Genomic DNA, 115,343 nt, shown 5'->3' with positions numbered 1-115,343 from the left:
CATTCCGAAGACATGGACACGGGCCAGACGCTGGCCAACTCGCCGCGTCACATGCTCAAGATCAACGCTACCGCCCCCGTGTGGCGCGACGACTGGCGGGTCGGGATCGAGGCGCGCTACATCAGCAATCGGCTGACGTCAGCTGGCCAGGTGGGTGGTTACTGGATTGCCAACCTGACCTTGCTGGCGGCACGGCTGGCGCCCAATCTGGAGATGTCGGCCAGCGTCTACAACCTGTTCGATCGGCGCTACGCCGATCCGGCCGGGCCTGAGCAACCGCAGTCGTCGATCCAGCAGGATGGGCGTGCCTTCCGCGTGAAATTGACTTACACCTTCCGATGAACACCCCGCACGGCAGCGTCCGACGCGCACGAAGACCCAGCCCGCGCAGGTTCTGCGCGGTGCTCGGTGCCGTGCTGGCGGGCGTGGCATGCATGGGCGCCACGCAGGCGCAGATGCAGGCCAGCGAGGTGCAGGTCAAGGCGGCATTCATCTATAACTTTGCGCTGTTCACCAACTGGCCGGCCGACGTCATGCAGGCCGATACCCCCATGGTGGTATGCGTAACCGCCCAGCACCCGTTGCAGGCGGCCTTGGAAAAACTGACAGGAAAACCCGTGCGCGGACACCGCCTGGAAATCCGAAAGATCAACGACGGCACCGTTGCCGGCTGCCATGTCCTGGTGTTCGATACGCGCGCCTCGAACGGTGTGCGCGTCGATCCGGCCACGCCCGTGCTGACGGTGTCCGACAGCCCAAAGAGCGCGCGTGCACCCGGCACCCCCGAACCGATGATCGCCCTGACGCTGCATGACGACCGCGTGGTCTTCGACATCGATGCAGTGGCGGCACGGCAGGCCCGTCTTCAGATCAGCTCGCAACTGCTGCGCCTGGCGAGGAGCGTGCAATGAACGAGTCCATCACAACCTCTCCGCCGCGGCTGGGCCACTCGGTGGTGCGGGCCAACATGGCCGGTGCCGGTGCGGCGCTGACCATCGCCGGCTTTCTGCTCATCGTGTTCCAGTTCATTGCACTGCATGCGGCGCTGGTGCGCGACGTGCACGTGCAGGCGCGCATCGTCGGTGCCAACAGCGTGGCCGCGCTGCTCTTCAACGACCGTCATGCGGCAGAAGAAACGCTGGCTGCGCTGGAGGCATCGCCGCCACTGCGCGCGGCGGGCATCTTCAGCGCACTGCGCAAGCCGTTGGCGTTGTACCAGCATGGCGACGCTGCGCCGGTGCGCGCCCCCGATGCCGCCATGCTGCGCGAGTCCGACGTGTCGACGCTCACCACGCTCGAAGTGGTCGAGCCGGTGGAGTCGGAACGCCGCGTGATCGGCTATGTGGTGGTGCGTTCCAGCCTGGGCGAGCTATACATGCAACTGCTCGGCTATGCCGTGTTGACCGTATCGGTCGGCATCGGTGCAATGGGCCTTGCGTATCTGGTGATCGCCCGCATGCGCCGCGCCGTGCTGCAGGCAGAGGCGCATCTGGATTACCTCGCCCACATCGATTCAGTGACCGAACTGCCGAACCGGCACGCCTTCAACGAGCGCCTGCAGGTATCGCTCAAGCGCGCGGGCCAGGCCGGCGCGGTGGGACTGCTGCTGCTGGATCTGGACAACTTCAAGGTCGTCAACGACACGCTGGGCCACAACAACGGCGACCGCCTGCTGCGCCAGGTCGCACGGCGGCTGAATGACGTGATCGAGCAGGCCAACCTGCGCGCCGTGCTGTGCCGCATCGGCGGAGACGAGTTCGCGGTGATCGCAGAACTGTCGGGGCGCGCGCAGATTGCCGCGACGGAAGCCGCAACGCTGGCCGACGGGTTGGCCAAGCGCATTCTGGCCGCGCTGGCGGCGCCGTTTGCACTCGACCTGCACCAGATCTACGTGACGGCCAGCGTGGGCGTGAGCCTGTATCCGCATGACGCGCGCGACGTGCAGGCCCTGACGCGCAACGCCGACACGGCGATGTATCACGCCAAGAACCACGGCAAGAATGCGTCGGCGAGCTTCACATCGGAGATGGACCAACAGGCGCGCCGCCGCCTGCGTGTAGAGGCCGACCTGCGACGCGCGCTCGACCGCGACGAACTGCTGCTGGCCTACCAGCCGCAGGTGCGACTGCGCACGGAAGGCGCACATGATGCGGTGATCTCCAAGGCAAACGTCTACGGTGTCGAGGCGCTGGTGCGCTGGCGCCATCCTGAGATCGGCCTGATCGGCCCCGGCGAGTTCATCGCAGTGGCGGAAGAGACCGGCCTGATCGTGCCGCTGGGCCTGTGGGTGCTGCGTACAGCGTGCCAACAAGCCGTGCGCTGGATGCGTGAAGAAGGCATCACGCTGCGAGTGGCCGTCAACCTGTCGGCGCGGCAGACACGCGACCCTGCGCTCGTGGAAAACGTCATGGACGTGCTGCGGGAAACCGGCCTGCCGCCGCATCAGCTCGAACTCGAAATTACCGAGAGCGTGCTGATGGAAGACATCGAGGCCAACATTGCGCTGCTCGAATCCCTGCACGCGGCCGGCATCAGTCTGTCGATCGACGATTTCGGCACCGGGTATTCGTCGCTGGCGTATCTGCAGCGTTTCCCGATCCAGAAGCTCAAGATCGACCGCAGCTTCGTGCAGCGCATGCCCGGCGACGGCGAGGCCATTGCCGGCGCGGTGATCGCCATGGCGCACAGCCTGCGCATGCAGGTGGTGGCCGAAGGCGTGGAAGACCCCGAGCAGCTCGCTTTGCTGCGCGATGCTGGCTGCGATCTGGGCCAGGGCTACCTGTTCTCGCGCCCGCAGCAAGCCGACGCGTTGCTGGCGTGGCTCAACCGGCTGGACAGCGCCGAGGACGAAGGCGGCGCAGCGTTTGCTGACGGTGAGGCGGCGCCGAGCGCGTCGTTGCCGTCGTCGTTGGCGGGGTAACTTCTCTCGCGGAAGACGGTTTTCGGAATTAACCTATTTGGTACAATAACCAACTAGGTTAAGTTGGCGTGCATGGAAAAACGTACGCCGCACGCCAAGCTGTCGCTCATTCGTGAACTGATTCGATCGGGCAGCGTGCGCGCGACACGCAGCGCATACGAGGGGGCACTCGAACTCGGCATTACGGATCTGGCGGGCATGTGCGCAGTCGTCATGACGCTGACGCCCCACAGCTTTTACAAGAGCATGACGACCCATGCCGACCACCGCGTGTGGCAAGACGTCTATCACACAAAGGCGCGTGGGCAAGACGTCTACCTGAAGCTGACCGTGGTTGATGGCGTGCTGATCGTTTCCTTCAAGGAGCTTTGACCATGAAATGCCCGAACTGCGGTGCCGCCGAGCTGGTCCATGACACACGCGATGTGCCGTACGCCTACAAGGGGGAGACCACCGTCATCCCCTCCGTGACTGGAGAGTTCTGCCCTGCATGCGACGAGATCGTGCTCGAACGCGAGCAGGGCGACCGGTATGGCGAACTGGTGTCGGCCTTTCAGCGCCAGGTGAATGCCACCTATGTTGATCCGGCCTACATTGCGGCGGTGCGGCGCAAACTGAATCTGGACCAGCGCGAGGCCGCCGAGATTTTTGGTGGCGGCGTCAATGCGTTCTCGCGCTATGAGACCGGGAAGACGAAACCGTCTCTGGCGCTGGTGAAACTCTTGAAGCTTCTCGACCACCACCCCGATCTGCTGGCTGAAATCAAGGCAGCTTGATCGCCCTCCAAAGAAAAAGCCCGCCAATGTGCGGGCTCTTTTTCGGCCACCATCGGGCACGTTCAAGCAGCAGCCCGCCGCGCCGCGCGCGTTGCCCCGGCTGTCAGCACCACCACGGCCGCGAGGATGATGCCCGTTGCGCCCAGCGTCTGCGGTGCGACGACTTCATCGGCCAGCCATGCGCCCATCAGCAGGGCGATGGGCGGGTTCACATACACATAGCTTGTCGCCATGACGGTGGACACGCGTTCCACCAGCGCCATGTAGGCCGTGAACGCGATGGCCGAGCCGAACACCACAAGGTAGCCCCACGCAAGCGCGGCATGCGTGCCGATGTGGCTGGGCCACGTTTCGCCGGTGAGGAGGCTGAGCACGACGAGTGCCACGCCGCCAAAGGCCATCTCCAATACGAAAGCCGTCATGCCCTTGGGCATGTCGATGCGCTTGGAGAGCTGCGAGCCGAACGACCATGACGCAATGGCGGTGGTCAGCGCGAGCACGCCGACCGTGCTGGCCTGAAATTCCGCTCCGCGAAACAGCACCGCAATCCCGATGCTGCCCAGCGCAATCGCGCCAATTTCATACGCCCGCAGGCGGCCGCCGGCCAGCAGCGTCCACAGCGTGGAGAACAGCGGCATGGACGCGATCATCACCGTGGTCGCACCCGACGAGATGGTCTGCTCGGCCACCGCCGTCATGCCCATGCCGCCCACCAGCATGAACGCGCCGATCAATGCGCAGTTGCGGACCTGGCGCAAGGTCGGCCGTTCTTCGGGCCGCTTGCGCTGTCGCAGGATGACCAGCGGGGCGAGCAGCACCGCCGCAGCCAAAAAGCGCGAGCCCATCATCAGAAAGGGCGGCAGATCGGTCAGCGCAAAACGGATGGCGAGATACGTTGTGCCCCACACCACGTAGGTGATGAGCAGGCACAGGGCGATGAAGGGGGACATGACGGAACCTCGGGGAGGAAGTCCCGATGCTACGCAAGGCGGCCTTATGCGCAAAACGAGTTTTGTTATCACTCGTTGTGAACATTGTTAGCAAGCAAGCAAGCAAGTGAGCTGAGGCGCAGGTGGAGTTTGGAACTCCAATCATGGGGTTCCAGACCTCGCGTTCCCGGTTATGAACCCCGCGTGCGGGGTTTGGAACCCCATGCCCGGCGTTCAGAACCTCAATGTTGACGTTCGCACTACCAGTTATCGAGGTTCTGAACGCCACCCGTCACGTTCCGAACGCCAACGGTGGAGTTCGGAACCTCAAGCGTGGCGTCCGGAACCTCAAGCGTGGAGTGTTGGAACTTCAAGTGTCGAGTTCAGAACGCCAAGCGTGACGTTCCGAACCTTGGCGGCCAGTTAGATGACCCGGAAACCGTGCGTTCCGTCGCGCCGCAGCTGCTCGACCAGCCCGAACTCCCAGTCGAGATAGGCCTGCATCGCGGTACGCGGCGCGCTCGTGCCCTCGTACGGGCGGCGATAGCGGTCGATGCGGTCTGAAGCCAGACGGGTCTCGCCGGCTTCAACGGGCAGGCCGGCCGCCACCCAGGCTGCGGTGCCGCCGTCGAGCACCCACACCTCGGCATGCGTCAGCTTGGCGAGGTCGGCGGCGGCAAAGCGGGCGAGCTGGCTGGAACCGCACGTCAGCACATAGCGGCGTGCGGCCGGGATGCGTTCCAGCGCGGCGGGCAAGTCGGAACGTACGGCAAACCACGCGCCCGGAATATGCCGCGCAACGTAGTTGGCGCTGCGTGTGACGTCGATGACGGCGGTGTCGCCCGCTTCGAGCCAGCCTGCCAGAGCGCGGGCGTCAACGGTGCGCACGGCGGGGGGCGGCGGGGCAGGTGTCTGCCACGTCCCGGTGACGCTGCGCTCGCTCGCGTCGACCGGATCGACGACATAAACCTCCCAGCCCATCTGTGCGAGCCACGAGGCGGACATGTCGGCGCGCACGCCGTCGTCATCGGCCAGCACGATGCGCGCGCCGCGCACGGCGGCGGTGTGGTCGGTTTCCTGCACGAGCTGGCCGCCGGGCGCGCTGGCAAAGCCGGGCAGGTGGCCGGCGGCGTATTCCTCGGGCGTGCGCACGTCGAGCTTGTAGACCGTGCGGTCCGGGGTCTCCAGTTTGGCAACGTCAGCCAGCGCAATACGCGGCACGTTGGCGCGTTCGGCCACGGCGCGCGCATCGGCCTGTGCCTGCGCGCGTGCTTCGGCAGACACCTCCTGCGGGTGACGGCGGCTGGCGCCATGGTCGAGCACCTGATCGGCCAGCAACCAGCCGATGGTGCCGTTGCGCAGTGCCGCAACCGGGTTGGGAATGCCGGCATTCACCAGCGATTGCGTGCCGATGATGCTGCGCGTGCGGCCTGCGCAATTGACGATGACCTGCGTGCTCGGGTCCGGTGCCAGCTCGCGGATGCGCAACACCAGCTCGGCACCCGGCACGCTCGTCGCCGTGGGGATGCTCATGGTCTGAAACTCTTCATAGCGGCGCGAATCGACGATCACCACGTCGCGCTTGGAATCAAGCAGCGCCTTGACCTCCTGCGCGCTGAGCGACGGCGTGTGGCGGTGCGCCTCCACGTATTCGCCAAAGGATTTGCTCGGCACGTTCACGTCCTGGAACACCTCGCCGCCGGCTGCGCGCCAGCCATCGAGTCCGCCTTCGAGCAGGTACACGCGCGTATAGCCGAGTTCAGCCAGCTTGGCCGCCGCGCGCGGGGCGAGGTCCACGCCATCGTGCACGCCGTACAACACGATCAACGTGTCGCGGCGCGGAATGCGCGACCACGCCTCCAGTTCCAGCCGGGAGAGCGGCAGGTTGGCTGCCCACAGCGGATGCGCCTGGGCATACGGGTCTTCCTCGCGGACGTCGACCAGCGCGATCTCCTTGCGGGCCAGCAGGGCGGCGCGCACGTCGGCATACGCCAGCGTCGGGACGTGGGTTTCGGCCAGCGGTGCAGCGACCGGCGATTCGATGGCGTCTATAGCGTCGATGGTGGTGCTCATGATGCGGGCGTGTCCTTGGAACGGTCCCAGAGATTGGGCAGATGGGTATTCGAATAGCCGGAGACGAACGGCTTGCGTTCGCCGTCTTCCGTGTAGACGGAACGGTGGATGCCGCCGATGTTGCCGCCGTAGACGTGGATGCTGATCGACGTGCGATCGTCAAAGGCGTTGTGCACGCGGTGGATGTCACCCACGCGCGGCGAGACGTGTTCCACCGCGCCCGGCTCCAGGCGAATCGCCGGGCCGTCGGGTTGGGGTTTGCCTTGGGCGTCGAGCTTGAACGGCTGCGAGTATTCGGCGCCGCGCAGCATGCCGATCAGGCCCCACGTGGTGTGGTCGTGAATGGGTGTGCGCTGGCCCGGGCCCCAGACAAAGCTGACGATGGAAAAGCGCTCGCCGGAATCGGCATGCAGGAGAAACTGCTGGAAGTGCTCGGGGTGCGGCTGGGCGTATTCAGCGGGCAACCAGTCGTCGCGGGCGACAAGCGCACTGAGCAGGGCACCGGCGCGCGAGAGGATTTCGGCTTCGGTCGGTTGCTGATCCAGCAGGCGCGACAGCGCCGTCACGAACTCACGCAGCGGCGCGATGGACTGTGTTTGTGCGGGTGCCGCAGAGGAAGCAGCAGCGGAAACAGTGGCGAGTACGGGCGTGCTCATCGACAGGTTCCTGATGTGGGATTTTTGGGCATCTTGCTGGACTTGATTGGCGGCGTCCAGCTAAACCCCGAGCGCAGTACGGCCGGCTGCCAGCAGGATGGAGTCGTTCTGCGGCGTGTGAATGCGGCTGCACAGCACATCGCGATAGTGGCGCTCGAGCGGGTTGTGGCGCGACAGCCCGTGATTGCCGGACACCTGCAGCGCCAACTCCACGGCGCGGATCGCGTTGGTGGTGACGGTGTACTTGAGCAGCCCGCTGTCGGTGATGGAAAGCGGCGCGCCCGCATCGGCGGCTTCGGCTGCATGATCGAGCAGCACGCGGTTGGTTTGCAGCGCGGCGGCAACCTCGCCCACCACTTCCTGCATGCGCGGCAGCGTGGCCAGCGGCCCGCCCAGGTTGGCCGGTGCCCGCGTGTTCAGAAACTGGATGAGCCAGTCGCGCGCGGCCTGCGCCACGGCGTCGTACAGGCTGCCGAGCAGCACGTTCATCCAGGCTTGCTGGTCGAGTTGCGCGGCCGTGTCGGCTTGCGCGGCACTGTGCGCTGCCCATTCCGAAGCAGGGCGGATATCGACGGCGTGGTCGAGCGGAATCTCCACATCTTCGAGGATGACGTCGTGGCTGCCCGAGGCGCGCAGGCCGAGGTGGTTCCAGGTTTCTTCGATGCGGATACCTGGTGTTTCCGGCAACGGACGCGGCACGAGAAAGATACCCACGCGCGGCTCGGCCTCATCGGTGCGGCCCCACACGGACAGCCAGCGCAGGGCAGGGCTGCCGGTGCTGTAGAGCTTGCGGCCCCGGATGCGCCAGCTGTTGCCCACGCGCGTTGCCACTGTGGCGGGCAAACCGCCGCGTGCGGGCGTGCCGAGGTCGGGCTCCACGCGCAGCGCGTTGATGAGCGCGCCTTCATTCAGCGCAGTCGCAAACACCTGTTGCCGAACATGCGCGGGCCAGCGCGTATCGGCACGTGCAATGGCGCGATGCTGTAGGTACGTCATCGTCAGCACCAGCGCGGTGGCTGCATCGGCATACGCGATGGACGCAATGATCTGGCGTGCCGTTTTCAGGCCCGCGCCGCCACCGCCATGCGTTTGCGGAATGACCTGCGCGATCAACCCCGAAGCATGCAGCAACGCAAAGTTTTCGTGCGGGAAGCTGCCGTACTGATCGTGCTCTGCGGCGGACGCGGCCAGCTGCGGAGCAATGGTGGCCAGCACTGCGGCAAGCCGGTCGGGCGGCGTTGGCAGACGATGCAAGGGAGCAGGCGACATGGCGATGCAATGTGCGAAGCAGGTGACATTGGCGCACAGCGTATCCGGGTTGCCAGGCGCCACGAACGACCTATGCCGTATATGCAGCGTTGAAATTATTCGTTAGTGCAATGCAGGTGGTGACGTAACTTCATTCGCATTCATGGCGGGGCGCAATGCCTTGCGTGGAACCAGAACTCGTTCTGCCTGACGCCCATCGTGGTGGCGCAGGAACGCGGCTTCTTCGAAAAGAACGGACTGCACGTCGATCTGATCAACTACAGCGGCTCGACCGATCAACTGCTCGAATCCATCGCCACAGGCAAGGCGGACGCTGCAGTCGGCATGATCCACCGCTGGCTCAAGCCGCTGGAGGCGGGCTTCGACGTGAAGATCATCGGCAGTTCGCATGGCGGTTGTGTGCGGCTTGTGGGTTCCAAGGCGGCAGGCGTCACGAACCTGGCGGCGCTCAAGGGAAAGACCGTGGGCGTGAGCGATCTTGCCGCGCCGGGCAAGCACTTCTTCACCATCCTGCTGGCCAAGAACGGCATTGACCCGGACAAGGACATCACCTGGCGCCAGTACCCGGCCGACCTGCTGGGCGTGGCGGTGGACAAAGGCGAGATCCAGGCGATTGCCGACGGCGATCCGAACCTCTACCTGCTGGAGAAACGTACGAACGGCGCGTATGTGGAGTTGGCCACGAACCTCTCCGGTGAATACGCACGCAAGGTCTGCTGCGTCATCGGCGCACGGGGCGAACTGGTGCGCAATGACCGTCCGGCAGCATCAGCACTGGCGCGTTCGATTGTGCAGGCCACGGACTTCGTCAACGAGAACCCGAATGAGGCCGCCAAGGTGTTTGCCAAGTATTCGCCCAAAGTGGCGCTGGATGACTTGCGCAAGCTCTACGCCACGCTCACGTACACGCATCACCCGACCGGCGTCGACCTGCGCGACGAGATCGCCTTCTACGCGGAAGACTTCCGCCGCATCGGCGTCATCAAGAAGACCACCGATCCGCAGCGCCTTGCGCAGCACGTGTACGTGAATGTGCTGGCCTGACGCACGGTGCGTGAGCACATGAGCAGATGAGGAACACATCGACATGAGCACCATCCCGCAAACACTGGAGGCGCACGCCGCGCTGTCCAACCCATTTGCCGATGCCGTCGAGCGCGGAGGTGCATGGCGCACCGGCGCCGTGGCCGCATTGGCCTGGGCCGCCTTCGGGCTGCTGACGTGGCGCTGGCCCAACCACGTGGTCGGCTTCAGCGATTGGGCGTTCACGGCGGAGCTGGGCGTTGCCGCGTTGATCGTCGGCATTGCGCTGTTCGTGGTGGCGTTGGCGGCGGGCCATGTGTCCCCGTTGCGGCCTGTGCAGGAAGCGTTGCAGCCGGCCGGGCCGTGGTTGATCGCCGTGCCTGTGGTGCTGGCCTTGTGGGAGGTGCTGACCGCCAAGTCCGGTGCATTGCCCACACCGTTCTTTGCGCCGCCGCAGGCATTGATCGAGGTGTATTCGGAAGACTGGCCGCGTCTGGGCGACAGCGTGCTGAATACGCTCAAGTTGCTCGGCATTGGCTATCTGCTTGGTGCGTTGACGGGCTTTCTGGTGGGGGTGTCGATCGGCTGGTCGCGCGCGGTGGGCTACTGGGTGCATCCGGTGCTGCGCATTCTCGGGCCGTTGCCGGCGACGGCGCTGTTGCCGATCACGTTCTACTTCTTCCCGTCGAGCTATTCGGCGGCGGCTTTCCTGATCGCCTTGGCTGCCGGCTTTCCCGTGGCGGTGCTCACGTGGTCCGGCGTGGCGGGCGTGAGCAAGAGCTACTACGACGTTGCCCGCACGCTGGGCGCATCCAACGCGTTCCTCGTACTGCGTGTGGCGATTCCGGCAGCCCTGCCGCAGGTGTTTGTGGGGCTGTTCATGGGGCTGGGCGCGTCGTTCACGGTGCTAGTGACGGCGGAGATGATGGGCGTGAAGTCGGGCCTCGGCTGGTACCTGACCTGGGCGCAAGGCTGGGCATCGTACGTCAACATGTATGCCGCGCTGATCGTCATGGCGCTGCTGTTCTCGAGCATCATCACGCTGCTCTTCAAGGTGCGTGACCGCGCGCTGGTCTGGCAGAAGGGGACGCTGAAATGGTAGCCGTGCTCGAACGCGAGGCGCCGCCGCCTGCGGCCGCAGTCGGCGCACGCATCGACGTGCAGGGCGTCAGCCACTGGTTCGGCAGCCGCGCCAATCCGCTGCAGGTGCTCGACGGCGTGAGCCTGACCATCCAGCCGGGTGAGTTCGTTGCGCTGCTGGGGCCAAGCGGTTGCGGCAAGTCCACCCTGCTCCGCCTGATCGCGGGGCTGGAACCGCCCACGCATGGCCGCATCCTGCAGGACGACAAGCCCATCAGCGAGCCGGACCCATCACGTGTGGTGGTCTTCCAGGACCCGACGCTCTATCCGTGGCGCCGCGTGTGGGACAACGTCGCGCTGGGCCTGCAAGCCCGCGGCGTGCTCAATGCAGAGCGTGACCGCGTGGACGACGCGCTGGAACGCGTGGGCCTGGGCGGCTTTCATCGGGCGTTTCCGCATGAGCTGTCGGGCGGCATGGCGCAACGTGTGGCGCTGGCGCGTGCGCTGGTCAACGATCCGCAGTTGCTGGTGCTGGACGAGCCGCTGGGCAAGCTGGATTCACTCACGCGGCTGGCCATGCAGAGCGAGCTGGTGACGCTCTGGCAACGCGCGCGCTTCTCGACCGTGCTGGTGACGCACGATGTGGAGGAGGCGCTGTTCCTGGCGCAGCGTGTGGTCATTTTCAGCCCGCGTCCGGCGCGCATCACGGCGGAACTGACGGTGGATCTGCCTTACCCGCGCCATCGCGGCGACCCGCGCTTGAGCGCGTTGCGGCACGAGGCGCTCGGTCATCTCGGCTTGGGTGAGACCTGGTAGATGGCGGCACCATCATGAGCGGACCGGAAGCGACGGTCTGGCTCAACGCGTTGCTTGGCTTTCTGCAATGGGCGCAGCACGGCGTGCTGGTGCTGCTGCACACGCTTGGACTGACAGGCGAGGCGCACGGGCAGCCCGCGTGGCCATGGGATGTACGCATCGCCGGTGAAACCCTGCTGATCGATCTTGGGCAAGCGCGGCAACTTGGCCTGACGCTGATTGCCTCGATGCTCGCGTTGGTGGCCGTCGTGATCGCCGTGCTCGTGCGGCGGTGGCGGCCGGTGTCGTCAGGTGTCGCGGCGGGACTGCTTGTGGTGGCCCCGTGGCCGTCGGCGGTTGTGCTCGCGCCCGCCGTGCCGACGAGTTTCCATGTCAGCCCGACGGCGTTTTCGGTGGCATCCATCACGCGGGGCACGCGCATCTACAACGCGGCCTGTGCAAGCTGCCACGGCGCAGATGGCCGAGGCGAAGGCCCCTTGGCGGCCACGCTCACGCGTTGGCCGCCAACGGTGTTCGGCCCATTGCTTGGCCGTCATGCCGATGGCGAACTGTTCTGGCACATCGCCCACGGCATGGTCGATACACAAGGCGCGTCCACCATGCCTGCATTTGCCGATCGACTGAGCGACGCCGATATCTGGGCGGTGCTCGACGCCATGAAGGTGCTGGCCGCGAGTGGTGGCGTGCGTGCCGGCGGCTGGCCTCTACCTGTGGCGCTGCCGGCGCTGTCCGTGCGTTGCGGCGATGCGCCGACTCAATCCTTGGCGACGTGGCGCAACGGCCAACGCGTGAGGGTGGTGGCGGTGGATGCGGCATCGAGAGCCGGCATCCCGCTGGAAGACCCGCGTTTCCAGACATTGCTCGTCACGCCGGATGGCACGTTGCCACCGCCAACCCGCACGTTTGAGGCGCGCTGCGTGGCTGAAGGTGCCGACGCCTGGGGCGTCTTCGCCGCCATTGCCGGTGCTGCGCCGCAAGCGTTCTCCGGCTCGCAGTTGCTGGCCGACCGCAACGGGTGGTTGCGCGCACGCGGCGCACCGGGCACCACATGGTCCGATGCTGACTTCCTGTGCACTTCGGCCGCCCGCGGAACCGCTCGCAGCACAAGCGGCCTCGACGCCTTGATCGCCCGCATGGACGCCGAACCGGTGCGCTATGTGAAAGGCGGCTTCATTCATTGACCCCCGACCGCATCGCTCCATCACCATGCCGCAACATCGACGACGTTTTCTGCAATCCACGCTGGCACTCGCTGCCGCGCCTGCCTTGTCCATCGCGCAACCCCGCCTCGTGCTCAAGGCCGGCGACCAGAAGGGCGGACTGCGCGCGCTGCTCGAAGCCGCCGACGCGCTCAAAGGCGTGCAGTACGACATCCAATGGACCGAATTTCCGGCGGCCGCACCGCTGGCCGAAGCGCTCAATGCAGGCGCCGTCGACTTGGGCCCCATTGGGGATGCGCCAGCCATCTTTGCCTTGGCGGCGGGCACACGGATCAAACTGATCGGCGCCAACCGATCCGACCCATACGGCACGGCGGTGCTGGTGCGGCCGGATTCTCCGCTGAAGACCGCCGCGGATCTGAAAGGCAAATCGATCGGCACGAACCGCGGGTCGATCGGGCATTTCGTGGCGCTCAAGGCGTTGGAATCTGCAGGGCTGGGCCCGGACGACGCCAACTTCCGTTTTCTGCCGCCTGCGGATGCCAAGCTTGCGCTGGTCAACGGTTCGATCGATGCGTGGTCAACGTGGGAGCCTTACACCGCGATGGCCGAAACGGCCAAGCACGCGCGCGTGCTGGTCAACGGACGCGGGTTGTGGTCGGGACTCAGCTACTTGGCGGCGACCGACGCGGCCCTGGCCGCCAAGCGCGACGCGCTGCGCGATTTCCTGCAGCGCGTGGTGCGCGCGCAGGTGTGGTCGTATCAGCATGTCGATAGCTTTTCAGCCACGCTGGCCCGCATCATCGGCATTGCGCCGGAGGCCGCGCGGCTGCAGTTTGCGCGGCGGCAGACCGTGTGGCGCGCCATCGATCCGCAACTCATTGCCGAGCAGCAGCGCACGGCCGATTTCTACGTGAAGGTGGGTCTGCTCAAACAGCGGCTGGAAGTGGCCACCACGTTTGACACGGGGTTTCCGCTGGTTGCCTAGCGGGCGTTGCCCGAATGCGATTCCGCACTGGGCCGCGAGCCGCCATGCGGGCCCGCCGAACCCGGCGCTTCTGCGACGTTCTTGGGCAGGTTGGCGACCGGCGTGACGGCCTCTGGCGCGTTGTTGCCGCCCTTGCCAAAGCGCGCCGCCAGACGGTCCTGCACTGCGGTCAGCTGGGCCTGTTCCTGTGCTTTCTGGGCGCGCTCGGTCTCGGTCTGCTGGGCAGCGGCGGCTTGCTCAGCCGGCGTGGGCGGTGGCAGTTTGCCGTGAGCCTGGTGCGGTAGTGTCACCGCGCTCAAGCCGATGGCCACAGCGGCGGGCCACATGGCGGAGCGTCGATAGTTTTGGCGTGTTTGCGGCATGGAGGCCTCCTTGTCGGGGGATCGCCCCATGGCCTCAGCAAATCAGGTGCCGGGTGAATTCAGCGCCCCTCGGCAAGCGCGTTGTGCAGCACCGTCTTGAGCAGGTTGAAGACGGGGTTGTCGTTGTCCTTGCGATAGGCCATCCAGAGTTCGACCGGCTTGGCCGGCGTGGTGCGTACCGGGCGATAGACCACGCCCTCGAAGTGCAGCATGGCCGCCGCTGCGGGAATGAGCGCTACGCCGATGCCGGCACGCACCAGCGCCAGCATCGAGTGGATCTGACTGACGTATTCAACGATGTCGGGCAGCACCTCCGCGCGCTCCAGCAGGCTGCTGACCATCTGGTGGAAATAGCGCGCCTCGTATGGGGAATACATCAACAGCGGCTGGCCCTCGCAGTCGCGCAGGCTGGGGCGTTGCGGCCAACTGTCGGCCACGGCTTCCGGAAGGGCGATCACCAGCGCTTCCTGCGAGCACGGCACGGCAATCAGCTCGCCGTGCTCCACCGGCGGGCGCAGCAGGCCCACGTCGATCTCGCGCGCATCCAGCGCCGAGAGCTGCGCGCCGCTCACCATCTCCTTGAGCGTCAGCCGCACGCCCGGTGAAGCCGCCCGCACGGCGCTCACCAGCGAAGGCAACTTCCCATAGCCGACCGACGCGGTAAAGCCGATCGCCAATTGCCCGGCAGCCCCCGTCGCCACGCGCCGGGCCGTGGCCGCAGCTTCGTCCGCCAAGCGCAGGATGCGAGACGCATCGGGCAGAAAACTGCGCCCAGCCGCCGTCAGCTTGACCGAGCGGCTGTTGCGTTCCAGCAGTGCCGTACCGACCTGATGTTCGAGCAGCCGCACCTGGCGTGACAGCGGCGGCTGCGTCATGTGCAGGCGTTCTGCCGCGCGCCCAAAGTGCAGTTCTTCGGCCACGGCAACAAAGCAGCGGAGTTGGCTGAGTTCAAACATCGATTCAAAAACTGTATGGATAGAGTCAGTGCCTATCTTGAATCGGAAAGATCGCCGATGCAAGAATCGGCTCGGTCTTGGCGCATCAGCGCGGGAAATAGCGGACTTTCACTTTGGGCATGCGCTTTTTACGTGGAGGCCGAGGGCGCCGTGTGACACGGCGATGAGCCGGCGCAGCGAGCCGCCACGTGCAGCCGCAGCATCCGCATCGTCGACTCAGGGAAGACCCTGTATCAATACAAGTTCTGTATCAATCGAGTCAGCAGTTGGCTTGGACTTGAATCGATCCCAATGCAAGAATTCGCTCACCAACAACACGCATTCATCACGAGCGAGACATGTCCCGATACAGCCCTAAAGAATTTGCCCAACAGATTGGCTCCGGTCTGCTGTCCTTTCCGATCACGCACTTCAAGGCGTCGGATCTGTCGTTCGACGAGGCCGCGTATCGCGCCAACCTGAACTGGCTGTTCAGCCACGAGGCCGCCGGCCTTTTTGCGGCGGGCGGCACGGGCGAATTCTTCTCGCTCACCGCAGCCGAGACGGACCACGTGGTGCGTGCTGCCGTGGCTGAAACCGCCGGCAAGATTCCGGTGATCGCCCCGGCCGGCCGCGGCACGGCCGAATCGATCGAATACTGCAAAGCCGCAGAAGCTGCCGGCGCCGACGGCATCCTGCTGCTGCCGCCGTACCTGACCGAAGCCTCTGCCGACGGCGTGGCCGCTCACGTGGAGCAGGTCTGCAAATCGACCAAGCTCGGCGTGATCGTCTACAACCGCGCCAACCAGGTCCTCGACGAGAACCACCTTGAGCGCCTGGCAGACCGCTGCCCGAACCTCGTCGGCTTCAAGGATGGCGTGGGCGATCTGGAACTGATGACGCGCATTTACGCCCGCCTGGGCGACCGCTTCACCTATGTCGGCGGCCTGCCGACGGCCGAAACCTTTGCGCTGCCGTACCTGACGATGGGCGTGACGACGTATTCGTCGGCCATCTTCAACTTCGTGCCGAAGTTCGCGCTAGAGTTCTACGCCGCCGTGCGCGCGTTCGACAATGCCAAGGTCTACAAGATGCTCAACGAGTTCGTGCTGCCGTACATCCAGCTGCGCAACCGCAAGCGCGGCTATGCGGTGTCGATCGTCAAGGCCGGTATGAAGGTCATCGGCCGTGACGCAGGTCCGGTCCGTGCTCCGTTGACCGACCTGACCGACGCCGAGATTGCAGAACTGTCGGCGTTGGTGTCGCGCGTTGCCGAAGTGGAAAAGCTGGCGGCCTGAGCGCAACCGAAAACACAAGGAATCCTTATGCAATTGAGCGGCGAACTGTTGTTGGGTGCTGCCCGCGTGGCGGGTGGTGCCGGCAAGGTTCGCGCCATGAACCCCGCCACCGGGGAATGGCTCGAACCTGAATTCACCCTGGCCTCCAAGGCCGAGGCCGCGCGTGCCGCTGAACTGGCCGCCGCGGCTTTTGACGTTTACCGCGAAACCGCGCCGGAAACCCGTGCAGCCTTTCTGGAAGCCATCGCCAGCCAGATCGAAGCGCTGGGCGATGCCTTGATCGAACGCGCGATGGCCGAATCGGCATTGCCGCGTCCGCGCCTGGAAGGCGAGCGCGGCCGCACGTGCAATCAGCTCCGGTTGTTTGCAAGCGTGGTGCGTGCCGGTGATGCCGTGGGCGCACGCCTGGATTCGGCTCTGCCTGAACGCAAGCCGTTGCCGCGCTCGGACTTGCGCATGCGCCGCATTGCGCTGGGGCCCGTCGCCGTGTTCGGCGCGAGCAACTTCCCGCTGGCATTCTCGGTAGCGGGTGGCGATACCGCGTCAGCGTTGGCTGCGGGTTGTCCGGTGGTCGTCAAGGCGCATCCGGCGCATCCTGGTACGTCTGAACTCGTGGGTCGTGCCATTCAAGCGGCGGTGGCGCAATGCGGGCTGGCGGAGGGCGTGTTCTCGCTCATCCTGGCGGACAACGATGTGGCGGGCGCACTGGTGGCCGATCCGCATATTCAGGCAGTGGGCTTTACAGGCTCGCGTGCAGGCGGTCAGGCGCTGCTGCGCATTGCGCAGGCCCGTCCGCAGCCGATTCCGGTATATGGCGAGTTGAGCGCCATCAACCCCGTATTCCTGCTGCCCGATGCACTGGCCAAGCGTGCTGCTGCGCTGGGTCAGCAGTACGTGGCGTCGCTGACGATGGGTGCGGGCCAGTTCTGTACGAACCCGGGCCTGCTGCTTGCCATCGACGGGCCGGAACTGGATGCCTTTGAGGCGGCCGCCGCTGCGGCCATGGGCGGCGTGGCTGCGCAGCCGATGCTCACCGCAGGAATCCACAGCGCCTACACACGTGGCGTCGACAAACTGGCCTCCGAGGCCAACGTGCGCTGCGTTGCACGCGGCCAAGACAGCGACGAACCCAACCGCGGGCAAGCCGGCTTCTACATCACCGATGCGAAGAGCTTCCAGGCGCAACCGGCGTTGCACGACGAGATCTTCGGCGCCACCGGCCTGGTCGTGCGCTGCCGCGATGCGGACGAGTTGCGGGCGCTTGCCGAATCGCTTGAAGGCCAGCTGACGGCCACGCTGCATCTGGATGCGGGCGACACGGCGATCGCGCGTTCGCTGCTGCCGATTCTGGAACGCAAGGCGGGGCGCATTCTGGCCAATGGCTGGCCAACCGGTGTTGAGGTGTGCCACGCCATGGTGCACGGCGGGCCGTGGCCGGCAACGACGGATGCACGCACGACTTCGGTCGGCACGGCGGCCATCGAGCGCTTCCTGCGCCCGGTGTGCTACCAGGATCTGCCGGCTGAACTGCTGCCCGAAGCGTTGCAAGACGGCAACCCGCTGAAGCTCCGCCGTCTGGTGGATGGAAGCTGGGCGTGAAGCCGTAGCAGTCGATTAGAAAAAAACAACACGCCGGGCCGCACAGGACCCGGCGACTTGATCCTGCCGGCACGGCTGGTGCCGGCGCAAGGAGGAGACGATGGACATCAAGGCCCCCGCAGTGGGAGCGCAGGCCGTGCCGCGCACTGAGCGCATGAGCCGCGTGCGTTTCGTGATCCTCGCGATGCTGTTTATCGTGACGACCATCAATTACGCCGATCGGGCGACCATCTCCATTGCCGGCTCGGCCATGCAGAAGGAACTCGGCATCGATGCCGTGTCGCTTGGCTATATTTTTTCGGCGTTCGGCTGGGCATATGTGATCGCGCAGATTCCGGGCGGCTGGCTGCTCGACCGCTTCGGTTCGAAACGCGTTTACACGTTCAGCATTCTGCTGTGGTCGGTCTTCACGCTGGCGCAGGGTGCCATCGGTTTCTTTACCGGCGGCGCCGCCATCGCCATGGTGTTCTGCCTGCGCTTTCTGGTGGGCGCAGCCGAGGCGCCGTCCTTCCCAGCGAACAGCCGCATCGTGGCCGCGTGGTTTCCAGCCAACGAGCGGGGCACCGCAGCGGCCATCTTCAACTCTGCGCAGTACGCCGCCACGGTGGTGTTTGCCCCGCTGATGGCCTGGCTGGTGCACGCGTTCGGCTGGCATCACGTGTTTATCGTGATGGGCGTGATCGGCATCGTCATGGCGATCGTGTGGAGAACCTTCGTGCACGAACCGAAGGACCACCCAGGCGTCAACCGTGCCGAAATCGAATACATCGAAGCCGGCGGCGGCCTGGTGAACATGGATCGCGCGGGTGTGGCCAAGACCGAGGGCCCGAAGCTCGGTTACGTCAAGCAGCTCCTGCAGAACCGCATGCTGATGGGTGTGTACATCGCGCAGTACTGCATCAATGCGCTTACGTACTTTTTCATCACGTGGTTCCCGGTGTATCTGGTGCAGGCGCGCGGCATGTCGATCCTGAAGGCGGGCTTCGTTGCGTCGATCCCGGCGGTGTGCGGCTTCCTGGGCGGCATTCTGGGCGGGATCATCTCAGACGCGCTGCTTCGGCGCGGTGCCTCGCTTTCGGTGGCGCGCAAGGTGCCCATCGTGCTGGGCATGCTGCTCTCCATGACCATGGTGATCTGCAACTACGTCGACGCGCAGGCCATCGTGGTGGCGGTGATGGCGCTGTCGTTCTTCGGCAAGGGCCTCGGTGCGCTGGGCTGGGCGGTGAACTCCGATACGGCGCCCAAGCAGATCGCCGGCTTGTCGGGCGCGCTGATGAACACGTTCGGCAACCTGTCGAGCATCACCACGCCCATCGCCATCGGTTACATCGTCAACACCACGGGTTCGTTCAACGGTGCGCTGGTGTACGTGGGGATCCACGCGCTGGTCGCCATCGTCTGCTACCTGTTCATGGTGGGCGAGATCAAGCGTGTGGAACTGAAGCCGCTGTAAGCCACGGGAGCCTCGTAAGTGACGTTGCAATCGATCGAGTCCGGCGCACGCACGCACACACCTCGGGTGACGGAGATGCAGGTGATTCCCGTCGCGGGCCACGACAGCATGCTGCTGAACCTGTGCGGCGCGCATGCTCCGTTCTTTACGCGCAATCTCGTGATCCTGAAGGACAACGCCGGGCGTACCGGCGTGGGCGAGGTGCCGGGCGGGGAGGGCATCCGCCAAGCGCTGGAGCGCGTGATTCCGCTGGTGGTCGGTCAATCGATCGGCCGTACCAACGGCGGGCTGAACAACGTTCGCCGCGCCCTGGACGGTGGCGGCAATGCCGCGCATCAAGCGACGGTGCACCAGGTCACGTCCGCTTCGGAAGCAGCCGTGCTGCGCCAGCCGCACGAGATCAACCTGCGCATGGACAACGTCATCACGGCGGTGGAAGCGGCGTTGCTCGATCTGCTTGGCCAGTTTCTGGAGGTGCCGGTGGCCGAACTGCTCGGTGCCGGCCAGCAGCGCGATAGCGCGCCGATGCTCGCTTATCTGTTCTACGTTGGCGACCGTGGCAAGACCGACCTGCCGTACCTGGATGGCGCAAAGGGCACCGACGACTGGCTGCGCCTGCGCCACGAAGCCGCGATGACGCCCGCCGCCATCGCGCGCCTGGCCGAAGCCGCCACCGCGCGTTACGGTTTTGCCGATTTCAAGCTCAAGGGCGGCGTGATGCCCGGTGCCGACGAGATGGAAGCGATTGCGGCCATCAAGGCGCGCTTTCCGCACGCCCGCGTCACGCTGGACCCGAACGGCGCGTGGTCGCTGGATGAGGCAATTGCGCTGTGCAAGGGCCAAGGCCATCTGCTGGCCTATGCCGAAGATCCGTGCGGCCCCGAAGCCGGCTATTCGGGCCGCGAGGTGATGGCCGAGTTCAAGCGCGCCACCGGCATCCCGACGGCCACCAACATGATCGCGACCGACTGGCGTCAGATGGGCCATGCCGTGCAACTGCACGCAGCCGATATTCCGTTGGCCGATCCGCATTTCTGGACCATGCAAGGCTCCGTGCGCGTCGCGCAGTTGTGCGACGCGTGGGGCCTGACGTGGGGCTCGCATTCCAACAACCACTTCGATGTGTCGCTGGCGATGTTCACGCATGTGGCCGCCGCCGCGCCGGGCAACATCACGGCCATCGATACGCATTGGATCTGGCAGGAGGCCGAGGAGCGCCTGACGCGCGAGCCGCTGCGCATCCAGGGCGGCCACGTGGCCGTGCCGGAGCGCCCGGGCCTCGGCATCGAAATCGACATGGAGCGCGTCAAGGCGGCCCATGCGCTGTACAAGACCCTGGGCCCTGGCGCGCGTAATGACGCCATGGCCATGCAATACCTCGTGCCGGGCTGGACGTATGACCCGAAACGTCCGAGCCTGGGGCGTTGAAGCCAAACCCGTTTGAATCAATCACGGAGTCTGTGATGTCTGAACCGACGCTGGCCCCTGAGGCCGGCAACGCAACTGAAAAGGCGCTTACGATTCGCGTGCACGACGGTGACAACGTCGCCATCGTCGTCAACGCACGCGGCCTGCCCGCCGGCACGGCACTGGCTGATGGCACGGTGCTCGTCGAAGGCGTGCCGCAAGGCCACAAGGTGGCGCTGGTCGACTTGGCCGAAGGTGACGCGATCATTCGCTACAACGAGGTGATCGGTTACGCCGTGAAGCCGCTGCCGCGCGGTAGCTGGGTCAATGAGCACGCCGTGAAGCTGCCGTCCGCCCCCGCGCTGGACGAACTGCCGCTGGCCACGCGCCCGGACCCGAAGCTGGCAAAGCTGGAGGGCTATACCTTCGAGGGCTATCGCAATGCTGATGGCACGGTCGGCACGAAGAACGTGCTCGGCATCATGACCAGCGTGCAGTGCGTGGCGGGCGTGACGGATTACGTCGTGGGCCGCATCAAGCGCGAGCTGTTGCCGCGTTTCCCGAACGTTGATGATGTGGTGGCGCTCAACCACGTGTACGGCTGCGGCGTCGCCATCAACGCGCCCGCCGCCATCGTGCCGATTCGCACGCTGCAGAACCTGGCGCTCAATCCGAACTTTGGCGGCGAGATCATGGTGATCGGCCTGGGCTGCGAAAAGCTTGTGCCCGAACGCCTTGTGCCGGAAAAGCTCGCGCCGGGTGGGCGCATTCCGATCGAAGTGGCCGGCACGGCGGATTCGCCGGTGCTGCGTCTGCAGGACGAAGCCTTTGACGGCTTCATCGGCATGACCGATGCCATCATGGAGATGGCCGAGCGCCGCCTGGAACACCTGAACAAGCGCCAGCGCGAAACCTGTCCGGCATCCGATCTCGTGGTCGGGGTGCAGTGCGGCGGCAGCGATGCGTTTTCGGGCGTGACAGCCAACCCGGCGGTGGGCTTTGCGGCCGACCTGATCGTGCGCGCGGGCGGCACGGTGATGTTTTCGGAAGTGACCGAGGTGCGTGACGCCATTCATCTGCTCACGCCGCGCGCCATTAATGAAGACGTCGGCCGTGCGCTGCTGCGCGAGATGGCCTGGTACGACGATTACTTGAGCGGCGGCCAGACTGACCGCAGTGCCAACCCGTCGCCGGGCAACAAGAAGGGCGGCCTGTCGAACGTGGTGGAAAAGGCGCTTGGATCGATCGTGAAGTCGGGCAGCACGCCCATCGTCGACGTGCTTGGACCGGGCGAAAAAGTGCGTCGCAAGGGCCTGATTTTTGCTGCAACCCCGGCGAGCGATTTCGTGTGTGGCACGTTGCAGCTGGCCTCCGGCATGAACCTGCAGGTCTTCACCACCGGCCGCGGCACGCCGTACGGCCTGGCCATGGCGCCCGTCATCAAGGTGTCCACGCGTAAGGCGCTGTCGGAGCGCTGGCATGACCTGATCGACCTTGACGCCGGTCGCATCGCCACGGGCGAAGCGAGCATTGCCGACATCGGCTGGGAGCTGTTCCACCTGATTCTTGACGTGGCGAGCGGCCGCAAGCAAGTTTGCGCCGACAAGCTGGGTCTGCATAATGCGCTGGCCCTGTTCAACCCCGCCCCGGTAACCTGATATGACCACTGAAGTCCACGTTCAAACCGACCCGCTCGCGGGTGTGACCACGCGTTGCCACCGCCTGCTGCTGACGGGCGCCGGCGGCAACCTCGGCAAGGTGCTGCGCGAGCGTCTGCCCCAATACGCCGATTCTTTGCGGTTGTCTGATATATCAAATCTCGGCGAAGCACGTGCCAATGAAGAGATCGTGCCGTGCGACCTTGCCGACGCGAAAGCCGTCGATGCGCTTGTCGCCGGCACGGATGCGATCGTGCACCTGGGCGGCGTATCGGTCGAGCGGCCGTTCGAAGAAATCCTGCCGGCCAATATCGCAGGCACCTACAACCTGTACGAGGCGGCGCGTCGTCATGGCGTGCGGCGCATCGTGTTTGCCAGCTCGAATCACACGATCGGCTTCTACAAGCAGGGCGAGGTGATCGACAGCGCCGTGCCCACCAAGCCCGATGGCTACTACGGGCTGAGCAAGGTGTTTGGCGAACAGCTCGCCAGCTTCTATTTCGATCGCTATGGCATCGAGACGGTCGCCATCCGCATCGGCTCCTCGTTTGCCGAACCGAAGGACCGCCGTATGCTCGTCACCTGGCTCGGTTACGACGACCTCGAACAGCTCATCCGCCGCGCGCTGTTCGTGCCGAACGTCGGCTTTACCGTGGTCTACGGCATGTCGAACAACCGCGACCGCTGGTGGGACAACCGTCACGCCGCGCACCTCGGCTACACACCGACGGAGACGAGCGAGATCTTCCGCGCCCAGGTCGAAGCACAGCCGCCGCTGCCTGCGGATGATCCGGCTGCGCAGTATCAGGGCGGTGCATTCGTCAAAGCCGGCCCGTTCGGAGACTGACGCAATGCACGTGAATGTAGAGCCGACTGTCGAGCGGATTGGCAGCATGCAATGCGGTGTGGGCGAAAGCCCCATCTGGCATGCCGGTGAACAGGCGCTGTACTGGACGGACATTCCGGGCCGCACGCTGTGGTGCTGGAACTTCTTCTCCGGCCAGACCGACAGTTGGCCACTGCCCGAAATGGCAGGTTGTATTGCCATGGCGCCCAACGGTTGGGCGATGGCGATGGAAACGGGCATCTTTCTCGCACCGCCGCCCAGCGCCGGCATCGAGCTTGGGCCCTTGCAGCGCCTCGCCACGGTGGCGCACCCGCGCCCCGACATGCGTTTCAACGACGGTCGCTGCGATCGCCAAGGCCGGTTTTGGGCTGGCACGATGGTGCTGGACACTGCGCTCGGCCTGCCGCTCGGCAAGCTGTACCGCCTGGATGCGGCGGCCGCTCGCACTGGGCGCGTCGATGCCGTCATCGACAACCTGATCGTCCCGAACGGCCTGGCCTTCAGCCCCGACGGCAAGACGATGTATCTGTCGGATTCGCACGCAAGCCGCCAGACGGTCTGGGCCTTCGATTACGACATCGACACCGGCACGCCGCACAACCGCCGCGTTTTCATCGACATGAACGCACACCCGGGGCGTCCGGATGGCGCTGCCGTGGACGCCGATGGTTGCTACTGGATCTGCGGCAACGATGCTGGCTTCGTGCATCGCTTCACTCCGGATGGCCGCCTTGATCGCAGCATCGCCATTCCCACGTCCAAACCTGCCATGTGCGCGTTCGGCGGGCCTGGGCTGGACACCCTGTTCGTGACGTCGATCCTGATCGGCGACGACCCGCTCTCGGGCGCCACCTTTGCAGTGCGCCCGGGCGTGACCGGATTGCCGGAACCCGTCTTGCACCTCTGAAACCGCAGTACGCCCCTCACACAAGAAGAACCGGGGCTTTAGGAGACAACACATGAAACCCATCAAAGGCTTGCGCTGGTGGATCATCGGCCTCGTGCTGAGTGGCCTGATCATGAACTACCTGGCGCGCAATGCGCTGGCCGTGGCGGCGCCTGAAGTCAACAAGGTGCTGAACATCAGCACGCAGCAGTACGGCTACATCGTCGCGGCATTCCAGGCCGCCTACATGGTGATGCAACCTGTGGCGGGCTATGTGCTCGATGTGCTGGGCACGAAGCTGGGTTTTGCACTGTTTGCGGGGGCGTGGTCGGTGGTCTGCCTGCTGCATAGCACGGCGGGCGGTTGGCTGTCGCTGGCCGCGTTCCGCGCGATGCTGGGGATGACGGAGGCAGCGGGTTTTCCGTCTGCGCTACGGGCGACATCGGAGTGGTTCCCTGCAAAAGAGCGGTCGATTGCAACCGGCTGGTTCAACATCGGGTCGTCCGTGGGCGCGGTGGTGGCGCCGCCACTGGTGGTCTGGTGCATCCTGCACGGCAACTGGCGCTTTGCTTTTGCCGTGATCGGCGGGATGGGGCTCGTGTGGAGCGTGCTGTGGTTCCTGCTGTACCGCGTGCCGGCCAAGCATCACCGCTTATCCGACGAAGAGCGCGAATACATCCGTGCCGGCCAGGAAACGCCGGATGACTACGCGGATGCGCCCAAGCCGTCGTGGGGCAGCATCGTCAGTGGCCGGCGCTTCTGGGGCATCGCCATCCCGCGCTTTCTGTCGGAGCCGGCGTGGCAGACGTTCAATTACTGGATTCCGCTCTACATGGCCACCGAGCGCCATATGAACCTGAAGGAGATCGCGCTGTTTGCGTGGCTACCGTTCCTGGCGGCGGACGTTGGCTGTGTGCTGGGCGGCTATCTGGCGCCGTGGTTCCAGAAGCGGTTCTCGGTATCGCTTGTCACGTCTCGCAAGCTGGTAATGGTGACGGGTTGCCTCTGCATGATCGGCCCGGCCTGCATCGGGTTAGCGACGAGTCCCTACACGGCGATTGCGCTGTTCTGCGTGGGCGGCTTTGCGCACCAGACGCTTTCTGGCGCGCTGTACACGCTCACGTCCGACATGTTCGGCAAGCACGAAGTCGGCACCGCCGTCGGGCTGGCGGGCATGTCGGGCTACATGGGCGGGATGCTTTTCTCGCTCGCGGTGGGCACGCTGGCAACCACCATCGGCTACAACCCGCTGTTCGTCGCGCTGGCCGTGTTCGACATCGTTGCGGCCATCCTCGTGTGGACGATGCTCAACGACAAGCAGGCACGCCCCGTTCCCTTGCAACCCGGCGGAACGGCGGCCAGCACCGCGGCCTGATCGTCGCTATCGCCAACGTCGAGTCGATTACGCGGCCCGCTGAGCAATCTTCGGGTTGAGCTTGGCAGGGCTGAGCGGGTCGAAATCGACCCACTCGCCGTTGCGCCAGCGGCCCGCGGCTTCTTCGACGTCCATGCCGCCTGCACCGGCCAGGATGCGCGCGGCTTCGGCCTCCCGGTCGGGCGTCACGCGCACGGCCAGCAGCACGCCGGAATGGCGCGTACGCAAGGTGGCATCGGGCGGTTGCGCGGGGTTGGGTTCGTCACGTGTGGCGAGCATGGCCCCGGCGAGCGAACCAATATAGGCGCCCACGCCTGCCGCCACCACCGAGAACAGCACGGCCACGTGCAGTGCAATCAGCACGACCACCCCGGCGACGGCGCCAATGGCGGCGCCGATCGCCATTCCCTTGCCGGCGCCCGCATGCGCGTGTGCCGCGCCCGGATCGGCATTGCGGTCGCCACCGATCGGAAACGCCGCGTGCTGGCCGGACGGGTTGACGAAGAAGACGTTCACATCGTCCTCGGGAAAGCGCTGGGCAAACAGCGCACGCGCGGCGTCTTCGGCGCGTTCAAACGTGTCGAAACGGGCTGCAACGATGAGCGACATGGGGCCTCCTGAGAAACGCATTTCCCATAGCGCAAGCAAGCGGGGGGCCCGCGCCCAAAGTGGACCCCAAGTTACCTAGATCAGGTGATTGGCTGGGCAACCACCCATCGCCATACTTGCCTCCCAAGGCCCGGTCGAGGCCAATTTCCAGCCACACGATAACGAAAACGCGGTTGCCGAGACATCGGGGCAGCCGGCCGATACCGCCCGGCAATCCGGCGGTCTTTTGGTATTCCAACGGGAGGGTGTGTCATGTTCAACAGCTTTTCTGCGGTGCCGGGCGCAGTTGTGCCCTATGCATACGACTGGTTCCTGGTGGGGCTGTCGTATCTCATCTCGGTCGCGGGCGCGTATGTGGGCTTGCGATGGTCAAGACGCGTGCGCAACAAGAACGGCACCGTCGACATGGACCGGCTGATCTGCGCCAGCGTTGCGCTCGGGGGCGGGGCGGTGTGGTCGATGCACTTCATCGGCATGGCGGCCTACCGCACACCCGTTCGGATCGAGTTCGATCTTTTCATGACCATGGCGTCGCTGCTCGTGGTGATGGTGTTTGCCGCCGGCGGCCTCGTCATTGCATCGCGCACCACGGGCAACCGCCTGCGCAACATTGCCGAGGGTGGCGTGCTCACCGGCCTCGGCGTGGCGGTGATGCACTACACCGGCATGGCTGCCGTGCACACCAACAGCAACTTCGACTGGGACGTCTCCATCATCGGCGTCTCGGCGTTGATCGCGGTGGTGGTGTCGATGGTTGCGCTGTGGCTGGCGACGACCGTCAAGACACGCGGCCAGCAGTTCGGGGCAGCGCTCATCATGGGCGTGGCTGTCTGCGGCATGCACTACACGGGCATGACGGCCGGCACGATGATCTGTACGGGGCAGAGCTATTCGCCATCGCTGTTCGCCATTGAAGGCGGCAACATCGGCTATGCCGTGTTCGCGCTGGCCGCCACCATCCTGATGATCATCCTGCTGATCGAGGCGTCGCGCAGCGCCAGCAGCGCACGCACCACCGCATCGGGCACGCTGCGCTGAAACGCGTTGCCTGAACGCCCGGTCGCGTATTTTTCGGTCGGGCGATTCTCATGGCAGTGGCGCGCCCCGCTACAATCGCGGCCTGGCATTTGTAGATGGCGTTTGAAATGGTGCTTGGCTGGTTTGGCATTTCCTCCGTATGGCTGCTGCCGCTGGTGTGGCGGTATGTGACGCGCGCGCTGGCGGGGGAGCGAGACTTCCTCAAAGGCCGGGGTACCGTGCGGCTCTGGCTGGTGACGCTCGTCGCGCTGAGCGCCAGCGCCGCGCTAGAAGCCCTGACTTCTGGCGCCGACCCGCAGGACAAGGCCGGCGGTGCTGCCGGCCGCGCATTGTCGTCGCTGTTTTCACACATGCTGGGCTGGACTGGCGCGTTCCTCCTGATGCTCGGGGTGCTCATCTGGGTCGCCCCAATGGTGTTCGGGCGATCATGGAGCCAGGTGTTCAGCCGCCGCCGCAGTGTGCATACCGAGACGTCTGCCGAGCCAGAAACCCGCCACGACGAACCCGTTGACGATGGCTTGAAGCCGACCGCGCTCGGCCTTGGCGGAGCAGGGGAGGCGCATTGGAGTGGTAACACTGGGGCCGCGCAGCCAGCCGTGCGACACCGTGGCATCGAAGCCGTTTCTGCACGCCGCCAGCCCGCATGGCAGCCGCCCCCGCGCACGCGCCCCTCACCGCCGCAACCGGGCGAGATCTGGCCGCTGCTCGACGCAAAGAAGGGCGCGCCGACGGACGCACCCCCAACCGTGAAGACGCCGCCCTTGGCGCCGCCCACTCCGCCGCAGACGCCCCCGCCGCGCCCAAAACCGCGCGCCACCATCGTCAGCAGCCCGTTCCATCAACCGCAACTGGGTCTGCAGACGCAGGCTCCCGTGCCAGTCCCGGCGGCCCCTGCGCCGCAGGCCATGCCCGCTGCGGAGCCGGTTGTCCTGACCGAGCCGACGGTGTCTGAGTTGCCGGAGGCGAAAGCCGCCGCCGCAGAAACTCCACCCGTCGACCTGGATGCCGTACGCCAGGAAGCCGAGGCGCTCCTGGCCGAACTGCGCGGCCTGATGTCGCCCGCCGTAACGACGCTTGCCCCGGAGGTTGACGAGCCGATCGCTCAAGCAGAAGCCGAAGCCGAAGCCGAAGCCGAAGCCGCACCGATTGTCGAAGCAATGCCCGAGGTGGAAGCGCTACCCGCAGCACCGGCCATCGAGCCGGCCGGGCAGCCGGAAATCGCGCCTGCCGTGCCTGCGCCCAAGCCGCGCATCGTCTTGCCGGCCGTGGTAGGAGAGGTGGTGTCACGCGCCGCAGCGCCTGCGCCTGGGCCCGCTCCGGCGACCGCACCCGCAGTACCACGCATCGTGGACTATCGCCTGCCGGGCGCCGCATTGCTGACCGCTGCAACCCCCAGCGCGGAAGCCGTCTCCGCCGAGAACCTGGAAGAGACCAGCAACCTGATCGCCCAGCGTCTGGCGGAGTTCAAGGTGCCGGTGACGGTCGTTGGTGCGTCGGCCGGGCCGGTCATCACGCGGTTCGAGGTTGACCCCGCGATTGGCGTGCGCGGCGCACAGGTGGTCGGGCTGATGAAAGACCTGGCGCGTGCGCTGGGCGTGACCTCCATCCGGGTCGTCGAGACCATCCCCGGCAAGACATGCATGGGGCTGGAGCTGCCCAACGCCCGCCGCGAAATGATCCGCCTGTCGGAAGTCGTGAACGCGGCGGATTTCCAGTCGCACGGGTCGCACCTCGTGCTGGCCATGGGCAAGGACATCACCGGCAACCCCGTGGTGACGGATCTCGCACGCGCCCCGCACCTGCTGGTGGCCGGCACGACGGGCTCCGGCAAGTCGGTGGCCGTCAACGCGATGATCCTGTCGATGCTGTACAAGGCCACGCCCGACGACGTGCGCATGATCATGATCGACCCGAAGATGCTGGAACTCTCTGTGTACGAGGGCATTCCGCATCTGCTCGCGCCGGTGGTCACGGATATGAAGCAGGCCGCGCACGCGCTGAACTGGTGCGTGGGCGAGATGGAAAAGCGCTACCGTCTGATGTCTGCATTGGGCGTGCGCAACCTGGCCGGCTACAACCAGAAGATCCGCGCAGCGGAGCAGGCCGGCCGCAAGGTGCCGAATCCGTTCTCGCTCACGCCCGATGCGCCCGAGCCGCTGTCAACGCTGCCGCTGATCGTGGTCGTCATCGACGAACTGGCCGACCTGATGATGGTGGCCGGCAAGAAAATCGAAGAGCTGATCGCGCGCCTTGCGCAAAAGGCTCGTGCCGCTGGCATCCATCTGATTCTGGCGACGCAGCGCCCGTCGGTGGACGTCATCACCGGTCTGATCAAGGCGAACATTCCGACGCGCGTGGCGTTCCAGGTGTCCTCCAAGATCGACTCGCGCACGATTCTTGACCAGATGGGCGCCGAATCGCTGCTCGGCCAGGGCGACATGCTGTTCCTGCCGCCGGGCACCGGGTATCCGCAGCGCGTGCACGGCGCGTTCGTCGCCGATGAGGAAGTGCATCGCGTAGTCGAACACTGGAAGCAGTTTGGCGAGCCCGAATACGACGAAGCCATCCTCGCCGGTGATCCGGGTGAGGCTGCCGCGAGCGGCGATTTGTTCGGTGGCGAAAGCGGCGATGCAGAAGCCGATCCGCTCTACGACGAGGCCGCGGCGTTTGTGCTCAACACGCGCCGCGCGTCGATTTCCTCCGTGCAGCGGCAACTGCGCATTGGTTACAACCGTGCCGCGCGGCTCATCGAACAGATGGAAGCGGCGGGGCTGGTGTCGCCGATGGGGCGGAATGGGCAGCGTGAGGTGTTGGCGCCAGGAGGTGGGGAGTGAGTCGCGCTTGCCGGCCACTCCTGGCAGGCACGGCGCGGCTCCTGCATTGCGTTTTCCCGGTGGTCTGAAAACGATGGGCGACTGAGGCTCACACAGAACCGCAGTCGTACCTCAATCTCCAGGGACAAACTCAGCGTTCGGCTGCGACCATCAACGATTGCAGCCACTGCCCAAGCTGCGCCTCGCCTTCCTCATCCAACTGCCCCGACAACACGCCATACCACTGAGCGACCGCCCCGGCCGGCATGTTTGCCTTGAGAACGGGCAGGCTGTTTTCCAGAAAGCTCGGGAAAAACGGAATGCCGCGCACGTACAGGAAATGCGAATCCGTGATGCGCACGCGCGCGTAGACATCGCGCAGCCAATCCAGATACGGCAATGCCTCGGCCATGTGACCGCTCTGCGTGAGCGACGAGATGAACTGCGTGCGAGCCGTGACGCTGGACATCTCGTGCGTCTGCTCGTTGATCTCGTCGAACTTCATCAACCACGCCTCGCCGCGTTTCAGTTCGCCGCACATGACGGACGTCGTCGCAAGCTGCAGTGCGTTGTGTGCGCTGCGTTCCTGTTCGAACAACGCAAGCCAGTAAGGAAAGGCCTCGGGATAGCGGCGCATGTCCGAATAGGCAAGCGCGCATAGGCGGTTGGCGTCGGCGTGGCGATCGGCGTACGGCGCAGCAGCGGAGATGGCAGCTTCGTGCTGGCCTTGCTGGTAGGCCTGCAGGGCGAGGGCGAGTTCTGGGGCGATGTCGGGGGATGTGTCGCTCTCGTCCTTCGGCGTGTGGTGCGTGTTGGTAGTCTTATCGTTGGAGATGCGTCCGAACAGTTCTCTTAGAAAGCCCATGGCGTTGGGTCCTGGGACTTGATAGCAGGATTAGAGTTTCGGCTCGCTCTGATCAGCATCCCACTGCCAGATGGTGCTGCCGTAATCGGATGCGATGGTTGGCATTACCTCGCCTTGCTGAAAGTACCGGCGTGAATTGGTGGCAGCAGGCGTGAACCACCAGCCGCTACGTGGGCATGCGTCGCCACTAGGTGCACGTCCAGCCGGTCGGTAGCGACTCTGGGGAAGAAGATCGGCGAGACCGTCGGCGACGGTTGAGCCCGACACTCGGCGCACGCGTGTCCAGAGTGCAGGGGCTTCCGAGATATTTTGCTGGCCGTTGTAGCCAATCAAGGCTGTCGGGGCATCATCGCCGGCGCACAGAAACTGGGCGCTGGAGTCATCGACGTCCGGCAGGTAGATGCCGGATTCGGTAACGATTTTACCGGTGTGGGCCTGAAGCGAAGTATCGAGTTGATAGCTTGGCCAAGCGGTTGGTGCGTCCAGCGGACCTCGAGCACTGACGCTGTAGCCTGAGGTCAGGCTCGACGTGTTCCATCCGCTACGGACAGTGTGACTGATGTTAGACGCGTACTGATTTGCTTGATACAACAATTCTTCATAGCGAGATGCAGCATCCGGCTGCACTTCATCGAACCAATCTGTCGAAAAATCTCGCTGCCCTCTGATGTCACTCGTTACGGCATCCGCAGCAAGCAATGCTTCATAGTCCTGATGCGTTAGCCGGATGAAGCTATCGTCAAGCATCAATGCTGTCTGGCGGAAGTTCGGCAGTACGCGCTGGCCCCATACGATGTCCGGCTGCAGATGCTGCGGGCGGCTCCGATAGTCGGGAGGTAGCTTGGTCATGGAGCGTGCCATGCAGTCCTCCACATGGTCGACCATCGCGTGCCAGGCATCGCGCATTGCGCCGAAGTACTCGACAGAGGTGTAGCGTTCAAGCAGGTAGATCTCCTGCGGATAAAGCGGCGTGCTCATTTGGAATTTCGCATCGGGTGATTCGGCGGCAGATTGTTCAGATTCATACTGTTCGTCAGTTTGGGCAAGCCGAGGAATTCGTCATTTTCACCGGGGAAATCTGTGTAACCCGAGTTCGTCGGTTGCCGCTTGCCAAGGGACTCTGGCTGCAAATGCGTCGGGTCCAGAACGAGCTGATTGGCACCGCCTTCCAGCACGTAAGGGTGACCTTTTAGTGACTGGCTTGCAGCAGGACCTTCCCATACATTGAGGCCTGCTCCGGGCGGTACGGTATAAGTCACGTACACCAAGACGCGGGAGGAAGTCGTGCGTTGGTGCGACATGCGATGCGACCTACGACGGCCAAGTAGAGAAGCCAGAACATGGAACAAATCTTCTCAGCAATTCGATGCGGAAGAGGGCGTTTGGGAGTTCTTTGCTTTACAGCTTGGGTTCTGGCTTCGCTTGCCCTTTATCCCATTACCAAAATTTCTCCGGCTTGGAGTGTGACGCTGGCTTGCAGGTCATTTTCGGCCAGCCAGCGGCCCGCCTGGGGTGCTGGTTGCCCGCTTTCAGCGCAGATGAGCGGGTCGGGTGTAGCAGACACAGTAGAAGAAACCTCTTATTGTGCTGACTCTGGCTTCAGGAAGACGTAATCCCGCTCCTCGTTGGGGATGGTGCCATCCTCGTAGCGGGTATCGCGCCAAAGAAGGCGCCACGTGGTCGGCAAACCGCGTTCTTCTGCGTAGGCGGCCATGTTGGGGGCATTTGAGCCGCCGTGCAGATAGCTCATTGTGCCGACGATGGGAAACGACCCTTTGGGCTGTTCGTCGTTTCGGAACAAGCTGAACAATTTGGGCTTGGGGGCATCGACGGGTTCCCAAATACCCGAATAGGGCGTCATCTTTCCGCTGTAGACCAGCACGTCCTCTTTGGGGTCCGGCACATCAGGCAGGGGATTCGGAAACACCATCTGATTGAGTTTCGCCCTGAGGTAATCGTTGCAGAATGTGTGGGTTTCCGTATCGAGATAGCGAGGCTCAAGAATGTCGGGGGCGCACTCGCCCCAAGCCGCACACAGGTTCACGAATGTTTGATGAAACTGAGTCCAGCCAGGGGTATTGCTTTCATCGCGTTGCAGTGTTTCCCCGTCCTCCATGCGGAATAGCATCTTCTCCCAATACGTGGGTAAACGGTCGGCCATGGCCAGCTCGCCATTAGCATCAAATTTAAAGATGCGTTTGTCGCCTTTCTTGAGGCGAAGCACCGCCTCTTCGCAATGCGCTAAGCCGTTGAGAATGAGTCTGTAATCTGCAGCAGGCCCCGTCGGTTCTGTGGCCCGTCGGGCACACTCTTCTGTCGCTTGAGCCCAAGCCTGATAGAAACCGAAGATACGGTTCCATGCTGTAAATGAACTGATCTGCTTGAGCCAGTAGAAGATCTGCTTGCGCTCGTGCTCAGTCGGCAGCGTAACGCCGCCTTGCGTGACTTGGTTCGTGCTCATGTCCGAATAGGCGAGCGCGCATAGCGGTTGGCGTCCGTGTGGCGATCGGCGTAGGGTACAGCGGCGACGATGGCTGCTTCGTGCCTGCGTTGTTGGTAGGCCTGCAGGGCGGGGGCGCGTTCTGGGGCGATTTCGGGCGAGGTGTCGTCGGCTTTCGGCGATGGAGGCGGGTTGCCGACCTGGTCGTTGGTGTGTCGACCGAATAGTTTTTTCCGTAGACCCATGGTGTTTTGTCGCTTGCGCCGAACCGTCTAGCGATGGTCATATTCGACGCGCCGAATCAATGCTGGCCAGATTGGTCGATATCCCACTGCCAGATCGTTGCGCCGTAGCTGCTCCCCTCAAACGAGGGCATGACTTCGCCCGCCTTGAAATGCCGGCGGCTATTGGCTTTTGCCGGCGTCAACCACCAACCTGCTTGCGGACAAGGCTCACCCGCTTCGCATCGCAGACGGCTAAGAGGGTAGCCATCTAGGCCTAGTGGTGTGTTGAAATCGCTGGTGACTCGATCTTCTTCGCGCAGCTTCCTGCCATAGGCCACGAGGTCTTTTGGATAGACCATGTGGTCGATGGTGCTGTCGTCGAGTCCCAGTAGGAAGCAGGTAGCGCCGGCCTCGAAAGCCCAATAGCCGTAGTAGAACGCCATGTCCTCCTGGATCTTCTTGTGCGCGTCGTACCAGCGGGCGCCGTCTTGATATCGATACCATTGTTTCAGGTAGGACTGAACGTGTGGAATCGCGGCCTCGTGGCTTTCCTGGAAGTAGGCCTCGATCAGCGTTGCATAAGGCTTATCAAATAGGACTTCTTCCATGTCCTCCTGAGGGTCGTTGACGTAATCGAGGATGAGCTGCTCGTATAGCGCATCCAGATAGCGGTTGCTGTACATGGCGGCAATGATCCGTTTAATGGACCGACCATCGCGGATCATGATGGCAATGCTGATCAGCTGCAGCGCGTTCTCGTATTCGATCTGGTTGTTGAAGTCGACTGCGCAGACTCTCAGATCAGTGTCTCCCTCCTCCTTGTACTTCTCTTTGAGGTAAAGGCGAAAAGGAACATTCAACTCATTCCAGTGAACGAATTCATCCACGACCGTGGAGAAGCTTTGCGCCAGCGTGTCAAGATCTTCGCCTGCTGTGTATTCCGTCATCCATAGCCAGAACGTGTTTGAGTAGACCCCCTGCTGGGCTGCGACGCGGTAGTAAGGGTCGAGATCTCGATGGCGCACGCTGTGGCTGCGTACCTTAATGCTCTCCTCCAACTCCGCGCGAACATTCTTGTACAAGGCGCCGTATAGGAACTGCTGACGTCGCTTTGCGTGGAGGTCATCCCCGTCATTAGGAAGAAGGGAAGGAGTGTTCTGTTTTGCCATTGATATACGTCAGCAGTTACGGGTTGCGTTTAGTTCGGGGCTTTGGAGGCTGAGTGGGTTTGGGTCGAGAACTGGCGGTATGCAGTTGTTTCTGACGTATATACAGCTCAGCGATGTTATCAATCTCGTCATAAGAGAATTGATCAGATAGGCCGTGACTTGGCCGATGCTCATCGTGCAGGCTCAGATCGTAGTAGTCACCGCCTGTGAGCGCTATTGTCCCCACTTTTGCGCTGACGGCCACGTGCTCCAAGGCCCCGGGGGCGACAGCTTTCTTTAAGGTGCCCCCTGCCTTTGGTGTGTAGCCTTTCGGCGGACTATTACTGGGTATCACGAACACGACATAGACGAAGCGATTGCGCTCGTTGCCGTCCAACATGGTGCTGGCAACACTGGCTTCCAGCCATGCCGCCGACATTTGCAGCCCCTTCTTCGGCTGCGACAACATACACCACAGCGCGTACTGGCGTTCTGTCAGGTTTGGCGGCGGCTGAAGCTTGGACGACTGCTTGCCGTCGGCCCGCTCCCGCCAGCTATCCGCCGCCATGCCAAATAGAGCCCCAGCAGACTCGGACGCCTTCGCCTCAACAAAGTGGAAGACTTTCTCGCCGAGCGACCAAACTCCATCCACACCATTTTGATTGATGCGCACAAGGTGCTCGGGGACCAATTCGGTTGGCGTGGCATGCTTGTTCTGCTCTGTCACCAGCCTCTTGCTGCCTTTCCACACGGCCCCAGCGTGTTTTCCTTCGACATGCCCATGTGGCCATGCGTTAGGAGCGTGCAGGGCCATGTGATGGTAATGGGCCATATGCTCGCCAATGAGCCCCTTGTACCGATTGCCGATCGCCTTCCAAGACGCGCGTGTCACCCGACTGGCGGTAGTCTGCGGCCCGCCACCCGGCTCAACCTGCTGGCGCTTGGTGTCCTGCTCGTCCTTGTGCTTGGCCTTCTGCTTTTCGGCCGGCGGCGTCTTCCGGCTGGCAGGTGTTTGCTCCTTTGCAGATGGGTGACTCGATTCGGCCGACCGACTTGGGCGGCTTGGTTCGTGGCCGCCGTGTGCGCCTGCAGTCCTGCTGCCGGTAGTGGCTGTCGCCGCTGCCATCGCCATTTGGGCGACGCGGTAGCCGTCTTCGCCGATCAGGTCGGTGACGAATTCCTGCAGTGCCTGAATGCCTTGTTGAATGCCTGTATGCAACGGCCCCCGGATCGATTTCAAGCCCGGGCGCAGGTCATGTGCGAGTCCTTGCACGGAATCTGGCAGCCACCAGTGAGACTGCTCCAGTTCCCCCAGCAATTGGTCGCAGCCAGTCAGGGCGTTGTCCATCTGCTGGATAGCAATTTGCGCGTTGCCCGCCCAGTCCAGCGTCCGGATAAAGGTGATGGCTTTGCCTTTGGCCTTCCCGAGCATTCCGCTGACGAACGCCTCGCCGCGCAGGGCGCCCTTCAACAGCTTGCGCCCTTTCCATAGCGGTTTGACGATCGTCTTGAAGAGGCTGCCAAGCTCAGGAATGCACCCGAATGCCGCCAGGGCCAAGTCAACCCATTCGTCTTTGCCGCAGTTTTTGGCGCCCTTGCGCGAGATGCGATAGATCATCCCCGAGATGTCGCGCACGTTCAGAACCTGCTGGGCGACCGGGATCAGGGAAATCACCCCGCCGACAATCATCGCGGCGTTGCTGGGTTCTTCTTCAAAATCACCCAGTATCAGGTCCTCACAGAACTTGGTGATGTCGTCGATCAGGCTCATTGTTGGACATCCTCTGCTGCTCGCGTATCACCGGCAGCAATGCGCGCTTGTCTCTCCATCTCAATTTGTCGCTGAGCTTCAGGCTGCACCTTCTTGTATTCGTCTGACGACTCTAGGGGCGGTGCCTTCCACGGCCGTTCATCCTCGCCAAATTCGACGTAATAAGGCAGGTTCGGCGTGCCCTTTTCGCGCGCGAAACCTTGCTTATCGAGTTTGCCCTCACGTACGGTGTTGTCGCTGAACACAATCTTGTATGGAGCGCCTTGCACAGGCTCCAGATCGTCGTACTGGTAATTCAGTTCGATTGCATTGGACAGTGTGGCCGTTCCCACCGGCAACGCCGGCAAAGCCGTCGCCTGCCCCCCCGGCCCCTCAAACGGATGCCCAGCCCCCTTCACCGACAGCAACCCCGACGTCTCAAACGTCACCGCATTCCCTTCCAGCCGGATCAATGAATCCCCGCCATGCAGCACGATGTTCTGTTGCGCGAGGATCTCGACCGAATCGGCCGACGAGGTAACGGTAACGGCCTTGTCTGCCAGTACGGCCAACGCATCGGTATGCGCCTGGATCGACACCGGCCCGCCTTCGGCAATGGCGCGGATGCCGTTGCGCTGGGCGAACAGGCTCACGCCTTTTGCAGCCGCGGCGGCGATGACGTTGCCAGCGGCGAGGTGCCAGTCGGCCTGCGCGGTGCCGTGCAAGTGCCGCCCCGCGTAGACGGTGGTGGTGGCCTCCGAGGCGAGCGCGATGCTGGAGGGCGATTCGGTCACCAGCAGCGGCTGGCCGAATTTATCGACGGGCTGCTGTGAATCCTGGCCATTGACGTTGCTGGGGTACTTGCCGTCCTGCGCAGGGTCGAGCGCCTTGTCGATCGGCTCGAACGCTTCGTTGGCCGCCAAGGGCAGCGCTTGCTGGCTCGCTGCGGCATCCGACAAGCGCTGTGCAGTCTTCTGCGCGGCGGTGAGCTGCCCGCGCGCTTCATGGGCGTCGAGCAGCGTGCCGACGGCTTGCGCACGCGCGGTAGTCGAAAGCAGCAGGCCTCCGCCAGCGCGGACCACCGCCCAGGCATCGGTGCGCAGTTCGGCGCCGGTGCCGCGCCACGTGCCGCGGTCTCCGCCCGTGGCGCCGTGCGAGGTGACATAGCCGAGATTGAGCTGGCTGTTGGCGGTGGAGCTTGCCAGGCGCGTGCGCAACTGGCCAGGATGATCGTCGACGACCCACTGGTTGTAGCCGTCGCCGCCGAGGCCCTGCGAGTGCCAGCCGGACAGGGCTTGCCCGAGCGGCGCATCGGCAGGGGCCCAGGGCAGGGCGTCCTGCGTGTTGTGCAACTGCATGGCGATCATCGGCCGGTCGATGTCGCCGTCGATGAACGTCAGCAGGACCTGCGTGCCTGCGCGCGGCAAGTGATTGCCGCCCCAGTTCGGGCCCGCGCTGGCACTGGCCACGCGCACCCAGGCGGTGACTTGCGAGCGGTCGTTGTTGGACGGATCGGAAAATGCATTGACCTCCGGCGCGCGCAGCCATGGGAAACGCACGCGCACGCGATGGTCGCGGTCGGTTGTGAGCGGCGCGCCGTCGTCGGCAATGACCACGGCAGCCTGGCCTTCAGGCGCCGTTGGGCGGCGTCGATAGGGCGGTACGATGGGCGCCTCGGCCGGTACGGCGACGAAAAGATTGCGGTAGCTGCCCGATTCGATCTCGGTGGTGGAGAGCAAGCGTGCGATGTCGGCGCCGAGGTTGTTGGCGGCTTCGTGTTCCACCTGCAGCGTGACGAACTCGCTGTGCTTGCTGTCGAAATGCTGCGTGAGCGTGAAGCGCTGGCCGGCGCCCAATTGGCGCACGCTGCCGTGGCCTTCGTAGCGCAGGTACGCGCCTTCGTGTGCCTGCATGCGCAGTTGTGCTGCGCGGCTGGCTTCTTGCGCATTCGAATATTGATACGAGCCCGAGGCTTCAAAGCGTTCCAGCGTGGGCAGCTCGCCGCCGGGGTCGCTGGCGCTGGCTTGGGCGCTGGTCGCAGCCAGTGCCTTGTAGTCCCACGAAGCGAGCGTCACTGCATTGGTGCCCACGCTGTGCGCGTGCGAGAAACGCTCGATCGCGTCTTCGCTTTCGGTGGCGTCAACGCGATGGAAGCGGATCTGCGGCTGCGGGCAAGCCGGACGTTGCGCATCGTTGTCGAAGATGACGACGGTGTGACGCGACTGCGTGCTGCCTTGCTGTTGCTTGTCGTCGCTTTGCTCGTGCTCGATGCGGAACGACAGGCCTTCCTCGGCCAGCAGGCGCATCACGAACGCGTAGTCGGTTTCGCGGTATTGGCAGCAGATCGATCGTTTGGCGCACGGCTGCGTGGTCGCAATCTTGTAATGCGCGGTGGGGTATTCGCTGAAGACGTCTTCGATGATCTCGAGCGCGGTCTTGTCCTGGTAGACGAAGCAGTCGCTGCGTGTGCGCAGGCGGTCAAGCCAAGGCACGACGCGCAGCCGGTAGCGTGCGAGGCCGCCGTCACCGCCAAGCGACGTGCAATCGGCCACGTAACCGTGCCACGCGCGTCGCTTGCCGTCGGCTTGCACCAGGCGCAGCGTGACTTCCTGCGAAGCCAGCTTCGCCGTGTCCAGATGCGCCGACGGGCTCAGGCAATCGATATGCAGGACGAAAGAGGCCGACACCGCCTCGGTGGCGGTAAAGCGCTCCACGACGAGGTTGTCGGAAGCAAGCGCCGTCTCCAGCGTGATCTGGCGGGTCTGCTGCCCGAGCAGCGCGCCCAGGACGGCTTGTGGCACGGCGGCCGGCAGGTTGGACAAAGGCTTCATCGGAACAGCGTCGCGCTGGGGTTCGTGTTGCGGTTCAGCAGAAGGATGGGCACGCGGCCCATCGTGGCCATCACGGCAGCGAAATCGTCAGGTGCGAGAAGCGCGGCCCGAGCTTGATGACCTGCGAATAGCCTTCCAGCGTTTCGTTGGTCTTGGCGTTCAGCGTGTGGGACAGCCCGAGGAAGCCCAGCAGCCCGATCAGCGCAAACACGGCGCCGAAAATCCACAGCGGCGTTTCGCGCTTGAGCATGTGCGCGACCTTGTCGGGCAGCGGCCAGTGCGGTGCAAACGCGGCACGCTTGCCCTTGATGGCAGAAATCTCGTCGCCCAGGCGTGCGGTGAGGTAAGCGAGTTTCTCAGGCCCTTCGAGGATGTACTTGCCGCGAAAGCCCAGCAGCAGGCACATGTGGAAGACCTCCAGCGCCTGCAGGCGCGGTGCACCGTGCGCACGCAGTTCTTCGAGCTTGACGAAGAAGGTCTCGCCGGCGAGCTGTTCGCCAAACAGGACGAGCTGCAGCGGGCGGCGCTCCCAGGCCGGGCGGATCGCAAAGTTGGACGACAGGATGGTTTCGTCCACCGCGGCGCAGAAGGCGTACTTGGCGTCGAACACGTCTTCAGCCGACACGTTCAGGCGCTTGGCGCCGCGGTCGAAATCGTCGAGGAAGGCGCGTACGCGCGAGAGGAAATCTTCTGCGCTGGTCGGCTGCTGGCCATTGCGCAACTGGAACAGCATGAAGAAACCGTCGTACAGCAAGTCGAGCAGCGTGCGGGCGTGCGTGTTGGATTCACGTGCATCCGCCGCAGCGGTTGCCGGTGCCGAACCGCCAAACAGCGAAGGGGTGGAGGTAGCGCTCATGAAGTCACCGCGATCAGTTCAAGTTTGAGTTCCCGGATGCCGGCCGGGGCATAGATGGTGAGGGTCTGCGCCTGCAGCATGCGTTCGTACAGCATGCCGCGCGCTTCCACGGCGAAGTAGCACGCGCCCGGGCGCACCGGAATGGCGGGCGGCACCTGCGGCGTATAGGTGAGCGGCACGCCAGGCATGGACGACAGCACGAGCTTTTCGACGTCGTCGGGGGCGCCGACCTTGAAGCGCGCCGGAATGGCTTCCACCAGTTCGGCGGCGGGCATGTCTGCCGACACCGACAGGTAGAAGCTGGTCTGGTCGTCGATCTTGCCGGAGTCGATGCGGCCGAGGTGGAACGACGGGCGCGTCTCTTCCAGCGCAATCGCAAAGTAGCGCGTGGAGATGACGGTATCGAGCAGCTCGCGCACGATCGTGTCGAGCTTGGCAAACACCGGGCCCGGGTTGTCGTGATCGTAGGCGGGCAGGTCGGCCAGCGTGTAGCTCTTGGTGAACGTCATCAAGGCGCCCGCCAGGCGCAGCATTTCCTGGAACAGGCGCTCAGGGTGCAGGTCCGGGTGGTGATACAGGTGCGACAACGCCGCAAACGCTGCATTGGCCGTATGCAGCAGCCAGAACGAGGCAATGTCGCCGGAGCGGAATTCGATGATGTTCTTGGTCGGCTCGCGGTGGAAACCGTACAGCGCATTGACCTTGGCCTGCAGTGCATCAAGCAGCCGGCGCAGGCGCTGATACAGCACGGCCGAGGCGTTGATCGCCATGCTCGGCGCGACAAAGTTCTCGTCCAGCTCAAAACCACCGGTGCCGGTGCGCCGCACGCGCACCACGGGCAGGGAGATGAACTGCTCGCGCGGTTCCGTCTCGGCAATCAGCTTGACCGACTTCTTCAGATACGTGATGGCGGCGGGCTCGGCCTCCGTATAGAGGTCGGCCGTTTCCTCCTCCGCACCAACAAAGCGCGATACCGATGCGCCTTCGATCTGCTCGCGGTAATTGCCGCCATTGTCTTGCAGCGGATACAGGGCGATATGGAACGTCAGCTCCGACACGCCGGCAGGAACCGCGTCGAGCACCAGCGGCGGCGGAAGCGCATCGGCCTGCGGCGCGAAGTACAGCTCGCCGTCCGGAAAGAACAGCGACAGCTCGACCACGCGCAGCACGCCGCTGGCCAGCGCATCGGTATCGAAGCGTGCATGGCGGATACCCCATGCATACGGCTGGATGACTTGCGCAGTCGCATGCAGGCGCGACTCGTGATACGCGTCCTGACGCTGGAAATGCTGCGGGCGCAGGAACAGCCCTTCGCCCCAGAGAATCTTTGCGGAGTAACTCACGTTGGCCCTTGTTGTTCAGCTACCGCAAACCGCGGGGGAGAGCAGGTTGAGATCGGTCAGCGGTGTGGCGCCAGCCGGGGTGGTCAGCGTGCCGGATGTCACCGTCATGGCGCAGGCGTGCAGCCCGATCACGATGCCCGACTTCTCGTTCTTCTCGGTGTTGAAGGCGAACTTCCAGCGCTGCGATGCGGGGCTGCGGAACAGCGCCACGATGCCCAGCGTGGTGGCTTCGCGCGAAACTTTCTCGGTGAAGTCGTAACGCTGGCCCGGGATCAGCGTCATCTCACGCACGTTGACAAGGTCGGCGCCCAGCGTTTGTTTCTCGCGCGCCGGGTCGATAAAGGTGTCATACGGCGCCTGCAGGAAGCTGGTCGGGTCCTTCAACGAATACAGGCGCACCACCACCGCAACCGGGCGGCGGTCGTTCGCTGCGTTCAGGTTGTTGCCGGCCGTCATCTTGAGCGGCACTTCACGCGGCGGCTTTTGCGCATCGGGCACGTTCGACGATTTGAGCCCCATCGCTTCCAGCGCGCCGTTGGCCGCACCCGCCAGCACGCTTGCGCCGGTGGAGCAGGCGGCCAGCGCGACCACGCTCGCGCTTACCAGCATCAGCTTGAGCGCCGCCGCAAGATGGTGCTTCAGAGACCGCTTGAGAAGGCCGCCGCAGCCCGGCTGCCTCGCCGCTTGCTCCCAAGCGGCATCGAATTTCATCATCTTCATGCCTGATTTCTGAATTATTTAATTCTCTTTGTTTGACTGCCGCGAGGCCCGTTCGGCTAAAGGAGGCTGTTGAATTGTTTCGGTTCCTTAATAAAGGAAAACAGAAGAATGTTTCGGTTTCTTAATAATCGGAGATCGTTGCAGGGCGCCGCTCTAAGGTACTGAATACAAAGGATGTTTCGGTTTCTTAATAATCCGTTTTTGGTTGTCAACGGCAACGAGCGGAGTGTACTATTTCGCGCCAGTCGAGACCAACATTTAACTCGCCAATTCCGGCGAATTTGACTGGGTATCGACACACCGCTTTGAAACTTTGAAGAGTCTCGCCGTGGCCAAATCCTCGTCTATTTCCGTTCTCCGTTCCTTCATCGTGCTGTCTGCTGCCGCCGCTCTGTTTGCAGGCTGTTCGACCACCAACCCCGGACCCCAAACCGACGAGGCCTTCGGCCAGAGCATGTCGGAGGCGGAAGCTGCGGCCAAGGGCGGCCAGCAGGACAAGGCGATTGATCTGTACCAGCAGATCGCCAAGCAGAACCCGACCCGTGACGAGCCGTGGGTGCGCATTGCGCAGATCCAGTTCGGCGCCGAGAAATATCCGCAGGCCATCCTGGCTGCCGAAGAAGCGCTGCAGCGTGACAACGCAGATCGCCAGGCGAAGAGCATCCTGGCGGTGAGCGGCCTGCGCGTGGCGCGCCGTTCGCTGCAGGAGCTGCGTGCCGACAGCGCGCTGGCCGGCGACGTCAAGACCGACGCGCAGGTGCTTGCCAAGATGCTGCGCGACACGCTGGGCGAACAGGTTCTGTTCCCGGGCGAGCAGACGGCCAAGCAGCCGGTGCGCCGCCCCGCGCGTGTTGTCCGCCGTGCAGCGCCGGCCGCCGAGCACGGCACCACGGCTGCACCTGCAGCCGCCACCGGTGCTGCCAGCGGCAGCGCAGACCCGTTCGGCGCACTGCGTTAAGCACAGCGCTGGTTCCGCATTCCTGGAGGAACGTGATGGCCAAGAAAGAAAGCGTACAGAAGCGTCTGCAGAAGGTGCGTCCGCCGCGCGTGCAGTTGACGTATGACGTCGAGATCGGCGACGCAATCGAGACGAAGGAACTGCCATTCGTGGTGGGCGTGGTGGCAGACCTGTCGGGCCAATCCGAAGTGCAGCAGCCCAAGCTGCGCGACCGCAAGTTCGTCAACATCGACCGCGACAACTTTGACGAAGTGATGAAGGGCGTAGAGCCGCGCGCAGCGTTCCAGGTGCCGAACACGCTGACGGAAGACGGTGGCCGCTTTGGCGTCGACCTGAAGTTCCGTTCGCTTGAGGACTTCAGCCCCGAAGCCGTTGTCGAGCAGGTCGAGCCGCTGCGCAAGCTGCTCGAAGCGCGCTCCAAGCTGGCTGACCTGCGCAACAAGATGGCCGGTAACGACAAGCTCGAAGACCTGCTGTCGGAAGTGCTGAAGAACACCGAAAACGCGAAGAAGCTGGGCGCCAAGCAAAACGGGGGCGAGGATGCTTGAGAACCAATCCGCTGCGCAAGGCGCCTCGGTTGCGGAAGAGGTGAGCCTGCTCGACAGCATCGTCGAGCAAAGCCGCGTCGCCAAGTCCGATTCCGAGCGCGCGCGCGCAAAAGACATCATCGGCGAGCTGGCAAGCCAGGTACTGAGCGGCACCGTGGTGGTGTCCGAGAACCTGTCGGCCACGCTCGATGCACGTGTGGCCGAGCTGGACCGCCTGATCTCGCAGCAGCTGAGCGCGATCATGCACGCGCCGGAATTCCAGAAGCTGGAATCCACCTGGCGCGGGCTGCACTACCTCGTCAAGGAAACGAGCACTGGCCAGACGATCAAGATCAAGGCGCTCAACGCGACCAAGCGTGACCTGACGAAGGACTTCAAGACCGCCATCGAGTTTGACCAGAGCGCGCTGTTCAAGAAGGTCTACGAAGAAGAATTCGGCACCTTCGGCGGGGCCCCGTTCGGCGCGCTGATCGGCGACTACGAAATCACGCGTCAGCCCGAAGACATGTACTTCATCGAGCAGATGGCGCACGTGGCTGCGGCTTCGCACGCACCGTTCATCGCCTCGTCGTCGCCGGAGCTGCTGGGACTGGAATCGTTTGCCGACCTGGGCAAGCCGCGCGACCTGGCGAAGGTGTTCGACACGGTCGAATACGCCAAGTGGAAGTCGTTCCGTGACTCGGAAGATTCGCGCTACGTCGGTCTGACGTTGCCGCGCTTCCTGGGCCGTCTGCCGTACAACCCGAAGGACGGCACCGTGGTCGAGAGCTTCAACTTTGTTGAAGACGTGGATGGCACCGATCACAGCAAGTACCTGTGGTGCAACGCCGCCTGGGCGTTCGGCGCGCGCCTGACCGCGGCGTTTGACGACTTCGGCTGGTGCGCTGCCATCCGCGGTGTGGAGGGCGGCGGCCTGGTCGAAGACCTGCCGACGCACACCTTCAAGACCGACGACGGCGAAATCGCACTCAAGTGCCCGACTGAAATCGCCATCACCGACCGCCGCGAGAAGGAACTGAGCGACCTCGGCTTCATCCCGCTCGTGCATTGCAAGAACACGGATTACGCCGCGTTCTTCGCTGCGCAGTCGGCGCAGAAGGCGAAGAAGTATGACTCCGACAGCGCAAACGCCAATGCGGTGCTGTCTGCGCAGCTGCAGTACATCTTCTCGGTATCGCGCGTGGCGCATTACCTGAAGGCGATGATGCGCGACAAGATCGGCAGCTTTGCCTCGGCCAAGAACGTTGAGACGTTCCTGAACCGCTGGATCTCGCAGTACGTGCTGCTGGACGACAACGCCACGCAAGAACAGAAGGCGCAATTCCCGCTGCGCGAGGCGTCGATCCAGGTGGCGGAGGTGCCGGGCAAGCCGGGCACGTATCGCTCGGTGGCGTTCCTGCGGCCGCACTTCCAGCTCGATGAACTGTCGATCTCGCTGCGCCTCGTGGCGGATCTGCCCAAGTCGGCCAACTCGTAATTCCTGACCGGACTCTCCCCGGGGGGGAATGTTCGGGCATAACCACCCGTTACGCTCGTTACCCGTTGCAGTACCAACAACCAATCTATTGAAGAGGGTCTCTGTATGAAGGATATCTACGTCAAGTTCGACAGCCCGGCAATCAAGGGGGAGTCGCAAGACAAGGATCACAAGGACTGGATCGAAATCAACAGCTGGTCGCAGGCCATCAGCCAACCGCGTTCGGCCACGGCTTCGACCGCCGGCGGCCACACGGCTGAGCGTTGCGAGCACCGCGACATGGTCTTCACGAAGGATCTGGACGTCGTCAGCCCGCTGCTGTACCAGCACGCTTCGGGCGGCACGACGTTCGGTGAAGTGACCATCGAATTCTTCCGCGCAGATGGCGAAGGCAACCGCGTGAAGTACCTCGAAGTCAAGCTGAAGAACGCCATCCTGAGCGAAGTCGATTCGCAAGTGGTGGCCCAGGGCATCCCGACCGACACGTTCAGCCTGCGCTACGCCGCTGTGCAATGGAAGTACACGCAGCAGAAGAGCGCCGGCGGCCAAGGCGGCAATTCGCAAGGCGCCTGGAGCCTCACCAAGAACGACAAGACCTACTCGGTTTAACGTTTGGTGTTCTCCTGATGACAAGAGCCGCAGCCGCCGTGCTGCGGCATCTTGTTTTCTAGCAGCATATGAAAGGCTTCGAACCCAGCCTGCTCGACAAGCTCTTCGACGACGAGCCGCACGCGCCCATGCCCACGGCATTGCGCCAGCTCTCGCTTGAAGAACTCAAGAGCACCGTGGCACGCGACATTGAATCCTTGCTCAACACTCGCATCGTGTTGGAAGAAGAGGATTTGCACGGCTTGCCCGAATGCAAGCGGTCGTTGCTCACGTATGGCCTGAACGATTTTTCCGGCCTGAGCCTGGCCAGTTTCTACGACCGCAACTACATCTGCCAGTCGCTGACCAAGGCGATCGAGCGGCACGAGCCGCGCCTGCAGCATGTGAATGTGTCGCTGGAAATCAATGAACGCGCGACCAATGCTTTGTGCTTTGGGATCAGCGCAGTGCTGCTGGTGGGGCCCGCACGCGAGCCCGTGAGTTTTGACGCCATGCTGCAACCGTCGACGCTGCGGTATTCCGTGTCACGCGGACGCGGCTGAGACTGCACGGACCTGCACAACGCACCACCCGCAACACGCTGAAGCACCCGCAGGACCGCCACCGGACCGCCACGAAGAATGGAAGAGCTGCTGCCTTATTACGAACGAGAACTGGCCTTCCTGCGCCGGTACTCGCGCGACTTCGCCGAGCGGTATCCGAAGATCGCCGGCCGCCTCGCCATGTCGGGCGACGGCTGCGACGATCCGCATGTCGAGCGGATGATCGAATCGTTTGCCTTCCTGACCGCACGTGTCAGCAAGAAGCTCGACGACGACTACCCCGAATTTACCGAGGCGCTGCTGGAAGTGCTGTATCCGCACTACCTGCGGCCCTTTCCATCGTGTTCCGTGGCGCATTTCGATGTGCGCGGCGTCGCGGCGCAACTGAGCGCGCCGGTCACGATTGCGCGCGGCACGTTCCTCACCACACGCATGGTGCGCAAGGTCGAATGCCGCTTCCGCACCGCATACGACGTCACGTTTGCGCCGGTGCGCGTGGCCGCGGCGACGTTCGAGCGCGCGGTGTCTGCGCCGGCCGCTGCGCAACTGCCCAAGGGCGCGACCGGCTCGATCGCCATCACGCTGGAATACGTGGGCGAACGCGGCGGTTTCGAATCGCTGTCGATGGACAAGCTGCGCGTCTACATGGACGGCGAGCCGTCCTTCGTGGCGGCGCTGGGCGATGCGCTGTTCCTGCACACGGCGGCCGGATATGTGGAAGCCGAACGCGCCGGCGTGTGGAAGCGTCTGATTTCCGTGCCGTTGCACGAAGTCGGTTTTACAAAAGACGAATCCCTGATCGATTGCCCGGCACGCTCGCACCCGGCCTATCGGCTGTTGACCGAGCACTTCAGCTTTGCCGAGAAATTCAACTTTTTCGACATCGACCTGGCTGCATTGCGACGCGGCCTGACGCCGGGCGTGCCGGTGCGCCGTCTGACGTTGCATCTGGTGCTGAAAGACGTGCGCAGCGATTCGCACGCCGCGCGTCTGCTCGAGAACCTGCAGCCCGAGCACCTGCGCCTGCATTGCACGCCCGTGGTCAATCTGTTCCAGCAGAAGGCCGATCCGATCCGCATCGAACATACGGCCAGCGCTTATCCGGTCGTGGCAGACAGCCGGCGCGCGCACGGCTTTGATATCTACTCCATCGACAACGTGCAACTGGTGCGTGAAACCACGGCGCACGAGAAGGTGACGGAGTTCCGGCCGTTCTACTCCTTGCATCACGGCGAGGAGCCCGGCCGCGCGGGGCATTACTGGCTGGCACGCCGCAACGAACTGATCGCACAGCGCAGCCCGGGTTTCGAAACGGAAATCTCCATCGTCGATACGCAGTTCGACCCCGCCAGCCCGCAGACGGACACGCTGAGCCTGACCGTCACCTGCACGAACCGGGACTTGCCTTCGACCCTGGCGTTTGGCCAGCCGGATGGCGATCTGTCGATGGAAGGCAGTTCCATCGCCCGCAACATCACCTTCCTGCGCAAGCCGACGCCGTCAATGCGGTTTGGCGGCGGGCGCGCGGCGCAGTGGCGGTTGATCTCGTTGCTGGCGCTCAACCATCTGTCGCTCGTGCAGAACGGTCTGCCGACGCTGAAAGAGATGCTGCGCCTGCACGACCTGCCGCGCAATGCGATCTCGGCGCGGCAGATCGAAGGCATCGTCGCGCTCGATTACCAACCGGCGACGCAGTGGCTGGCCGGCAAGCCGTTCGCCACCTTCGTGCGCGGCCTGGAGGTGCGCCTCACGCTGGATGAAGACGCCTTTGTGGGCACCGGCATGCACCGGTTCATCCGTGTGCTGGACCACTTCTTCGGCCTGTACGTCCACATGAACAGCTTTGTGCAGTTGATTGCGGTCTCGCGCCGCACCGGCAAGGAATTGGTCAAATGCGCACCCCGCAGCGGCGAATCGATCCTGGTGTGATCCGGCGGCTGCTCCAGCAGCCGCACCGGTACCAGTTCTTCCAGGCCGTGCGCCTGCTGGAGCAGCTGTTCGCGCGCGAAGGCGGCATGGCGCCAGAGCAGGCGCTGGCCACGCGCCTGAGCTTTCGCAACACGCTGTCGCTGTCGTTTCCGCCCAGCGAGCTGCAGCATATCGAGGCCGAGGGCATTACCGCCGAGATGCTCGAAACCGACGCCGCGTTCATCGCTGCACTGGAAGAGGGCGCGCTCGATTCGCTGGCGATCACGCCCACGTTCTTCGGCATGCTGGGCGGCCAAGGTGCCTTGCCGCTGCGCTACACCGAAATCGTGGCCGAGCGCGAAAGCCTCTGGCGCGACCGCGCTGCACGTGCGTTCTTCGACATCTTCTCGAACCGGGCAACGGCGCTGTTCTACCTGGCGTGGAAGAAATACCGCCTGCCGTTCCAGTACGAAGTCGACAGCACCAAGCATTACCTGCCGCTGCTGCTGTCGCTGGCGGGGGCCGCTGACAAGACGCTGCGCCGCGATCTTTCCACCACGCCGGGGCCCATCCTGGACGAAGCGCTGGCCGGTTATGCCACGGCGATCCGGCATCGGCCGGTGTCTGCGGCATACCTGCAGCGCGTGCTGTCGGATTACTTTCAGGCGCCGATGCGGGTGGAGCAGTTTGTCGGCGGGTGGTATCGCGTGCCGGCGTCGCAGTACACGCGGCTGGGCAGCACCAATAACCTCCTGGGCGCCACGGCGTTGGCGGGCGGGCGGGTGTGGCAGCGCGACCTGCGCGTGCGCCTGTGGGTCGGGCCGCTCAAGCGTGCGCAGTACCGCAATTTCCTGCCGGGTGCATCGGGTGCGCTGGCGCTGCGCAAGATGTTGACCATCCTGTGCGGCACCACGCTCGAGTTCGAAATCAAGCTGATCCTGCGCCAGCAGGACGTGACCGGCAGCACGCTGGACAACAGCAACGACGGGCGCCTGGGCTGGGACACCTTCCTGTGCTCCCGCCCCGCGCAGCAGGACCGCAGCGATGCGCAATACACGCTCGCGCCGCTGCATTGATACCGACACATTCATCGATTCTTCCGGAGCGCTGCCGCCATGGCCATCCCACTCAAAACCCTGATCGCCAAGCTGAATGCGACGAGCCGGCAAGCCGCCGAGCGCGCTGCGTCGCTGTGCATGGCGCGCGGCAATTACGAGGTCGATCTCGAACACCTGTTCCTGGCGCTGCTGGAAAACCGCCGCAGCGACTTTGCCGTGGCCGCCCGCGCCAGCGGCATCGACCTGGTCGCGCTGCAACGTGACCTGGAAGCCGAGATCGGCCGCTTCCAGACCGGCAATACGCGCACGCCGGCGTTCTCGCCGTATCTACCGAAACTGTTCGAGCATGGCTGGCTGATCGCCTCGCTCGATTCGCAAATCACGCGCATCCGCTCGGGCCATCTGCTGCTGGCGCTGCTGACCGAGCCTAGCCTGTCGGCGCTCGCGCAACGGGGCTCGCGCCTGTTCGGGCAGATTGAAGCCGATCGCTTGAAGCACGACTTCGATCGGCTGACCGCCGGTTCCGACGAGCAAGAGCAGGCCGTGGACATTACCGACGACGGCGCAGACGCTACGCAAGGCGAAGGCGGCAAGCCCGCCGCGGCGCTGACGTCCACTCCCGCGCTGGACCAGTTCACCGTGGATCTGACGCAATCCGCACGCGATGGCCGCATCGACCCCGTGATCGGCCGCGATGCCGAGATCCGCCAGGTGATCGACATCCTGATGCGTCGTCGCCAGAACAACCCGATCCTCACCGGCGAAGCGGGCGTAGGCAAGACCGCTGTGGTGGAGGGCCTGGCCCTGCGCGTCGCTGCCAACGATGTGCCGCCACCGCTGCAAGGCGTGACGCTGCGCACGCTCGACATGGGGCTCTTGCAAGCGGGCGCCAGCGTCAAGGGCGAATTCGAGAACCGCCTGAAGAACGTGATCGACGAGGTGAAGAAGAGCCCGAAGCCGATCATCCTGTTCATCGACGAGGCGCACACCATCATTGGCGCAGGCGGGCAGGCCGGGCAAAACGATGCGGCCAACCTGCTCAAGCCTGCGCTTGCACGCGGCGAGCTGCGCACGATCGCGGCCACCACGTGGAGCGAATACAAGAAGTACTTCGAAAAAGACGCCGCACTGGCGCGCCGCTTCCAGGTTGTGAAGGTGGAAGAGCCCAGCGAGCCTCTGGCGGCTGCCATGCTCCGCGGCATGGCCGGGCTGATGGAGCGCCACTTTGGTGTGCGCGTGCTGGACGAGGCGATTACCGAGGCCGTGCGCTTGTCGCATCGCTATATCAGCGGCCGCCAACTTCCGGACAAGGCCGTCAGCGTGCTGGACACGGCGTGCGCCAAGGTGGCGCTGGGCCAGAGCGCCACGCCCGGCGCCATTGAAGACGACCAGAAAGCGCTCGAACGTCTGCAGGGCGAAATCAATGCGCTGGAGCGCGAGCAAAGCGCCGGTGCCGAGCACGACACGCGCCTGAAGGCGCTGAACGAGCAGCGCACGGAGCTGGAACAGCGCGTCGCGCAGAACACCGAACGTCTGGCGCAGGAGCGCGCGCTGGTCGCTCGCATTCAGGCGCTGCGCGAGGCGCGCGAAAGCGGTACCGCCCAAGCCGGCGAGGAAGACGCATTGCCCGTGGCCGCCAACAGCGACGTCGTCTCGATCCCCAAGCGCAAGCGCGCTGCCGACAAAACGGGCGAGCAGGACGAACTGGCCAAGCTGCTCGCCGAGCTGCGCGCGCTGCAGGGCGAATCGCCCATGGTGCCGCTGCAGGTGGATGGCCATGTCGTGTCGGAAATCGTGTCGGCCTGGACGGGCATTCCGCTGGGCCGCATGGTCAAGGACGAACTGCGCACGGTGCTGAACCTCAAGCCGCTGCTGGCCGCCCGCGTGATCGGGCAGGACCACGCGCTGGATGCCATCGCGCAGCGCGTGCGTACCGCCACCGCCAACCTGGAAGACCCGAACAAGCCGCGCGGCGTGTTCCTGTTTGCTGGCCCCTCGGGCGTTGGTAAGACGGAAACGGCGTTGGCACTGGCCGACATTCTCTACGGCGGTGAACGCAAGCTCATCACCATCAACATGAGCGAGTACCAGGAAGCGCACAGCGTGTCGGGCCTCAAGGGCTCGCCGCCCGGTTATGTCGGTTATGGCGAAGGCGGCGTGCTGACCGAAGCCGTGCGTCGCAACCCGTACAGCGTCGTGCTGCTGGATGAAGTCGAAAAGGCTCACCCGGACGTGCTGGAGATGTTCTTCCAGGTCTTCGACAAGGGCGAGATGGACGACGCCGAAGGCCGCCCGATCGACTTCCGCAACACCATCATCATCCTCACGTCGAACGTCGGCTCGCAGGTCATCATGCAGGCCTGCCTGAACAAGCCTGCTGACGAACTGCCCGACACCGATGCGCTGGCAGAGCTGCTGCGCCCGACGCTCTACAAGGCGTTCAAGCCCGCATTCCTGGGGCGCATGAAGGTGGTGCCGTATTACCCGATTTCCGATGATGTGCTGGCCGAGATCATCACGCTCAAGCTGGGCCGCATCCGCGATCGCGTGGCCATCAACCACAAGGCGGCGTTCCAGTGGGACAACGCGTTGGTCGAATCGGTGCTCGCACGCTGCACGGAAGTCGATGCCGGCGCCCGCGCGGTCGACCACATCCTGAACGGCACGCTGCTGCCGCAGATTGCCGAATCGGTGCTGACACGCATGGCCGAAGGCGGCAGCGTCGAGAAGATCAAGGTCGGCGTTGGTAAGAACGGCGAGTTCAAGTACCGCATCAACTAAGTCGCTTCGCTGGAGCACATCATGGTCTCTCCGACCGAGTTGGCAAACCTGCTACGTGCGTCGTTCTCCCAGGCCGACAGGCTGCTGCGCCTGGAAACGCCGCTAGGGCCGAACGCGCTTCTGCCTGAAAAGGTGGACGTTGCTGAGCACATCGACGCAGGCGGCTTCCGAGTGGAACTGACGGCGCTGTCCGACAACGCGGACATCGATTCGGCCAAGCTGCTCGGCCAGCCCGTGCGGCTTGACTTGCTGACCCAGCAGAGCCGAAGCGCACTGCGGCCGTTCCATGGCCACGTCACGCGCTTCCAGCAGGTGGGGGCCAACGGTGGCCTGGTGCGCTATCGGCTGGTGATCGAACCGTGGCTCGCCTTCCTGCGCCATCGGCAAGACAGCTTCCTGTTCCAGGACATGTCGGTCATCGAGGTGATCGACAGCCTGTTTGGCGACTACCAGGGCCAAGGCCGCCTCGTGCCCGCCTGGCGCTGGGCCCTGCGCGACAGCGCGGTCTACACGCGCCGCAGCGTCATCACGCAATACGACGAAAGCGACTTCGATTTCGTCAAGCGGCTGCTGGCCGAAGAAGGGCTGTTCTATTTCTTCGAGCACGAAGCCAAAGACGGCGATGCACTGGGCGTGCACCGCATGGTCATTGCAGATTCGAATGACGTGTTTTCCGACAACGCACAGGCGAGCATCCGCTTTGGCCGCGCAGATGCCACCGCCACCGAAGACGTGATCGACCGCTGGCAAGGCGCCCGCCGTTGGCAGACCAATGCCGTATCGATTGCCAGTTGGGACTACCGCGCCAACGCCAAGCGCACGGCGCATCTCGGGGCGCAGCAGCAAAGCAACGACGGCCCGCAGCTGACGTTGCAAGACACCGATTACCCCGGTCAGTACTGGTTTGAAGACAACAACCAGGCACAGCGCGTCGCGCGGCTGATGATGGAAGCGCTGGAGCTACGCGACAAGCAGTTCGACGGCGAAGGTACGGCCCGCACATTGGCGACCGGCACGCGCTTCCAGTTGCTCGATCACTTCGATCATGACGATGGCGAGCAGCGCTTTGCTGTGCTGGCCGTCACCCACCAGGCGCGCAACAACTTTAACGACCGCTTCGGCCAGATGCTGACCGAAACACTGGGCACGCTGCGCGGCGGCGATGTGCTGGCCGCAGGCAGCAACCGCGGCGCAGGCGACGACGCGCCGTTCTATCGGAACCACTTCACTGTCGTGCGCGACAACGTGCCCGTGCGCCCGCAGCAGAGCGACGAGCAAGGCCGCGCGCTGCATCCACGCCCGACCGTCAACGGCAGCCAGACCGCGTTGGTGGTGGGTGCGGAAGGGCCCGTGCACACCGATCGGGACCATCGGATCAAAGTGCAGTTTCATTGGCAACGCGGCGCTCGGTCGGCCAGCCGCCAATCGCATCCGGCCGGCGACGACAACGCGCGTGCCAGCGCAGGCCTTGGCGCATGGGTGCGCGTGACCGCGCCCGTGGCCGGCCCGAACTGGGGCGGCGTGGCGGTGCCGCGCGTCGGCCAGGAGGTGCTGGTCGAATTCCTGCAAGGCGACATCGATCGGCCCGTTGTGGTGGGCGCCGCCTACAACGGCAGCGGCCAGACCGACGCGCAATACAACCAGAACCAGGCCGGCGCAGCCGGCGCCACCGGCAACGCGCCGGCGTGGTTTGCCGGCGACAACAAGAGCCAGGGCGCCTACGCCCACAACGCAGTGCTGTCCGGCATCAAGACGCAGGCGCTGGCCGGCAGCCAGTCGGGCTCGTCGGGTTACAACCAACTCGTCTTCGATGATTCCGAAGGGCAGGGCCGCACGCAGCTCAGCACCACGCAGGCGGCAAGCGGCCTCGTGCTCGGCCATCACAAGGAACAGATCGACAGCGCGCGGCAGGCCGATCTAGGCCACGGAGCAGCGCTCGCGACGGACGACAGCGGCGCCGTGCGCGCCGGTGCCGGCCTGCTGCTCACCGCGCACAGCGCGAGCACCAGCGCCTCGCTGCAGGACAGCGAAGCTGCCGCCAGCCAGATCGATGCAGCGAGCGACCTCGCCGAATCCCTCGCCGACGCGGCGCAGAAGCAGAAAGCCGGCCTGGCCGACGAACCCGCCGCCAAGGAACTCCCCGCGCTCAAGCAACTGCGCCACACCACCGAAGTGCTGCGCCACACCGAGAGCGCGGGTGAAGGCGCGCAGGCCGTTGCCTACAGCGAACCGCATCTGCAAGTCTCGGCGCCCAAGGGCATCGTCACAACAACACCGGCCGATGCAGTGCTGGTCGCGGGCACGCAGGCCACGTTGATCGCCAAGCAAGACACCAACGTCGCCGCGGGCGGCAATCTCTCAGTGGCGGTGACCGAGGGGCTGAGCCTCTATGCGCACGGCAAATCGCTCGGGCAGGCCGGGGATGCCGCACCGGGCATCGCCATGCATGCCGCAAGCGGCAAGGTGGGGCTTTCGAGCCTCAAGGGCGAGAGCCATCTCGTGGCCGAGAAGGCTGTGACGGTTGCCTCCACGCAGGGCAACGTCACTGCTGAGGCGAAGCAGCACGTGCTCGTCAATGCGGCCGGTGCGCAGATCAAGGTGACGAATGGAACGATTGAGCTGCATGCGCCTGGGATGGTGACGTTTAAGGGGGCGGGGCATCGGTTTGTGGGGCCGGGTGGGGCGGGGGCCGACAACAGTTTGGCGGGCGGTAATCTGAAAGGCTGTAGTCCAGCAGCAGAAGGCGCGGCCCGCGAGCAAAGCGCACTCGTACCACTGGGTTAAAGGCACCATGACTGAGGAGCTTTGGGCGCACGCGGCACAGGTAAGCCACGCGTTGCATGCGAGCGTGATCGCAAGACCGCAGGCGGATTGTCTGCTGTTGATTGACACCGTGCCGCGAGCGGTGGCGGAAGACGACGTATTGTGGGAGGGCTACTCGCGAAGCGGAAACGAGCGCGTCCAACTCGCCCATCCCGGCATCGATCCGTCGCATTACCCGATGCTGTTGCCGCTACATATTACGAAGTTCAAAGACAGTCTTCTGCTTGAGCAAAGCGTTCAGAGGGCAATTGAGGAGTTGCCCTCGCAGGTTCTGCGGGCCGGGTCGGGCCGTCAGATAAGTGGGTGGCTAACGAGTTCGCAGCCCGTGCGGAATGTGGCGCGCCACTTGGCATCCAGCATGCTTCATCGCGTTCCCCACCTCGGAGGGCTCGCCTGGTTGCGCCTGCAAGATCCTGCCGTGCTGTGGTGGCTGTGGTCATTTCTTTCTCCGACCCAGCGCGCGGCTCTGCTGGGCCCCATTGACACATTCTGGTTGCTGGATCCGGCTGGCAGGCTGGTTGAACTGCGGGCCGAAGGCGTTGAAGCCAAAGGTGCTCAGGGGCGACTGACGTTGAGCACGGAGCAGTGGCAAGACGTTGATTCCATCGCTTCGTTAAACATCGCGATCCGCGAGTGGGGGCATGCCCAGGCAGTCGGAGCACGGTTCGACTCCTTCTGCGCCGCTGCACTCGCTGCCATACGGCGGGCGCGCAACGCTGGCTTCAATGACAGACACGATCTTGCTGCGTATGCCCGATGCGCGTTGGAAATTCACCCGGAATTCGACTCACATCCGCTGGTCCAGCGACGGCTGGCGCTGCGGGGTGAGGGCGCCTATTTCACGAGCTTGATCGACGACCTGGAAGAGCATGACTGGCAACGCATCGCGAATGAGTGTGGTGTCGTCCTCGTCGACTGAAGTGCCATCTGCCAGTTTCGCCAAAACCACTCAGAGAATCCCATGCCGCCTAGCGCACCGCCAGCCCAATCTTGCGACCAATGCAAAGCGACCGGCTTGCCTATCTTGCCGGTTCGATATGCCGTCGTCCCCAAGAACGTCAGTCCTGCGTTGCCCGGCTGGGTTAGTGGTGACCGTGTGAAGACTGTGCCGTTGGGGGGGGACTTTCAATACGCGTTGCGTACCTTGCGTACTGGCTATCTATATCTGTTCTATGACAAGAACGCGCGTGGTTCCAAGCAATGGGAATGCTATTCGGTTGGCGAGGACGGTAGCCTGACGCGCCAATTCGATCCCAAGTCCGCCCAACCGCAAAGCACGCCGGTACTGCGATGCTCGCGCCACGGCGCCAACAACACGCAGGTGCATTACCTTGTGATCGAGCAGCCCGAGAAATGTGGTGCGACCTGGATTGCTTTTAGCGAGCACAAGTGGAGCGACGAGACGCTCGCAGAGTATGAGACGAACAGTAAGCTGCGCAACAAGCGCATGCAGACCATTCACCCGGGAGCGATGGCCGCTGGGGCAAAGCACAGCCATGGCCAGATCGCCGGCAAGGCTGTGCTTGAAGCCGTGCTTGAGTACGCGTCAACGCCTAAGGACCTGCTCCCATTTGATCCCCCTGTGGGTAACTTGAGCAACGAAGACGGTACCTGCCAAAAGGCCGACAAGCTCGAGCAGATGAGTACCCGCTATCCGTGGCATCTGAGAACTGGCATGGCGGAGAGTACGGCCAAACACATGGAGCATCGCGGAAAAGGCACCGGCAAGCCGAGCGAGCCTCATGTGTTGGCCCTGTGGGATGCCGTGGGCATCACGCATGAACTCAACGGCTTCAGAAACGACGCAGCCGGATGGATTAAAAAGTACGGCGATGAACGTGAGCTCCAGATCAGCGCGTTCAATGCCATCGAAGGCACCAAGAGGGCCATGGAGCAAGGGGCGGCGGATCGGGTGCGCGATTTCAATGCAGTCTCGCAGTCTTCGCCCACCAACGAGATGATGCGGTTGCGCGCACCCATTGTGAAGGCTACGCGCGACGCTGCTTCGGCCCAAGCGTTCTCGCAGCAGTACTACGCGCTCAGCCAGAGCTACCGCAACGGTGATATCAGCCTGGAGGAACTGCAGGCGCGCCGTGCCCCCTTGGTGCAGCGCTACGCGAAAGACCCTGCCGAGTTGCAAGCGGCCCTGGCACGGGAAGACGACATCAAACGCGCCTTCAAGCGTGGCGATCAACAAGAACAAGCCCGCGCCGCTGCCCAAGCCTGGCCGAAGTACAAGGAGCACATCGACGGCGGCGCATTGGAGCGCTTCAAGAAAAACTGGGACAGGCTGCTGACCCAGGCCAACAAGGTCATTGACCAGCGCACGGAAGCCTTGATTAGCTGGCTGGAGGCGCCGCTGTTCATCGACACCCTGGAAGATTTTCATCGCACCAGCGAAGTGGATGGCGTGCTGTTCGAGGACTGCGTTGGCGAAGCCATTTTCGGTATGGGCTCCAGTGCGGCGGGGCAAAAGAAGATCGACGTCTGGATCAAAGAGGCCAAGGCCAGCCTCGACACCAACTTGCTGTGGCGGGCCATCGCGCTGAACCAGCAGGAAGGCCTGGCTGACATCGATGAGGCGTTGAGCATGATCTATAGCGGCCCGCAGCCGTTGAGCGGACAGACCTGGGCGGGCGTAGCCGGGCACATCAAATGGAACAAAATCGCCGACCTGGGTAAAAAATCGCTCACGGCGTTCAACACGCAGATGAAGGCGCTCGACCCGAAATCAGGCATCCGGCCGGTGCAGCGCATGCGCGGGCTGGAGAAGATATTTCTTTCTGTTGGCGGTAGCTGGCTCAAGCCGCTGACGGGGACCGTGGATACCGTCAACGAATTGGCCTTGCGCACCCTGTTGTTGGCGCGCAGCGGCGTGTCGGCCGAGGCGGCCAAAGCTGTAGCGGTGCAGGACGCGATGCACTACGCGGCCGACCGGCAGATGCTCGTGCGCCGTCTGATGAACCAAGACTACTACCTGAGCCAGGCGGCGCAGGCCGATTACGAAGCGCGTGCAGCCAAGTGGAAGGCGCTCCGCGCAAACGTGGAAGTGCCTGACGCCAGCAAAGGAGGCAGCTTTAATGCTGCACGCGATGCGCGCATGGCGCTGATTGTGGCAGTGTTCGAGGCATTCAACCTGTACAAGGCCCGTCAGCAGGCCGCCAAGAGCCCCAGGAGCGAGAAGGCCCAAGCCACCTTGGCTGCGGCCAAACTTGCCACGGTGGCCGCGGCTCTCGATGTGACGAGCAACTGGGTCAAGGCGTTGGCTGGGGCCGGGGACCGGGCCGTGGGCTACCAGATGCTCAAACTTGCGGGTGGGGCGCTGAGTGCTACGGCTTCGGGGTATGGGGCGATGCTGGATTTTCACGAAACCGGAGCGAATGAGAGCAGTGCGGACTACAGAATGATGATCCTGTTCGGTATTCGAGGAACATTTCAGGCTACGAGCGCAGTTCTTTCTTCTCTCACGGCGCTTTCCTATTGCTCCCCCCTCATTGAAACCTTCGGCAAGAGATTCGGTGAACGGCTGATTGCCAAGGCATTGACCACCGCCGCTACCCGGCTGCTGCTGGCGCGCGCGGCCCTGGTCTTCGCCAGCCTAGAAGTGTCGATCTTCGTTCTGGCCATCACCCTTATCATCTGGTCCTTCGAGGATGATGCCTTGCAGAAGTGGTGCGACCGCTGCGCTTTCGGCTTGAAGCGGGCGCAACTGCAAGACAGCTACAAGACGGCCGAGTCGCAGCTTGCCGCCTTCAACAAAGCCTTGACGGGGGCGGAATGAGCGATGGACTGGAACTGATCTCGGGCATGGTCAGGGGCCTGACGATTCACGATGGCGAACAAGCTTTCTTGAGCGAAGCACAGCAGGGCTCTGGTGCGGCTGTGGCCGCTGGTCTTGCGACGGCGGGGCTGGCTGGAGCCGCTGCGGGCGCTGGCTTGGCGGCCACATCCACAGGTGACGCGGTGCAATTCTTTACTTGCCAGTTGGGCGAGCGCACCGTGGCAGGTGGCTTCAGCAAGGTGACGTTCAAGAATGGGGATGAAGTCTCGTTTGTGGTTGCGCGTCAGCCACGTGCACCAGATCGGGCCTTGGCCGCCATCAGGCCGAGGGACCACACACTATGGATGAGTTTGCATTGCTCACGGGGTGTGCGAGCGCATAGGCGCTTTGCGTATGGAGTTTTTTTGCGACTGGTAGTGGGTTTGCCCGTATTCTTTTGTGCCAGCTATTTGGCATCAAGCCTGTTTTCGTTTGGCCCCAAAATCGATGCCGGAACATTTCACATTGTGTTGCCGATGTTTTCTACATTCGGGGTTGTAGCAGCGATTTACTATGGCCTTCGCTTCTACTTCCAATGGCGCCCCGTTGCTCAGCAAGCCGAACGTATCTTTGCCGTCCTCGGCTACCCCAATCCTTCACGCGTCGATCTGCCGCGCGACCACAAGCGTTACAGCAAGGCCCGCGGCATAAAATGGCCTTACCTCAGCGATGGGCCATGGATCTACCACTATCTTGATCCGCATGAAGAACGCGGCAGGGCAACAAGGCCTTGACAGGGACAGAATGAGCGAAGGGCTGTCGGCTAAAAGACAGCCAAGGAACAAGGCGAAAAATTGTCGGCTGCTTTGGTCAAAATGCGTTTCCGATAAATGAGCGTCGAGCAACGGCCTGAAGGGTTGGTAAAGCTGACGGGCACGATAAAGAACTACAAGGTGACCCGTGCAGAAGCGAGTTTCGTGTTTACGGAGGCCGATCGGGACAAGCTCGGAGTGGTCGCCATTGCTGCGGGCATCGCGGGGTTGAGTGGACCCGCGATCGCGACAGCAGCGTCCGCATCGAGTGAGGAGGAACATGCTGATTACGTCGAATTTGACCTTGACGGCGATCCGGTCAAGGGCTGGGTCTGGCGCAGTCCTTTCAAAGAAGGGGACAAAGTCGAAGTGGCCGCCGAATGGCGTAATGACCACTATGAGACAGCTGGCATTGCGAGACCAGAGGACCGCATCATCGCGTTGTACCCGCATTGCTCTCGGGGTAAGGCCCGGCATATCAAGAATGCGGTGAAGTGGTGGGTTATAGGCGTGGCTGGGATACTTGTGGGACTAGGGGCGCCGATACTGGGAATCATGCTGCTGCTCGTCGAGTCGCCGCAGAATTTGCTGCACGACGTTTTCCCGTACGGCTTTTTGGCCATGAGCGCAGGGTTCTATGCGTTCTTCGGCCTGATGACCATTAGCCTCGCCAGAAAATGGATGCCATTTGTACGTCTGACGGAGAAGGTTTGCCGCACGCTGGGCATTCCCGATTCCGGGAACGTCGATCTGGTCAAGTCGGCCAAGCTCCAACGCAAGCCGGATGACCCGGGCGAATACGGTACCTTCTACTTCAGATACTGATGCGTTGGCAGGCAACCAAAAACGGGGGTCCGGCCGGTACAACTCGGAAAGCGGTTACGCAAGCAAGCCAACCGCCGCGCGCCCGGTTTTTGGCTCGAGAAGCAGTTTCCGCTCGTTTGTGGACGGTCAACGGTTCCATCGCTCATCTGGGGCCGCCGCGACATGAGGGCGTGCCTTACAAGTCAAATCTAGTGGGTGGCGTGCAAAGGGAAATAGAGGTTGAGCGTGATGAGGATGCCGGCGTAGGTATCTAAGCATTGGAATACAAACCGATCATACGAACAGCATCACGACCGAAAGTAAGCGGCTCGATGCCTACAAAAACGCGTGGCTTTGCAGCCGAGCAGCATCAGGCGCCATGCTCGAGTTTTTCGACCAGTACAGAAAACCACGAATTGCCCATGTTGGCCCCCGATGGAAAAAGCACGCTCCAAACTGCAACCCCAGATCCACATTTGGCATGAAGATCTGCCTTTGCCAACCGCGGCAATTGAGGCCGGGGACAGGAACGTCCAACCTGACCCGGGCTTTGATGTCCGCTACGTCGATGCGAATGTGTTGGAGTTGTCACGAGCAACATCAAGCGAGCGCGGCATGGCTTTGATGTTCGGCGGCGGTGTATCCATTGGATACGTTGCGATGCTGCCGTTCTTTGTCGAGATGTATAGGGATGGGAACCCAAAAGAAGCCCCGATCATGGCATCTTTCCTGGTGTTGATGCTGTTGGTGCTAGCGGTGCTCCTGATCAACATGATCAAAAAAGCAGTGAGGACGCCGCTTGATTTACCGATCTTGTTTGACAGAAGCAACCAGAAAATTTTCGCGCTGGAATATCTAGTGAAACCCAATCCATTTGCGAAATGGGAAATGGTGATCATGGAGCTCGACTGGCCGCGTGTCGAGGCCGCAATCGGAAAATTTTATAAGTACAAAACAGTTTGGTACGGATTAATTCTGGCGCAATGCGAGCAAGGTACGACCAAACTCGAGGGCCGGATCATATTGAAGCAGGATGTGAGCGCTCCAATGGAGCTTCATCACATGTGGGCGTACATCCGTTGCTACATGAATGAAGGGCCTGAACGGCTTCCAGAGGTCCAGCCAATTCCGCGCGACGTCAATTTCAGGCGCTGTCTGTTCGGGTCTTTTCCGTTGCTCGATCCGACAGAGGATGGGCGCCGCCTTCGCGCCCGCATGGGGCGCACCGAGTTGATCGTCTCGGTAGCCGCTGCAAGTGTCTTTGCGTTGGGGCTGTTTTGGTTGTTCCTGCCCGTTGGTGTGTTCGAGTACATCGCACAGCGGCTCGCCCCGAAACCGAGGTGGCCTGCGGAGGTCATTTCAAGAATTCCTGCGCTGCGCGAGTCAGTAGCGAATCCGGCGTAGTGTTTTACGCGCTGGGCCACTTAAGCCCGTCACGCATCAAGTGACCTCCCGGCGTTGGCTGCTGGAGTTCATCTCTCATTTGACGAGGCACTGACGGAGGCCAGATAACGCGTCCGTATTGTTACTTTCGCCTTCCGTTGCAATTTAGAAATGCTCGAAATATCCGAATCCAACGATGTTCACATTTGAAGCCGCCTTTCATCGCTATCGGCGCAAGCACGGCATGATCAAGGCCCTTGAAGACTATGCCGATCTGCGCGATGCCCCCATGCAGCATGCGCTTGATGTCACCGGGTCTGATCCCGCCATCCTGTGGCCTCCTGAGCCCACAGTCCTCGACTTCAATGAGCACTTCCTTGAACTGAGTAATCTGCGCGACGATGAACTGCCGCGCTGGATTGGCTTGATCATCGTTGTGTGCTTCATGCCGCTATGTTTGCTGTTAAGCGCGGGGACGCTGTGGTTCTTGTGGGATATCGCGTTTGTTGGCGATTCGCAGATGCCATTCCCGCCGAACTCCATCAAGGAGCTCGAGGTGCTCTTGGGAATGTTGCTCGTCGCGGTGCTATGCGTACCCATGGCATCCCTGCTCTGGCGCGAGTTTCAAAGCTACGTGTTCACGGCGCGCTGCGCGCGCTATCGCTTCAACCGAACAACAGGGAAGGTGTACGTGTTGCGGCCCGGGCGGTGGGGCGGCAACGCAGTACTCGACTGGTCACGTGTCCAAGCCCACGTACATTGGGTGCCGCCGGCCGAATCTGAGCAAAGCCAAGAATACGCGACCGCGCTCAACGATCGGGCTCATGAGCTCCGAAGAGAGGCGAACTGGTCGCGGCAAAGCGGCAGCGAAGTGGATGGCAGTATTGCGATCACAGGGCTGCTGGATTTGATCACTGGCTTTAGCGTGCCAGCTTATGACTTGTCGGACGAAGCGCGCGAGAAGCGGCGCAAGATGGGTTACAAAGGTTGCCTGCTTCTGTACTGGCCGCCGCTGGACGCAGCAGACCCGCAACGACGTGGAGAGGACCTGATCTGGGTTGGCCCGCGCAACAGTGGCGAGCATCTCTGGCGCTACATACAGACGTTCATGCGGAAGGGCATGGACGCCGTGCAAGCTCCCGCCATGCCAGGCGAATGGCTACACAAAGGCCGCAACCCCGACAAAGTACTCAATTGGCTGGCGGAATGCCTGTGCTACTGGCCGGTCTTTCCTGTGGGGTGGAACAGCGAGGTTGGCCAGGTCAGGCGGGAAAACGGTATCGGACCAGAGCAGCCGCTCACCTGGCCGGCCAAGCTACCTGAAGCGGTCTGAGCGGCCGATGTTCGCAGAGACCTCTAGGGCCACCTGTAGGGAGTGGGGTCACATGAAGATTTAGAAACAATCCCCCCAACCGCCCCAAGCCTGCGTAGCATCTCCACCGTCCGCCCCGCGCGCGCGGACGTCTCCTTCACGCACGCTGATATGAACGCACTGTCCCGCCTCGCCGCCGCTTCTGCTGTGGTCGCGTTGCTCGTCACGCCCGCCTTCGCTCAGGACGACACCCCGTTGCAGGTTTCGTACCGCCAGGTGCTGACCGAATATTTCAAGGACGCGCCGACCGCATCAAAGAAATACGACGGTCGCCGCCTGGTTTTCAAGGGCCAGGTCTATCCGTTGTCCGACGACAGCCTGAACACGCTGGCCGTGACGGAAGATCTGAAGGTGGGCGCGCCGTTCCAGGACGATCAGCGTGACGCGCTCAAGGCGCTGTTTCCCGATCACAAGCTTGCGGCGTACAAGCCCAGCAAGGACATCCCGCTGGACTGCTTGAACCGGCAGTTCGTTGGCCTGACGCTGGCGCTGGCGGATTGCCGCGTCGGCAAGCCCTGATTTTCGTATTGCATTCCGGTTTCGTTTTCGATCATGGCCACTCTTCCGTTTGACCAATTGCTCGCTCCGCTGCCCGGGGCACAACCGTGCGGCGAAGACATGCTCTTCTCTGCAGAATTCGACAGCATCCAGGATGCGCGCCGGTTTGATGACCCGTCACTCGATCAAGGTGAGTGGGTCACGGAGATCAAGGAAGCGGATTGGCGCGCCGTCATCGCCGAGAGCACGTCGCTGCTGCAGAACCGCACGAAGGATCTGCGCCTGGCCGCATGGTTGGCCGAGGCGTTGTCGAAGGAGCGTGGCTTTGCCGGCCTGCGCGAGGGCTACGAATTGATCGCCGGATTGTGCGAGCAGTTCTGGGAGCACCTCTATCCGCTGCCGGAAGCGGATGATCCTGAGGCCCGCACCGGCAGCATGGCATGGCTTGCGACGCGTTCGAGCCAGCTCATTCGCGAGGTGCCGCTGGTGGAGGCGGGCAAGGGCGGCTACAGCCTGATCGATTGGGAAGTCGCGACCAGCCTGGTCGAAGCCATCCGCCGCGATCCGGAACAGGCCGACGAGCTGTCGCGCGGAAAAATCACGCAGGAGCAGTTTGAATCCGCACGACGGGCCACGCCGCCTGCGTTCTACAAGACGCTGCACGACGATGTGGTCGGCTGCGGCGCCGCGCTGCTGCGGTTGGAGTCTGTGCTCGACGCTCGGGCGGGTGATCACGCGCCGAGTTTCCGCCCTGCGCGCGAAGCCTTGCAGGCGGTGCGCGCGTTGGTGGAGCGCTTCGGTGGCAAGCCGGAGCCCAAGCCAACCGCCGTGGAAGCAAAGGGCGCTTCGCAACCGGCGACGCAGTCTGCCGCCGGCACCGTCATCGAAACGATGGTTTCCGGCCCCATCCGCACGCGCGCCCAGGCGCTGAACCAGCTGCGCGATGTGGCCGAGTTCTTCCGCCAGACCGAGCCGCACAGCCCCGTTGCCTACCTCGCCGCACGTGCCGCGAAGTGGGGCGACATGCCGCTGCACGCCTGGCTGCGCACGGTGGTCAAGGACGATGCGACGCTGTCGCAGATCGAGGAGCTGCTGGGCCTGGGCGATCCGCCATCGGAAAGCGCCAGCTGAGCGGGCTAACTGCTCGAACAACCGCCGCAGCCGCTGGATCCGCAGCTACTCGAGCTGCAGCTGCTGGAGCCATTGCTGCTTGAGCTGCAGTTGCTCGACGTGTCGGCTCCGGAGCCGCCAGAACTGGCGCCGGCGGGTGGTCCCAAGATCGATCGGTATCCGGCCCATGCTGTGTTGGCCAGCACGCTGGTGCCGCCAAACGCAGTCAGCCACAGTAGATCGTGCGTTGACAAACCTGAACGTGGCCCCTGCTGGCCGCGCTGCCGATAAACATCGAGCGCAGCGTTGGCGCCCGCGGTGGGACCGGCACGGCCCACGCCGATCAGTCGCGCCGTCACCCACCAGTAGACGATTCCGAACAGCGCCATCTCCATCAGCAGCCAAATAACCGGGCGCCCTCGCGACAAGCCCACAAAGGCCTTCATCACACCGAGCCACAGCGTCGCCAGCACAATGGCCCACGCTGCGAGCGTCGTTCCGCGCATCGCGCCGCGGGTCCACATCCATCCCTCGCTGCGTAGCCGGTCTGTCATCTCGGGTGCATCGTCGACGAGCCGATCCTGGAAGTTCGGCCATGGCGAGCGCTGCTGCGTTTGCCGGGCGAGCCATGTCCATGCGCTGACGTCGCGCTCTGGGGGGCGGTCCTGGTTCGCGACCACGTAGGTGTTGCGGTCTCGTTTTTTCTTTGCTGGAGGGACGATGCGGATCGCTCCTGCATCCAGCAACGTCAAGGCCGCAACCTGCGCCATTCGCGTCGCATCGCCGGCGATCAGCGCGGCTTCGGCAGGTGTCAGCTGACGCGGTACGCTGCCACCCGCGGCCCCCCAGGGGTTCCGGCTGTAGGCAGCGCGATGCAGGCCCCGGATCAGCAGACACGCCATCACGCACACACCCAGATAGAACGCGAGAAAGCGTGGCCCTGAATAGCTCAGCACATGAACATCCGAGGCGACATTCGTGGTGATTGCGATGAGGCTGACGGCGATCACAAGCCATACGGATGGCATGAATGAGCGCGCTGTGGATGCGGGCGGCGGCATGACCGGCTCCGGCGCATGCCGTGTGGGGACGACAGTTTCCGGGGCCTGGGCTGCCTCGGGCTGCTCCGGCCGCGGCCAGACATCGGCCGGCGGCGCCTCGCCGAACGTGCGCCGATAGCTTTCCAGTGTTTGCGCGTAATGCTGCGCGTAGGCGTCGTCTTCGTCCGGCGCGCCAATCCCGGGCGCATGATGCAGCGGCGCGCGCAGTACTTCGCCGCAGAACACCGTCCAATACTCTTTCGAATATTGCAGATGGAGGTGCCAGGCGGCATCGATCGCTTCGGAAGGTGTGACAGGGTGCCCTGCAAACACCGCCAGATACGCGAAGCGCTTGTATTCCTCGATGACAGTCAGCGTATATAAACGCGACCACCCTTCAGTCTCCGCCAGACGTTGGCTGAACGGCACTGGAGCATCGGGCGCGTCCGGAGAATACTCGCTCAGCCGACGCAGGCAGGCTTCCCGATCGGCTTCGGTCGGGGCGGAATCGGGCAGGGTCGATGGGGCGGACGGTGTCATGTGCGTTGCTGTCAACCGTTAATGCCTACTTGCTGGGAGGACACTGCGCGCTTGCATGCACCTAGCCGCGAACGACTAATTCTCTTCATGTCGCTCCAACGCTTCAAATACCGCACGCTCACAGCGGCCGAAGTCAAAGCTGCGCAGGCGGAGATGGCGGTTGCCGTATTCACCAGCCGCCATCATTTCTGGGATGGGCCGCAGGGGCCCCGCCATCAGGCGGATCAGGGCATAGACAATCAGAAACAGCACAGGCACTGACAGAAAGACTCCTGTTATCAGGGCCATAAGGATGCCTGCCTCTTCCAAATCGAATTCACCCCCGAGCAATCCCACAATCGTGACAAGCACAAGCGTGCCAACCGCCACGCCGACTATGCTCATCAATTGACTGAAACCTTCTGTGCGACGCGTCAATAGCGTATCCAAAGGCTCGGGAAAATTTCGGGCGCGCTGCGCGATGTAAACAGTTTGCGCCGCCTCGTATCCTTCGAGGCGCAACCCCCAAGCTGAGAAGACTTCTCCATCCCGCCACCCCGCGGCACGCATACGCATCCCGTTAAGCCCCGCGAAATAGGCGGCGTTGGATGGCACAGGCCGGTCCGTCATCTGATACTCACAAAAGTGAATGACTTGCCCGCCGATCAGCGTAATCACGACGGGCGTCACGCGGTAATAGCTGTCCTCGCGATCATCGTGACCGTGGTAGTCGGGCGTGGCCCGCGCCTCAGCCGCGAGGAACAGCCCCATTCGCTGGTACGCATCGAACGCAGCATCGCCCACGAGGACGCCGTCAATGACGCCGTCAATAACCACGACAGGCGGCCCTTGCCGCAGACTGGCGAGCCAATGCACAAGCTGCTGCCATGCCCACACAAGATGGCACCACAACCACCAGAAAGGCTCGAGAAGCGGCGAGAATTCGGCAACAGGGAAGACGGATATCCGGGTGGGTTCAGAATACGCGGTCTGAATCCGATGTTGGCGGTGCCGCCCGTCACTTTCCCGCGGAGGTGCAGCAGGCGACGGTTCGCGCAACCGTGCCCGCCGACGAGCGTCCTCCCGCCTCACTTGCTCGCCCGAAACTCGATCCGCCGATTCCGCGAGCGGCCTTCATCGGTGTTGTTGGCCGCCACGGGCTGATCCGGCCCCACGCCCATCGCGGTCAGCGTGCCTTGCTCGGCGCCCTTGGCGATGAGGTAGTTCTTGACCGTCTCGGCGCGGGCCTGGCTCAGGTTGAGGTTCAACGCTCGGCTGCCGGAGTTGTCGGTGTGGCCGACGATTTCGATCTTGCGGCCGTTCAGGCGCGGCAGTACGGCGGCCATTTCATCCAGAATCGCGCGGCCCTTGGGGGTGAGCGTGGCGCTGCCGGTTTCAAACTCGATGATGCGGTTGGCCAGCGTCTGGTCCAGCAGCCCTTGCTCGGACACGGCCGCTACGCGCAGCCCATTCTTGATCGTGTAGCTCTGGCCCAGCGCCGTCGCCATGTCACTGGTCAACTGCTGGCGCTGCGCCTCGTTGCCGACGTCGCCATGTAGCGACACCTGCGTGCCGTCGATGTTCAACTGCCCGCGATTGACTTGCTTGATGGCCGGCGACAGGATTTTTTGCACATTGGCCGACCAGTTGGGCGGCGACACCACGTTGCCCACTTCGATCTGGTCGACCACGTTGGCGCTGCCGTACAACTCGCGCAGCTTGGCCAGCACGGTTGCCTTGGTGGCTTCGTCCGGCACCATGCCGCCGGCCACGACCTGGCCCGGCACGGGCGCGGCATCGCCCGCTGCGGCATGCGCGGGCAGGGCACTTGCCAGGCAGGCCAGCATGGCGGCGTTCGTCACCAGTGTTGCAGGCCGGAAGCCGCGCTTGATTGCATCCAGACCCATGTTCATTCTCCGATGAAGACTTCGCGGAAGGTATCGACCGCCACGCGCAGCGACAGCTGCGGTTGATCCAGGTAACTCACGAACTTGGCCAAGCCGTAATCTCCGCTGACGTGCTGGTCGACCCATTCCGGATCGTCGATGTTGATGTTCTGTTCGGCATACGCCAGTGGGGACATCACACTGTGCAACGTGCGTGACGAGGCGCCGTTGAAGCCGATGACCAACCGCTCGGCGCCATTGATATCGCCCAGGAACAGCGACAGCTCGAAGTCCGCCCGCTGCAGGAAGCGCGACACCAGCTCGAGCCAGAAACTCGCAACCAGGCTGCGATAGAGCGGGTCTGCCGGCAGCGGCAGCGTGAGCCCTTTCTCAAGCCGCGACGAGCCATTGGCCATCACAGGCTGCAGCAAGGTGCCAAGCGCGAGCAGGGTGCGGCGCAGACGGATGTTGTGGCCCTCAGCGCGCAGCATCTGCTCAAGGCCGGCGACGGTCTGGAAGTCGATGAAATCCGAAAAGCTCGCGTCGTGCGACTGCGTGCTGGTGCCGCCCGTGCCGGTCTCCACGCCGTGCTGCCCTTCGGCCAGCAGGCGCAGGCCTTCAGTGGCGTCGGTGGCGGTGCCGAGCGAGAGCATCTGCTGGCCGGCGCGTGTCCAAAGCCGGGCGAGCGCAATCGGGCTGCGGGCGATGAAGTTGATCGGGCGCTCGACCTCCATGGCCGCCGCCGTCAGGAACGGAAACCGGCGCGAAGACAGATCGCTGCTGGCCATGAGCGTGCCCGCAATGGCGAGCTTGCTCTGCGAGCCGAGAAACGCAAACTGCACCGGCTTCCAACTGTCATAGGTCGACTTCCAGTCCGGGGCTTCGGCCAGCAATTCCATGCCTTGCGCCAGCCAGCGGTCCAGCGTGTCGAGCAGCTGGACGTTGTTGGCGCTTTTGACGAAGTCACCGCGAGACGGAAGCTTGCCGAAGTACGAAAGCTGCAACTGGGTCTGGCTCATTGCGCCGTCCCTCCTTGCTCTTCCGTGATGTTGTGGCGTGCGGCCTGTGTAGACACGGCCGCTTGCGCGGCAGGCGCCGTGCCTCCGGGCGCTGCCGGAGCAGGCGGCGTCAGGGTGTTCTGCGGTGCCGATGCATCGGCAATCGACGTCGGCAGGCGCAAGCCGCGCAGGCCTTGGCCTTGCGGCGAATCCGATGCCGTCGTGCCGCCGGCCTGCGGGCTGCTGATGATGCGCAGGCTGATAGATACCGTCAGGTTGTCCTTCGTCCAGAACAAATCGAATGCGCCGTCCGGACGACGCTTGCGTTGCGCTGTCGCAATCAGGCGCTCCAGGCCGAAGCGGCCGGGCTCGTTGAGCAGCTCCACCGTGCGGCCGTCAAACGTGGTGGCCGTCACGCGCGCACCCGGGGTGCCTTGCGGATTGGGCCACACGAAGTTGGCCCACTGCGGCGGCGTGTTGCGATAGCGCAGTTGCTGCCCGTCGATCTCGATCGTGTATTCGGTGGCGCCTTGCGACGGCACCGGCAGGATCTGGAACACGGTCTGCGGCGCTGCGGCTGCGGCACCGCCAGCACCACCGGCGGCACCACCCGTGAGCGGCGCGATCCAGCGGGTGAAACCCGTGGTGAACTCGGGCACAAACGCGATGCCCAGGTCACCCCAAGTGCGGGAGGCGATCATGTCGCCACGGCGCACCGACAGCGGACCGATCGTCGTGCTGGCGAACTTCGCGATTGCGCCGTCCGGACCGAACACCTGGCCGATCTCAGCCGCGCTGGCCTCGATCTTGGCGTTGGGTGCAAACGGGTACTTGTCGGCCAGCGTGGTGGCGAACGGCTGATACACCTGGGCGTTCCAGACCTTGTTGACTTCCGTCGTGGCCGGGCGGATCGCCACCGCATACGACTGCAGCAGCGGGCGCACCAGCAGCGGACGCAGCGTCGCGCGCTCGCTGTCGGTCATGCCGGTCAGCATCTGCTCATCCACATACTTGAGCGTGTCGGCCAGTTCCGAGCCGTTGCCGTCCAGTGTCTGCTGCATCAGCTGGCGCGCGCCCGGCCCCGGGTCGCCCTGGTTCTTGATCTGGTTGAAGCGCGTGCGCACCTTGGAGAGCGAATCCATATAGCCGCGCAGCAGCGACTTGTCGTCGCGCATGACCACCACGCGTGCCAGCCCTGAGAACTCCTTGCCCACCGGGCCCATCGGAATGGCGCCGGCATCGGCATTGCCGCCCACCTCCAGGTTGACGTTCACCTGCGACGGCGTCTGGCGCGCAAACAGCTGCTTGAACCAGCCGAGCACACCAGTCTTGGCCTGCTTCAGGCCCGCGTTGAACATCGACGGGTTGTCCCACGACGTCTGCTCATACGCGGTGTCGAGCACCTTGCGGATCGGCGAGTTGGTCGGGTCCCCCAGCAGGTTCATGCCAGTGACGGCCTGATCAAAGCTGGAGAAATCCTGGATCGCCACGCCTTGCATGAAGCGTTGCCATTCGCGCGCGTATTCGGTCTTGTACATCGTGACCAGCGCCTTCTGAATCTGCTCAGGGCTGCCTTCCAGCGTGAGGTCGTCGCGCGCGGCGACGTTCAGCACCCAGTCCTTGGTCTGCAGTTCCTTGTTGGCTGCTTCCTTGATGGCGGGCTGCACGTAGCCCAGCCACGCTTCCTTGGTGAACGTGCCGGGCACGGCGTAGCTGCCCGCAACCAGGCCGGCGCCGGTATCGCCGACGATGCGTGCGACCGTCATCGGGGCGTAGCGCGTGGAGGCACGGGCCTTGATCTCGGCGTACGCACGTTCGCGTGCGGGCATGCCGCGCACCACGCGGCGCAGGTTCTCACGCGTCTGGTCGACCAGCGAGAGGTTGCCTTCCAGCAGCGGCCAGTTGTCGTCGTTCACGCGGGCCAGGAAGAACGACAGGTTGCGCTCCGCCGAGCGGATCATCTGCTCGCGCGGCATGTTGCCCCGATTGTCTTCCAGCCAGCCGCGCCAGAATCGCGTGATCTGATCGGTGAGGTGCGCGACTTCCACGTGGCGCTTGTCCGACAGCATCAGGTAGGTCTTGAGCGCGTTGTAGCCGTCTTCCACGTTGGTGGGGGAGGCATCGGTGTAGCGCTTGGCCCCGGTCGATGCTGTAGCCTGGTTTGGTGCGGCAGGCGCGTTGGCAGCGGCACCCGAGGCACCGCCCACGGTGGTGGTGGCCGTCGTCACGGACGTGGTCATCACAGCGCCGGTTTCCGGCGGGCGCACCATCGGTGCTAACTGATCGGGATGCGCGTTGACTTCTGCCAGGAAGGTTTCGATCGCGCCCCCCACGGGCTTGAGCATGACCTGACGCAGGCCGTTGTAGTACTCGTCGAGCAGCTTGTGCTGCAGCGTGTAGCCCTGGTACAGGCCGAGCGACAGCGCGAGCGGATGGTCGTTGCGATACCGGTCGAGCTGTTCGATCCGGTCTTGCAGGATGTCGAGTGCCTCCAGGCGAGCCTGGAGGTCTACCCGGTTTTGCTGCATCTTCACGATCTTGTCGAGGTCGGCCTGAACGTTGGCAGTGAGGGTGCGATTGCCCATGTACGACCACGTCCAGCCGCCGAGCATCACACCCAGGGCGAGCACCAGCGCAAAGAACGTGGCGATGCGCAGGCGCGTCTTGGCGGGGCTGGCGAATTGCCGCACCGTCTGCTTGTCGGCAAAGATCACCTTCGAGAACAGGTCGCGAAGGAAGAAGCCGTTCTTGGAGAACACCTCGCGCGGGCGTGCGGCACCGTCCGTCGACAGGCCAAAGCGGCGCGCAATGCGCTCGGCCGACACGCTATTGGTGGCACCTTCCTGCAGCGCGCTGGTGAAGTAGAAGCCGCGGAACACCGGCTTGTACTGGAACGGGTTCTCATCGAACAGCGTCATCAGGAACGCGCGCAGCGTCGGCTTGATCGACGCAAACTCCAGCGGGAAGCTCAGCAGCCCCGGCGACAGCTTGTTGTTCCGGTGCAGCGCAATCTGCGCAACGCTGATCTCCTTCAGCCCGTCGCACAGCTCGTCAAAGCGCTGGTCGAACACGGCCGCCACGTCGGGCTTTGAATCGGGCTCGAAGGGCAGGGTGGCGCCCCAAACGCGGTCACGCTCCTGCTTCTCGCTGTCTCCAAAGAATTCGGTAAAGCCGGTGATCAGGTCGGCCTTCGTGAACATCACGTACACCGGCGCAAACACTTCCAGGCGTTCGGTCAGTTCCTGAACGCGCTGGCGCAGGTTCTTGGCCAGGTTGATGGCGAATTCGGGGCGGTTTTGCGTGAGTTCCGACACGCTCACCGTCACGACGATGCCGTTGATGGGCGCCTTCGGGCGATAGCGCTTGAGCAGGTCCAGAAAGCCGAGCCACTCGCGGCGGTCTTCTTCGTGCACCGAGTAACGCCCCGCCGTGTCGAGCAGGATGCCTTCGGTAGTGAAGAACCAGTCGCAGTTACGCGTGCCGCCGATGCCCTGGATGACCGCGCCGCCCTTGTCGGCAAACGGAAACTGCAGGCCGGAATTGAGCACGGCCGTGCTTTTGCCCGCCGCCGGGTTGCCGATCACGATGTACCAGGGCAGCTCGTACAGCGCCGCGCTGCCCGACATCTGCCCGAGCTTGGAACGCTTGATGGTCTTGACGGCTTCTGCCAAGCGCACGCGCAGGGCTTCCACTTCTTCGCGCTTGTCTGGTGTGGCGGTCTTGTCGGCGGTGGCCTGTTCCAGCACGCCTTCGAGCTTGTTGCTGGCCTGACGCGCACGCCAGCGCTTCCACAGATACGTCAGCAGCCACAAGGCGAGCAGCACACCCAGCGCGATGCCGACCCAGACCAGGCCAACCTCGAAGGTCTGCGCCATCAGCAGCAGGAAGATGGTCAGCACGATCACGCCAAGAATGGATAGCGTGCGTGAGTTGGTCAGGAAGTTCAGGAAGCGTTGCATGTTGCCTTCGGCTCGGGAACAGACGGAATCGGAATCAAACTCGAAATCTGGAACAAGGTCAGGTCAGGCTGGGCACCACCGCAATGGCGCCGCGCTGCTGGATGTCGTTGGCGGTAATCGCCAGCACCGGCTTGCCGGTCTGCTGGCTCAACTGGTGCGCCACCACCACCGAGAGCAGCGGCCCCGCAGCGCCCACATAGCCGCAGGGCGTGCCGACGGGCAGCAGATCCGCAGCCAGGTCCAGCGCGGGGAAACGTTCGGAAAACACGCGAGCCACCTCGACGGTGCGTACGGGATGCATGCCGGTGTCTGAAACGACGCCGGCAACGGTGATGGGTTCGGCAGGCGAATCGCCCTCCGCGGTTTCGGCCTTCTCGGCGGGTGCCGCGTCCTGCTTGGCCTTGACCGGTGTGGCGGCCAACGTGTCGAGTACGTGGCCTACGGCGTCGCCCAGCGCCTGCAGTTGCGGCTGACCGCGATCGGGCGTTGGCGATTCCAGCCGCGCCACGCCGGCGCGCGTGATCGTGAACGCCTCCGTTGCCGCGGCGTCGCCGGCCAGCGCGGGTGGCAGCAGGCTCTGCGCCATCGCCGGCGCGCACAGCAGCACGCCCGCAGCGGCTTCGCCCGGCACGCGGCCATGCTGCCGATTGGCTTCGAACAACTGCTCGTGCTGCATCAGTTGTTCGACCGCGCTGGGGCCCACCAGCGAATCCGCCACCACCACCATGCGCAGCACGCGCTCGTCGCTGGCGCGGTTGACGCTTTGCGTGGCGCGATCGAGCAACAGCAGCGCATCGGCATCGCCCTTCGCGGTGATGGGCTCCAGCGTCAAACGGTCTGCCGGCCAGATCAACGCGATGCGCCGGCGCAGCCAGCCATCAGCGGCGGCTTGATGCGGCGGCGTCCACTCGCGGGGGAGCAGTGCGGTGATGATCAGGCGCGTGGTTTCCGGCTCGGTCGTTTCCGGGGCGTGCGCAACGGCGTGTGCCGCGAGTTCTTCGGCCACCTGGCCCGCCAGCGAAAGGGCGCGCAGGCGTTCATCCAGCCAGTCGACATCGGGATGTTGCTCTGCCAGTTCGGCACGCAGGTCTTCCACGTCGATGCCTTCCACTTGCGCGGCAAAGATTGGCTGGCCGAAGCCTTGCACATCGGTCAACCCGGGTTGCGTATTGGCTTGCACGGCCTCGACCACTGAAGCGGCATCGCCGCCGGCAGGCGCACGCAGGGCGCTGGCGAGCAGCACGGCGCGCCATTGGCGCGTGGCGTCTTGCGGGTCGGCGGTTTTGGCGTCGGTGCCTGTTGCGGCCGGGGTGGCCGCCGCCAGCTCGCGGCCCGCGACCACATTGGAGCGGATGCCGTCCAGCGCACGCTTGATGACCCAATAGCCGACGATCATGCCGACCGGGAGCAACAGCAGGTAGGTCAGGATGTCGGCGGTGGTGGGCATGCGGTTGGCGGACTGCCACCACACGATGACGGCAATCCACACCACCACGAAGACAGCCAGCAGCGTCAGCCCGGACCGGAAGAGTCTTGCAACCATGTCGTGCCCGTTCAGATGCTGCCGGTGTTGCCCTGGCTGGACAGGAGCGTGGCGCCGCAGGCGGTTTTGTCGCCATGACGCGCCGCCTGCTTGCCGTCGATGATGACGTTCGGGTCGCCCGTCACGATCACGGTCGTGCCGCCGTGGCCGCTCTTCGGGCACGTCACCTTGTCGCCCACGCAGGCGATGCCCTTGCCGCCGGTGCTGGTGTTGCCCGACGCGGTGATTACCACGCCGCCGTGGTCCGTCTTGTCACCCAGCAGGATGAAGGGCCGTGTCATTGCATGCTCCCCATGTGTCCTATCGTCATTGCCTTGGTGCGGGCTGTTTGCCGAGCACGCCCTTGCGGCGCAGTTCGACGTGGCCCAGGTCCATCATCTTCCAGCGGCCGCCCCACACGAGGCCGACCGACTCAGCCGTCTGCCCGTACAGTTCGTAGCCGCGCATCGCCCACGGGTCTTTCTCGCTGATGACCAGCTTGCCCTCGCGGAAGAACGCGTTATCCGCCGCCAGGCCGTACTGGTGATAGCTCTGGAACGCCGTGGCCTGCGTGACATTGCTGCCCATCGCCGCCAGCTTCACTTGCCGCTCGGGGCTTCGGTAGCCTTCGAGCAGCGCCATCTCGTAACCGTGTTCGTCTCGCATGATCTTGTAGACGAGCAGCAGACGCTGGCGGAAATCCGCATCGAGCAGGTTCCAGTCGCGGCTCGCATCGCGGATGGCCGGGCGGATCTGCTCGACTTCGCGCGTGGTGAACACCTCGGGCGGCAGGGGCGGCGGCGGGATCAGCCGTTCACCGTTGAGCAGCGCCGAGATGTGCGGATCTGGCTCGCGCACCTGGTCATCATCGAACTCGAACGACTGCTGCTCGCGCAGCGCCAGCGCCAGCATGGGTGGCACCGACAGCACACCCAGCGCACCGAGCAGCAGCATCCGCCGCCGTACCACGAACTGCTTGAACGCCGACACCCCGGACGTTGCGTTGCCTACCGACTCGCGCAACGACCCTGCGGAGCGCGCGCCCAACACCGCAGCCCCCGTGCTCACGCGGTGCCACTGCGCACGCAGCAACGCCGCGCAGCGCTGCCGTACCGACGGCAGCAGCAGCACGGCAGCCACCAGCACCATGGCAACGAAGTAGAGAACCAGAGCGACAAAAACCATACCGACCTGCGGAGCGTGGGCGCCTACGTCAATTCATCCAGATTTATATCTGTATTTAGACCGGCAAATTATTAATAAACGGTAATAATCAAGCGCCCGCCACATAGAAATATTAAGAAACGATAAAGAAAATACTGCAATCTGCGCCAATCATTTGTCTTTCAGCAAGGCCAGACTTAGAATCAGCAGCCACCACCGGAATCGGCGCTTGTTTGTAATGCATACGTTCGCCGCGCATTCTATTTCAATTCTGGACCCGTGATGAGTAATAACGGCGATTTGAAACAAGAAGGGCCTCCAACGCTCTTCAATTCTGAATCCGAGACCGATGAGGCCGGGCATACGCGCATTCTTGCGAGCCTGGAGGGCCGCGTTGCGGCCAACGGCAAGGCACCGAAAAAGTCGGGGCAGCGCTATGGCGTTGCGGCGGCGGTTGTCGTGCTGGCCGCCGGTATCGGGGCCTGGATCATGCTGAGTCCGAGTGGCGAATCCGCGCCTGCGCAGGTGGCTGAACAGCCCGCACCTGCAGCTACGCAACCCGCCGCAGCAGCGCCCGCGGCCGCCAAGGAAACCGCTCAGACGGCGGCTGTGGCACCCGCCGCCGCTGCAAGCGAGCCCGTGGCGGAAGCGCAAGCGCAAGCGGCCACCATCGTCAACGTCGCGCCGGGCGAGGATCATGCCGGCGAGAGGGGCGATAAGAGCGAGAAGACGCCGGTCGCCAGTGTGCCCGCCAAAGATGCGCATGACGCAACGCCGACCGCGCATGCCGTGGCGGCAAAGTCCGGAAGCACCTCGGTCGACACCGAGGAAGGCAAGACGGCAACAGCCAAGCTGGTCGCCAAATCGACCAATACACCATTTAAGGCGTTGCAGCAGCCAGCAAAACCCAAGACGCAATCCACTGCCAAAACTGGCAAGAACCGAAAAGGCACATTGGCGCCCGATGATCCTGATGCCGATCTGCTGGCCGCATTGCTCGCACCGCAGAATGCTGCCAATAAGGCCGCCAATTCACCCAATTACAAAGGGCAATAGCCGCCTGACCGCCGGATTGGTGTTTTTACAACCCGGTAATTGAGCGGAGGCGGGTGCGATGCTCGACATTGCGCTGCCTCGAAAATGCCCGCGCTGGTCTCACGAAAATCGTCCGTGATACGCCACGCGTTGCAGCACCGGACAGCGAATGGACGCCACGACCCTTCTTCAGAACCTCTTCGCACCCACGCGCCGCCTCTATACGCTCGAAGGCGAAGGGCCGCTTGCGGACCTTGCGGTGGAAGCCTGGCTCGGTCGCGAGGCGCTGTCCGAACTGTTCGAATGGCGCGTGGCGGCCGTCAGCGCCAATGCGCGCATCGCACTGAAATCATTGCTGGGCCAGCGGGTCACGCTGGTCACGACGCTGGCCGACGGCACGCAGGCCAAGCGCACGGGCTTGATCCGCCTGGCCGAGAAGCTCGGCGCGGATGGCAGCCTCACCCGCTATCGCCTGACCGTGGTGCCCTGGTTCTGGCTGACCACGCAGCAGCGCCACAGCCAGGTGTTCCAGAACCGGCCGCTGCCGGACATCATTGAACAGATGCTGTCGCCGTACGAGCCATATGCCTCGTGGCGCTATGCGGCGGGTGCCGAAGCGCGCATGGCCGACTTCGGTACACGCACGCACATCGCCCAGTTTCGCGAGACCGACTACCACTTCGTCACGCGCCTGCTGGCCGAAGCAGGGCTCGGCTTCACCACGGTGGAAGACGACCAGGCGCACGGCGGCCACACGCTGGTGATCTTTGCCGACAGCACGCAGCTGCCGGAAGATGCGGAGTCCGCATCGGCAGGCGGTATCCGTTTCCACCGCGCGCACAGCCTGGAAGAGCGCGACGCCATCCAGCAACTCGCCTGCCATAGCCGCACAACGGTGGGCGGCGTGGCGGTGGCCGCGTGGGACCCGGAAGGCAAGCAGAACGCTCGCGCCCACGCCCCTGCACGTTTTGCCACCAGCGCGGGCAGCCCGGATGCGTATCTGTCGATCAGCCCATCGCTCGCACCGGATTCCGCCAATGCCCAGCGCATTGCCGAGCAGGTCATGGAAAGCCTGGAAGCGCGCGCGCTGTTGTTTTCAGGGCGCGGTACCGTGCGCACACTGCGCAGCGGGACGCGCCTGCAGGTGGTGGATTGCCCGCACCTGCCGCAAGACGTGGAAGGCGCCTATCCGTTGTTGATGGATCTGGTCGAGCACTGCGGCATCAACAACCTGACCGTCGATACGCACCATGCGCTCAGCCAGCGTTTGGGCGGGCTCGACGCCGCGCTGGAATTCGATACGCCGCCCAGCGCGCCGGAATCCGGCCCTGGCATCTTTGGTTTCCAAGCAGCAGAAGGCCCCGTCGAGCGCAACACGCCGACCGGCGATCTGCTCAAAGCAGCGCGCGCGCACGGCTACGCTGGCCTGTTCCGCGCGAGCGACGCACGCCGGCCCTGGCGCCCGGCCGTGACAGAACCGGACTGCGGCCGGCTGTACGCCGCCCCTACCGCGCAGGGCGTACACAGCGCCATCGTGGTCGGCCCGGACGGCCAGACCCAGGCCGGTGGAGACGGCGAGCACCATGCCAGCCCCGCAGGTGAAATCCGCGTGCGCTTCCCCTGGCAACAAGGCGAGCGTGCGGATGACCGCAGCAGTCGTTGGGTACGCGTCGCGCAGCGGCAGGCCGGTTCCGGCATGGGCTGGCAATGGCTGCCGCGCATCGGGCAGGAAGTGCTCGTCAAGTTCAGCGAAGATGACATCGACCAGCCCGTCGTGATCGGCTCGTTGTACAACGGTCAGGGTGAGGCCGGCATTGCACCCACGCCGGGCGGGCAGGGCGCATCCGACCAAAGCGACAGCACAGCCCTCTACAAGCAAGGCAGCGACAGCGCCGCAAGCGCGCAAGGCAACGTGGCCGGCGGCCACAGCCCCGCCTGGCACGGCATGGGCACCGAAGCCGAAGGCCACCGCTACGCCGCCGCCCACACCGGCTTCAAGAGCGCAGAACACGGCGGCAGCGGCTACAACCAACTCGTCTTCGACGACAGCGATGGACAGCTGCGCACGCAGCTCGCCACCACGCAGCAATTCAGCCAGCTCAACCTCGGCCATCTCGTCCATCAACAAGACAACCGGCGTGGCAGCTTCCGCGGCCAGGGCTTCGAGCTGCGCACCGATGGCCACGCCGCCGTGCGCGGCCAGGCCGGCCTGCTGCTGACCACCTACCGTGACGCCAGCAGCGGCAAAGCCGTGCCCACCGGCGACAACGCTGCCGGCATTGCGCTGATCAAGCAAGCCAAAGAATTGACGTCATCGCTCGGGCAAGGGGCGGTCACGCATCAGACCGCCGCGCTGGACACCGCCAAGAACGACGATGCGCCGTTGGCCAAGCAAGCCAAGGCGGTGGCCGGCATGGTCGACGGCAAGGCGCTCGACGCTGCCAAGCAGGACGCCAGCGCCGGCAACACCGCCACGCAAGGCAAGGTGCCGCATCAGGGCGAGGCCATTGCCCACCTGGCGGGCCGCGCGGGCCTCGTCATGGTTGCCGGGCAAGACCTGCAGCTCGCCAATGGCGAAAGCATCGCGCTGGGCAGCGGCCAAGACACCAACCTCGCCATCGGCAAACAGGCACGCGTGCAAGCCGGTCAGGCGATCGGCGTGGCTGCCGGTTTGTCGAAGGCGGGTGACAACAACATCGGCCTGCAACTGACGGCGGGGCAAGACAACATCGACGTGCAAGCCCAGCACGACGTGCTCAAGCTGATGGCCAAGCAGGACCTGAAGCTGGTGTCGGCCAATATGAACGTGGATTTTGCGGCCGCCAAGCGCATCCGCATCGCCACGGCCGGCGGGGCGTCGATCACGCTCGAAGGTGGGAATATCACCGTGGAGTGTGCGGGGCCGATTACGTATAAGGCGGCGCAGCGGCGGTTTGAGGGGCCGGTGAACAGCAACTATCCGTTGCCGTCCTTTCCGCAGAGTATCTGCGTCGAGTGCATGCTGCGAGCAATGGCCGGTGGCCATCCGCTTGGCAGCATGAACGGCTGACGTGGCCGTTGACCTAAACAGCATTAGCGGTATGGCGACTCGTTACCAGGCTCAGCGCTTGCGCTCAGCTAATCCAGCATGGATTGATGACTTTCCTGACGCGGCTCTGGAGCAATTGCTCTCTACTTTGCCGGAAGCGAACGTCTACGCCTTGATTGACAACGCATTCGATACCGGTCTCGCAAAGCGGCTTTACTCAAGGTTTCCGACGCTACAACCTCAATCGCTCTACGCCGGCCGGTACGAAGGGCCCGGTTTGGCTGAAATCGCACCTTCCATCATCCGCATTCCAGACCGTGCGGTCGAGCGGCGTGCCTTTCTTGATATCGCTTTGCGCGAGACATCAGGGAATCCGATGTTGAGCTTCCTGCGATCGAGCGTATCAACATGCGACCCATACGCACATCTCGTCGACCAAATGAAAGCGGTTGACCCTGATGGAGAGATGTTTCTCATTCGCTTTGCGGATACGCGCGCGCTCGATATGTTGTTGCGGGTGTTTGATGACGCGCAGCGCACACGCTTTCTCGGCAGTTTGCAATGGTGGTATTTTTCGCGCGACGGCGCTCTGCAGCACGCCGGCACCACTGATGCAAGGACACTCGAACCGACCGATGCCCCCTACGTTTTTACCCGGCATCAAATGGCGCGGTTTGCCGCACTGGCTCGCCCAGATGGCGTCCTGCGGCTCATCCAGACAAATGCGCATTGGTTCGGCACACTTGTTGGCACGCCATCCCAAGCGCACGCGTGCATTCGATCCGTGTTTGAATCGTTCGACGCGACCGAAGTGCAGCACGATGCGACATCTTTTCGGCTTGTCGCTCGTGCATTGACTGACGCAGGATTGCTCGAGTCGCAACAACAACCGGTGCCGTCCGCAGTCGCGACGGAATCGTCATGAAGGCGCGAACATTGGCGGCGCTTTTGTTGGCGCTGCTTGCCCTCGGTTGCAAGCCCTCACAGCAAGCTCAAGCGGCGTCGCAGGAAGAAGGCATTGGCCTGCAGGTCCAAATACTCAACTACATGAATGAACCGCTTGGAGACGTGTATGTAAATGGAATATGGGTGGGGGGTATGCCTAGTCATGCAGGAGGCACAAGTGTCGCTGGATCAGTTGGCCTGCCTGCAAAGTGGTACCCCGGCCTAACAGTTGAAGTGGAATGGCAGGACGACACTCTGTATAGAAAAGACCGTGATGCTCTACACAAGACGCACGTGTCAGTGGAGCCCTACGAAACGGGGGAGCCCGCCACGTTGTGGTTAGCGTTTATGTCTAGTCAGAAGATAAGAGCGATTGCGTCGCGCTATACGCCTCTTAACCCTAAGTTTCCGGACGGGCTGAAGTTTCCATATGACGTTTGCATGGCGGCCCCAGCATGTGCAGCCAAGTTTTATCCGCAGCGCGTACCGACCAGAAGCGGTAACCCATAAACAATGGTTATCAAAATACGACCATGGATGGCACTCGCGTTGGTGCTGCTGGCCACCGGCTGCAAGCCCTCGCAGCAAGCACAAGCGGCGCCACAGGATGAGGATCTTGGGCTACAGGTCCGAATTCTGAACTACAGGGATGAACCGCTTGGAGACGTGTATGTAAGCGGCATATGGGTAGGTGGGATGCCGAGCCATGCAGGTGGGACAAGTGTCGCTGGATCAGTTGGTCTGCCTGCCGAGTGGCATGCAGGCTTGACAGTCGAAGTCGAATGGCAGGACGACACCTTGTATCGCAAGGATCATGAGGCGCTGTATAGGGAGCAAGTGCGGATCGAACCGTATGATTTGAAAAATGACCGTCCGTCGGACTTGTGGCTCGCATTCCTGCCGGACAACAAGATCAAAGCTATCGCATCTAGCTATGGGCCAGGCCATTCCAAGTTTCCTGCGGACTGGAAGTTCCCATTCGATGTTTGTGTGGCGGACACAGCGTGCGCTGTGAAGTTTTATCCGCGGCGCGACCCACCCCCCCAACAGCGGTAACCCATAAAGAATGCTTATGAAAATACGAACATGGATGGTACTCGTGTTGGTGCTGCTCGCGACCGGTTGCAAGCCTTCACAGCAAGCACAAGCGGCGCCACAGGATGAAGATCTTGGATTACAGGTCCAAATACTCAACTACACGGACGAAGGGCTTGGAGTGGTCTACGTGAACGGCGTATGGGCTGGGAGTATGCGAAACCATGCGGGCGGCACAAGTGTCGCGGGATCGGTTGGCCTGCCCGCAAAGTGGCACCCCGGTTTAGGAGTAGAAGTTGAGTGGCAGGACGACACTCTGTATCGGAAGGATCGTGACGCACTGTATAAGGCCCAAGTGCCGATCGAGCCGTACGACGTGAAAAAAGATCATCCTGCTGTGCTCTGGCTTGCATTCATGTCGGACAACAAGATCAAAGCTATCGCATCTAGCTATGGGCCCGGCCATTCCAAGTTTCCTGCGGACTGGAAGTTCCCATTCGATGTTTGTATGGCGGATGCAGTGTGTGCAGCCAAGTTCTATCACCAAAAAATATCACCGTCCAATCAGGAGCGATGAAATGGCGGAGTTGGAACGGCTGGAAGCAACCCCTTTTGGGCTGACCCAAGACGAAAAGGGGAGGTGCATGGCAAGTCAGATAGGTGAGTTTTCGGGCCAATGCAACCAGGAATTCCGTATTGGTTTCTTTTTTGATGGCACCAACAATAATAAAGACCGGGATATGCCAAAACAGGCCCACAGCAACGTGGCCCGGTTGTATGACATTTTTGAGGTGACACCAGATCAAGTGCGTTTCTACGTGCCAGGCATCGGGACAACATTTGATAGGGAGATTGGAGATACTGGTCGAGGCTACGATGCTAGAGCGGGGCTTGGTTCTGGTTGGGGCGGGGAAGCCCGCATCAATTGGGCGTTGCTACAAATCACCAACGCACTCTATCAGCGATACAACAAACGCGTTCTTAGTGTCGAGATGGGGAGCGACGATCTAAAGCTCGTTCGAAAGATGTCCACGGACATCAATCTCCCGGTACACCTCCGCGCTTCGGCTGGTAGCGACGAAGTCGATGAACTCAATAACGCCGGTACGTTCGGCACGCTGGCCGGAACTTTGGACACTGCCACGCTTGCCCCCAACCATGAGGCCCGCCGGCAAGAGCTCACGCGTCGCCGAGAGTTTGTTGAGCAGAAGCTCAAGCCTCTGATCGAGGGTCGCAAGCCGAGGCTGACGAAGATTCGACTTTACGTGTTCGGATTCTCCCGGGGCGCAGCCGAGGCACGTGTTTTTTGCAGCTGGCTGGAGGATGCTCTAGGCAAGGACATGACGCTGGCTGGCATCAAGGTCAGCGTGGATTTTCTCGGCATATTCGACACCGTAGCGTCGGTGGGCTTTGCTCAAAGCTTCATGATCGCCAGCGGCCATGGCGGCTGGGGTAATGAAGAGTTCCTGCGCATCCCGGGTTACGTCGAACGAACAGTGCATCTGATTTCGTCACACGAGATACGCGGTTCGTTCCCGCTCGACAAGGCAGAGTCTAAGAATTGCCTGGAGTTGGCCTACCCCGGCGTCCATACCGATGTGGGCGGCGCTTATCAGCCAGGCGATCAAGGTCGCGGCTGCCGCACGGATGGGACACCCGATGACAGCACTAAGATGTCCCAAGTTACGTTGGCAAAGATGTACCGCGAAGCGGTTGCGGCTGGCGTGCCGTTGAAGCCTTCAACGGACCTTCCGCCAAGAGTGTTAGACGCCCTGAAAATATCGCCGCAACTTATCAAGGACTACAACGACTACGTCGATGCTGTAAATCCACTGATTCGCAAGCATGGCGGAGGAACCACCGGTGCAGCACGTGTGCAATACGGGTTGTACCTGCGGTGGCGCCGCCTACGCTTGAACGCGGGCGCGCAGGCCTTTGAGAATCAGCCCTTCTTCAAGCGAGCGCAAAAGTTCAGTGCCCAGTGTGCACAAGATTTGGCCGGTGCTAACGAAGAGCTGCGCGAAGAAGCCAAGATCATGGCGGAGATGGAAAGCTCTCCCGTCTACTCGGATGGCTGGATGGGCAAGGTTTTTCGGAACGTTCCGGGCCCGGGCGGGGTGGTTGCCGAGATCCAGCAGTTCGTCTGGGGTGAGAAAGTCAAGCAATGGAGGGAGGTCAAGTCATACTGGAATGACACATCGCCGCTAGATGCCCGCATCGTCAAATTTTTCGATGACTACGTCCACGACTCACGTGCCTGGTTCAAACCAACCGGCGCCACCAACGAAGAGGTCTGGAAGCGCCGGCAAAGAGAACGCCTGGAAGATCTCAAGCGCAAGGACGCCGAGTGGAAAGCCCAGTGGGCCGAGATCAATGCGGCATCCGCGCGAGACCCGGTAGGGGTGCGCAAGCGCTTTGCGCCGGTCGACGAGGGTGGGGAGGGCGACGTATATCCGCCGCTGCTGGTCGGTCAGGACCGCACCGACTTGGACCGGTATTTGAAGGACGGCTCTCTACCACTGGAAAAAACAGGCCGCGAATTCAGTTCTGTGTGGGGTTATCTGCGCTGGCGAACCCACTTTGCTCCCACACTGACTGTGCGCGAGCGCGCGCAGGCGGCGTGGAATAAGGCCTCCAAGATTCCGGGAAAAGTCGCCGACAAGATCACAGATAAAGCCAAGGACGTTGCGCATAGCGCTGAGGAAAAGGCGGCGGAGGCCGCAGGCAAAATCTTGGAAGCCGGTAAAGAGAGCCTTATTCGTGGCGCGAAAGACACGTTAGATCGCTTTACCGGTGGCAGTATTCCAAGGCTGTGACCGCGGAAATCTTTTCGAAAGTCGCGCCATGAGTAGTGCCGACGCCACAGGAAAAGGCCTGCGGCATTTATCCCTGAAACCTTACCGGCTTGGCATTACCCTTAGCGCAGCACTCTCGATCCTGCTGAGCACGCTGAGCCTGATTGCGCTCCTCACGCCGAATCTCGATTACGGCGTGGTGATGCTCATCCTAGTGGCCATCGTGGTTGGTGTTCCGCTGAGCTTAGCTTTGCTGCTTACGTGGTTCACGTATTGGCGTCGCGCATCCACGCCGTTGCCGGCGAAGTTTCATGCAGCCATGTTTCTGCCAACGCTGGCAGCGTTGGGCGTTCTTCCGATTGGAGCGGGAGTGCAGGACACAGCGCGAAGGTGGTTCAGTGAAGCGCACCCGGATATCCGCGAACTGCATGTCAACTTCAGCGGAAGACCGTTGTGGCTTGCAGTAGGCAGCGCTCAGACAGACGCAGGTTCATGGCCGCGTATGCCATTGCTGTCGGGGCCAGAGGCAAGGTTTGCCGGCTTCATTCGTCATCCTCAGGAAGACGACGTCAACCAGGGGCGCTTTCCATATACGGGAAGCCGCCTGCGTGAGAGCGAGCATTCATACGCCTACGCCGATACGGACGAGGCAGGACAACCTGTAGCGGTACGCCCGCGCCCACTGCTGCTACGCCCATACCCAGATCTCGGCACACTTCGGTCGGACCTTCGCGAGAGCGACTTGCTGGTGTATCAGTACTTTCATTACTACGATCATGTAGACGTCGCGCCAGGGCTTGGTAGATTGGACGCATCGAAATTGGACGAACTACAGGGCCTGGTGGGCAATGTCGTGTCCTTCTATCTGTCCGATCAATACCCGCGAGGTCTGGCGAGACTTGAGATCGATGGTCAGACTCTGGTGATTGGAACTGACAATGAGCGCGTTTTTGAAGCGCCGTGCGATCGACGTTCGAGTTTTGTTGGCAGTGCGCTGCTGGACATCCAAGCGCCGCTTACAGTGCGCTGGCAGACGCTGGACGATCCGGCCCGTTGGCACGAGGCAAGCGTAAGCGTTCCCGCCTTTCAAGGGGCGACGTCACGGGCTATGCAAGCATCTGTCCGTAACGTTCGATTGTATTTTATGGATGGTGGCGTCGTTGCCGCGGAGCAGTTTCTGACACAGAACCTTCTCGGCGGAGACCAGAGAACGGTCTCCACGGGCGTCCCCGTAGGTGTACGGGCTGAGCGGATTTGTGACAACACCAACCAGAAGAGCATTGACGCGTTTTCCGGATGACCGGGCGACGTCGTTGTGAATTCAACCCTAAAACAACCTGACTCTCTCAAATGAACCTGCAATACAAACTTGCCGTAGTCCTCTTGACCACCGCCTGGATGACCGCAGGCATCTGCGCCCAGCACACCTCCACCGAGCCGGCATCAGGCAATGCCCCGCACAGTGGAATAAAGAAGGTCGCGCACACAAAGAACCAAGGCAAGCGTGCCAAGGTCGCCCGAGCACGCAAGAACACCGCAGTCGCGCGTGATGGCGATGCAGAAGTGCTCGCCCAAGTGCTGGGTTCCGATAGCAGGAATCCGTTGTGGGGGAAGCCGCAGCAATAAGAGCGATGTGTCGACGGATGGGTGACGTGTGCAGTCCGAGACAGATCACGAAACGCACCAGTGCGCGAAGAAAACACAATGAAAACGTGGAGATGCTTCGGCGCAGCGGCCATCGCTTCAACGGCGTTTTGCGTACTGACTGCGTGCGCCACTAAGCCTGCACCCACGGATGACGAGGTAGCGGCTAGCATCACTTCGTACAACCACACTCCCGACTATATCCATCAGTTCTACGTGGATGGAACTTGGGCGGGCAACTCGTTTGCTTATGGCGGCGGTGGGAGTTTCGTCTGTTGCATCGTGTACCCGAGAATCTGGCGCCCAGGCTTAACCGCTACGGTGAAATGGACCACATCCAGTTCTGACCCAAACGCGACCGGCGATGCAGTGAAGCCGCATTGGCACGAGGCTGTCGTTCCCATTGAGAAATATGTGGAGCCAGGCAAGTTAAACGTGCATTTCCTGCCAGGAGGAGAGGTTCGCCTCATCATTTCAAGCAAGGTGGCTGGCCACCCGGAATATCCTGGCCCAGCCTATCCTGTTAAGCCGGCAGATTTCCATTTTGAGCCAAGCCGACGTGCAGCGCGTGAAGCTGAACAGCGCGCCCGAGCGCAGGCGGCGGGAAGGGCCCGACTTCAAGAAGAAATGCGCGCGTTGAAGAATGCACCGCCACCTCCTCAGGCGCCGGCAGAGCCGATACCACTTTTGCCCGACGAGATCGCGCCCGGTGTGAAGCGAGACGCGACGACACCACCTGGCTACCACCATATCCAAGGGTGATTCACATACCGCAGTGCACTCGGTCGCAGTCGAAATCGGTCAACCAATATCTCTTGCTGAACGGTCTTCTTTGCCTCCCCACACGGCAAGTTGCATGCGCCGCATAGCGACAGCGTTAGCATTTTTCTTTGCGGCCCCGCACTCGGCATCGGCAGCGGATGCCGTTGCGATTTCGCCCGATCAATTCACCAACGCCACAATCGAAATACGGGGCAGCGACATCTACTACGAGTTGCGAACTCCGGCCGGCATTCGCAGCGCAACAATTGCCACTGAAACTGAAAAGGCAATCCACCTAGAAACTGCCGACTACGATTTCAGCGGACGACAGGGCTTCGCTTTCTGGTCGATCGACGAAGGGCAGGGCGTGTACAAGATCTACCGTGTTTTCACGTTCTCACGAAAGAGGAGCGATTTTGTTGAGCGCCATCCCCGCTGTGGCGACGCGTTCCTCAACCTTCGCGTGGACGCGCAACGAAAACGACTGATCAGTACATTCTTCGAAGACAACACCCCCCAGTCATGCGTAACACGGTTGGATCCGGATTGAAGATGCAGCGCTGCTCTTTGCTGGCGTTTGTACTCGCGATGGCATTTCCTGCTTTCGCGGCGGCGCGGCGCCTACAGCGCACCCGAGAGCAGGGGACGATGGCGGATGCGGCGTTAAAGAGCGCCTGGTCTGCCCACCTAGTGATTGCGGTGCTGGTTTCAGTCGCTTTCGTGACGTACCCAAAAACGAGTCATGAAGCGTCGATCGCAGATGCCGTGCCGAGTGCGACAGAAGCGCAGCGCGAGATGATTCGCCGTATGGAGAATACGCCAACTCCGAGCCTTAACGGTGTCCAGCTCTACACAGGGCCAGAGCGGACTCCAACGATGGCCAAGGGGCTGACGATCATCGGCTACAACTATACGGACACCGCCATTACAGATTTCTCTGTTGGCCGTGCCGGCGGCGGCAATATCGAAGTGTCCTCGCGTGCCTACAGCTACGGTAGCGGGGCGTGCTGTGCAACGATTCCGCGGGGAGTCCCATTACCGATATCGGTCGATATCGGATGGCAACGTGATGGCACCGGCGACCGTCCGTGGTGTAGGCAAGCGGTGTTGTTGACAGGCCCGATACCTGAGAAAGCGAACTATTTTGAGGTGCACTTCTATCAAGATGGCACCGTGAACGTTGCGATTACGGACTACCCATCACGACCTCGTGTTCTGCTGGATCGATATAGTCCCGCATTTCGCAAGCCGAGCGGAAACATCAACAACGATACTCGGCACGCAAGGTGCGGCGGCGAGTAATCAGAAGACGCCTTAACGTGCATACCGCTGGAGCAGTCGACTCAGAATCGGAGCGATGCAATCGCCAACCTTTCGGTGAAAGCGCAACGGGCGAAACTGATCAGTACATTCTTCGAGAACAACATTCCAAAGTCATGCGTATCACGGTTGGAGCTGGATTGAAGGTGCTGCGCGGCGCTTTGCTGGCGTATGTATTTGCTTCGGCCTTTCCCGCCTTGGCGGATGGGCCGCTGGCGATTCCACGTAGCGAACAGACCACCGGAGGCTATCTGAGCACGGCATTGCTGCTCAAGCCATGCCTGGATATTCGTGAATGGTCGCCCGAGCCGAACGACGATCTTCTGAAGCAAGTTGCGGACGCGCGGAAAGGGCTACCTCCGAAGACGTGCGAATTTCCCGCGCTGGTGGAGAAGTTGTTCAAAGCACGATTTCTGCAGTACGCCTCGATTGCGGTGGTCAGCGATCCATGGAATCTCGATGCAAAGATTCGCGTGCAGAACGAAGCCATCGGCCGATGCAAGGACACGGAATGCCTGGACCACGAGTTGGATGCGGCCATTACCGCTTTGTCGCCTGTCTACCTGAATTCCCATCCAGAACGGCCGAATGGAACAGGTCTGTGCATGTCGAAAGCTGTCGACGTGCCAGCGAACAAGTTGCGCGCATTGCTGGGCGCCAAAGTTCAGAAAGACATTGTCGACCAGTGCGCCCCAGAGTCGTTTTCCGTGCAAACCTGCAGGGGGGCGCAAGGCACCCTCGTCTTTGCGGGGTGCACGATGAGTGGCAATCAGGTGAACGCTCCAGAATGGCTCTATCGCGTTAGAGGCGCCACGGTTGAATCGCTACTCGACATCGATGATGGACCGTCTGGCGAATTGAAAACTACGTGCAATGGCATGCCGGATCTTATAACGAGTGCGCGCGTCAGCATGGGCGAGCATTACGTAACCTATTACCGCTATGACGGCACGCAGTACCAGTCTGCGTATGCCTACACCGCGATGGGCGTTGGCACAGACGGCAACGGCAATGATTTGGTTGTCGCGCAAGGTGGGCAAGTCACGCGGGTGATTTGCCGATAGATCAATACTTGAGGGCGAACGCGATCAGCCCCCCGTCCGCTGCTTCTGCAATATCGCCAACTGCGTCGTCAGGTAAGTGCTCGTATTCGTCATGCTGGCCACCATCTTCGATAGCGCATTGAACTGTGTGTAATACAGCGCCTGCTTGGCATCGAGCTGTTTCTGCATCAGATCGATTTCCTTCCCGAGCGAGGTGATGGAGTTGTTGATGGCGTCGCTGGCGTTCTGCACCATGCCGTTGTTCGACAGCAAGTTGCCCGATACCGTGTGCAGCAGCGCCGCGTAGCCACGCTGCACGGTGACGGTGCCGCGGTCGCCCAATGTACCGCCCGTCACTTGCACCGTCAGGCCATCCACGGCCGAGCCGCTGGCGCCGTAGAGGTTCTGGCCCGAACCCGTGGCGGCGGCGCCGTTGATGGTGCCTTGTACATCGCGTCCGGCCGTGGCCGTTGGGCTGCCGCCCAGCAGCGACGCAGCGCCGTTTCCTGACACCGACACGGTCGATGCCGAGCCGTATTGCTTGTCAGTCAGCGTCAGCACGCCATTGGCGTCGGTGCCGATGGCGACTTCCACCTTGGCTCGCTGCAGGTCGGGCGACGCGTTGACCAGGCTCTGGATCTGCGCGGCCAGGCTCGACGCGGTATAGCTGCCGGCCGGCACCTTGATGTTGGTCGTGATGCCGCTGAGCGTGACCGACAGGCTGTCGTTCACGCCGCTCTGGATGGTCGTGTTAGCGGCCGCCGAGCCCTTGAGCGAGCCCTGCGTCGCCAGTTGAGTGACGTTGACGGCATAACTGCCGGCTTGCGTGGTCGTTGAAAACGACGCGACCTTCAGCAGCGAATCCGTTGTCACGCCGGTGCCGGCAAATACGGCCGCCACCTGGCTGGGCGATTTCTTTAGGGCCGCGGACAGCTTGGGGTCGTCAATCGACAGCGTCCCTTCCTTGTCCATCGTTACGCCGATGCTGCCAAGCGACTGGAACGCGCCGTTGCCGATGCCCTGGCCCAGCACGTCGGTCAGCTGGTTGATCATCGCCTTGGTGCTGACGTCGCCGGCCAGCGCGCCGTTGTTGGCGGCGTTCGCGGTATCGAATTTGGTCAACGCGTTGAGCTGGATGCGCAGCGCGTTGTACGCCTTGACGAAGTTCAGCACCGATTGGCTGGCCTGGCCCGCGTCGCTGCCCACCGTCACGGTCGTGCTGCCGGTCTTGGCGAGCGTGAACGACGTGCCGTCCACCACATCCGTCAGTGTGTTGGTGGCGCTTTGCACGCTGATGCCGTTGACAGTGGCAAGCGCGTTGCGGCCTGTGGCCACCTCGGTCATGTTCTGCGTGCCGCTCGGGTCGTGGCTCAACAGGGATTGCAGAGCCGGGTCGCCCGACACGGAAATCTTCATCTCCGAATTGGCGCCGCCCGCAGTGGACGTCAGCACCAGCCGATAAGGCGAGCTGCTGCCGTCGTTGACGATGCTGGCCGAGACGCCCAGGTTGGCGCTATTGATGGCGTCGCGGATGCCGGCGAGCGTATTGTTCGATGGGTCGATGGTGATCGAGCCGCCGGCCTGGTTGCCGTTCTGCGTGAACGCGGCGCCCGTGTATTTGCCATTGGCAAAGCTGCCGCCCGAGACGCTCCCAAACGAGAAGGTGAGGGTGGTGGGCGTGCCGCCGCCAATGGGCGTCTTGCTGGACGCCTGCCCGGCGGCCGATAGCACCTGCGCCTGCGCAAGCTGCGTCACGTTGATTTGGTACGTGCCAGCCGGCGCCGTATTGGACAGCGAAGCCGTGAGGATCGACGTGTCGTGCCCGCTGGCCTTGTTTCCGGTGAATGTGTCCGGGTTGTTCAGGGCCGCCATCGCGGTCTGGAAGGTCGACAGCGCGCTTTTGAGCGAGCCGACTGCCGACAGTTGCGTCTGAAAGGCCTTTTGCTGCGTCTGCCGCAGCGTCATGCCCTTGCTTTCCGCCTGGATCAGCTTCGTGACAAGGGTGTTGACGTCGATGTTCGTCCCGATGCCCGGAATCGAGATCGGCGGAACGTAGTTGTTGCTCGTGGACGAGGTGGCCATGGTCGGACGCGCGCAAACGCTTTCTTCACAATCTCCACAATGTGACGGCAGCGAGGCGCGCTTCTTTAGGGCAAACCCTGCTCGGACAGGCTTTGCGCACCGGTTTGCTCAGGAAAGCGAAAGGATTGCTGGCGCCACATCACCGCGAGCGCCTCGCCGACGGTCTCCACCGGTGCGGAGACCGCCGCGGCCACGCTAGACCGTCTCGCCTTCCTTGCTCGGATCGACCTGCTTGCCGCGCGCCAGCACCGGCACCAACGCGGCGCCAGTATGGCTGGCCGGCACGCGCGTCAACGCCTCCGGCCCGCAAGCCGCGACGATCGTGCCGCCTTCGTCGCCGCCTTCGGGGCCGAGATCGAGGATCCAGTCCGCCTCGGCAATCACGTCGAGGTCGTGCTCGATCACGATCACGCTGTGGCCGCCGTCCGCCAGCCGATGCAGCACGCGAATGAGCTTGGCCACGTCGGCCATGTGCAGACCCACGGTCGGCTCGTCCAGGACGTACAGCGTGTGGGGCGGCTTCTGGCCGCGACGCGTCACGTCATCGCGCACCTTGGACAGTTCGGTGACGAGCTTGATGCGCTGCGCCTCGCCCCCGGACAGCGTGGGCGAGGGCTGGCCGAGCGTCAGGTAGCCGAGGCCGACGTCCTTCATCAACTGCAGCGGATGGGCAATGCTGTTCATCGCACCAAAGAATTCGACCGCTTCGTCGATCTCCATGGTCAGCACATCGCCGATGTTCTTGCCGCGCCAGGTGACGGCAAGCGTCTCGGCATTGAAGCGCTGGCCGTGGCACACGTCGCAGCCGACCTTCACGTCGGGCAGGAAGCTCATGGCGATGGTGCGCACGCCCTGGCCTTCACAGGCGGGGCAGCGGCCGTCGCCGGTGTTGAACGAGAAGCGCGAGGCGGTGTAGCCGCGTGCGCGCGCCTCCAGCGTGTCGGCAAACAGCTTGCGGATGGTGTCCCACACGCCGATGTACGTGGCGGGGCAGGAGCGCGGCGTCTTGCCGATCGGCGTCTGGTCGACTTCCAGCACGCGGTCGATGGTTTCCCAGCCGGTGACGCTGTCGCAGCCGTGCCAGTCGTGTTTGACGTCGAGCTTGCGCGGCATCTTCGCCTCAGGCGTCTCAGCCTGCGCGGCCTTGCGTGCGCGGCGGGTTGCCGGCGAAGACAGCACCGAACGGCCGACCGCATCGAGCAGGTTTGTCATCAACACATCGCGCGCCAGCGTCGATTTGCCCGAGCCTGACACCCCCGTAATCGCCACCAGACGCGACAGCGGCATCGTCGCGGTCACGTTGCGCAGGTTGTGCAGCTTGGCACCGTGCACCGTCAGCCATTGCTCCGGCACGGCTTGCTTGCCGGCACGCGGCGCAACCACCTGGCGGCGCGGCTGCAGCGGGTGCTCGATCGGCTGTGACAGGAACCGGCCCGTGAGCGAATCTGGCTGCGCAGCGAGATCCTGTACGCCGCCTTGTGCGACCAGCGTGCCGCCGCGCTTGCCGGCGCCCGGGCCGATGTCGATGATGTGGTCGGCGCGGCGGATCGTGTCTTCATCGTGCTCGACTACCACCAGCGTGTTGCCCTTGTCGCCCAGCTTGCGCAGGGCGTCCAACAGGATCTGGTTGTCGCGCGGATGCAGGCCAATGGTCGGCTCATCCAGCACGTAGCAGACGCCCTGCAGGTTGCTGCCGAGTTGCGCCGCCAGGCGGATACGCTGCGCTTCGCCGCCCGACAGGCTCGGCGCCGCGCGATCCAGGCTCAGGTAGCCCAGGCCGACCTCTTCCAGGAACGACAGGCGGCTGTGAATCTCGGCCACCACATCGCGGGCGATGTCGGCGTCGCGGCCGGTCAAGTCCAGGCCCTCGACCCAGCGGCGGGTCTGGCTGACAGTCCACTGCGCAATGTCGACGATGGGCTTGTCGGCAAACGTGACGGCGCGCGCCGTCGGGTTCAGGCGCGTGCCGTGGCAATCCGGGCAAGGCAGGTCGGTCATGCCGTCGGGATCGACTTCCTCTGAAGGAAGCGTCTGCTCGCGGCCGCGATCGTCACCGCCGAGGACGGTGTCGTCAAACGCGGCACGCTGCTCGCGCGTGAGCGCCAACCCGGTGCCGACGCAGCTCGGACACCAGCCGTGCTTGCTGTTGTACGAGAACATGCGCGGATCCAGCTCGGGGTAGCTGGTGCCGCAGGTCGAGCATGCACGCTTGGTCGAAAACACCTTCACATTGCCGACATGCGCCGTGCCGCCGTTGTGCATGGCGTGTTGCAGACCATCCAGCGGCGCGAGCACATGCATGATGCCCTTGCCGTATTCCAGCGCCTGTTCCAGCAGCGCGCGCAGCGCGGCTTCGTTTTCCGGCGAGACAACGATGTCCCCCACCGGCAGTTCCAGCGTGTGCTCGCGGAAGCGGTCCAGGCGCGGCCATGGGTCGACGCTGAGGAATTCGCCATCGACGCGCAGATGCGTATAGCCGCGCGCCTTGGCCCATTTGGCCAGGTCGGTATAGACCCCCTTTCGGTTGACGACCAGCGGCGCGAGCAGGCCGATGTGCTGGCCGCGATGGTCGCGCATCAGCTGGGCAAGTATCGCCTCCGGGCTTTGCGCCGATACGGGCGTGCCGTCGTGGATGCAATGCTGCACGCCCAGCTTCACATACAGCAGCCGGAGGAAGTGCCACACCTCGGACGTGGTTGCCACCGTGCTCTTACGGCCGCCGCGCGACAGGCGCTGCTCAATCGCCACCGTGGGCGGAATGCCATAGACGGCGTCGACTTCCGGCCGCCCCGCCGGCTGCACGATGGAACGCGCATACGCATTGAGCGATTCCAGATAGCGACGCTGCCCTTCGTGGAAGAGGATGTCGAACGCCAGCGTCGACTTGCCCGAACCCGATACGCCCGTCACGACGTTGAATTTGCCGTGCGGAATATCGACGTTCAGGCCCTTCAAGTTGTGCTCGTGCGCGTGGACGATGCGCACGACGTTTTCACCCTGGACTTCCGCCAGCGCAGCGCGCTTGGCGCGGCGCTCGGCCAGCGCCGTCTGCAGCGGCACGCCTTCGATGGCTTCCGGCTGGCCGACGCTGGCTTCGTATTGCTTGAGCGCGGCGCCGGTGTGCGATGCAGCGCAGTCTTTGACCTGCGCAGGCGTGCCGGCGCACACCAGCAGGCCGCCGGCGTCGCCGCCTTCAGGGCCGAGGTCGATGATCCAATCCGCCGCACGCACCACGTCGAGGTTATGTTCGATCACGATCAGCGAATGCCCGGCGTCGAGTAGCTTGCCGAACGCCCGCATCAGCTTGGCGATGTCGTCAAAGTGCAGGCCGGTGGTCGGCTCGTCGAACATGAACAGGCGGCCGGCGTTGGCGGGCACATCCTGCTTGACGCGCTTGCGCGCCGCGGCCTGGGCAGCCTGCGCGGCTTCGGCCAGGAAACCGGCCAGCTTCAGGCGTTGCGCCTCGCCGCCGGAGAGCGTCGGCACCGGCTGGCCAAGCTTCACGTATTCCAGGCCCACGTCGACGATCGGTTGCAGCACGCGCAGCACGTCTGCGTCATCAGCGAACACGCTGGCGGCTTCGCTCACCGTCAGCTCCAGCACATCGGCCACCGACAATGCGCGGCCACCGCGGGGGATCTTCACTTCCAGGATTTCGGCGCGATAGCGCGTGCCGTCACAGTCCGGGCAGCGCAGGTAGATGTCAGAGAGGAACTGCATCTCGACGTGCTCGAAGCCCGAGCCGCCGCAGGTCGGGCAACGGCCGTCGCCCGAGTTGAAGCTGAACGTACCGGCCGTGTAGCCTCGCTGCAGCGCCATCGGCGCCTTGGCGAACAGCTTGCGGATTTCATCGAACGCGCCAACGTAGCTGGCCGGGTTGGAACGCGCGGTCTTGCCGATGGGGGATTGGTCAACGAACACCACGTCGCTGATCTGATCGGCACCGCGCAAGGCGCGGAATGCGCCGGGCGATTCCGTTGCCTTGCCGAAGTGGCGCGCCAGCGCCGGGTGCAGCACGTCCTGGATCAACGTCGATTTGCCCGAGCCGGACACGCCGGTCACGCACACCAGGCGCTGCAGCGGGATCTCGACCGTGACATCGCGCAGGTTGTGTTCCGACGCGCCTTCGAGCACCAGCCGCGGCGTCGCGTCGATGACGGGGCGCGCGTGCCAATCCGTGGCGTCGGCCACGCGGCGCTGCCCCGACAGATACGCGCCCGTGAGCGTATCGGCCTGACGGATAGCCGACGGCGTGCCGTCAAAGACGATGTTGCCCCCACGCTCGCCGGGGCCGGGTCCCATGTCGATCAGGCGGTCAGCAGCCAGCATTACGGAGGGATCGTGTTCGACCACCACCAGCGTGTTGCCGGCGTCGCGCAGGCGTTGCATGGCTTGGACAATGCGGTCCAGATCGCGCGGGTGCAGGCCGATGCTGGGTTCATCCAGCACGAACAGCGTGTTGACGAGCGATGTGCCCAGCGCCGTCGTCAGGTTGATCCGCTGCACTTCGCCACCCGAGAGCGTGCGGCTCTGGCGGTCGAGCGTCAGATAGCCAATGCCGACGTCGCACAGATAGGCCAGGCGCGTGCGCACCTCGTCCAGCAGAAGCTTGAGCGCGTCGTCGAGCAGCGTGGACGGCAGTGTCAGTTCATCGAAGAAACGGCGGATGCGCTCGATGGGCAGCAGCATCAGGTCGTGCACGGTCAGCCCGGGCAGGGCTTCGAGCTGGGCACGGCTCCAGGCTACGCCGCGCGGCATGAAGCGGTGTTCGGGCGCGAGCACGGCGTCGGCGTTTTCCTTGGTGCCAAGGCGCCATTGCATCGATTCGGTTTTCAGGCGGGCGCCGCCGCAGGTTTCGCAGGTCGTGTAGCTGCGGTACTTGGAGAGCAGCACGCGGATGTGCATCTTGTACGCCTTCGACTCCAGGTAGTCGAAGAAGCGGCGCACGCCGTACCACTGCTTGTTCCAGCCGCCACGCTTGAAGGCCGGGTCGCCATTGATGACCCAGTTGCGCTGGGCCTCGGTCATCTCCGCCCACGGCGTGCCGCGCGGGATGTCCGCTGCAGCGGCGTAGCGCATCAGGTCGTCCTGGCATTCCTTCCACGCCGGCGTCTGCATCGGCTTGATGGCGCCGTCGCGCAGCGTCTTGCGCTCGTCCGGAATCACCAGCCCAAGATCGACGCCGATGACGCGACCGAAACCGCGGCAGGCGTCGCACGCGCCGTAGGCGGAATTGAACGAGAAGAGCGCCGGCTGCGGGTCTGCATAGCGCAGGTCGCTTTCGGGGCAGTGCAGGCCGGTGGAAAAGCGCCAGATCGCGGGCTCCGCGGCCTCATCGGCCGGCAAGACGTACACGCTGACGCGTCCGCCGCCGCGCTTGAGTGACGACTCGATGGCCTCCAGCGCGCGGGCACGCTCGGTGCCCTGCAGGCGGAAGCGGTCGGCCACCACATCAAGCAGCTTGCGCTTGCCCGTGGAGGACTCCACCACGCGCTCGGCCTGCACGCGCGTATAGCCGCTGACCGACAGCCATTGCGTGACTTCTTCGGGGCTCGTATTGGCGGGCAGCTCGACGGGAAAGGTCACCACCAGGCGTGGATCGCCTTCGCGCGTGCGCGAGAGCAGCTCGTCGTAGATCGTTTCCGGCGTGTCGTGGCGCACCGGCAGGGCGGTGTCGCGGTCGAACAGTTGGGCGGCGCGCGCAAACAGCAGCTTCAGATGGTCGTTCAGTTCCGTCATCGTGCCGACCGTCGAGCGCGAGCTGCGCACCGGGTTGGTCTGGTCGATAGCGATGGCGGGCGGCACGCCTTCGACGTGCTCGACCTGCGGTCGGTCCATGCGGTCCAGAAACTGGCGCGCGTAGGCGCTGAAGGTCTCGACGTAGCGGCGCTGGCCTTCGGCGTAGAGCGTGTCGAAAACGAGGCTTGACTTGCCGGACCCCGACGGCCCGGTCACGACGGTCATTTCACCCGTGCGCAGGTCCAGATCGAGGTTTTTAAGATTGTGCTGACGGGCTCCGCGCAGGCGAATGACACCGGAGGACATGGAGGGCGTTCCTTGGAGCTTGGAGGTAAGGGGCATGCCGGCGGGGCTCAAGCATCGGCCGCTGCGTCGGCAATCAGAATTCGAGCCGTAAACTGTAGCGGATTATGAAGATCCGGTTTGTCTACGGAACAAGTCGTGGGCGGGAGCCTAACGCAGGGCTCCTGACAGCGTTTTGTCAGGAGGTTTCAGCGGAGGGGCAGAAAAGCACGGGGTGATGCCGGTATCACCCCTGCCGGGGCGCTTCAGCCGGCTTCGCGCCCGTAAGACGCTTGATTGGCCGGCAGATCAAAGCCCGTGGGGCCAGGCTTGCGCGGGACAAAACGGTGGTGCTCGACCACACCGCCCTTGACGATGACGACGGTCTCTTCGGGAATCTCCGCCCACGCGCCGGGCAGGTCGACAAGCGGTTCGGACAGCACAAGGAAGGCGTCGTCGCCCGCGTCTTCAATGGCGGCGCTGTCAGGATAGAGCTGGTGCAGATGCTTGAACGACGTGCTGTGGAACAGCGAGCGCGATTCGCCCTCGCTGGAGTAGCGGGCCGCCACGATCTGAACGCCGTCCGTCGCGCAGACCGTCATGTTCAGCGGGTATTCGACGCCGTGGCGGCGGCCGATGTCTTCGATCAGCCCGACCATCTGTTCGAGCGCGCCGCGCGGGTCGCGGTCGAGTCCGAACGACAGCGCGAGGAAAAACATGATCTCAGAGTCGGTCGAGCCTTCGATCCAGCGGAACAACTCCGGCGCCACTTCCATCATCAGGGCGCGGCGCAGCATCGGATATTCACGGATCAGCCCGTTGTGCGCAAAAAGCCACCGGCCGTAGCGGAACGGGTGGCAGTTGGTCTCCTGCGCCGGGGTGTCGGTGGCCGCGCGCACGTGCGCGATGAACATCGACGAGCGGATGGCGCGGGCGGCTTCACGCAGGTTGGTGTCGTTCCACGCGGGGTGCAGGCAGCGGTATCGGAAGGGCACCTCAGAGTAACGGCCGTACCAGCCGATGCCGAAGCCGTCACCGTTGGTGGTTGTCTCGCCGCCAAGGCGGGAGCGCAGACTCTGGTCGATCAACGAGTGCCGCGGCCGGAACAGCACTGTCTCCATCTGAATGGGATTGCCTGAATACGCCAGCCAGCGACACATGATGCATTGCCTATAGAGATGCCTTGAAAGGTGAGTCTATGCAATGCGTTTGCGAATGCACAAGAAAATCCGAACCCTTATCTGACAAGGGTCTCGGCGGACCTGCGACCTTGACGGCGAGGTTTTTCATCAATTCGCTTACCCGCTTTGCAAAGGAGATATCGCTCGCAGATCCGCGCAGGCACGGGGCGGCGGGCCTTGGCGGGAGCGGCGCGGACTTGCCGGACGAGCTTCCTGCGCATCCTTTACGCGTTTCGGTTCGGGGCAAGGCCCACGAATTCAGCGCTGCCGTACTGTCGTCAAAACGCATCAGAGTGGGTCGGGGTATGGGGTCGGCCAGCGTGCCGAGTGCCTCATCCGGTCGGCGGATGGGCTCGCCCTCTCTCGTTGCGCCCGTTGCGCCCGCATGGCAGCCGGGTGCCCCGGGCGACACCCGGGGCGGCGGCTGATGAAGCCGGCTTTACTCTTCCACCTCACTGCGCACCATCAACACCGGCTTGTTGGTCTTGCGCACCACGCCCTCGGCTACGCTGCCGAGCACCAGATGCCTGAGCCCGCGCCGGCCGTGCGTTCCGAGCACGATCAGGTCGGTGCCCGTCTCATTGGCTTCCGCGACGATCGTTGCGGAGATCTGCCCCGGCGCAATGGATTTTTCGAGCAATCTGGTCGAATGCTTGATGCCCGCCGCGTCCAGCTTTTTCGAGACCTCGGCGAGCGTGTCGCGGCCGTAGTCGACGACCTGGTTGGCGTAGGCAATCGAGTCGGCCCCGACCATGTCGAAAGTGATGTCGCTGCTGTCGGCAACGAAAAGCGCTTCGACTTCCGCGCCTGTCGCCTTGCTGACCATAATGGCCTGTTGCAGCGCAAGGTAGGACGCGTGGCTGCCGTCGATGGCGAGCAGGATTCGCTGATACATGGTGGTCTCCAAGGCGTTGTGCAGTCGGGCACCGCATGTCATCAGCGTAGACAGCGTGGCGTGTGGGCTGTTGATGCGCGTCAAAGGTCTTTCGACGCCACCTGCAGAACGGCTGCTCCTGCAACGCGCCCGGCACGGAGGTCTGCCAACGCGGTGTTGGCGTCTTGCAGCCGATGGGGCGTGACCCGCACCCGCAACGGGAGATCCGCTGCGACGCGCATGAGCGCGAGTCCGTCGGCTCGCGTCAGGTTCGCGACGGAGACCAGCTTGCGTTCTTCCCAAAGCCACCGGTACGGAAACGCGGGGATGTCGCTCATGTGGATGCCGCCGCAAACCACCGTGCCGCCTTTGACCACAGCTTGCAGTGCCTGCGGCACGAGCGCGCCGATGGGCGCAAAGATCAAGGCGGCATCGAGCGGTTCCGGTGCGGCGGTGTCGCTCGCGCCAGCCCATCTCGCACCCGTGTCCAGGGCTAGTTGCTGCGCCGCAGTATCACCGGCCCGCGTGAAGGCGAAGACGTCGCGCTGCTCTGCCACGGCAATCTGCGTGATGAGATGCGCCGCGGCGCCAAAGCCGTAGATGCCGATCCGGCGTGCATCGCCGGCCATGCGCAGCGTGCGGAAGCCGATCAGGCCAGCGCAAAGCAGGGGTGCCGCGTGCGCATCGTCGTACCGCGCGGGAATCGGCAGGCAGAATCGCGCGTCGCAGACGACATACTCCGCATACCCGCCATCGCGCGTGTAGCCGGTGAAGGCCGGGTGGTCGCACAGGTTTTCGCGCCCGTGCAGGCAGTACGTGCAGACGCCGCATGTCCAGCCGAGCCAAGGCACGCCGACGCGCTCGCCGGGGGCGGGCGTCGTCACGCCTGCGCCGCACGACTCGACGATGCCGACGATTTCGTGACCAGGGATCAGGAAGGGTTTGGGCGCGGTCAGTTCACCGTCCACGATGTGCAGGTCGGTACGGCAGACCCCGCACACGGACACGGCAATCCGGACTTCGCCCGGCCCAGGCACGGGCATGGGCACTGCACGCCAGATCAATGGCTTTCCGGCGTCTTGCATCACCATGGCGCGCATCGATTCAGACATTGCTGTCTCCATCCGGCGTGTCTGATCAGTATGGATGCTCGCCGCAGATGGATTGCCCGGCAGTGGGCCATCGCCTGCGCCAGATCAATCGAAGAACGTTGCCGCGCGCAATACTGAACGGGTGCAATGCAGCGGCCATCGGTATCCACGCAATGTCTTCACTGCTGTCTTTCTCGGTTGCCCTGGGCGTGGGCCTGGCGATCGGCCTTGAGCGCGAGCGTAGTCATGCCGGCAGTGCGGAACTGCCGGCAGGCATGCGAACCTTTGCGATCGCGGCGCTGGCAGGTGCCATTGCGGCAAGCCTGCCGATACCGCTGGCCGTGCCGACTGTGCTGCTGGCGGTCGCATTGCTGGCAGCGGTGGGTTACCACCATTCGGCCAATGTCGACCCTGGTGTGACAACGGAACTCGCACTCGTGGCGACCACGCTGCTGGGTGCCTTTGCCGTGAGCGAGCCTGAAATGACGGCAGGCCTCGGCACCGTCCTTCTTGTCCTGCTCTATGCCAAGGCCGGTTTGCATCGGTTTGCCCGCACGGTCATCACCCAGCGTGAACTGGCCGATCTGCTGATCCTTGCGGTGGCGGCATTGCTGATCTGGCCCGCAGTCCCCGACCGGAACATGGGGCCGCTGGACGCCTGGAACCCGCATACGCTGTGGCTGATTGTGCTGCTGGTGATGCTGATGGGCAACACGGGCCACTTTGCGGCGCGATGGTTTGGCGAGCGCATCGGCCTGCCGCTGGCCGGTCTCTTCAGCGGGTTTGCATCAAGTGTGGCAACGATCACGGCCATGGCTGCGCGCGTACGAAAGGTTCATCGCCCCGTTGAGGGTGCGGTTGCCGCAGCGCTCCTGTCCAACGTGGCCACGCTGGTGCAGATGCTGCTGTTGACTGCCGCCATCAATATCGACCTGCTACGCGTGCTGGCGGCGCCACTGGCAGTGGGAATGATGACGACCGTCGCATGGTCGGCTCTATGGATATGGCGCGGCAGCAAGCCGCTTGAGGAAGCACCGGAGAATTCTGCTTCTTCCATCAACTGGCGGGTAGCGATCGGTTTTGCGTTATGGACGGCGACCCTGCTGCTTGCCGCAGCCGCCGCACGCACATGGTTCGGGACAGCGGCGGTGGTGGCTGTTACCGTGGTGGGCGCATTTGCCGATGTACACGCCGCGACCGCGTCCATTGCGACGCAGGTTGCTGGCCACACGTTGCAAAGCCCGACGGCAGGCAAGCTGGTCATGCTTGCGCTGACAGCCAACACGCTCTCGAAGGTGGTCGTGGCCACCAGCGGGGGCCGCGCATTTTCCAGCAAGGTCACGGCTGGCCTGCTGATCATGCTTCTGGCCAGCTGGACGGTGTTCTGGCTTGTCTCTTAGTCAATCCCGCCCAATGCCCAGCACCCAATAGACCGGGCACATGCGGATCAGCCCCGTCACCAGAGGTATCAGCCCAAGCCAGCCCACCCACGCTGGTACCTTGCCAAAGAACGCCAGCAGGATCATGGCGATACCAATCAAGATGCGGACGATGCGGTCCGCGGTTCCAACATTGGTGAACATGACGGTGCTCCTGAACAACGGTCGGTTACGGCTTAGAGAATCAAATCGGACGGCGCACGCGGACCGGCTCCGGTAAAGTTGTCGCGACCCAGAATCCCGACCAGCAAGGTCCATTCGCCGCCCATCGCGCGGATGGTGTCATCGAGGCTGAGCATGCCCACCAGCCGTTGCTGCCGGTCGACCACGCCCAGCCGGTGCAGGCCGTGGCTCAGCATCAAGCGCAAGGCTTCGCTGATCACCGCGTCGTCGCGGATGGTCAGAAGGCCGCGTGTCATGACTTCGGATACCGCGGTTTCGGTGCAGTCGCTGCGGCTGGCGATACCGTGCACCACCATGTCGCGGTCTGTGACGATGCCGACCACGCGCGCACCAACAGCGGTGTGTTCTGTGACAAGCAACGCGCGGGTGCTTTCGTCGCGCATCAGTCGGGCAGCTTGCTGCAGCGTCGCCGTTGCCCGGATGTGGACGATACGGTGGGAGCAAATCTCGTCGATCCTCATGCTGCACTCCGATGCGCTTACGTTTTCACTATAAGAACGGGCCGGTGTCAGAAGTTGATCCCGAACAAGGTGCCGTGAGCTTTCCATGACTGTCCGGATGGGCAGCGGATAGCGGTTGAGTCTATCGAGCGCTGCACTCGGATCATTGAGGCAGATCAAGTGCCAAGGGCAGGTGATCCGGCGAACCAAACGCTGATGTAAATCAAGGGGCGATCTGCCTGGTGGTCCAACATGGAATCCAGCAACCCCGCGTGGGGCGAACCGACGGATTCGACGGAGGCACATCATGTACGACAGGATTCTGGTAGCGGTGGACGGCAGCCCGACGGGAGATCGCGCGCTGGACGAGGCCATCAAGCTTGCGCAGAAGCTCGGCTCCGAGTTGGTCATCGCCCACGTGATCGACAACTCGTATCTGATGTACGACGTTGGCTATATCGACGTGGGCGCCTTTACCGAAGCGTTGGTGAAACAAGGCGATCAAATCGTCGCCGAGGCGCGTGCCAAGGCCGAGAAAGCCGGCGTGCGCGTTCACAGCGTGGTGGTGGACGATCCCATCGGGACCTTCGATATCGGCACGGCCATTGAACAGGCGGCCCACAACGTCGGCGCTCAAGCCCTGGTGCTGGGAACGCACGGGCGGCGCGGCTTCCGGCGACTGTTCCTGGGCAGCGTTGCCGAGAGCGTTGTGCGCATGAGCACACTGCCGGTGCTGCTGGTCCGCGCGTTGCCGACCGAGACACCGCACAGGGCCACAGAACCGCTGAGCAATGCCGTCATTGCCTAGCCAGGTGCCTTCCCCTCTGACACGACATCGGGATCTAACCATGACCTACGCCAGCGTGATGGTGCATCTGGACCGCAGCGAACGCGCCATGCACCGCCTCAACCTCGCGGCCCAGTATGCGGGGGCACACCACGCCACGCTTGTCGGCATCTACGCGAGCTTTGCGCCCAGCCTCAGTTGGTTCTACATGATGGAGAACGCTTCCCGCTACCTGGACGAAGACCGCATCCGGCGCGACGCCATCCGGGATGCCGTGCACGCGCGCTTTCGCCTGGAGACGGAGAAACTTGCGGTGGAAACGGAATGGCGTGCCGTGGAAGGCGACCCCGTCGCGCTCGTTTTGCGCGAAGCGCGGGAGGCCGATCTTCTCGTGGTCGGACAACGCAACCACGACGAACCGGACGAATTCATCGCCGGCGACTTCGTCGAAACGCTGATCCTGGAGTCGGGCCGCCCCGTGCTGGTCGTGCCCTACGCCGGCAGCTTCGCGGCATTGCCGCAGCGCATTCTGGTGGCCTGGAGCGGGGGACGCGAATCGGCCCGTGCGCTGCACGATGCCATCCCGATGATGGCGGGCGCCAATGTGCACGTGTTGCAGATCACCAGCACGCAGCCCAAGCACTGGGCCGAGGAAACCACCGTCGGGCAGGTTGCACGTGCACTGAACGCGCGCGGCATTCATACCACGGTGGAAGAGACCGACTGCGCGGATACCGACACCGCCATCGGCGAGTTGCTGCTCTCGCGCGCAGCCGACTTCAACGCCGATCTGATCGTCATGGGCGCCTACGGGCACAGCCGCCTGCGCGAACTGGTGCTTGGCGGGGTGACACGCACGCTGCTGAAAACGATGACCGTGCCGGTGCTGATGTCGCATTGAGTCTCGACGTCCATTGGACATCAGGAGGTCACCATGAAGAACGATATCCAGCTCAAGCACGACGTCGAAGAAGAGTTGCAATGGGATCCGGCGGTGGATGCCGGTTGCTTTGCCGTGAAAGCGAAGAACGGCATCGTCACGCTCTCCGGTGCTGTCGACACCTTTGCCGATAAGCATGCAGCGGAAGAGGCCGTGCGGCGGGTTGCCGGTGTGACCGCGCTGGTTGTGCACGTGGATGTGCGGATGCCGCCGGATATGCAGCGCCCCGACGACGAGATCGCGCAAGCCATCAGCAGCGCGTTGCATTGGAATGCATCGGTACCGCCCGATTCCGTCCGGATCACCGTCGAAGACGGAGCCGTGACGCTGCGCGGTGAAGTCGACCAGGACTTCCAGCGCCGCGCGGCGCTCGACACGGTGCGACGGGTGCGCGGGGTGAAGTCGGTGGCCAACGCACTCGTATTGCGCCCCGCCTCCGGGCCGGCCGATCTGAGCGATCGCATTGCCAAGGCCCTGCAACGCCTCGCCGCCGTAGACGCTTCACGGCTCAATGTCTCCGTGGCAGACGGGACGGTGACGCTGTACGGGCCGCTGCGCAACCTCAACGAATGCCGTGCCGCCCGGGAGGCCGCATGGGACGCACCCGGCGTGCGTGCCGTCGTCGACCAGATGTGGGTCGGCTCCTAGAGGCGATCCGCACGTTGCACTGCTTACCAGATCCTGGAGTACGAGATGGAAAAGAAGCTGATCGTGTACTACTCGCGCACCGGTACGGCGCGTCAGGTGGCGGAGCAGATGGCCGCCCAGAGCGGATGGCAGCTTGCCGAGGTGACGGACGAGCATCCGCGCGCCGGCTTTCTGGGGGACGCGCGCTGTGTGATCGAAACGGTCTTTCATGCGCGTGCCAAGTATCGCTATGAAGGGCCGCCGCTTGATGAAGTCGAACACGTCGTCGTGATCGCTCCCGTCTGGATGGGCCGCCTGGCTTCGCCCATGCGCGACTTTCTGGCTGACCAATTGCCGGCGTCCACGCACCTGTCCGTGATTTGCGTCATGGCGGCGCGCGGGGCATTCCGTGCTGTAGAGGAAATCATGCGGATCACCGCCACCATTCCGGCGCCGGTGCTGGCGCTGTTCCAGCACGACGTACAGAGCGGGTTGTCGCAGGAGGAGATTGCGGGCTTTATCGACCAGGTGAAGACCGCCGGCCGGTGGGAGCAATCCAGGCAGCGGCCCGCCTGGCTCTCGCCAACGGAAGCGTGATACCGAACACGCGGTTCGACGTTGCACTGATTGAAGGAGACGGGGCATGACCGGCTTTACCGAAGCGCAATGGATCCGGCTGAGAAGCCTGCTCGACGAACAGGAAGCGCGCGTGCGGCGCCAACTGTCTGCGCTTGGTGCTTCAGCCGTGCCGATGCCGCGTGAGGCGCCGCTGGAAAACGCGGGTCTTGCCGATGAAGAGGCGGTGGACCAGACGAACGACGTCATGCTCGCCCGTTACCGAAGCGAGCTTGAGCAACTGAGTGCCGCGCGCGAGCGTATCCAGCAGCACAGCTACGGCATCTGCATCGATTGCGGCGAAGCGATTCCATTTTTACGCCTGCAAGCCCAGCCGACCGCGGCGCGCTGCTTGGCTTGTCAAACAGCGCGTGAGCGTCGCTGGGCATAGCGCGGCGACTCTATCCAGCAGGAGCGAGGTATGAAAAGCGATCTGGGTATCAAGCAGGACGTGAACGACGAACTGCTCTGGGAACCTGCGGTGGATGCCGCAGCGATTGGTGTGGAAGTGGACAACGGTGTCGTGACGCTGACCGGCCACGTCCGCAGCTACATGGAAAAACTTGCCGCCGAACATGCCGCCGAGCGCGTGGCCGGTGTGCGTGGCGTCGTGCAGAAAATCGAAGTCCGATTGCCGGGCACCCACACAGACGCAGACGTTGCGCAGGCGGCCCGCGACGCGCTCGAATGGCAGGTGACGCTGCCCTCCAATCGCATCGAGGTGCTGGTCGAGAACGGCTGGGTGACGCTCTCAGGCGAGGTGGACTGGCCCTACCAGAGCGAACAGGCAGCGCATGCCGTGGGCGCGTTGCGGGGTGTGGCGGGCCTGATCAACCGGCTGCGGATCAAGGCACGCGTGCAGCCCGTCAATGTGGCCGAGCAGATCGGCGCCGCACTCAAGCGGCATGCCGCGCGTGAAGCCGAGCACATCCGCGTCTCTGTTGATGGCGGTACGGTCACGCTCAGCGGTCACGTTGGTTCCGCATCGGAGCGGCGCGCGGCCAAGGGCGCGGCATGGTCGGCACCGGGCGTGACGCAGGTCATCGATCATCTACAGATCGCACCTTAGTGGGAGCGGAAATAAGGCGGGGGATTCAAGCGGGGAAGTAGGTGCGCCGCCCCACCCGAAAAGGGGGCGGCGCTTTTTTATGCTCTTTATGTGGCGAGCGGAGCGATCAAAGCGCCGTCAGTGCAGCCTTGTCGGTCAGTTCGATGTTCTTGCCGCTCACGACGATCCAGCCTTCGCGCTGGAACTTCGACAGGGCACGGCTGACTGTCTCCAACTGCATGCCAAGGTAGCTGCCGATTTCCTCGCGCGTCATGCGCAACGTGAAGCTTGAGGCGGAGTACCCGCGGTCGTGCATCCGCACGGACAGGTCCAGCAGGAAGGTGGCAACACGCGCTTCCGCACTGAGTCCGGCGAGCAGCAGCATGAGGCCCGACTCGCGCACGATCTCTTCTGCCATCAATTGGTGAAGGCGATGTTGGAGCGGGCGGATGTCCTGGCACAAGTCTTCGACGCAATGGAATGGCAGGGCGCAGACCGTGCTGTCTTCTAGGGCGATCGCGTCGCAGGTGTGGCGATCGGCGGCAATGCCGTCCAGGCCCAGCGTCTCGCCGGCCAGCTGGAAGCCGGTGACGTGGCTGGCGCCATTCGGATGCGACACCACGGTCTTGAACGATCCAGACCGGATGGCATAGATCGCGTGAAAGCTGTCACCCGCACGGAAGAGTGCATCGCCCCTGGCCATCTTGCGCCAGGTGTGCACCATCTGGTCCAGCTGTCCGCGTTGTGGGGACGGCACAGCGCTGGCGATGCACGCCCAGTGCATCATGCAGTTGGCGCACTGGCTGCTCGGGACCAGTGGCGTGGTGTGGCGGATCGGGGTTGCATCGCGAACGAGCCGGAGCTGTGGAAGCGCAGCGGGATGTCGGTGTTCGACGGGGGCAGGGGACTCTATCGTGCGCGGAATCATGGGGCGGCTCCGGGAAGGCGTCTGTGGTCTCTGAGCCACACATCCTCGATGAGGAGGTGGGTATCCGGTCACTGGTTTCCATCGAGGCCCGGTGCCCGTACGGTCAAGTATCGGAAGCGCGGCGTTTGCGCGAAATCAGGCTGCGCTGAGATGGCCGTCGGGATGCGCCATGCCCTTGTCAGGGTTCCCTGACAGCGGCAGCAGGGTTTTCGGGGGGAGCCTCCTTCACACGGCTAGTATCTGCCGCCTTGGGAATCGGCTATGTTGAATGCATACCGACCTTCTCGTGGTGTTCGGTGGCGGAGCACGACACGCAATCCTCTAAGGCGACGCACAGGCGCCTGCTGCAGTTGCAATCCAGCTCAGCCGAACTGGTGGTGGGCGTGCTTGCCGTTTTGCTGTTGACCGCGTCGGTTGTGCGCCTGGCGTTTGCCATCCGTGCCGAAGATGGCCCCTTTATCTTGCTGGCCTCGGCAACCATTTGTACGGTTGTCGCACTGTCGTTCTATTGGTTGCGGCTGCGGAAGTTGCGAGCCGCCGTTGCCAGGGATCTCTCCTATCTCGAAAAAAGCGAAGCCCGGCTGGCCGGGATCATCCGCTCGTCCATGGAAGCGATCATTTCGGTGGATGACGCCCAGCGCATCGTGCTGTTCAATCCCATGGCCGAAACACTGTTCGGGTGCCCCGCGCGCCATGCCATCGGCCGCCCGCTGTCGGACTTTATTCCCGAGCGGTTTCGCGGCGCGCACGAGGCCCATGTGCGGCGCTTTGGCGTGACGGGCGTATCGGAGCGCCAGATGGGTAAGCAGCGCCCGCTGTTTGCCCTGCATACCGATGGGCGCGAATTCCCGATCGAAGCGTCGATTTCACAGATCGAGGTGAACGGCGGCAAGCTCTTCACGGTGATGCTGCGGGACACCACAGAGCGTGTCCGTGCCGAGGCCGCGCTGCGGCGCTCACAGGAAGAACTGCAGCATCTGTCGGATAGCGTGCTGGCGACGCGGGAAGAGGAGCGGCACCGCATCGCCCGTGAACTCCACGACGATCTGGGTCAACGCCTGAGCGCGCTCAAGATGGACATTTCGCTGCTTGCAGCAGATTTGCGGGCCGCGCGCAGCGATCAGAACCTGATCGACCAGACCCAGGCGATGCAACGGGTGATCGACGAGACGATCGCGGCCGTACGCCAGATTTCCGCAGATCTTCGACCGCCGTTGCTCGACGAGTTGGGGCTCGTGCCGTCTATCGAATGGATGGCCAAGAATTTTCGCCAACGCTTCGGTTTGGTCGTCAACGTGCATGCGCAAGAGGTGGCAATGAATGAGCGCGCCGCCATCTCGGTCTTCCGGATCGTGCAGGAGGCACTCAACAATGTCGTGCGCCATGCCGATGCCACGCGCGTAGAGATCGAATTTTCGCAGCAGGACGGCGTGCTGGAGCTGTCCATCCAAGACAACGGGCATGGCTGGAGTGGGGCGCCGCCTGCGGCAGGCGAACGCAAGCCGCTCGGCTTGCTGGGCATCCGTGAGCGAGCCCGGTTGCTGGGCGGCCAGGCAATGACCACGCACGCACCCGGCGGCGGCTTCCGTTTGAGCGTCCGCTTTCCCGCCGTTCACGACGCTACCGAGGAGGCCCGGACATGATTCGCGTGATGATCGCCGACGATCATGCCGTGATGCGCGACGGCGTGCGCCATATTCTGGAGCGTGCGGGAAATTTCGAAGTTGCCTGCGAAGCCTCCGACGGTACGCAGGTCGCGCAACTCGTGCGCGACCATCAACCGCAGGTGGTCGTGCTGGATATTTCGATGCCGGGCCGTAGCGGCCTGGAACTGCTCCGCCAGCTGCATGATGATCACCCGAGGGTGCGCGTGCTGGTGCTGACCATGCACGCGGAAGAACAGTACGTGGCGCGCGCCTTTCGTGCCGGCGCAGCCGGTTACCTGACAAAGGAAAGTGCCGCCACCGAACTGGTGACCGCGCTGCAGAAGGTGGCGACCGGCGGCACGTACATCAGCCCACCCATGGCAGAGAAGCTCGCGCACAGCCTGGGCGAGCCCAGTGAGGAGGCGGCGCACACGCGCCTGTCCGACCGCGAGATGGAGGTCTACCGCCGGCTGGTGCGGGGCGAACCTTTGACTGAAATCGCCACCAGCCTGTGCGTGAGCGCCAAGACCATCAGCACTTACAAGATGCGGTTGATGGACAAACTCCAGCTCTCCAGCGAAGCCGCCCTTGTGCGCTACGCGATACGTCATCGCCTGTTTTCCGACGACGATACGTTGTAGCCGTTCCTCCGCACCGCTCAGCGCGGTCTTGCGACACATCAAAGGCGCGGCGCCCCGTCCAGGGAAGAGTTCATCAGCCGTTGGTCGGAGGCTCGCGTGGCGGACGCATTGCCGCTACGGCGGAACGAAAGGCTCGACCGTCCAACGAATGACGATGACCGTTGAGTTGCATCAACCCCGGCCGCGCGCACTGCGCTCTAATGGTTTGCACATCCACGCGCCTTGCGATCGCTTATGCGCACCATGCCAGTGCCGTCTCCGTCTGCTGCTGACAAGATCGACATCCCGCTGCACGCTGCCATGGCTCGCGCTTCGATGTCGCTCTCGCATGTGTCCATGCTGCTGGCATGGCTTGACTGGGCGCTGCATCTTGCAATTTCACCCGGCAAACGCCTGGAGCTGGTGCGGCTTGCTCTCTGGCAGGCCGAAGCGCTTTTCCACTATGGGCAAGACTGCGCCATCAGCGGGCCGATTCATGCGAAGTGCTGCGTACAGCCCCCAACACAGGATCGACGCTTCACGGCGGAGGCATGGCAACTGTGGCCGTTCAACGTGCTGCATCAGTCCTTCCTGCTGACGGAGCGCTGGTGGGATGCGGCCACCCGCGGCGTGTGGGGTGTTTCGCGCCATCATGAAGACTTGGTCGCGTTTGCTGCCCGGCAGTGGCTGGATATTGCATCTCCCGGCAACCAGCTCATGACCAATCCTGTGGTGCTGCAGCGGACCGCCGAACAGCATGGCGCCAATCTCGTGCGCGGAGCCCTCCACGCATTGGCGGACTTCGAGCGCTATCTGAGCAACGCACCGCCACCGGGAGCGAATGACTTCGTGCCGGGTCGCGATGTTGCCGTCACCCCTGGCAAGGTTGTCCTGCGCAACCGGCTGATCGAGTTGATTCAGTATGCGCCCGCCACGCCCGCGGTCTACGCGCAGCCCATCCTGATCGTGCCGGCCTGGATCATGAAGTACTACATCCTCGATTTATCGCCGGCCAATTCGTTGATCCGCTACCTGGTCGAGCACGGTCACACGGTGTTCTGCATATCGTGGAAGAACCCAGGAGAAGCCGACCGCGACCTCGCGATGAATGACTACCTGGAACTCGGCATCATGGCCGCCCTCGATGTCGTGAATGCCACCGTGCCCGGGCAGCGCGTTCACGCGACCGGGTATTGCCTGGGCGGGACGCTCCTCTCAATGGCCGCAGCGGCGATGGCACGCGATAACGACGACCGGCTGGCATCGATGACGCTGTTTGCCGCGCACACGGATTTTGCCGACCCGGGGGAACTCGGCCTTTTCATTGACGAGGCGCAGATCAGCCTGCTGGATGCGCAGATGACCGAGACCGGCTATCTGACGGCGGGACAGATGGCCGGTGCCTTCCAGATGCTGCGTTCGTATGACCTGCTGTGGTCCCGCATGGTGGGTGACTACCTGATGGGCGACCGCGCACCGCTGAACGATTTGATGGCGTGGAACGCCGATACCACGCGCATGCCCGCCCGGATGCACGGCGAATATTTGCGTCGCCTGTTTCTGAACAATGATCTGAGCGAGGGACGTTATCCGGTAAGGGGCAAGCCTGTCTCGCTCGCGGACATCACGCTGCCCGTGTTTGTGGTCGGGACAGAAACCGACCATGTTGCGCCCTGGCGCTCGGTCTACAAGCTCCATCACCTGTGCCCCGCAGAACTGACATTCGTGCTGACCAGTGGCGGGCACAACGCCGGCATCGTGAGCCCGCCAGGGCATCCGCGCCGTCACTTCCACATGAAAACGCGCCACGCCGGCGCCAGCAGTCTCGCCCCGGACGTCTGGTTGAGCACCGCGACAGATGAGCCCGGTTCGTGGTGGCCAGCATGGCATGCATGGCTGGTGGCACATGGCGCGGGGGACCAAGCCGCGAAGCCGCCCTCGCTTGGCACGCTTGCGCATCCCGCGCTAGCCGATGCACCCGGTACCTATGTCCTGGAGCGGTGAATCCGAAGGAGGTTACGTGGACGAACAATTCGATCTGCCCCTTGCGTTGTACAAGGCGCAGCTCACATTGGTGGGGCGGTCGTGGGAGTCGGTGCTTTCTGCACGGCAGCGATGGCTCGCCTTGGGGACGGAACTGCTGGGTGACGATATCGATGAAGTCCGTGCCGCATGCGCAGAGCTGTCTGAAGCGCCGACCTGGCAGGCGGCTGCCGCCATGTGGCCAAACGCATGGTGGCGCATCAACCAGCATGGGGTCACGGTACTGGAGGGATGTGTCCGTACCGCGCTGACCAGTCAGACGGCGGTGACTGTCGAAACACAGCGGGCCATGCGGCAATGGCAGCAGGCCATTGTGCAGGCGGCACACATTGCAGGCACCACGATACCGATCCACGGCTTCTGGCAGAACGCGCTGGCAGTGCTCGGCTCGGCGCCGCAGCGGGAGGTAGAAAGTGGACTCCCCGCCGCTGCATCGGTCTTACCTCATCGTGCAAGGGGCAACCATGAGCATCGCGAACACGCCACTGCCGGCGGCTGACGTGCTCGGCGTCATCCGGAATCGCACCTTCGACGAGATTGCCGTGGGCGACGCGGCATGCATGGAACGCACGCTGACGGCCGAAGACGTTCAGCTCTTTGCCATGCTGACTGGGCAGACGGAATCGCCACCCCGTGATGTACCGGCAGAGGGCGCCGCGGTAGCGCATACCGTTGTCCCCAACATGCTCGGCAGTGCGTTGATTGGCGCGTTGCTGGGTAACAAGTTGCCGGGGCCAGGCGCCAAACATGTCGGCCAGACGCTGCAGTTCCTGGCCCCCGTGCGTGTCGGCGACTTGCTGGCGGTATCCGTGTCCGTGGTGAGCCGAGACGTGAATCAGCATCGTGTAAAGCTCGCGTGCAGATGCGTCAACACCGATGGCGCCATCGCGATCAGCGGAGAGGCCGATGTCATCGTGCCCACCGAGCGCGTCGAAGTTTCCCGCAATGCGCTGCCGGACATGCGCGATGGTGACGGAGAAGCGGGTCTTCAACGGCTACTTGCCTATGCGCGCAGTCTGGGGCCGATACGGACAGCCGTCGTGCATCCGTGCGATGCACTCAGCTTGTCGGCGGCGCTCGATGCACGTGCGGACGGGCTGATCGTGCCGCGGCTGGTAGCGCCGCGCAGCCGGCTGGAGGCAGTCGCAGCCGAGGCAGGCCTGACGCTGAACGACGTGGAGATTGACGACGTGCCCCACAGTCACGCTGCTGCAGCGCGCGCGGTCGCGTTGGCCGCGCAAGGTGAAGTTGAAGCGCTGATGAAAGGCAGCCTGCATACGGACGAGTTGATGTCGGCAGTACTGCGGACAGATGCTGGGTTGCGAACCAAGCGCCGGGTCAGCCATTGCTTTCTGATGCAAACGCCTGCGTATCCACGCCCGTTCATCCTGACCGACGCTGCCGTCAACATTGCCCCGAGTTTGGACGACAAGGCAGATATCCTGCGCAATGCGATCGACTTGGCACACACCATCGGGGTGACGTGCCCGCATGTTGCGATCCTGGCGGCTGTGGAGACCGTCAATCCGCGTATGGCAGCCACGCTGGACGCCGCGGCGCTGTGCAAGATGGCCGACCGGGGGCAGATCACCGGTGCCGTGCTGGATGGTCCGTTGGCTTTCGACAATGCCGTGTCGGCCGCTGCCGCACGTATCAAGGGCATCGTTTCGCCCGTGGCAGGGCAAGCGGATATTCTTGTGGTGCCGGACCTTGAGAGCGGCAACATGCTGGCCAAGCAGCTCGAATACCTGGGCGGCGCCATCAGTGCCGGGATCGTGCTGGGTGCCCGTGTGCCAATTGTGCTCACGAGCCGAGCCGATCTGCGGGCCTCCCGGCTTGCCTCGTGTGCGGTAGCGGTCTTGCTGGCACACCGCTATCGGATGGTGCCGCCATGAGTGCATGCATCCTCGTTCTCAACTGCGGTTCATCGAGCATCAAGTTCGCCCTGTTCGATGCAGACACGCTGGACACACACCATGCCGCGATCTGGCGAGGCGAGATCCTAGCGATCGGCAGCGGACACGCCACCGTCCGCGAGCAGGCGGGCGTGCCTACCGCCGTGGCGCTGGATGCCGCGCAGCCCTACCACGCAGCGTTGCTGGAGATTCGGACGCGTGCGCGCGAATGGATCGATGGACGGCATCTGGCCGCGGTCGCGCATCGTGTTGTTCACGGCGGGAGCAAATACGTTGCGCCCACACGCGTGACGCTGCCCGTGCTTGCCGAGCTGCAGGGCTACATACCGCTTGCACCGCTGCATCAGCCATTCGCCCTCGAGGCGATCGGCACGTTTCTCGAAGAGCACCCCGACGTGCCGCAAGTCGCGTGCTTCGATACGGCGTTCCATCACACGATCCCACAGGTCGAAAGAATGCTGCCGCTGCCGTACGCGTTGAGCGAACGCGGACTGCGGCGCTATGGCTTTCATGGCCTGTCATACGAATACATGGCGCATGCGCTGCCGATTCGGCATGGTTGCATGGCGAAGGGGCGCACGATCGTTGCCCATCTTGGCAGCGGCGCGAGCCTCTGTGCGATGCAGGATCTGGCCAGCGTGGCCACGACGATGGGCTTCTCCGCGCTGGACGGGTTGATGATGGGTACGCGCTGCGGCGCCGTCGATCCTGGCGTCGTCTTGCATTTGATGGAGGTGGACAAGCTGTCGCTCGACCAGGTTGGCCATCTCCTGTATCACGCCTCGGGGTTGCTTGGCGTGTCGGGCGTATCGGCCGACCCGCGAGCGCTGTTGCCGCTGGAAGACCAGAATGAGCGGTGCCGTCTTGCACTGGCGCTGTATGTCCGACGCATCGTTCGGGAGATCGGTGCGCTTGTTGCCGTGCTGGGCGGGTTGGACATGCTGGTGTTCACAGCAGGGATTGGCGAGCACAACGCGGTCGTTCGCGAACGCGTGATGGCGGCCCTGACATATCTGGGCGTAGTGGCGGACACCGCGGCCAACGCGGAACACGCGCCCGTGGTGTCCGCCCCGCAGAGTCGCGTGCTGGTTGCAGTCGAACCCACTAACGAAGAGTGGGTAGCGGCTCGCCATGCGCTCGCCTGCACGCAAGGAGGCTAGCGATGCGTGGCAAGCCAAGCTGGCACACGCTGCCCACCGGGTTGTCACCGCAGTTGCCGGTCGACGATCTCTCGATCTGGTCAACGCTTGCCTCCGACGATGTGCTCGAGCGGCTTGGAACCCGAACGAGCGGGCTGACTCAAGAGGATGCTGCGCAGCGCCTGCGTGAACACGGGCTCAACCGCGTGGCCAACGGTCATCATGAAGGTGTGCTGGCCGAACTGTTTCGGCGTTCGATCAATCCGCTGAATCTGCTGCTCATTTCACTGGCGGGCATCTCTTCAATACTGGGCGATGTGCGGGCCGCTGTGCTGATCGCCGTCATGGTGGTATTGAGCGTTGTGCTGGGCTTCCTTCAGGAACATCGCTCCAACCGCGCGGCGGAGGCACTGCGCCGCATGGTGCATACGACGGCGA

At 63.4% G+C, this 115,343-nt stretch carries 96 protein-coding genes and 1 pseudogene (2 of these 97 running past the window's edge); 64 read left to right on the top strand and 33 right to left on the bottom strand.

What is annotated here, in order from left to right; translation table 11 throughout:
- The 5 genes from N5B55_RS20555 to N5B55_RS20535 form a co-directional block, all read left to right on the top strand.
- Positions 1 to 342: the 3' end of a TonB-dependent receptor plug domain-containing protein gene (locus tag N5B55_RS20555; RefSeq protein WP_304539881.1), read on the top strand. The gene continues 1,629 nt to the left of window position 1, outside the view; the window shows 342 of its 1,971 coding nt (coding positions 1,630-1,971); its start codon lies beyond the left edge, outside the window; its stop codon occupies positions 340 to 342.
- Positions 339 to 911 (top strand): YfiR family protein, encoded by a 573-nt coding sequence (locus N5B55_RS20550; protein ID WP_304539880.1) that lies wholly within the window; start codon positions 339 to 341, stop codon positions 909 to 911. Before N5B55_RS20555 ends, N5B55_RS20550 begins: the two co-directional genes overlap by 4 nt.
- On the top strand, positions 908 to 2,920 hold the full coding sequence (locus tag N5B55_RS20545; RefSeq protein ID WP_304539879.1) for a putative bifunctional diguanylate cyclase/phosphodiesterase: 2,013 nt from the start codon (positions 908 to 910) through the stop codon (positions 2,918 to 2,920). Before N5B55_RS20550 ends, N5B55_RS20545 begins: the two co-directional genes overlap by 4 nt.
- A 72-nt stretch (positions 2,921 to 2,992) precedes the next feature.
- Positions 2,993 to 3,292, top strand: a complete 300-nt coding sequence (locus N5B55_RS20540; protein ID WP_009241850.1) for a type II toxin-antitoxin system MqsR family toxin — start codon at positions 2,993 to 2,995, stop codon at positions 3,290 to 3,292.
- Between the two features lie 2 nt (positions 3,293 to 3,294).
- Positions 3,295 to 3,696, top strand: coding sequence for a type II toxin-antitoxin system MqsA family antitoxin (locus N5B55_RS20535; RefSeq protein ID WP_304539878.1), 402 nt, complete (start codon positions 3,295 to 3,297; stop codon positions 3,694 to 3,696).
- 62 nt (positions 3,697 to 3,758) lie between these two features.
- On the opposite strand, the gene N5B55_RS20530 is transcribed toward N5B55_RS20535, so the two are convergent.
- From N5B55_RS20530 to N5B55_RS20515, 4 genes are all read right to left on the bottom strand, one after another.
- Positions 3,759 to 4,646, bottom strand: a complete 888-nt coding sequence (locus tag N5B55_RS20530) for an EamA family transporter (protein WP_065854772.1) — start codon at positions 4,644 to 4,646, stop codon at positions 3,759 to 3,761.
- A gap of 402 nt (positions 4,647 to 5,048) precedes the next feature.
- Positions 5,049 to 6,698 (bottom strand): rhodanese-related sulfurtransferase, encoded by a 1,650-nt coding sequence (locus N5B55_RS20525; protein ID WP_304539877.1) that lies wholly within the window; start codon positions 6,696 to 6,698, stop codon positions 5,049 to 5,051.
- Positions 6,695 to 7,354, bottom strand: coding sequence for a cysteine dioxygenase (locus N5B55_RS20520; protein WP_004633942.1), 660 nt, complete (start codon positions 7,352 to 7,354; stop codon positions 6,695 to 6,697). The genes N5B55_RS20525 and N5B55_RS20520 overlap by 4 nt, the downstream gene beginning before the upstream one ends.
- A 60-nt stretch (positions 7,355 to 7,414) precedes the next feature.
- Entirely contained in the window at positions 7,415 to 8,623 is a 1,209-nt protein-coding gene (locus N5B55_RS20515; protein ID WP_304539876.1) for an acyl-CoA dehydrogenase family protein, read from the bottom strand.
- 162 nt (positions 8,624 to 8,785) lie between these two features.
- Here N5B55_RS20515 and N5B55_RS20510 point away from each other — a divergent pair.
- The 5 genes and pseudogenes from N5B55_RS20510 to N5B55_RS20490 all read left to right on the top strand — a co-directional run.
- Positions 8,786 to 9,667: pseudogene (locus tag N5B55_RS20510) on the top strand (ABC transporter substrate-binding protein); the annotation flags it as partial.
- 43 nt (positions 9,668 to 9,710) lie between these two features.
- Positions 9,711 to 10,748, top strand: coding sequence for an ABC transporter permease (locus N5B55_RS20505; RefSeq protein ID WP_304539875.1), 1,038 nt, complete (start codon positions 9,711 to 9,713; stop codon positions 10,746 to 10,748).
- Entirely contained in the window at positions 10,742 to 11,542 is an 801-nt protein-coding gene (locus N5B55_RS20500; protein ID WP_065854760.1) for an ABC transporter ATP-binding protein, read from the top strand. The genes N5B55_RS20505 and N5B55_RS20500 overlap by 7 nt, the downstream gene beginning before the upstream one ends.
- Positions 11,543 to 11,556: 14 nt before the next feature.
- Complete coding sequence (locus N5B55_RS20495) at positions 11,557 to 12,723, top strand: c-type cytochrome (RefSeq protein ID WP_304539874.1); 1,167 nt, start codon at positions 11,557 to 11,559, stop codon at positions 12,721 to 12,723.
- A gap of 25 nt (positions 12,724 to 12,748) precedes the next feature.
- Positions 12,749 to 13,690 (top strand): ABC transporter substrate-binding protein, encoded by a 942-nt coding sequence (locus tag N5B55_RS20490; RefSeq protein ID WP_304539873.1) that lies wholly within the window; start codon positions 12,749 to 12,751, stop codon positions 13,688 to 13,690.
- Here the strand turns inward: N5B55_RS20490 and N5B55_RS20485 are convergent.
- The gene (locus N5B55_RS20485) at positions 13,687 to 14,052 is read right to left on the bottom strand and encodes a hypothetical protein (protein WP_304539872.1); all 366 of its coding nucleotides are present in this window, start codon (positions 14,050 to 14,052) and stop codon (positions 13,687 to 13,689) included. The genes N5B55_RS20490 and N5B55_RS20485 overlap by 4 nt on opposite strands.
- A gap of 59 nt (positions 14,053 to 14,111) precedes the next feature.
- Positions 14,112 to 15,008, bottom strand: a complete 897-nt coding sequence (locus N5B55_RS20480; RefSeq protein WP_154206000.1) for a LysR substrate-binding domain-containing protein — start codon at positions 15,006 to 15,008, stop codon at positions 14,112 to 14,114.
- Positions 15,009 to 15,346: 338 nt separating this feature from the next.
- Here N5B55_RS20480 and kdgD point away from each other — a divergent pair, with 338 nt between their 5' ends.
- From kdgD to N5B55_RS20440, 8 genes are all read left to right on the top strand, one after another.
- Positions 15,347 to 16,285 carry a 5-dehydro-4-deoxyglucarate dehydratase gene (gene kdgD, locus N5B55_RS20475; protein ID WP_116575991.1) on the top strand — a complete coding sequence of 313 codons (939 nt, stop codon included), beginning with the start codon at positions 15,347 to 15,349 and terminating at the stop codon, positions 16,283 to 16,285.
- A gap of 27 nt (positions 16,286 to 16,312) precedes the next feature.
- Complete coding sequence (locus N5B55_RS20470; RefSeq protein WP_304539871.1) at positions 16,313 to 17,884, top strand: aldehyde dehydrogenase (NADP(+)); 1,572 nt, start codon at positions 16,313 to 16,315, stop codon at positions 17,882 to 17,884.
- Positions 17,885 to 17,984: 100 nt separating this feature from the next.
- A complete protein-coding gene (locus N5B55_RS20465) occupies positions 17,985 to 19,337 on the top strand; it encodes an MFS transporter (RefSeq protein WP_304539870.1) in 1,353 nt (450 codons plus the stop codon).
- Positions 19,338 to 19,355: 18 nt separating this feature from the next.
- On the top strand, positions 19,356 to 20,765 hold the full coding sequence (locus N5B55_RS20460) for an enolase C-terminal domain-like protein (protein WP_304539869.1): 1,410 nt from the start codon (positions 19,356 to 19,358) through the stop codon (positions 20,763 to 20,765).
- 35 nt (positions 20,766 to 20,800) lie between these two features.
- Positions 20,801 to 22,402 (top strand): galactarate dehydratase, encoded by a 1,602-nt coding sequence (gene garD / locus N5B55_RS20455; protein WP_009241832.1) that lies wholly within the window; start codon positions 20,801 to 20,803, stop codon positions 22,400 to 22,402.
- Between the two features lies 1 nt (position 22,403).
- Entirely contained in the window at positions 22,404 to 23,249 is an 846-nt protein-coding gene (locus N5B55_RS20450; protein ID WP_304539868.1) for an NAD-dependent epimerase/dehydratase family protein, read from the top strand.
- A gap of 4 nt (positions 23,250 to 23,253) precedes the next feature.
- Positions 23,254 to 24,156: an SMP-30/gluconolactonase/LRE family protein gene (locus tag N5B55_RS20445; protein ID WP_304539867.1), complete on the top strand. Its 903-nt coding sequence runs from the start codon at positions 23,254 to 23,256 to the stop codon at positions 24,154 to 24,156.
- A 52-nt stretch (positions 24,157 to 24,208) separates the two neighbouring features.
- Entirely contained in the window at positions 24,209 to 25,510 is a 1,302-nt protein-coding gene (locus tag N5B55_RS20440) for an MFS transporter (protein ID WP_065854738.1), read from the top strand.
- 27 nt (positions 25,511 to 25,537) lie between these two features.
- Here N5B55_RS20440 and N5B55_RS20435 read toward each other — a convergent pair whose 3' ends face one another.
- Entirely contained in the window at positions 25,538 to 26,119 is a 582-nt protein-coding gene (locus tag N5B55_RS20435) for a hypothetical protein (RefSeq protein ID WP_304539866.1), read from the bottom strand.
- 252 nt (positions 26,120 to 26,371) lie between these two features.
- Between N5B55_RS20435 and N5B55_RS20430 the strand changes: the two genes are divergently transcribed.
- A complete protein-coding gene (locus N5B55_RS20430; protein ID WP_304539865.1) occupies positions 26,372 to 27,157 on the top strand; it encodes an MHYT domain-containing protein in 786 nt (261 codons plus the stop codon).
- A gap of 95 nt (positions 27,158 to 27,252) precedes the next feature.
- On the top strand, positions 27,253 to 29,991 hold the full coding sequence (locus N5B55_RS20425) for an FtsK/SpoIIIE family DNA translocase (protein ID WP_304539864.1): 2,739 nt from the start codon (positions 27,253 to 27,255) through the stop codon (positions 29,989 to 29,991).
- Between the two features lie 130 nt (positions 29,992 to 30,121).
- Here N5B55_RS20425 and N5B55_RS20420 read toward each other — a convergent pair whose 3' ends face one another.
- The 10 genes from N5B55_RS20420 to tssJ form a co-directional block, all read right to left on the bottom strand.
- A complete protein-coding gene (locus N5B55_RS20420; protein ID WP_304539863.1) occupies positions 30,122 to 30,835 on the bottom strand; it encodes a hypothetical protein in 714 nt (237 codons plus the stop codon).
- A 30-nt stretch (positions 30,836 to 30,865) separates the two neighbouring features.
- Entirely contained in the window at positions 30,866 to 31,813 is a 948-nt protein-coding gene (locus tag N5B55_RS20415; protein ID WP_304539862.1) for a hypothetical protein, read from the bottom strand.
- A complete protein-coding gene (locus N5B55_RS20410) occupies positions 31,810 to 32,136 on the bottom strand; it encodes a hypothetical protein (protein ID WP_304539861.1) in 327 nt (108 codons plus the stop codon). Before N5B55_RS20410 ends, N5B55_RS20415 begins: the two co-directional genes overlap by 4 nt.
- A 278-nt stretch (positions 32,137 to 32,414) precedes the next feature.
- Complete coding sequence (locus N5B55_RS20405; RefSeq protein ID WP_304539860.1) at positions 32,415 to 33,296, bottom strand: Imm71 family immunity protein; 882 nt, start codon at positions 33,294 to 33,296, stop codon at positions 32,415 to 32,417.
- Between the two features lie 280 nt (positions 33,297 to 33,576).
- Positions 33,577 to 34,668, bottom strand: coding sequence for a PoNe immunity protein domain-containing protein (locus N5B55_RS20400; protein WP_304539859.1), 1,092 nt, complete (start codon positions 34,666 to 34,668; stop codon positions 33,577 to 33,579).
- Between the two features lie 16 nt (positions 34,669 to 34,684).
- On the bottom strand, positions 34,685 to 36,418 hold the full coding sequence (locus N5B55_RS20395) for a hypothetical protein (protein ID WP_304539858.1): 1,734 nt from the start codon (positions 36,416 to 36,418) through the stop codon (positions 34,685 to 34,687).
- Positions 36,415 to 39,228, bottom strand: a complete 2,814-nt coding sequence (locus tag N5B55_RS20390) for a type VI secretion system Vgr family protein (RefSeq protein ID WP_304539857.1) — start codon at positions 39,226 to 39,228, stop codon at positions 36,415 to 36,417. The genes N5B55_RS20395 and N5B55_RS20390 overlap by 4 nt, the downstream gene beginning before the upstream one ends.
- Positions 39,229 to 39,298: 70 nt before the next feature.
- Positions 39,299 to 40,084 (bottom strand): type IVB secretion system protein IcmH/DotU, encoded by a 786-nt coding sequence (gene icmH / locus N5B55_RS20385; protein WP_009241821.1) that lies wholly within the window; start codon positions 40,082 to 40,084, stop codon positions 39,299 to 39,301.
- Positions 40,081 to 41,427: a type VI secretion system baseplate subunit TssK gene (gene tssK, locus N5B55_RS20380; RefSeq protein ID WP_009241820.1), complete on the bottom strand. Its 1,347-nt coding sequence runs from the start codon at positions 41,425 to 41,427 to the stop codon at positions 40,081 to 40,083. The genes icmH and tssK overlap by 4 nt, the downstream gene beginning before the upstream one ends.
- A gap of 15 nt (positions 41,428 to 41,442) precedes the next feature.
- Entirely contained in the window at positions 41,443 to 42,036 is a 594-nt protein-coding gene (gene tssJ, locus N5B55_RS20375; protein ID WP_254659080.1) for a type VI secretion system lipoprotein TssJ, read from the bottom strand.
- A 439-nt stretch (positions 42,037 to 42,475) separates the two neighbouring features.
- On the opposite strand from tssJ, the gene N5B55_RS20370 reads away from it, so the two are divergent.
- From N5B55_RS20370 to tssA, 17 genes are all read left to right on the top strand, one after another.
- Positions 42,476 to 43,105, top strand: coding sequence for a hypothetical protein (locus tag N5B55_RS20370; protein ID WP_065854821.1), 630 nt, complete (start codon positions 42,476 to 42,478; stop codon positions 43,103 to 43,105).
- 35 nt (positions 43,106 to 43,140) lie between these two features.
- On the top strand, positions 43,141 to 43,653 hold the full coding sequence (gene tssB, locus N5B55_RS20365; RefSeq protein WP_009241817.1) for a type VI secretion system contractile sheath small subunit: 513 nt from the start codon (positions 43,141 to 43,143) through the stop codon (positions 43,651 to 43,653).
- Positions 43,646 to 45,130 (top strand): type VI secretion system contractile sheath large subunit, encoded by a 1,485-nt coding sequence (gene tssC, locus N5B55_RS20360; RefSeq protein ID WP_304539856.1) that lies wholly within the window; start codon positions 43,646 to 43,648, stop codon positions 45,128 to 45,130. The genes tssB and tssC overlap by 8 nt, the downstream gene beginning before the upstream one ends.
- 105 nt (positions 45,131 to 45,235) lie before the next feature.
- Positions 45,236 to 45,739 carry an Hcp family type VI secretion system effector gene (locus tag N5B55_RS20355; RefSeq protein ID WP_009241815.1) on the top strand — a complete coding sequence of 168 codons (504 nt, stop codon included), beginning with the start codon at positions 45,236 to 45,238 and terminating at the stop codon, positions 45,737 to 45,739.
- Between the two features lie 68 nt (positions 45,740 to 45,807).
- Positions 45,808 to 46,281 carry a type VI secretion system baseplate subunit TssE gene (gene tssE, locus N5B55_RS20350; protein WP_009241814.1) on the top strand — a complete coding sequence of 158 codons (474 nt, stop codon included), beginning with the start codon at positions 45,808 to 45,810 and terminating at the stop codon, positions 46,279 to 46,281.
- Between the two features lie 78 nt (positions 46,282 to 46,359).
- A complete protein-coding gene (gene tssF, locus N5B55_RS20345) occupies positions 46,360 to 48,210 on the top strand; it encodes a type VI secretion system baseplate subunit TssF (RefSeq protein WP_304539855.1) in 1,851 nt (616 codons plus the stop codon).
- Positions 48,174 to 49,265 carry a type VI secretion system baseplate subunit TssG gene (gene tssG / locus N5B55_RS20340; RefSeq protein ID WP_304539854.1) on the top strand — a complete coding sequence of 364 codons (1,092 nt, stop codon included), beginning with the start codon at positions 48,174 to 48,176 and terminating at the stop codon, positions 49,263 to 49,265. Before tssF ends, tssG begins: the two co-directional genes overlap by 37 nt.
- Before the next feature lie 39 nt (positions 49,266 to 49,304).
- On the top strand, positions 49,305 to 52,028 hold the full coding sequence (gene tssH, locus N5B55_RS20335) for a type VI secretion system ATPase TssH (RefSeq protein WP_304539853.1): 2,724 nt from the start codon (positions 49,305 to 49,307) through the stop codon (positions 52,026 to 52,028).
- A 21-nt stretch (positions 52,029 to 52,049) separates the two neighbouring features.
- On the top strand, positions 52,050 to 54,812 hold the full coding sequence (locus tag N5B55_RS20330; protein WP_304539852.1) for a type VI secretion system Vgr family protein: 2,763 nt from the start codon (positions 52,050 to 52,052) through the stop codon (positions 54,810 to 54,812).
- A gap of 7 nt (positions 54,813 to 54,819) precedes the next feature.
- On the top strand, positions 54,820 to 55,770 hold the full coding sequence (locus tag N5B55_RS20325; RefSeq protein WP_304539851.1) for a DUF4123 domain-containing protein: 951 nt from the start codon (positions 54,820 to 54,822) through the stop codon (positions 55,768 to 55,770).
- Positions 55,771 to 55,812: 42 nt separating this feature from the next.
- Positions 55,813 to 58,632 carry a T6SS effector BTH_I2691 family protein gene (locus N5B55_RS20320; RefSeq protein ID WP_304539850.1) on the top strand — a complete coding sequence of 940 codons (2,820 nt, stop codon included), beginning with the start codon at positions 55,813 to 55,815 and terminating at the stop codon, positions 58,630 to 58,632.
- Complete coding sequence (locus N5B55_RS20315; RefSeq protein ID WP_304539849.1) at positions 58,629 to 59,405, top strand: putative type VI secretion system effector; 777 nt, start codon at positions 58,629 to 58,631, stop codon at positions 59,403 to 59,405. Before N5B55_RS20320 ends, N5B55_RS20315 begins: the two co-directional genes overlap by 4 nt.
- A gap of 96 nt (positions 59,406 to 59,501) precedes the next feature.
- Positions 59,502 to 60,248, top strand: a complete 747-nt coding sequence (locus N5B55_RS20310) for a putative type VI secretion system effector (RefSeq protein ID WP_304539848.1) — start codon at positions 59,502 to 59,504, stop codon at positions 60,246 to 60,248.
- 414 nt (positions 60,249 to 60,662) lie between these two features.
- On the top strand, positions 60,663 to 61,631 hold the full coding sequence (locus N5B55_RS20305) for a DUF6708 domain-containing protein (RefSeq protein ID WP_304539847.1): 969 nt from the start codon (positions 60,663 to 60,665) through the stop codon (positions 61,629 to 61,631).
- A gap of 175 nt (positions 61,632 to 61,806) precedes the next feature.
- Positions 61,807 to 62,943, top strand: a complete 1,137-nt coding sequence (locus N5B55_RS20300; RefSeq protein ID WP_304539846.1) for a hypothetical protein — start codon at positions 61,807 to 61,809, stop codon at positions 62,941 to 62,943.
- 150 nt (positions 62,944 to 63,093) lie between these two features.
- The gene (locus N5B55_RS20295) at positions 63,094 to 63,501 is read left to right on the top strand and encodes a hypothetical protein (protein ID WP_304539845.1); all 408 of its coding nucleotides are present in this window, start codon (positions 63,094 to 63,096) and stop codon (positions 63,499 to 63,501) included.
- 33 nt (positions 63,502 to 63,534) lie between these two features.
- Positions 63,535 to 64,611 carry a type VI secretion system protein TssA gene (gene tssA, locus N5B55_RS20290; RefSeq protein ID WP_304539844.1) on the top strand — a complete coding sequence of 359 codons (1,077 nt, stop codon included), beginning with the start codon at positions 63,535 to 63,537 and terminating at the stop codon, positions 64,609 to 64,611.
- A 5-nt stretch (positions 64,612 to 64,616) separates the two neighbouring features.
- Here the strand turns inward: tssA and N5B55_RS20285 are convergent, their stop codons facing one another.
- From N5B55_RS20285 to N5B55_RS20250, 8 genes are all read right to left on the bottom strand, one after another.
- Positions 64,617 to 66,059, bottom strand: coding sequence for a TIGR04222 domain-containing membrane protein (locus tag N5B55_RS20285; protein WP_304539843.1), 1,443 nt, complete (start codon positions 66,057 to 66,059; stop codon positions 64,617 to 64,619).
- 186 nt (positions 66,060 to 66,245) lie between these two features.
- Positions 66,246 to 67,025 carry a hypothetical protein gene (locus tag N5B55_RS20280; RefSeq protein ID WP_304539842.1) on the bottom strand — a complete coding sequence of 260 codons (780 nt, stop codon included), beginning with the start codon at positions 67,023 to 67,025 and terminating at the stop codon, positions 66,246 to 66,248.
- Positions 67,026 to 67,237: 212 nt separating this feature from the next.
- On the bottom strand, positions 67,238 to 68,056 hold the full coding sequence (locus N5B55_RS20275) for an OmpA family protein (RefSeq protein WP_009241803.1): 819 nt from the start codon (positions 68,054 to 68,056) through the stop codon (positions 67,238 to 67,240).
- 2 nt (positions 68,057 to 68,058) lie between these two features.
- Positions 68,059 to 69,054, bottom strand: coding sequence for a type VI secretion system-associated protein TagF (gene tagF, locus N5B55_RS20270; RefSeq protein WP_065855156.1), 996 nt, complete (start codon positions 69,052 to 69,054; stop codon positions 68,059 to 68,061).
- A complete protein-coding gene (tssM, locus tag N5B55_RS20265) occupies positions 69,051 to 72,992 on the bottom strand; it encodes a type VI secretion system membrane subunit TssM (RefSeq protein ID WP_304539841.1) in 3,942 nt (1,313 codons plus the stop codon). Before tssM ends, tagF begins: the two co-directional genes overlap by 4 nt.
- Before the next feature lie 58 nt (positions 72,993 to 73,050).
- On the bottom strand, positions 73,051 to 74,535 hold the full coding sequence (locus tag N5B55_RS20260) for a hypothetical protein (protein ID WP_304539840.1): 1,485 nt from the start codon (positions 74,533 to 74,535) through the stop codon (positions 73,051 to 73,053).
- Between the two features lie 11 nt (positions 74,536 to 74,546).
- Positions 74,547 to 74,816, bottom strand: coding sequence for a PAAR domain-containing protein (locus N5B55_RS20255; protein ID WP_065855326.1), 270 nt, complete (start codon positions 74,814 to 74,816; stop codon positions 74,547 to 74,549).
- Between the two features lie 25 nt (positions 74,817 to 74,841).
- On the bottom strand, positions 74,842 to 75,699 hold the full coding sequence (locus N5B55_RS20250; protein ID WP_304539839.1) for a M15 family metallopeptidase: 858 nt from the start codon (positions 75,697 to 75,699) through the stop codon (positions 74,842 to 74,844).
- Positions 75,700 to 75,960: 261 nt separating this feature from the next.
- Here N5B55_RS20250 and N5B55_RS20245 point away from each other — a divergent pair, with 261 nt between their 5' ends.
- The 13 genes from N5B55_RS20245 (at position 75,961) to N5B55_RS20185 (ending at position 89,306) form a co-directional block, all read left to right on the top strand.
- Positions 75,961 to 76,734: a hypothetical protein gene (locus N5B55_RS20245; RefSeq protein ID WP_304539838.1), complete on the top strand. Its 774-nt coding sequence runs from the start codon at positions 75,961 to 75,963 to the stop codon at positions 76,732 to 76,734.
- A gap of 148 nt (positions 76,735 to 76,882) precedes the next feature.
- A complete protein-coding gene (locus tag N5B55_RS20240; protein ID WP_304539837.1) occupies positions 76,883 to 79,762 on the top strand; it encodes a type VI secretion system Vgr family protein in 2,880 nt (959 codons plus the stop codon).
- A gap of 31 nt (positions 79,763 to 79,793) precedes the next feature.
- Complete coding sequence (locus N5B55_RS20235; protein WP_304539836.1) at positions 79,794 to 80,666, top strand: DUF4123 domain-containing protein; 873 nt, start codon at positions 79,794 to 79,796, stop codon at positions 80,664 to 80,666.
- Entirely contained in the window at positions 80,663 to 81,196 is a 534-nt protein-coding gene (locus tag N5B55_RS20230; RefSeq protein WP_369812437.1) for a DUF3304 domain-containing protein, read from the top strand. Before N5B55_RS20235 ends, N5B55_RS20230 begins: the two co-directional genes overlap by 4 nt.
- A gap of 27 nt (positions 81,197 to 81,223) precedes the next feature.
- The gene (locus N5B55_RS20225) at positions 81,224 to 81,742 is read left to right on the top strand and encodes a DUF3304 domain-containing protein (protein ID WP_304539835.1); all 519 of its coding nucleotides are present in this window, start codon (positions 81,224 to 81,226) and stop codon (positions 81,740 to 81,742) included.
- A 34-nt stretch (positions 81,743 to 81,776) separates the two neighbouring features.
- On the top strand, positions 81,777 to 82,298 hold the full coding sequence (locus tag N5B55_RS20220; protein WP_304539834.1) for a DUF3304 domain-containing protein: 522 nt from the start codon (positions 81,777 to 81,779) through the stop codon (positions 82,296 to 82,298).
- A gap of 1 nt (position 82,299) precedes the next feature.
- Complete coding sequence (locus N5B55_RS20215) at positions 82,300 to 84,537, top strand: T6SS phospholipase effector Tle1-like catalytic domain-containing protein (protein ID WP_304539833.1); 2,238 nt, start codon at positions 82,300 to 82,302, stop codon at positions 84,535 to 84,537.
- A gap of 28 nt (positions 84,538 to 84,565) precedes the next feature.
- Positions 84,566 to 85,816, top strand: a complete 1,251-nt coding sequence (locus tag N5B55_RS20210) for a hypothetical protein (protein WP_304539832.1) — start codon at positions 84,566 to 84,568, stop codon at positions 85,814 to 85,816.
- A gap of 50 nt (positions 85,817 to 85,866) precedes the next feature.
- Complete coding sequence (locus N5B55_RS20205; protein WP_304539831.1) at positions 85,867 to 86,142, top strand: hypothetical protein; 276 nt, start codon at positions 85,867 to 85,869, stop codon at positions 86,140 to 86,142.
- A gap of 60 nt (positions 86,143 to 86,202) precedes the next feature.
- Positions 86,203 to 86,922, top strand: coding sequence for a DUF3304 domain-containing protein (locus tag N5B55_RS20200; protein WP_304539830.1), 720 nt, complete (start codon positions 86,203 to 86,205; stop codon positions 86,920 to 86,922).
- A 94-nt stretch (positions 86,923 to 87,016) separates the two neighbouring features.
- Complete coding sequence (locus tag N5B55_RS20195; protein WP_304539829.1) at positions 87,017 to 87,472, top strand: hypothetical protein; 456 nt, start codon at positions 87,017 to 87,019, stop codon at positions 87,470 to 87,472.
- A gap of 2 nt (positions 87,473 to 87,474) precedes the next feature.
- Positions 87,475 to 88,224, top strand: a complete 750-nt coding sequence (locus N5B55_RS20190) for a DUF3304 domain-containing protein (protein WP_304539828.1) — start codon at positions 87,475 to 87,477, stop codon at positions 88,222 to 88,224.
- Positions 88,225 to 88,382: 158 nt separating this feature from the next.
- Positions 88,383 to 89,306 (top strand): hypothetical protein, encoded by a 924-nt coding sequence (locus N5B55_RS20185; RefSeq protein WP_304539827.1) that lies wholly within the window; start codon positions 88,383 to 88,385, stop codon positions 89,304 to 89,306.
- A gap of 24 nt (positions 89,307 to 89,330) precedes the next feature.
- On the opposite strand, the gene fliD is transcribed toward N5B55_RS20185, so the two are convergent.
- From fliD to N5B55_RS20160, 5 genes are all read right to left on the bottom strand, one after another.
- Positions 89,331 to 91,367, bottom strand: a complete 2,037-nt coding sequence (gene fliD / locus N5B55_RS20180; protein ID WP_304539826.1) for a flagellar filament capping protein FliD — start codon at positions 91,365 to 91,367, stop codon at positions 89,331 to 89,333.
- A gap of 195 nt (positions 91,368 to 91,562) precedes the next feature.
- Entirely contained in the window at positions 91,563 to 97,412 is a 5,850-nt protein-coding gene (gene uvrA / locus N5B55_RS20175; protein WP_304541704.1) for an excinuclease ABC subunit UvrA, read from the bottom strand.
- 242 nt (positions 97,413 to 97,654) lie between these two features.
- Positions 97,655 to 98,548 carry a class II glutamine amidotransferase gene (locus N5B55_RS20170; protein ID WP_065855297.1) on the bottom strand — a complete coding sequence of 298 codons (894 nt, stop codon included), beginning with the start codon at positions 98,546 to 98,548 and terminating at the stop codon, positions 97,655 to 97,657.
- Positions 98,549 to 99,008: 460 nt separating this feature from the next.
- Positions 99,009 to 99,464 (bottom strand): universal stress protein, encoded by a 456-nt coding sequence (locus N5B55_RS20165; protein WP_304541752.1) that lies wholly within the window; start codon positions 99,462 to 99,464, stop codon positions 99,009 to 99,011.
- Between the two features lie 80 nt (positions 99,465 to 99,544).
- Complete coding sequence (locus N5B55_RS20160) at positions 99,545 to 100,555, bottom strand: zinc-dependent alcohol dehydrogenase family protein (protein ID WP_304541698.1); 1,011 nt, start codon at positions 100,553 to 100,555, stop codon at positions 99,545 to 99,547.
- A gap of 152 nt (positions 100,556 to 100,707) precedes the next feature.
- On the opposite strand from N5B55_RS20160, the gene N5B55_RS20155 reads away from it, so the two are divergent.
- Entirely contained in the window at positions 100,708 to 101,934 is a 1,227-nt protein-coding gene (locus N5B55_RS20155; RefSeq protein WP_304541696.1) for an MgtC/SapB family protein, read from the top strand.
- On the opposite strand, the gene N5B55_RS20150 is transcribed toward N5B55_RS20155, so the two are convergent.
- Together N5B55_RS20150 and N5B55_RS20145 are read right to left on the bottom strand one after the other, a co-directional pair.
- Positions 101,935 to 102,117, bottom strand: coding sequence for a YgaP family membrane protein (locus N5B55_RS20150; protein ID WP_178960123.1), 183 nt, complete (start codon positions 102,115 to 102,117; stop codon positions 101,935 to 101,937). It lies immediately after the preceding gene.
- Positions 102,118 to 102,149: 32 nt separating this feature from the next.
- A complete protein-coding gene (locus tag N5B55_RS20145; RefSeq protein WP_154205911.1) occupies positions 102,150 to 102,617 on the bottom strand; it encodes a CBS domain-containing protein in 468 nt (155 codons plus the stop codon).
- Positions 102,618 to 102,903: 286 nt separating this feature from the next.
- Between N5B55_RS20145 and N5B55_RS20140 the strand changes: the two genes are divergently transcribed.
- Genes N5B55_RS20140 through N5B55_RS20115 form a run of 6 tightly spaced genes read left to right on the top strand, consistent with a single transcriptional unit; the run spans position 102,904 to position 106,634 of the window.
- Positions 102,904 to 103,404 carry a universal stress protein gene (locus tag N5B55_RS20140; protein ID WP_065855287.1) on the top strand — a complete coding sequence of 167 codons (501 nt, stop codon included), beginning with the start codon at positions 102,904 to 102,906 and terminating at the stop codon, positions 103,402 to 103,404.
- Between the two features lie 40 nt (positions 103,405 to 103,444).
- Complete coding sequence (locus N5B55_RS20135) at positions 103,445 to 104,284, top strand: universal stress protein (protein ID WP_178960122.1); 840 nt, start codon at positions 103,445 to 103,447, stop codon at positions 104,282 to 104,284.
- Positions 104,285 to 104,317: 33 nt separating this feature from the next.
- Positions 104,318 to 104,971, top strand: coding sequence for a BON domain-containing protein (locus N5B55_RS20130; protein WP_154205909.1), 654 nt, complete (start codon positions 104,318 to 104,320; stop codon positions 104,969 to 104,971).
- 45 nt (positions 104,972 to 105,016) lie between these two features.
- A complete protein-coding gene (locus tag N5B55_RS20125; RefSeq protein WP_065855281.1) occupies positions 105,017 to 105,547 on the top strand; it encodes a flavodoxin family protein in 531 nt (176 codons plus the stop codon).
- A gap of 46 nt (positions 105,548 to 105,593) precedes the next feature.
- Positions 105,594 to 105,956, top strand: a complete 363-nt coding sequence (locus N5B55_RS20120) for a TraR/DksA family transcriptional regulator (RefSeq protein ID WP_304541666.1) — start codon at positions 105,594 to 105,596, stop codon at positions 105,954 to 105,956.
- A gap of 30 nt (positions 105,957 to 105,986) precedes the next feature.
- Positions 105,987 to 106,634 carry a BON domain-containing protein gene (locus N5B55_RS20115; protein WP_065855276.1) on the top strand — a complete coding sequence of 216 codons (648 nt, stop codon included), beginning with the start codon at positions 105,987 to 105,989 and terminating at the stop codon, positions 106,632 to 106,634.
- Between the two features lie 106 nt (positions 106,635 to 106,740).
- Here the strand turns inward: N5B55_RS20115 and N5B55_RS20110 are convergent, their stop codons facing one another.
- The gene (locus N5B55_RS20110) at positions 106,741 to 107,541 is read right to left on the bottom strand and encodes a helix-turn-helix domain-containing protein (RefSeq protein WP_304541661.1); all 801 of its coding nucleotides are present in this window, start codon (positions 107,539 to 107,541) and stop codon (positions 106,741 to 106,743) included.
- A gap of 254 nt (positions 107,542 to 107,795) precedes the next feature.
- On the opposite strand from N5B55_RS20110, the gene N5B55_RS20105 reads away from it, so the two are divergent.
- From N5B55_RS20105 to mgtA, 7 genes are all read left to right on the top strand, one after another.
- Positions 107,796 to 109,184 carry a PAS domain-containing sensor histidine kinase gene (locus N5B55_RS20105; protein WP_304541745.1) on the top strand — a complete coding sequence of 463 codons (1,389 nt, stop codon included), beginning with the start codon at positions 107,796 to 107,798 and terminating at the stop codon, positions 109,182 to 109,184.
- Positions 109,181 to 109,828: a response regulator gene (locus N5B55_RS20100; protein WP_304541655.1), complete on the top strand. Its 648-nt coding sequence runs from the start codon at positions 109,181 to 109,183 to the stop codon at positions 109,826 to 109,828. Before N5B55_RS20105 ends, N5B55_RS20100 begins: the two co-directional genes overlap by 4 nt.
- 234 nt (positions 109,829 to 110,062) lie before the next feature.
- Positions 110,063 to 111,811 carry an alpha/beta fold hydrolase gene (locus N5B55_RS20095; protein ID WP_304541653.1) on the top strand — a complete coding sequence of 583 codons (1,749 nt, stop codon included), beginning with the start codon at positions 110,063 to 110,065 and terminating at the stop codon, positions 111,809 to 111,811.
- A 16-nt stretch (positions 111,812 to 111,827) separates the two neighbouring features.
- Positions 111,828 to 112,349 carry a hypothetical protein gene (locus N5B55_RS20090; RefSeq protein ID WP_304541647.1) on the top strand — a complete coding sequence of 174 codons (522 nt, stop codon included), beginning with the start codon at positions 111,828 to 111,830 and terminating at the stop codon, positions 112,347 to 112,349.
- The gene (locus N5B55_RS20085; RefSeq protein ID WP_304541638.1) at positions 112,315 to 113,745 is read left to right on the top strand and encodes a bifunctional enoyl-CoA hydratase/phosphate acetyltransferase; all 1,431 of its coding nucleotides are present in this window, start codon (positions 112,315 to 112,317) and stop codon (positions 113,743 to 113,745) included. Before N5B55_RS20090 ends, N5B55_RS20085 begins: the two co-directional genes overlap by 35 nt.
- A complete protein-coding gene (locus N5B55_RS20080; protein ID WP_304541634.1) occupies positions 113,742 to 114,926 on the top strand; it encodes an acetate/propionate family kinase in 1,185 nt (394 codons plus the stop codon). Before N5B55_RS20085 ends, N5B55_RS20080 begins: the two co-directional genes overlap by 4 nt.
- A 2-nt stretch (positions 114,927 to 114,928) precedes the next feature.
- Positions 114,929 to 115,343, top strand: partial view of a magnesium-translocating P-type ATPase gene (gene mgtA / locus N5B55_RS20075; protein ID WP_304541631.1) — the beginning only. 2,213 nt of this gene lie beyond the right edge of the window; 415 of the gene's 2,628 nt are visible here — the first part of the coding sequence; the start codon lies at positions 114,929 to 114,931; its stop codon lies off the right edge, out of view.

It is taken from the genome of Ralstonia pickettii (assembly GCF_030582395.1).
In the GTDB taxonomy this organism is placed as follows: domain Bacteria; phylum Pseudomonadota; class Gammaproteobacteria; order Burkholderiales; family Burkholderiaceae; genus Ralstonia; species Ralstonia pickettii_D.
Note: the sequence above shows the minus strand (reverse complement) of the source record. Positions and strands in the feature narration are given on the sequence as shown.

What these genes read in the sequence shown, in the direction of transcription:
- N5B55_RS20550 (WP_304539880.1), top strand. Translation starts at nt 339, where the DNA reads ATGAACACCCCGCACGGCAGCGTCCGACGCGCACGAAGACCCAGCCCG.
- N5B55_RS20545 (WP_304539879.1), top strand. Translation starts at nt 908, where the DNA reads ATGAACGAGTCCATCACAACCTCTCCGCCGCGGCTGGGCCACTCGGTG.
- N5B55_RS20540 (WP_009241850.1), top strand. Translation starts at nt 2,993, where the DNA reads ATGGAAAAACGTACGCCGCACGCCAAGCTGTCGCTCATTCGTGAACTG.
- N5B55_RS20535 (WP_304539878.1), top strand. Translation starts at nt 3,295, where the DNA reads ATGAAATGCCCGAACTGCGGTGCCGCCGAGCTGGTCCATGACACACGC.
- N5B55_RS20530 (WP_065854772.1), bottom strand. Translation starts at nt 4,646, where the DNA reads ATGTCCCCCTTCATCGCCCTGTGCCTGCTCATCACCTACGTGGTGTGG.
- N5B55_RS20525 (WP_304539877.1), bottom strand. Translation starts at nt 6,698, where the DNA reads ATGAGCACCACCATCGACGCTATAGACGCCATCGAATCGCCGGTCGCT.
- N5B55_RS20520 (WP_004633942.1), bottom strand. Translation starts at nt 7,354, where the DNA reads ATGAGCACGCCCGTACTCGCCACTGTTTCCGCTGCTGCTTCCTCTGCG.
- N5B55_RS20515 (WP_304539876.1), bottom strand. Translation starts at nt 8,623, where the DNA reads ATGTCGCCTGCTCCCTTGCATCGTCTGCCAACGCCGCCCGACCGGCTT.
- N5B55_RS20505 (WP_304539875.1), top strand. Translation starts at nt 9,711, where the DNA reads ATGAGCACCATCCCGCAAACACTGGAGGCGCACGCCGCGCTGTCCAAC.
- N5B55_RS20500 (WP_065854760.1), top strand. Translation starts at nt 10,742, where the DNA reads ATGGTAGCCGTGCTCGAACGCGAGGCGCCGCCGCCTGCGGCCGCAGTC.
- N5B55_RS20495 (WP_304539874.1), top strand. Translation starts at nt 11,557, where the DNA reads ATGAGCGGACCGGAAGCGACGGTCTGGCTCAACGCGTTGCTTGGCTTT.
- N5B55_RS20490 (WP_304539873.1), top strand. Translation starts at nt 12,749, where the DNA reads ATGCCGCAACATCGACGACGTTTTCTGCAATCCACGCTGGCACTCGCT.
- N5B55_RS20485 (WP_304539872.1), bottom strand. Translation starts at nt 14,052, where the DNA reads ATGCCGCAAACACGCCAAAACTATCGACGCTCCGCCATGTGGCCCGCC.
- N5B55_RS20480 (WP_154206000.1), bottom strand. Translation starts at nt 15,008, where the DNA reads ATGTTTGAACTCAGCCAACTCCGCTGCTTTGTTGCCGTGGCCGAAGAA.
- kdgD (WP_116575991.1), top strand. Translation starts at nt 15,347, where the DNA reads ATGTCCCGATACAGCCCTAAAGAATTTGCCCAACAGATTGGCTCCGGT.
- N5B55_RS20470 (WP_304539871.1), top strand. Translation starts at nt 16,313, where the DNA reads ATGCAATTGAGCGGCGAACTGTTGTTGGGTGCTGCCCGCGTGGCGGGT.
- N5B55_RS20465 (WP_304539870.1), top strand. Translation starts at nt 17,985, where the DNA reads ATGGACATCAAGGCCCCCGCAGTGGGAGCGCAGGCCGTGCCGCGCACT.
- garD (WP_009241832.1), top strand. Translation starts at nt 20,801, where the DNA reads ATGTCTGAACCGACGCTGGCCCCTGAGGCCGGCAACGCAACTGAAAAG.
- N5B55_RS20450 (WP_304539868.1), top strand. Translation starts at nt 22,404, where the DNA reads ATGACCACTGAAGTCCACGTTCAAACCGACCCGCTCGCGGGTGTGACC.
- N5B55_RS20445 (WP_304539867.1), top strand. Translation starts at nt 23,254, where the DNA reads ATGCACGTGAATGTAGAGCCGACTGTCGAGCGGATTGGCAGCATGCAA.
- N5B55_RS20440 (WP_065854738.1), top strand. Translation starts at nt 24,209, where the DNA reads ATGAAACCCATCAAAGGCTTGCGCTGGTGGATCATCGGCCTCGTGCTG.
- N5B55_RS20435 (WP_304539866.1), bottom strand. Translation starts at nt 26,119, where the DNA reads ATGTCGCTCATCGTTGCAGCCCGTTTCGACACGTTTGAACGCGCCGAA.
- N5B55_RS20430 (WP_304539865.1), top strand. Translation starts at nt 26,372, where the DNA reads ATGTTCAACAGCTTTTCTGCGGTGCCGGGCGCAGTTGTGCCCTATGCA.
- N5B55_RS20425 (WP_304539864.1), top strand. Translation starts at nt 27,253, where the DNA reads ATGGCGTTTGAAATGGTGCTTGGCTGGTTTGGCATTTCCTCCGTATGG.
- N5B55_RS20420 (WP_304539863.1), bottom strand. Translation starts at nt 30,835, where the DNA reads ATGGGCTTTCTAAGAGAACTGTTCGGACGCATCTCCAACGATAAGACT.
- N5B55_RS20415 (WP_304539862.1), bottom strand. Translation starts at nt 31,813, where the DNA reads ATGAGCACGCCGCTTTATCCGCAGGAGATCTACCTGCTTGAACGCTAC.
- N5B55_RS20410 (WP_304539861.1), bottom strand. Translation starts at nt 32,136, where the DNA reads ATGTCGCACCAACGCACGACTTCCTCCCGCGTCTTGGTGTACGTGACT.
- N5B55_RS20405 (WP_304539860.1), bottom strand. Translation starts at nt 33,296, where the DNA reads ATGAGCACGAACCAAGTCACGCAAGGCGGCGTTACGCTGCCGACTGAG.
- N5B55_RS20400 (WP_304539859.1), bottom strand. Translation starts at nt 34,668, where the DNA reads ATGGCAAAACAGAACACTCCTTCCCTTCTTCCTAATGACGGGGATGAC.
- N5B55_RS20395 (WP_304539858.1), bottom strand. Translation starts at nt 36,418, where the DNA reads ATGAGCCTGATCGACGACATCACCAAGTTCTGTGAGGACCTGATACTG.
- N5B55_RS20390 (WP_304539857.1), bottom strand. Translation starts at nt 39,228, where the DNA reads ATGAAGCCTTTGTCCAACCTGCCGGCCGCCGTGCCACAAGCCGTCCTG.
- icmH (WP_009241821.1), bottom strand. Translation starts at nt 40,084, where the DNA reads ATGAGCGCTACCTCCACCCCTTCGCTGTTTGGCGGTTCGGCACCGGCA.
- tssJ (WP_254659080.1), bottom strand. Translation starts at nt 42,036, where the DNA reads ATGCTGGTAAGCGCGAGCGTGGTCGCGCTGGCCGCCTGCTCCACCGGC.
- tssB (WP_009241817.1), top strand. Translation starts at nt 43,141, where the DNA reads ATGGCCAAGAAAGAAAGCGTACAGAAGCGTCTGCAGAAGGTGCGTCCG.
- tssC (WP_304539856.1), top strand. Translation starts at nt 43,646, where the DNA reads ATGCTTGAGAACCAATCCGCTGCGCAAGGCGCCTCGGTTGCGGAAGAG.
- N5B55_RS20355 (WP_009241815.1), top strand. Translation starts at nt 45,236, where the DNA reads ATGAAGGATATCTACGTCAAGTTCGACAGCCCGGCAATCAAGGGGGAG.
- tssE (WP_009241814.1), top strand. Translation starts at nt 45,808, where the DNA reads ATGAAAGGCTTCGAACCCAGCCTGCTCGACAAGCTCTTCGACGACGAG.
- tssF (WP_304539855.1), top strand. Translation starts at nt 46,360, where the DNA reads ATGGAAGAGCTGCTGCCTTATTACGAACGAGAACTGGCCTTCCTGCGC.
- tssG (WP_304539854.1), top strand. Translation starts at nt 48,174, where the DNA reads ATGCGCACCCCGCAGCGGCGAATCGATCCTGGTGTGATCCGGCGGCTG.
- tssH (WP_304539853.1), top strand. Translation starts at nt 49,305, where the DNA reads ATGGCCATCCCACTCAAAACCCTGATCGCCAAGCTGAATGCGACGAGC.
- N5B55_RS20330 (WP_304539852.1), top strand. Translation starts at nt 52,050, where the DNA reads ATGGTCTCTCCGACCGAGTTGGCAAACCTGCTACGTGCGTCGTTCTCC.
- N5B55_RS20325 (WP_304539851.1), top strand. Translation starts at nt 54,820, where the DNA reads ATGACTGAGGAGCTTTGGGCGCACGCGGCACAGGTAAGCCACGCGTTG.
- N5B55_RS20320 (WP_304539850.1), top strand. Translation starts at nt 55,813, where the DNA reads ATGCCGCCTAGCGCACCGCCAGCCCAATCTTGCGACCAATGCAAAGCG.
- N5B55_RS20315 (WP_304539849.1), top strand. Translation starts at nt 58,629, where the DNA reads ATGAGCGATGGACTGGAACTGATCTCGGGCATGGTCAGGGGCCTGACG.
- N5B55_RS20310 (WP_304539848.1), top strand. Translation starts at nt 59,502, where the DNA reads ATGAGCGTCGAGCAACGGCCTGAAGGGTTGGTAAAGCTGACGGGCACG.
- N5B55_RS20305 (WP_304539847.1), top strand. Translation starts at nt 60,663, where the DNA reads ATGGAAAAAGCACGCTCCAAACTGCAACCCCAGATCCACATTTGGCAT.
- N5B55_RS20300 (WP_304539846.1), top strand. Translation starts at nt 61,807, where the DNA reads ATGTTCACATTTGAAGCCGCCTTTCATCGCTATCGGCGCAAGCACGGC.
- N5B55_RS20295 (WP_304539845.1), top strand. Translation starts at nt 63,094, where the DNA reads ATGAACGCACTGTCCCGCCTCGCCGCCGCTTCTGCTGTGGTCGCGTTG.
- tssA (WP_304539844.1), top strand. Translation starts at nt 63,535, where the DNA reads ATGGCCACTCTTCCGTTTGACCAATTGCTCGCTCCGCTGCCCGGGGCA.
- N5B55_RS20275 (WP_009241803.1), bottom strand. Translation starts at nt 68,056, where the DNA reads ATGGGTCTGGATGCAATCAAGCGCGGCTTCCGGCCTGCAACACTGGTG.
- tagF (WP_065855156.1), bottom strand. Translation starts at nt 69,054, where the DNA reads ATGAGCCAGACCCAGTTGCAGCTTTCGTACTTCGGCAAGCTTCCGTCT.
- tssM (WP_304539841.1), bottom strand. Translation starts at nt 72,992, where the DNA reads ATGCAACGCTTCCTGAACTTCCTGACCAACTCACGCACGCTATCCATT.
- N5B55_RS20260 (WP_304539840.1), bottom strand. Translation starts at nt 74,535, where the DNA reads ATGGTTGCAAGACTCTTCCGGTCCGGGCTGACGCTGCTGGCTGTCTTC.
- N5B55_RS20255 (WP_065855326.1), bottom strand. Translation starts at nt 74,816, where the DNA reads ATGACACGGCCCTTCATCCTGCTGGGTGACAAGACGGACCACGGCGGC.
- N5B55_RS20250 (WP_304539839.1), bottom strand. Translation starts at nt 75,699, where the DNA reads ATGGTTTTTGTCGCTCTGGTTCTCTACTTCGTTGCCATGGTGCTGGTG.
- N5B55_RS20245 (WP_304539838.1), top strand. Translation starts at nt 75,961, where the DNA reads ATGAGTAATAACGGCGATTTGAAACAAGAAGGGCCTCCAACGCTCTTC.
- N5B55_RS20240 (WP_304539837.1), top strand. Translation starts at nt 76,883, where the DNA reads ATGGACGCCACGACCCTTCTTCAGAACCTCTTCGCACCCACGCGCCGC.
- N5B55_RS20235 (WP_304539836.1), top strand. Translation starts at nt 79,794, where the DNA reads ATGGCGACTCGTTACCAGGCTCAGCGCTTGCGCTCAGCTAATCCAGCA.
- N5B55_RS20230 (WP_369812437.1), top strand. Translation starts at nt 80,663, where the DNA reads ATGAAGGCGCGAACATTGGCGGCGCTTTTGTTGGCGCTGCTTGCCCTC.
- N5B55_RS20225 (WP_304539835.1), top strand. Translation starts at nt 81,224, where the DNA reads ATGGCACTCGCGTTGGTGCTGCTGGCCACCGGCTGCAAGCCCTCGCAG.
- N5B55_RS20220 (WP_304539834.1), top strand. Translation starts at nt 81,777, where the DNA reads ATGGTACTCGTGTTGGTGCTGCTCGCGACCGGTTGCAAGCCTTCACAG.
- N5B55_RS20215 (WP_304539833.1), top strand. Translation starts at nt 82,300, where the DNA reads ATGGCGGAGTTGGAACGGCTGGAAGCAACCCCTTTTGGGCTGACCCAA.
- N5B55_RS20210 (WP_304539832.1), top strand. Translation starts at nt 84,566, where the DNA reads ATGAGTAGTGCCGACGCCACAGGAAAAGGCCTGCGGCATTTATCCCTG.
- N5B55_RS20205 (WP_304539831.1), top strand. Translation starts at nt 85,867, where the DNA reads ATGAACCTGCAATACAAACTTGCCGTAGTCCTCTTGACCACCGCCTGG.
- N5B55_RS20195 (WP_304539829.1), top strand. Translation starts at nt 87,017, where the DNA reads ATGCGCCGCATAGCGACAGCGTTAGCATTTTTCTTTGCGGCCCCGCAC.
- N5B55_RS20190 (WP_304539828.1), top strand. Translation starts at nt 87,475, where the DNA reads ATGCAGCGCTGCTCTTTGCTGGCGTTTGTACTCGCGATGGCATTTCCT.
- fliD (WP_304539826.1), bottom strand. Translation starts at nt 91,367, where the DNA reads ATGGCCACCTCGTCCACGAGCAACAACTACGTTCCGCCGATCTCGATT.
- uvrA (WP_304541704.1), bottom strand. Translation starts at nt 97,412, where the DNA reads ATGTCCTCCGGTGTCATTCGCCTGCGCGGAGCCCGTCAGCACAATCTT.
- N5B55_RS20170 (WP_065855297.1), bottom strand. Translation starts at nt 98,548, where the DNA reads ATGTGTCGCTGGCTGGCGTATTCAGGCAATCCCATTCAGATGGAGACA.
- N5B55_RS20165 (WP_304541752.1), bottom strand. Translation starts at nt 99,464, where the DNA reads ATGTATCAGCGAATCCTGCTCGCCATCGACGGCAGCCACGCGTCCTAC.
- N5B55_RS20160 (WP_304541698.1), bottom strand. Translation starts at nt 100,555, where the DNA reads ATGTCTGAATCGATGCGCGCCATGGTGATGCAAGACGCCGGAAAGCCA.
- N5B55_RS20155 (WP_304541696.1), top strand. Translation starts at nt 100,708, where the DNA reads ATGTCTTCACTGCTGTCTTTCTCGGTTGCCCTGGGCGTGGGCCTGGCG.
- N5B55_RS20150 (WP_178960123.1), bottom strand. Translation starts at nt 102,117, where the DNA reads ATGTTCACCAATGTTGGAACCGCGGACCGCATCGTCCGCATCTTGATT.
- N5B55_RS20145 (WP_154205911.1), bottom strand. Translation starts at nt 102,617, where the DNA reads ATGAGGATCGACGAGATTTGCTCCCACCGTATCGTCCACATCCGGGCA.
- N5B55_RS20140 (WP_065855287.1), top strand. Translation starts at nt 102,904, where the DNA reads ATGTACGACAGGATTCTGGTAGCGGTGGACGGCAGCCCGACGGGAGAT.
- N5B55_RS20135 (WP_178960122.1), top strand. Translation starts at nt 103,445, where the DNA reads ATGACCTACGCCAGCGTGATGGTGCATCTGGACCGCAGCGAACGCGCC.
- N5B55_RS20130 (WP_154205909.1), top strand. Translation starts at nt 104,318, where the DNA reads ATGAAGAACGATATCCAGCTCAAGCACGACGTCGAAGAAGAGTTGCAA.
- N5B55_RS20125 (WP_065855281.1), top strand. Translation starts at nt 105,017, where the DNA reads ATGGAAAAGAAGCTGATCGTGTACTACTCGCGCACCGGTACGGCGCGT.
- N5B55_RS20120 (WP_304541666.1), top strand. Translation starts at nt 105,594, where the DNA reads ATGACCGGCTTTACCGAAGCGCAATGGATCCGGCTGAGAAGCCTGCTC.
- N5B55_RS20115 (WP_065855276.1), top strand. Translation starts at nt 105,987, where the DNA reads ATGAAAAGCGATCTGGGTATCAAGCAGGACGTGAACGACGAACTGCTC.
- N5B55_RS20110 (WP_304541661.1), bottom strand. Translation starts at nt 107,541, where the DNA reads ATGATTCCGCGCACGATAGAGTCCCCTGCCCCCGTCGAACACCGACAT.
- N5B55_RS20100 (WP_304541655.1), top strand. Translation starts at nt 109,181, where the DNA reads ATGATTCGCGTGATGATCGCCGACGATCATGCCGTGATGCGCGACGGC.
- N5B55_RS20095 (WP_304541653.1), top strand. Translation starts at nt 110,063, where the DNA reads ATGCGCACCATGCCAGTGCCGTCTCCGTCTGCTGCTGACAAGATCGAC.
- N5B55_RS20085 (WP_304541638.1), top strand. Translation starts at nt 112,315, where the DNA reads ATGAGCATCGCGAACACGCCACTGCCGGCGGCTGACGTGCTCGGCGTC.
- N5B55_RS20080 (WP_304541634.1), top strand. Translation starts at nt 113,742, where the DNA reads ATGAGTGCATGCATCCTCGTTCTCAACTGCGGTTCATCGAGCATCAAG.